Source organism: Pseudomonas sp. FDAARGOS_761 (assembly GCF_013343155.1).
In the GTDB taxonomy this organism is placed as follows: Bacteria; Pseudomonadota; Gammaproteobacteria; order Pseudomonadales; family Pseudomonadaceae; genus Pseudomonas; species Pseudomonas aeruginosa.
In genome coordinates this window covers 3,806,123-3,916,648 of the sequence record NZ_CP054572.1, presented here as the reverse complement: position 1 = coordinate 3,916,648, position 110,526 = coordinate 3,806,123, and the positions used below count along the sequence as shown (strand labels likewise).

Annotated in this window: 103 protein-coding genes and 2 tRNA genes (2 of these 105 only partly in view); 56 read left to right on the top strand and 49 right to left on the bottom strand. The window is 67.3% G+C overall.

The window, feature by feature from the left end; translation table 11 throughout:
- The 3 genes in view from FOC67_RS18245 to FOC67_RS18235 are tightly spaced (each overlapping or abutting the next) and all read left to right on the top strand, a layout consistent with a single transcriptional unit that may run on beyond the window.
- Positions 1 to 1,760, top strand: the 3' portion of a protein-coding gene (locus tag FOC67_RS18245) for a type I secretion system permease/ATPase (RefSeq protein WP_017149245.1). The gene continues 31 nt to the left of window position 1, outside the view; 1,760 of the gene's 1,791 nt are visible here — the last part of the coding sequence; its start codon lies beyond the left edge, outside the window; its stop codon occupies positions 1,758 to 1,760.
- The gene (locus FOC67_RS18240; RefSeq protein WP_009313662.1) at positions 1,757 to 3,082 is read left to right on the top strand and encodes an HlyD family type I secretion periplasmic adaptor subunit; all 1,326 of its coding nucleotides are present in this window, start codon (positions 1,757 to 1,759) and stop codon (positions 3,080 to 3,082) included. The genes FOC67_RS18245 and FOC67_RS18240 overlap by 4 nt, the downstream gene beginning before the upstream one ends.
- Positions 3,079 to 4,434: a TolC family outer membrane protein gene (locus FOC67_RS18235; RefSeq protein ID WP_009313663.1), complete on the top strand. Its 1,356-nt coding sequence runs from the start codon at positions 3,079 to 3,081 to the stop codon at positions 4,432 to 4,434. The genes FOC67_RS18240 and FOC67_RS18235 overlap by 4 nt, the downstream gene beginning before the upstream one ends.
- Here FOC67_RS18235 and FOC67_RS18230 read toward each other — a convergent pair.
- Positions 4,427 to 4,714, bottom strand: a complete 288-nt coding sequence (locus FOC67_RS18230; RefSeq protein ID WP_003091839.1) for a DUF3509 domain-containing protein — start codon at positions 4,712 to 4,714, stop codon at positions 4,427 to 4,429. The two genes, FOC67_RS18235 and FOC67_RS18230, sit on opposite strands and share 8 nt — an antisense overlap.
- A gap of 174 nt (positions 4,715 to 4,888) precedes the next feature.
- Between FOC67_RS18230 and FOC67_RS18225 the strand changes: the two genes are divergently transcribed.
- The 5 genes from FOC67_RS18225 (at position 4,889) to FOC67_RS18205 (ending at position 9,159) form a co-directional block, all read left to right on the top strand.
- Positions 4,889 to 5,374, top strand: a complete 486-nt coding sequence (locus tag FOC67_RS18225) for a phosphate-starvation-inducible protein PsiE (protein ID WP_003091838.1) — start codon at positions 4,889 to 4,891, stop codon at positions 5,372 to 5,374.
- Between the two features lie 112 nt (positions 5,375 to 5,486).
- Positions 5,487 to 6,458: an HlyD family secretion protein gene (locus FOC67_RS18220; protein WP_009313665.1), complete on the top strand. Its 972-nt coding sequence runs from the start codon at positions 5,487 to 5,489 to the stop codon at positions 6,456 to 6,458.
- 3 nt (positions 6,459 to 6,461) lie between these two features.
- Positions 6,462 to 7,634, top strand: coding sequence for an ABC transporter permease (locus FOC67_RS18215; protein WP_003130238.1), 1,173 nt, complete (start codon positions 6,462 to 6,464; stop codon positions 7,632 to 7,634).
- Positions 7,631 to 8,764, top strand: coding sequence for an ABC transporter permease (locus tag FOC67_RS18210; RefSeq protein WP_003098675.1), 1,134 nt, complete (start codon positions 7,631 to 7,633; stop codon positions 8,762 to 8,764). The genes FOC67_RS18215 and FOC67_RS18210 overlap by 4 nt, the downstream gene beginning before the upstream one ends.
- Before the next feature lie 53 nt (positions 8,765 to 8,817).
- Positions 8,818 to 9,159, top strand: coding sequence for a YceK/YidQ family lipoprotein (locus FOC67_RS18205; protein WP_003098676.1), 342 nt, complete (start codon positions 8,818 to 8,820; stop codon positions 9,157 to 9,159).
- A gap of 1 nt (position 9,160) precedes the next feature.
- Here FOC67_RS18205 and FOC67_RS18200 read toward each other — a convergent pair whose 3' ends face one another.
- Positions 9,161 to 10,087 carry a LysR family transcriptional regulator gene (locus FOC67_RS18200; protein ID WP_003091833.1) on the bottom strand — a complete coding sequence of 309 codons (927 nt, stop codon included), beginning with the start codon at positions 10,085 to 10,087 and terminating at the stop codon, positions 9,161 to 9,163.
- Between the two features lie 274 nt (positions 10,088 to 10,361).
- On the opposite strand from FOC67_RS18200, the gene fpr reads away from it, so the two are divergent.
- Complete coding sequence (fpr, locus tag FOC67_RS18195; RefSeq protein ID WP_003091832.1) at positions 10,362 to 11,138, top strand: ferredoxin-NADP reductase; 777 nt, start codon at positions 10,362 to 10,364, stop codon at positions 11,136 to 11,138.
- 82 nt (positions 11,139 to 11,220) lie between these two features.
- Here fpr and FOC67_RS18190 read toward each other — a convergent pair whose 3' ends face one another.
- The 7 genes from FOC67_RS18190 to FOC67_RS18160 form a co-directional block, all read right to left on the bottom strand.
- Complete coding sequence (locus tag FOC67_RS18190) at positions 11,221 to 11,757, bottom strand: nitrous oxide reductase accessory protein NosL (RefSeq protein WP_003091829.1); 537 nt, start codon at positions 11,755 to 11,757, stop codon at positions 11,221 to 11,223.
- A 16-nt stretch (positions 11,758 to 11,773) separates the two neighbouring features.
- On the bottom strand, positions 11,774 to 12,601 hold the full coding sequence (locus FOC67_RS18185) for an ABC transporter permease (RefSeq protein WP_003122216.1): 828 nt from the start codon (positions 12,599 to 12,601) through the stop codon (positions 11,774 to 11,776).
- Positions 12,592 to 13,506, bottom strand: a complete 915-nt coding sequence (locus FOC67_RS18180) for an ABC transporter ATP-binding protein (RefSeq protein ID WP_009313669.1) — start codon at positions 13,504 to 13,506, stop codon at positions 12,592 to 12,594. Before FOC67_RS18180 ends, FOC67_RS18185 begins: the two co-directional genes overlap by 10 nt.
- The gene (locus tag FOC67_RS18175) at positions 13,503 to 14,789 is read right to left on the bottom strand and encodes a nitrous oxide reductase family maturation protein NosD (RefSeq protein ID WP_079455786.1); all 1,287 of its coding nucleotides are present in this window, start codon (positions 14,787 to 14,789) and stop codon (positions 13,503 to 13,505) included. The genes FOC67_RS18180 and FOC67_RS18175 overlap by 4 nt, the downstream gene beginning before the upstream one ends.
- A complete protein-coding gene (gene nosZ, locus FOC67_RS18170; protein ID WP_003138228.1) occupies positions 14,786 to 16,696 on the bottom strand; it encodes a TAT-dependent nitrous-oxide reductase in 1,911 nt (636 codons plus the stop codon). The genes FOC67_RS18175 and nosZ overlap by 4 nt, the downstream gene beginning before the upstream one ends.
- Positions 16,697 to 16,738: 42 nt before the next feature.
- Positions 16,739 to 18,886 carry a transcriptional regulator NosR gene (gene nosR, locus FOC67_RS18165; RefSeq protein WP_031627537.1) on the bottom strand — a complete coding sequence of 716 codons (2,148 nt, stop codon included), beginning with the start codon at positions 18,884 to 18,886 and terminating at the stop codon, positions 16,739 to 16,741.
- 228 nt (positions 18,887 to 19,114) lie between these two features.
- Positions 19,115 to 19,528: a VOC family protein gene (locus FOC67_RS18160; protein ID WP_003098688.1), complete on the bottom strand. Its 414-nt coding sequence runs from the start codon at positions 19,526 to 19,528 to the stop codon at positions 19,115 to 19,117.
- 60 nt (positions 19,529 to 19,588) lie between these two features.
- Between FOC67_RS18160 and FOC67_RS18155 the strand changes: the two genes are divergently transcribed.
- Entirely contained in the window at positions 19,589 to 19,891 is a 303-nt protein-coding gene (locus FOC67_RS18155) for a putative quinol monooxygenase (RefSeq protein WP_003091811.1), read from the top strand.
- Between the two features lie 6 nt (positions 19,892 to 19,897).
- Here the strand turns inward: FOC67_RS18155 and tsaA are convergent, their stop codons facing one another.
- From tsaA to amrZ, 4 genes are all read right to left on the bottom strand, one after another.
- Positions 19,898 to 20,593 (bottom strand): tRNA (N6-threonylcarbamoyladenosine(37)-N6)-methyltransferase TrmO, encoded by a 696-nt coding sequence (gene tsaA, locus FOC67_RS18150; RefSeq protein ID WP_009313672.1) that lies wholly within the window; start codon positions 20,591 to 20,593, stop codon positions 19,898 to 19,900.
- 52 nt (positions 20,594 to 20,645) lie between these two features.
- Positions 20,646 to 21,416, bottom strand: a complete 771-nt coding sequence (gene rhlG, locus FOC67_RS18145; RefSeq protein ID WP_003138231.1) for a 3-oxoacyl-ACP reductase RhlG — start codon at positions 21,414 to 21,416, stop codon at positions 20,646 to 20,648.
- A 97-nt stretch (positions 21,417 to 21,513) separates the two neighbouring features.
- On the bottom strand, positions 21,514 to 21,879 hold the full coding sequence (locus FOC67_RS18140) for a DUF2784 domain-containing protein (RefSeq protein ID WP_003091804.1): 366 nt from the start codon (positions 21,877 to 21,879) through the stop codon (positions 21,514 to 21,516).
- Between the two features lie 153 nt (positions 21,880 to 22,032).
- The gene (gene amrZ / locus FOC67_RS18135; RefSeq protein ID WP_003091802.1) at positions 22,033 to 22,359 is read right to left on the bottom strand and encodes a transcriptional regulator AmrZ; all 327 of its coding nucleotides are present in this window, start codon (positions 22,357 to 22,359) and stop codon (positions 22,033 to 22,035) included.
- 360 nt (positions 22,360 to 22,719) lie between these two features.
- Here amrZ and phnC point away from each other — a divergent pair, with 360 nt between their 5' ends.
- The 13 genes from phnC (at position 22,720) to phnP (ending at position 33,345) form a co-directional block, all read left to right on the top strand.
- Positions 22,720 to 23,556 (top strand): phosphonate ABC transporter ATP-binding protein, encoded by an 837-nt coding sequence (gene phnC, locus FOC67_RS18130; RefSeq protein ID WP_003130253.1) that lies wholly within the window; start codon positions 22,720 to 22,722, stop codon positions 23,554 to 23,556.
- Positions 23,557 to 23,608: 52 nt separating this feature from the next.
- Positions 23,609 to 24,613, top strand: a complete 1,005-nt coding sequence (gene phnD, locus FOC67_RS18125) for a phosphonate ABC transporter substrate-binding protein (protein WP_003091795.1) — start codon at positions 23,609 to 23,611, stop codon at positions 24,611 to 24,613.
- Positions 24,614 to 24,680: 67 nt separating this feature from the next.
- On the top strand, positions 24,681 to 25,475 hold the full coding sequence (phnE, locus tag FOC67_RS18120) for a phosphonate ABC transporter, permease protein PhnE (RefSeq protein WP_003091793.1): 795 nt from the start codon (positions 24,681 to 24,683) through the stop codon (positions 25,473 to 25,475).
- Between the two features lie 20 nt (positions 25,476 to 25,495).
- Positions 25,496 to 26,218 (top strand): phosphonate metabolism transcriptional regulator PhnF, encoded by a 723-nt coding sequence (gene phnF / locus FOC67_RS18115; RefSeq protein ID WP_003091792.1) that lies wholly within the window; start codon positions 25,496 to 25,498, stop codon positions 26,216 to 26,218.
- Between the two features lie 9 nt (positions 26,219 to 26,227).
- Positions 26,228 to 26,686 carry a phosphonate C-P lyase system protein PhnG gene (phnG, locus tag FOC67_RS18110; RefSeq protein WP_003091790.1) on the top strand — a complete coding sequence of 153 codons (459 nt, stop codon included), beginning with the start codon at positions 26,228 to 26,230 and terminating at the stop codon, positions 26,684 to 26,686.
- Positions 26,686 to 27,315: a phosphonate C-P lyase system protein PhnH gene (gene phnH / locus FOC67_RS18105; protein ID WP_009313673.1), complete on the top strand. Its 630-nt coding sequence runs from the start codon at positions 26,686 to 26,688 to the stop codon at positions 27,313 to 27,315. The genes phnG and phnH overlap by 1 nt, the downstream gene beginning before the upstream one ends.
- Positions 27,315 to 28,415 carry a carbon-phosphorus lyase complex subunit PhnI gene (locus FOC67_RS18100; protein WP_003091786.1) on the top strand — a complete coding sequence of 367 codons (1,101 nt, stop codon included), beginning with the start codon at positions 27,315 to 27,317 and terminating at the stop codon, positions 28,413 to 28,415. Before phnH ends, FOC67_RS18100 begins: the two co-directional genes overlap by 1 nt.
- The gene (locus tag FOC67_RS18095; protein WP_003091784.1) at positions 28,412 to 29,296 is read left to right on the top strand and encodes an alpha-D-ribose 1-methylphosphonate 5-phosphate C-P-lyase PhnJ; all 885 of its coding nucleotides are present in this window, start codon (positions 28,412 to 28,414) and stop codon (positions 29,294 to 29,296) included. Before FOC67_RS18100 ends, FOC67_RS18095 begins: the two co-directional genes overlap by 4 nt.
- Positions 29,293 to 30,108, top strand: a complete 816-nt coding sequence (gene phnK, locus FOC67_RS18090; RefSeq protein WP_003091781.1) for a phosphonate C-P lyase system protein PhnK — start codon at positions 29,293 to 29,295, stop codon at positions 30,106 to 30,108. The genes FOC67_RS18095 and phnK overlap by 4 nt, the downstream gene beginning before the upstream one ends.
- Before the next feature lie 49 nt (positions 30,109 to 30,157).
- Positions 30,158 to 30,874 carry a phosphonate C-P lyase system protein PhnL gene (gene phnL, locus FOC67_RS18085; protein WP_003091778.1) on the top strand — a complete coding sequence of 239 codons (717 nt, stop codon included), beginning with the start codon at positions 30,158 to 30,160 and terminating at the stop codon, positions 30,872 to 30,874.
- The gene (locus FOC67_RS18080; RefSeq protein WP_003091776.1) at positions 30,864 to 32,027 is read left to right on the top strand and encodes an alpha-D-ribose 1-methylphosphonate 5-triphosphate diphosphatase; all 1,164 of its coding nucleotides are present in this window, start codon (positions 30,864 to 30,866) and stop codon (positions 32,025 to 32,027) included. Before phnL ends, FOC67_RS18080 begins: the two co-directional genes overlap by 11 nt.
- Positions 32,027 to 32,584 carry a phosphonate metabolism protein/1,5-bisphosphokinase (PRPP-forming) PhnN gene (gene phnN / locus FOC67_RS18075; RefSeq protein WP_003109293.1) on the top strand — a complete coding sequence of 186 codons (558 nt, stop codon included), beginning with the start codon at positions 32,027 to 32,029 and terminating at the stop codon, positions 32,582 to 32,584. Before FOC67_RS18080 ends, phnN begins: the two co-directional genes overlap by 1 nt.
- Entirely contained in the window at positions 32,575 to 33,345 is a 771-nt protein-coding gene (phnP, locus tag FOC67_RS18070; RefSeq protein WP_009313674.1) for a phosphonate metabolism protein PhnP, read from the top strand. The genes phnN and phnP overlap by 10 nt, the downstream gene beginning before the upstream one ends.
- A gap of 48 nt (positions 33,346 to 33,393) precedes the next feature.
- Here phnP and FOC67_RS18065 read toward each other — a convergent pair whose 3' ends face one another.
- The 4 genes from FOC67_RS18065 to FOC67_RS18050 all read right to left on the bottom strand — a co-directional run bounded on the left by FOC67_RS18065 (position 33,394) and on the right by FOC67_RS18050 (position 34,855).
- On the bottom strand, positions 33,394 to 33,579 hold the full coding sequence (locus FOC67_RS18065; RefSeq protein WP_003091768.1) for a PA3371 family protein: 186 nt from the start codon (positions 33,577 to 33,579) through the stop codon (positions 33,394 to 33,396).
- 51 nt (positions 33,580 to 33,630) lie between these two features.
- A complete protein-coding gene (locus FOC67_RS18060; protein ID WP_003091766.1) occupies positions 33,631 to 33,777 on the bottom strand; it encodes a hypothetical protein in 147 nt (48 codons plus the stop codon).
- 88 nt (positions 33,778 to 33,865) lie between these two features.
- On the bottom strand, positions 33,866 to 34,144 hold the full coding sequence (locus FOC67_RS18055) for a hypothetical protein (RefSeq protein ID WP_003109295.1): 279 nt from the start codon (positions 34,142 to 34,144) through the stop codon (positions 33,866 to 33,868).
- A gap of 192 nt (positions 34,145 to 34,336) precedes the next feature.
- Complete coding sequence (locus tag FOC67_RS18050) at positions 34,337 to 34,855, bottom strand: GNAT family N-acetyltransferase (RefSeq protein ID WP_003091762.1); 519 nt, start codon at positions 34,853 to 34,855, stop codon at positions 34,337 to 34,339.
- Positions 34,856 to 34,974: 119 nt separating this feature from the next.
- Between FOC67_RS18050 and FOC67_RS18045 the strand changes: the two genes are divergently transcribed.
- From FOC67_RS18045 to FOC67_RS18025, 5 genes are all read left to right on the top strand, one after another.
- Positions 34,975 to 35,051: transfer RNA gene (locus FOC67_RS18045), tRNA-Arg, on the top strand.
- A gap of 1,273 nt (positions 35,052 to 36,324) precedes the next feature.
- Entirely contained in the window at positions 36,325 to 37,782 is a 1,458-nt protein-coding gene (locus FOC67_RS18040) for a DUF6531 domain-containing protein (protein ID WP_224429323.1), read from the top strand.
- Positions 37,783 to 37,796: 14 nt separating this feature from the next.
- Positions 37,797 to 40,538 (top strand): RHS repeat domain-containing protein, encoded by a 2,742-nt coding sequence (locus FOC67_RS18035; RefSeq protein WP_256679230.1) that lies wholly within the window; start codon positions 37,797 to 37,799, stop codon positions 40,536 to 40,538.
- An 8-nt stretch (positions 40,539 to 40,546) separates the two neighbouring features.
- A complete protein-coding gene (locus tag FOC67_RS18030) occupies positions 40,547 to 40,786 on the top strand; it encodes a hypothetical protein (protein ID WP_159068394.1) in 240 nt (79 codons plus the stop codon).
- 162 nt (positions 40,787 to 40,948) lie between these two features.
- Positions 40,949 to 41,023 (top strand) — tRNA-Arg (locus tag FOC67_RS18025).
- 50 nt (positions 41,024 to 41,073) lie between these two features.
- Here FOC67_RS18025 and FOC67_RS18020 read toward each other — a convergent pair.
- On the bottom strand, positions 41,074 to 41,412 hold the full coding sequence (locus tag FOC67_RS18020) for a hypothetical protein (RefSeq protein WP_003109297.1): 339 nt from the start codon (positions 41,410 to 41,412) through the stop codon (positions 41,074 to 41,076).
- A gap of 475 nt (positions 41,413 to 41,887) precedes the next feature.
- The gene (locus FOC67_RS18015; RefSeq protein WP_003109297.1) at positions 41,888 to 42,226 is read right to left on the bottom strand and encodes a hypothetical protein; all 339 of its coding nucleotides are present in this window, start codon (positions 42,224 to 42,226) and stop codon (positions 41,888 to 41,890) included.
- 266 nt (positions 42,227 to 42,492) lie between these two features.
- Here FOC67_RS18015 and FOC67_RS18010 point away from each other — a divergent pair, with 266 nt between their 5' ends.
- The 5 genes from FOC67_RS18010 (at position 42,493) to FOC67_RS17990 (ending at position 47,698) form a co-directional block, all read left to right on the top strand.
- Positions 42,493 to 43,533 (top strand): aliphatic amidase, encoded by a 1,041-nt coding sequence (locus FOC67_RS18010; RefSeq protein WP_009313678.1) that lies wholly within the window; start codon positions 42,493 to 42,495, stop codon positions 43,531 to 43,533.
- Between the two features lie 83 nt (positions 43,534 to 43,616).
- Positions 43,617 to 44,732, top strand: coding sequence for an AAA family ATPase (locus FOC67_RS18005; protein ID WP_003091753.1), 1,116 nt, complete (start codon positions 43,617 to 43,619; stop codon positions 44,730 to 44,732).
- Between the two features lie 25 nt (positions 44,733 to 44,757).
- On the top strand, positions 44,758 to 45,915 hold the full coding sequence (gene amiC / locus FOC67_RS18000; RefSeq protein WP_003091751.1) for an aliphatic amidase expression-regulating protein AmiC: 1,158 nt from the start codon (positions 44,758 to 44,760) through the stop codon (positions 45,913 to 45,915).
- Positions 45,912 to 46,502: a transcriptional antitermination factor AmiR gene (gene amiR / locus FOC67_RS17995; protein ID WP_009313679.1), complete on the top strand. Its 591-nt coding sequence runs from the start codon at positions 45,912 to 45,914 to the stop codon at positions 46,500 to 46,502. The genes amiC and amiR overlap by 4 nt, the downstream gene beginning before the upstream one ends.
- Before the next feature lie 521 nt (positions 46,503 to 47,023).
- Positions 47,024 to 47,698: a DUF3313 domain-containing protein gene (locus FOC67_RS17990; protein ID WP_003091746.1), complete on the top strand. Its 675-nt coding sequence runs from the start codon at positions 47,024 to 47,026 to the stop codon at positions 47,696 to 47,698.
- Positions 47,699 to 47,744: 46 nt separating this feature from the next.
- Here FOC67_RS17990 and FOC67_RS17985 read toward each other — a convergent pair whose 3' ends face one another.
- Positions 47,745 to 48,092 carry a fucose-binding lectin II gene (locus tag FOC67_RS17985; RefSeq protein ID WP_003091745.1) on the bottom strand — a complete coding sequence of 116 codons (348 nt, stop codon included), beginning with the start codon at positions 48,090 to 48,092 and terminating at the stop codon, positions 47,745 to 47,747.
- 466 nt (positions 48,093 to 48,558) lie between these two features.
- On the opposite strand from FOC67_RS17985, the gene FOC67_RS17980 reads away from it, so the two are divergent.
- Together FOC67_RS17980 and FOC67_RS17975 are read left to right on the top strand one after the other, a co-directional pair.
- Positions 48,559 to 49,617 (top strand): HlyD family secretion protein, encoded by a 1,059-nt coding sequence (locus FOC67_RS17980; RefSeq protein WP_003091742.1) that lies wholly within the window; start codon positions 48,559 to 48,561, stop codon positions 49,615 to 49,617.
- 22 nt (positions 49,618 to 49,639) lie between these two features.
- Complete coding sequence (locus tag FOC67_RS17975) at positions 49,640 to 50,650, top strand: DUF2955 domain-containing protein (RefSeq protein ID WP_079455776.1); 1,011 nt, start codon at positions 49,640 to 49,642, stop codon at positions 50,648 to 50,650.
- A 4-nt stretch (positions 50,651 to 50,654) separates the two neighbouring features.
- Here FOC67_RS17975 and FOC67_RS17970 read toward each other — a convergent pair whose 3' ends face one another.
- Positions 50,655 to 51,533 (bottom strand): DMT family transporter, encoded by an 879-nt coding sequence (locus tag FOC67_RS17970; RefSeq protein WP_009313681.1) that lies wholly within the window; start codon positions 51,531 to 51,533, stop codon positions 50,655 to 50,657.
- A 56-nt stretch (positions 51,534 to 51,589) separates the two neighbouring features.
- Positions 51,590 to 52,936 (bottom strand): D-serine ammonia-lyase, encoded by a 1,347-nt coding sequence (dsdA, locus tag FOC67_RS17965; protein ID WP_009313682.1) that lies wholly within the window; start codon positions 52,934 to 52,936, stop codon positions 51,590 to 51,592.
- A gap of 325 nt (positions 52,937 to 53,261) precedes the next feature.
- On the opposite strand from dsdA, the gene FOC67_RS17960 reads away from it, so the two are divergent.
- From FOC67_RS17960 to FOC67_RS17950, 3 genes are all read left to right on the top strand, one after another.
- Positions 53,262 to 54,503 (top strand): glutamine synthetase family protein, encoded by a 1,242-nt coding sequence (locus FOC67_RS17960; protein WP_073647204.1) that lies wholly within the window; start codon positions 53,262 to 53,264, stop codon positions 54,501 to 54,503.
- A gap of 183 nt (positions 54,504 to 54,686) precedes the next feature.
- Positions 54,687 to 55,991 carry an MFS transporter gene (locus FOC67_RS17955; protein ID WP_009313683.1) on the top strand — a complete coding sequence of 435 codons (1,305 nt, stop codon included), beginning with the start codon at positions 54,687 to 54,689 and terminating at the stop codon, positions 55,989 to 55,991.
- 41 nt (positions 55,992 to 56,032) lie between these two features.
- Entirely contained in the window at positions 56,033 to 56,644 is a 612-nt protein-coding gene (locus FOC67_RS17950; RefSeq protein ID WP_003109303.1) for a TIGR04282 family arsenosugar biosynthesis glycosyltransferase, read from the top strand.
- A 3-nt stretch (positions 56,645 to 56,647) separates the two neighbouring features.
- Here the strand turns inward: FOC67_RS17950 and flgZ are convergent, their stop codons facing one another.
- The 4 genes from flgZ to flgA form a co-directional block, all read right to left on the bottom strand.
- Complete coding sequence (flgZ, locus tag FOC67_RS17945) at positions 56,648 to 57,439, bottom strand: flagellar brake protein FlgZ (RefSeq protein ID WP_003119635.1); 792 nt, start codon at positions 57,437 to 57,439, stop codon at positions 56,648 to 56,650.
- A 28-nt stretch (positions 57,440 to 57,467) separates the two neighbouring features.
- The gene (locus FOC67_RS17940) at positions 57,468 to 57,938 is read right to left on the bottom strand and encodes a flagella synthesis protein FlgN (RefSeq protein WP_003091733.1); all 471 of its coding nucleotides are present in this window, start codon (positions 57,936 to 57,938) and stop codon (positions 57,468 to 57,470) included.
- A 54-nt stretch (positions 57,939 to 57,992) separates the two neighbouring features.
- On the bottom strand, positions 57,993 to 58,316 hold the full coding sequence (flgM, locus tag FOC67_RS17935) for a flagellar biosynthesis anti-sigma factor FlgM (protein ID WP_003091732.1): 324 nt from the start codon (positions 58,314 to 58,316) through the stop codon (positions 57,993 to 57,995).
- Between the two features lie 144 nt (positions 58,317 to 58,460).
- Positions 58,461 to 59,159: a flagellar basal body P-ring formation chaperone FlgA gene (gene flgA / locus FOC67_RS17930; RefSeq protein ID WP_073656095.1), complete on the bottom strand. Its 699-nt coding sequence runs from the start codon at positions 59,157 to 59,159 to the stop codon at positions 58,461 to 58,463.
- 131 nt (positions 59,160 to 59,290) lie between these two features.
- Here flgA and FOC67_RS17925 point away from each other — a divergent pair, with 131 nt between their 5' ends.
- From FOC67_RS17925 to FOC67_RS17880, 10 genes are all read left to right on the top strand, one after another.
- Positions 59,291 to 60,223 (top strand): chemotaxis protein CheV, encoded by a 933-nt coding sequence (locus tag FOC67_RS17925; protein WP_009313686.1) that lies wholly within the window; start codon positions 59,291 to 59,293, stop codon positions 60,221 to 60,223.
- Positions 60,224 to 60,299: 76 nt separating this feature from the next.
- A complete protein-coding gene (gene cheR / locus FOC67_RS17920; protein ID WP_003091728.1) occupies positions 60,300 to 61,124 on the top strand; it encodes a protein-glutamate O-methyltransferase CheR in 825 nt (274 codons plus the stop codon).
- Between the two features lie 314 nt (positions 61,125 to 61,438).
- The gene (gene hsbA, locus FOC67_RS17915) at positions 61,439 to 61,744 is read left to right on the top strand and encodes an anti-anti sigma factor HsbA (protein WP_003091727.1); all 306 of its coding nucleotides are present in this window, start codon (positions 61,439 to 61,441) and stop codon (positions 61,742 to 61,744) included.
- A gap of 1 nt (position 61,745) precedes the next feature.
- Positions 61,746 to 63,461 carry a two-component system response regulator HsbR gene (gene hsbR / locus FOC67_RS17910; RefSeq protein ID WP_003109304.1) on the top strand — a complete coding sequence of 572 codons (1,716 nt, stop codon included), beginning with the start codon at positions 61,746 to 61,748 and terminating at the stop codon, positions 63,459 to 63,461.
- 65 nt (positions 63,462 to 63,526) lie between these two features.
- Positions 63,527 to 63,877: a two-component system sensor histidine kinase HtpB gene (gene htpB, locus FOC67_RS17905; RefSeq protein ID WP_003109305.1), complete on the top strand. Its 351-nt coding sequence runs from the start codon at positions 63,527 to 63,529 to the stop codon at positions 63,875 to 63,877.
- 83 nt (positions 63,878 to 63,960) lie between these two features.
- The gene (recQ, locus tag FOC67_RS17900; RefSeq protein WP_003091724.1) at positions 63,961 to 66,099 is read left to right on the top strand and encodes a DNA helicase RecQ; all 2,139 of its coding nucleotides are present in this window, start codon (positions 63,961 to 63,963) and stop codon (positions 66,097 to 66,099) included.
- Positions 66,100 to 66,187: 88 nt separating this feature from the next.
- On the top strand, positions 66,188 to 67,357 hold the full coding sequence (locus FOC67_RS17895; RefSeq protein WP_003119637.1) for a diguanylate cyclase: 1,170 nt from the start codon (positions 66,188 to 66,190) through the stop codon (positions 67,355 to 67,357).
- 150 nt (positions 67,358 to 67,507) lie between these two features.
- Entirely contained in the window at positions 67,508 to 68,524 is a 1,017-nt protein-coding gene (locus FOC67_RS17890) for a DUF2804 domain-containing protein (protein WP_009313687.1), read from the top strand.
- Between the two features lie 117 nt (positions 68,525 to 68,641).
- Positions 68,642 to 69,076 (top strand): MarR family transcriptional regulator, encoded by a 435-nt coding sequence (locus FOC67_RS17885; protein ID WP_003091721.1) that lies wholly within the window; start codon positions 68,642 to 68,644, stop codon positions 69,074 to 69,076.
- A 276-nt stretch (positions 69,077 to 69,352) separates the two neighbouring features.
- Positions 69,353 to 71,401, top strand: coding sequence for a FimV/HubP family polar landmark protein (locus FOC67_RS17880; RefSeq protein WP_009313688.1), 2,049 nt, complete (start codon positions 69,353 to 69,355; stop codon positions 71,399 to 71,401).
- A gap of 7 nt (positions 71,402 to 71,408) precedes the next feature.
- Here the strand turns inward: FOC67_RS17880 and plpD are convergent, their stop codons facing one another.
- The gene (plpD, locus tag FOC67_RS17875) at positions 71,409 to 73,595 is read right to left on the bottom strand and encodes a patatin-like phospholipase PlpD (RefSeq protein WP_009313689.1); all 2,187 of its coding nucleotides are present in this window, start codon (positions 73,593 to 73,595) and stop codon (positions 71,409 to 71,411) included.
- 68 nt (positions 73,596 to 73,663) lie between these two features.
- Here plpD and FOC67_RS17870 point away from each other — a divergent pair, with 68 nt between their 5' ends.
- Together FOC67_RS17870 and rfaD are read left to right on the top strand one after the other, a co-directional pair.
- Positions 73,664 to 73,954 carry a SelT/SelW/SelH family protein gene (locus tag FOC67_RS17870; protein WP_003091717.1) on the top strand — a complete coding sequence of 97 codons (291 nt, stop codon included), beginning with the start codon at positions 73,664 to 73,666 and terminating at the stop codon, positions 73,952 to 73,954.
- Positions 73,955 to 74,049: 95 nt separating this feature from the next.
- Positions 74,050 to 75,042, top strand: coding sequence for an ADP-glyceromanno-heptose 6-epimerase (gene rfaD / locus FOC67_RS17865; protein WP_003106207.1), 993 nt, complete (start codon positions 74,050 to 74,052; stop codon positions 75,040 to 75,042).
- A gap of 10 nt (positions 75,043 to 75,052) precedes the next feature.
- Here rfaD and FOC67_RS17860 read toward each other — a convergent pair whose 3' ends face one another.
- The 10 genes from FOC67_RS17860 to FOC67_RS17815 all read right to left on the bottom strand — a co-directional run bounded on the left by FOC67_RS17860 (position 75,053) and on the right by FOC67_RS17815 (position 90,563).
- Positions 75,053 to 76,219: an MFS transporter gene (locus FOC67_RS17860; protein ID WP_003106206.1), complete on the bottom strand. Its 1,167-nt coding sequence runs from the start codon at positions 76,217 to 76,219 to the stop codon at positions 75,053 to 75,055.
- Between the two features lie 91 nt (positions 76,220 to 76,310).
- The gene (locus tag FOC67_RS17855; protein WP_003130295.1) at positions 76,311 to 77,063 is read right to left on the bottom strand and encodes a cyclopropane-fatty-acyl-phospholipid synthase family protein; all 753 of its coding nucleotides are present in this window, start codon (positions 77,061 to 77,063) and stop codon (positions 76,311 to 76,313) included.
- Between the two features lie 117 nt (positions 77,064 to 77,180).
- Positions 77,181 to 77,420 carry an acyl carrier protein gene (locus tag FOC67_RS17850; protein ID WP_003106204.1) on the bottom strand — a complete coding sequence of 80 codons (240 nt, stop codon included), beginning with the start codon at positions 77,418 to 77,420 and terminating at the stop codon, positions 77,181 to 77,183.
- A gap of 13 nt (positions 77,421 to 77,433) precedes the next feature.
- The gene (locus FOC67_RS17845) at positions 77,434 to 78,426 is read right to left on the bottom strand and encodes a beta-ketoacyl-ACP synthase III (RefSeq protein ID WP_009313692.1); all 993 of its coding nucleotides are present in this window, start codon (positions 78,424 to 78,426) and stop codon (positions 77,434 to 77,436) included.
- A gap of 3 nt (positions 78,427 to 78,429) precedes the next feature.
- Positions 78,430 to 78,855 carry a nuclear transport factor 2 family protein gene (locus FOC67_RS17840; protein ID WP_009313693.1) on the bottom strand — a complete coding sequence of 142 codons (426 nt, stop codon included), beginning with the start codon at positions 78,853 to 78,855 and terminating at the stop codon, positions 78,430 to 78,432.
- A complete protein-coding gene (locus FOC67_RS17835; protein WP_003091710.1) occupies positions 78,852 to 80,108 on the bottom strand; it encodes a cytochrome P450 in 1,257 nt (418 codons plus the stop codon). The genes FOC67_RS17840 and FOC67_RS17835 overlap by 4 nt, the downstream gene beginning before the upstream one ends.
- Positions 80,101 to 81,015 carry an SDR family NAD(P)-dependent oxidoreductase gene (locus tag FOC67_RS17830; RefSeq protein WP_003119645.1) on the bottom strand — a complete coding sequence of 305 codons (915 nt, stop codon included), beginning with the start codon at positions 81,013 to 81,015 and terminating at the stop codon, positions 80,101 to 80,103. The genes FOC67_RS17835 and FOC67_RS17830 overlap by 8 nt, the downstream gene beginning before the upstream one ends.
- Position 81,016: 1 nt before the next feature.
- Entirely contained in the window at positions 81,017 to 82,345 is a 1,329-nt protein-coding gene (locus tag FOC67_RS17825; RefSeq protein ID WP_079382727.1) for a condensation domain-containing protein, read from the bottom strand.
- A complete protein-coding gene (locus tag FOC67_RS17820) occupies positions 82,342 to 83,508 on the bottom strand; it encodes an NAD(P)/FAD-dependent oxidoreductase (RefSeq protein WP_003091709.1) in 1,167 nt (388 codons plus the stop codon). The genes FOC67_RS17825 and FOC67_RS17820 overlap by 4 nt, the downstream gene beginning before the upstream one ends.
- The gene (locus tag FOC67_RS17815; RefSeq protein ID WP_009313695.1) at positions 83,505 to 90,563 is read right to left on the bottom strand and encodes a non-ribosomal peptide synthetase; all 7,059 of its coding nucleotides are present in this window, start codon (positions 90,561 to 90,563) and stop codon (positions 83,505 to 83,507) included. Before FOC67_RS17815 ends, FOC67_RS17820 begins: the two co-directional genes overlap by 4 nt.
- A 481-nt stretch (positions 90,564 to 91,044) precedes the next feature.
- Between FOC67_RS17815 and FOC67_RS17810 the strand changes: the two genes are divergently transcribed.
- Positions 91,045 to 91,650, top strand: a complete 606-nt coding sequence (locus tag FOC67_RS17810; protein WP_003110959.1) for an ATP-dependent Clp protease proteolytic subunit — start codon at positions 91,045 to 91,047, stop codon at positions 91,648 to 91,650.
- A 341-nt stretch (positions 91,651 to 91,991) separates the two neighbouring features.
- Here FOC67_RS17810 and FOC67_RS17805 read toward each other — a convergent pair whose 3' ends face one another.
- From FOC67_RS17805 to FOC67_RS17795, 3 genes are read right to left on the bottom strand one after another with little or no spacing between them, the layout of a single operon-like run.
- Entirely contained in the window at positions 91,992 to 92,879 is an 888-nt protein-coding gene (locus tag FOC67_RS17805; RefSeq protein ID WP_003091705.1) for a metal-dependent hydrolase, read from the bottom strand.
- A gap of 9 nt (positions 92,880 to 92,888) precedes the next feature.
- The gene (locus FOC67_RS17800; RefSeq protein ID WP_009313698.1) at positions 92,889 to 94,667 is read right to left on the bottom strand and encodes an SDR family oxidoreductase; all 1,779 of its coding nucleotides are present in this window, start codon (positions 94,665 to 94,667) and stop codon (positions 92,889 to 92,891) included.
- On the bottom strand, positions 94,664 to 95,539 hold the full coding sequence (locus tag FOC67_RS17795) for a M24 family metallopeptidase (protein WP_003091703.1): 876 nt from the start codon (positions 95,537 to 95,539) through the stop codon (positions 94,664 to 94,666). The genes FOC67_RS17800 and FOC67_RS17795 overlap by 4 nt, the downstream gene beginning before the upstream one ends.
- Positions 95,540 to 95,964: 425 nt before the next feature.
- Here FOC67_RS17795 and FOC67_RS17790 point away from each other — a divergent pair, with 425 nt between their 5' ends.
- Positions 95,965 to 96,663: a MerR family transcriptional regulator gene (locus tag FOC67_RS17790; RefSeq protein WP_003138277.1), complete on the top strand. Its 699-nt coding sequence runs from the start codon at positions 95,965 to 95,967 to the stop codon at positions 96,661 to 96,663.
- A 7-nt stretch (positions 96,664 to 96,670) separates the two neighbouring features.
- On the opposite strand, the gene FOC67_RS17785 is transcribed toward FOC67_RS17790, so the two are convergent.
- Positions 96,671 to 97,585: a LysR family transcriptional regulator gene (locus tag FOC67_RS17785; protein ID WP_009313700.1), complete on the bottom strand. Its 915-nt coding sequence runs from the start codon at positions 97,583 to 97,585 to the stop codon at positions 96,671 to 96,673.
- An 88-nt stretch (positions 97,586 to 97,673) separates the two neighbouring features.
- Between FOC67_RS17785 and FOC67_RS17780 the strand changes: the two genes are divergently transcribed.
- Entirely contained in the window at positions 97,674 to 98,129 is a 456-nt protein-coding gene (locus FOC67_RS17780) for a DMT family transporter (protein WP_009313701.1), read from the top strand.
- Positions 98,130 to 98,360: 231 nt separating this feature from the next.
- A complete protein-coding gene (locus FOC67_RS17775; RefSeq protein ID WP_003113149.1) occupies positions 98,361 to 100,439 on the top strand; it encodes a phosphocholine-specific phospholipase C in 2,079 nt (692 codons plus the stop codon).
- Between the two features lie 57 nt (positions 100,440 to 100,496).
- Here the strand turns inward: FOC67_RS17775 and FOC67_RS17770 are convergent, their stop codons facing one another.
- From FOC67_RS17770 to FOC67_RS17745, 6 genes are all read right to left on the bottom strand, one after another.
- Positions 100,497 to 100,997 (bottom strand): hypothetical protein, encoded by a 501-nt coding sequence (locus FOC67_RS17770; protein ID WP_003091690.1) that lies wholly within the window; start codon positions 100,995 to 100,997, stop codon positions 100,497 to 100,499.
- Between the two features lie 65 nt (positions 100,998 to 101,062).
- Positions 101,063 to 101,791 (bottom strand): hypothetical protein, encoded by a 729-nt coding sequence (locus tag FOC67_RS17765; protein WP_003110949.1) that lies wholly within the window; start codon positions 101,789 to 101,791, stop codon positions 101,063 to 101,065.
- Between the two features lie 106 nt (positions 101,792 to 101,897).
- Positions 101,898 to 102,668, bottom strand: coding sequence for a phosphonate ABC transporter, permease protein PhnE (phnE, locus tag FOC67_RS17760; protein ID WP_009313702.1), 771 nt, complete (start codon positions 102,666 to 102,668; stop codon positions 101,898 to 101,900).
- Positions 102,665 to 103,498, bottom strand: a complete 834-nt coding sequence (locus FOC67_RS17755; protein ID WP_003130335.1) for an ABC transporter permease — start codon at positions 103,496 to 103,498, stop codon at positions 102,665 to 102,667. Before FOC67_RS17755 ends, phnE (FOC67_RS17760) begins: the two co-directional genes overlap by 4 nt.
- A complete protein-coding gene (locus FOC67_RS17750) occupies positions 103,492 to 104,295 on the bottom strand; it encodes a phosphonate ABC transporter ATP-binding protein (RefSeq protein ID WP_009313703.1) in 804 nt (267 codons plus the stop codon). The genes FOC67_RS17755 and FOC67_RS17750 overlap by 7 nt, the downstream gene beginning before the upstream one ends.
- Positions 104,292 to 105,149: a putative selenate ABC transporter substrate-binding protein gene (locus tag FOC67_RS17745; protein WP_009313704.1), complete on the bottom strand. Its 858-nt coding sequence runs from the start codon at positions 105,147 to 105,149 to the stop codon at positions 104,292 to 104,294. Before FOC67_RS17745 ends, FOC67_RS17750 begins: the two co-directional genes overlap by 4 nt.
- 148 nt (positions 105,150 to 105,297) lie before the next feature.
- Here FOC67_RS17745 and FOC67_RS17740 point away from each other — a divergent pair, with 148 nt between their 5' ends.
- Positions 105,298 to 106,188, top strand: coding sequence for an NAD(P)-dependent oxidoreductase (locus tag FOC67_RS17740; protein WP_003113156.1), 891 nt, complete (start codon positions 105,298 to 105,300; stop codon positions 106,186 to 106,188).
- 3 nt (positions 106,189 to 106,191) lie between these two features.
- On the opposite strand, the gene FOC67_RS17735 is transcribed toward FOC67_RS17740, so the two are convergent.
- Positions 106,192 to 108,372 (bottom strand): bifunctional diguanylate cyclase/phosphodiesterase, encoded by a 2,181-nt coding sequence (locus FOC67_RS17735; RefSeq protein WP_009313705.1) that lies wholly within the window; start codon positions 108,370 to 108,372, stop codon positions 106,192 to 106,194.
- Between the two features lie 331 nt (positions 108,373 to 108,703).
- Between FOC67_RS17735 and FOC67_RS17730 the strand changes: the two genes are divergently transcribed.
- A complete protein-coding gene (locus FOC67_RS17730; RefSeq protein ID WP_003091675.1) occupies positions 108,704 to 110,359 on the top strand; it encodes a phosphoethanolamine transferase in 1,656 nt (551 codons plus the stop codon).
- Positions 110,360 to 110,428: 69 nt separating this feature from the next.
- Here FOC67_RS17730 and FOC67_RS17725 read toward each other — a convergent pair whose 3' ends face one another.
- Positions 110,429 to 110,526, bottom strand: the end of a protein-coding gene (locus tag FOC67_RS17725) for a universal stress protein (RefSeq protein ID WP_003091672.1). Its footprint extends 358 nt past the window's final position; 98 of the gene's 456 nt are visible here — the last part of the coding sequence; the start codon falls outside the window, past its right edge; its stop codon occupies positions 110,429 to 110,431.

Genomic DNA, 110,526 nt, shown 5'->3' with positions numbered 1-110,526 from the left:
AAATCCTCGCCACCCTCGGCCGCTTCCGCCCGGCGCTGCGCAGCGTCGCGCTGTTCACCGCGGTGATCAACCTGCTGATGCTGGCGCCGTCGCTGTACATGCTGCAGGTCTACGACCGGGTGCTCGGCTCCGGCAACCACATGACCCTGCTGATGCTGACCCTCATGGTGCTCGGCCTCTACCTGCTGCTCGGCGCCCTGGAGTGGGTGCGCAGCCTGGTGGTGATCCGCCTCGGCGGCCAGCTCGACATGCAACTCAACCAGCGCATCTACGACGCCTCGTTCCGCGCCAGCCTGGAGCGCGGCGAGCAGGCCGCCGGGCAGGCGCTGAACGACCTGACCAGCCTGCGCCAGTTCCTCACCGGCAACGCCCTGTTCGCCTTCTTCGACGCGCCCTGGTTCCCGCTCTACCTGCTGGTGATCTTCCTCTTCAGCCCCTGGCTCGGCCTGCTCGCCCTGGTTGGGGCGCTGTTGCTGGTGCTGCTCGCCTGGGTCAACGAAAGCCGCTCGCGCGAACCGCTGGCCGAGGCCGGGCAACTGTCGATCCTCGCCACCCAGCAGGCCTCGGCCAACCTGCGCCAGGCGGAAACCCTGGCGGCAATGGGCATGTTGCCGGCCATGCGTGCGCGCTGGTTCGCCCAGCACCAGGCCTTCCTTGCCCGGCAGAACCTCGGCAGCGAGCGCAGTGCGGCGATCGGCGCGACCTCCAAGGGCGTACGCCTGGCCTTGCAGTCGCTGGTGCTCGGCCTCGGCGCCTGGCTGGCGGTGGAAGGCCTGATCACCCCGGGGATGATGATCGCCGGCTCGATCCTGATGGGCCGCGTGCTCAGCCCCATCGACCAGTTGATCGCGGTCTGGCGCCAGTGGAGCGGCGCGCGGCAGGCCTACCAGCGGCTGGCGCGGCTGCTCGAGGAGAATCCGCCGGCTGCCCTGGGCATGCCGCTGCCGGCGCCGCGCGGCGCGTTGCGCGTCGAGCGGCTCTGCGCGGCCGCGCCGGGACGCGAGCAGGCATTGTTGCAGGACCTCGGTTTCGCCCTGGAGCCTGGCGAAGCGCTCGGCGTGATCGGGCCGTCCGGTTCCGGCAAGTCGACCCTGGCGCGCTTGCTGGTGGGCGCCTGGCAGCCGCTGTCCGGCGCGGTGCGCTTGGACGGCGCCGACCTGCGGCAGTGGAGCGCGGCGGCACTGGGGCCGCACATCGGCTACCTGGCCCAGGACGTGCAACTGTTCGCCGGCAGCATCGCCGAGAACATCGCGCGCTTCGCCGAGGTGGATGCCGAGAAGGTGGTGGCGGCAGCGCGCCTGGCCGGCGTACACGACCTGGTGCTGCGCCTGCCGCAGGGCTACGACACGCGCCTTGGCGACGGCGGCGCCGGTCTCTCCGGCGGCCAGCGCCAGCGCATCGGCCTGGCCCGCGCGCTGTACGGGCGACCGGCGCTGATCGTGCTCGACGAACCCAATGCCAGTCTCGACGAGGCGGGTGAGGCGGCCCTGGCCGAGGCCATCGCGGCGATGCGCCGGCAGGGCAGCAGCCTGGTGCTGGTCACCCACAAGCCGGCGGTGCTGGCGCTGACCGACAAGCTGTTGTTGCTGCATGGCGGGCGCCTGCAGCGTTTCGGCGCGACCGCCGAGGTGCTCGCCAGCGCCTCGCCGCCGGCCGCTGCGGCCCCGGCGCCGACACGGCCGACGCCGGCGTTCGGTTTCGGCTACCGGCCGGGACCGGGGATGCCGGTCGGCGGTGTGCCGGGAGGAGCGGCGCGATGAGCGGCCAGGCGCGGTTGCGCGAAGTCGGCGGCGCGGCGCTGGAACTGGACGAGAAGCGTTTTTCCCGGCTCGGCTGGGGGTTGGTGCTGCTCGGCTTCGTCGGCTTTCTCCTGTGGGCCGGGTTGGCCCCGCTGGACAAGGGTGTCGGGGTCTCCGGCACGGTGATGGTGGCCGGTAGCCGCAAGGCCGTGCAGCACCCTACCGGCGGCCTGGTCAGGCACATCCGCGTGCACGAAGGCGAGCGGGTGGAGGCAGGACAGGTGCTGCTGGAGATGGACGCTACCCAGGCCCGGGCCCAGGCCGATGGCCTGTTCGCCCAGTACCTGGCGGCGCTGGCGAGTCTGGCGCGGCTGAGCGCCGAGCGCGATGAAAAGGCGCGGATCGAGTTTCCCGCCGAGCTGCTGGCGCTGGACGACCCGCGCCTGCCGACCCTGCTGGAACAGCAGCGGCAGTTGCACGACAGCCGTCGGCGGGCGCTGCGCCTGGAACTCGATGGTCTCGCCGAGACGGTCGCCGGCAGCCAGGCGCAACTGGACGGCCTGCAAGCCGCGCTGCGCAGCAAGGAGCAGCAGCGCGCCGCCCTCGAGGAACAGTTGCGCGGCCTGCGCCAACTGGCCAGCGAGGGCTACGTGCCGCGCAACCGCCTGCTCGACAGCGAGCGCCTGCTGGCCCAGGTCAACGGCGAGATCGCCGGCGACCTCGGCAGCCTCGGCAGTACCCGCCGGCAGATCCTCGAACTGCGCCTGCGCATGGCCCAGCGGCGGGAGAAGTTCCAGGAAGAGGTGCGCGCCAGCCTGGCCGACGCCCAGGTGCGCGCCGAGGAGTTGCGCAATCGCCTGGCCAGCGCGCGCTTCGACCTGGCCAACAGCGAGGTACGGGCGCCGGTCGCCGGCCTGGTGGTCGGCCAGGAAGTGTTCACCGAGGGCGGCGTGATCGCGCCCGGCCAGCAACTGATGGAAATCCTCCCGGAGCGCCAGCCGCTGCTGGTGGACGCTCGGCTGCCGGTGGAGATGGTCGACAAGGTCCGCGTCGGCTTGCCGGTGGAGCTGATGTTCAGCGCCTTCAGCCAGAGCACTACGCCGCGGGTGGAGGGCGAAGTGACCCTGGTTTCGGCCGACCGCCTGCTGGACGAGCGCAGCGAGGCGCCGTACTACCGGGTGCGCATCCGCGTAGGGGAGGAGGGCGTACGTCGCCTGGCCGGCCTGGAGATCCGCCCGGGGATGCCGGTGGAGGCCTTCGTCCGCAGCGGCGAGCGCTCGCTGCTGAACTACCTGTTCAAGCCGCTGGCCGACCGTACCCACCTGGCGCTGGGGGAAGAATGAATCGCCTGCGAGCCTGCCTGCTGTCCTCCGCGCTGCTTTCGGCCTCTTCGGCCCAGGCGCTGGGCCTGCTGGACGCCTACCAACTGGCGGTGCGCCACGACCCGACCTTCCAGGCGGCGCTCCACGAGCGCCGCGCCGGCAGCGAAAACCGCGCCATCGGCCGTGCCGGCCTGCTGCCGAGCCTGCGCTACGACTACAACAAGGCGCGCAACGACTCCACCGTCAGCCAGGGCGACGCCCGCGTCGAGCGCGACTATCGCAGCTACGCCTCGACCCTCAGCCTGGAGCAGCCGCTGTTCGACTACGAGGCCTACGCGCGCTACCGCCAGGGCGAAGCCCAGGCGCTGTTCGCCGACGAACAGTTCCGCGGGCGCAGCCAGGAACTGGCGGTGCGCCTGTTCGCCGCCTACAGCGAAACCCTGTTCGCCCGCGAGCAGGTGGTCCTGGCCGAGGCCCAGCGGCGCGCCCTGGAAACCCAGCTGGCGTTCAACCAGCGTGCCTTCGAGGAAGGCGAGGGCACCCGCACCGACCTGCTGGAGACCCGCGCCCGGCTGAGCCTGACCCGCGCCGAGGAGATCGCCGCCGGCGATCGTGCGGCGGCGGCGCGACGTACGCTGGAAGCGATGCTCGGGAAGGCGCTGGAGAACCGCGAGCTGGCCGCGCCCATCGAGCGTTTCCCGGCGCTGCGCCTGCAGCCAGCGACCTTCGAAGGCTGGCGCCAGGTGGCCCTGCAACGCAGCGCCGAGCTGGGCGCCCAGCGCCATGCGCTGGAGGCGGCAGCCTACGAGGTGGAGCGCAATCGTGCCGGCCACTTGCCCAGGCTCAGCCTCTACGCCAGCAGCAGCAAGACGCACTCGGCTTCGGAAAGCACCTACGAGCAGAAATACGACACCGACAGTGTCGGCCTGCGTCTCAGCCTGCCGCTGTTCGAGGGCGGGCGGGTGTCGGCGGCGACCCGCCAGGCCGGCGACAAGTACGCCCAGGCCCAGGCCGAGCTGGATGCCCAGGTGGCCAGTGTGATCAATGACCTGCACAGCCAGTTCGACCTGACCGCCAGCAGCCTGGCCAAGGTGCGCGCCTATGAGATGGCGGTGGCGGCGGCGCGCGAACAGGTGACGGCGACGCGGCGCAGCGTCGCCGGCGGGGAGCGGGTCAATCGCGACGTGCTGGACGCCGAACAGCAGTTCTACGGCGCCCGCCGCGACCTGGCGGAAGCGCGCTACGCCTACCTCAACGCCTGGCTGCGCCTGCGCCAGCTGGCGGGGGTGCTGGAAGACCGCGACCTGGCGGTGCTGGCCGCCTATTTCGGCGCCGGCGAAGGACGCGCGCAGGTCGCCGCTGCCATCAGATAGCTATCGGCCAGCGTGCCTTGCCTTGGGTCATCGCCTGCAACAGTTGCGGCGCGCTGGTGCCGTTTTCGATGGCGATGCCGAAGCGGATGCTCTCGATCATCCGCTGCAACTGTTCCAGGTCATGCAGTTGCGCCGGTCGGATCAGGCGCTTGGCGGCGACCCCGCGTTCGTTGGAGAGGGTGAGGACGATGCTGCCGTCCGGCCGCTCCAGGCTGAGGTTGACCCGGTACTCGGCCTGGAAGGCCTCGGTGAGGAGCTGGAAAGGGCTGCTGTCGGTCATGGCGGACCACCTGAATGCTGTCGTGCTGGTTGGGACTGGGTGCCGCCCGGAAAGTTCTTTGTCACCGCCGGGCTGTACCCTGCGCCGACGTGCGGACGTCTATCTGCGCACGTGCCTTGGCCTGGGCCTTGCACGCTTCGGGCCAGGTGGCCGTCGTCTTTGTCGGGAGTAGCTATGAAACAGAATTGGGCCGAGCGCCTGCGCGCAAGCATGCACCACCAGGCGGAGAGCCTCGGCAACCTGCTGGTGGAGGCGTTCCACTACCTGGCCCTGTTCGCCATCGGCGCCACGGTGTTCTGGGCGGCGGGCGCGGCCTTCCTGGGGATGGTGAACAAGGGGCATGCGTCGATCGACGACATCCTCCTGCTGTTCATCTACCTCGAGCTGGGCGCGATGGTCGGTATCTACTTCAAGACCAACCACATGCCGGTACGCTTCCTGATCTACGTGGCGATGACCGCGCTGACCCGCCTGATGATCGCCGACATCCAGCACAACCATACGCCGGACGATGGCATCATCCTGGTCTCGGTGGCGTTGCTCCTGCTGGCGCTGGCGATCCTGGTGGTGCGCTTCGCCTCGGCGCGCTTCCCTTCGGCGAAGTCCGACGGCGCCGCCGCGCGGCGGGTGGCGAGCGAGGACGCCGAAGGGGAAGCCTGATTCGTCGCCGCGCCGGAGCCGGTCTCCGGCGCGCTTCCGCCCGGCGCGCCGGCCAGCGCAACGGCCTGGCAATGTACTACCATCGCCCGGTCGTGTTCAGGAAGCCTGCCCCATGAAGGGATGGAAACTCTTTACCCCGCTGCTGATCCTCGCGATCGTCGCCATCACCCTCTACCTGCGCCTGCACAATCCGCCCCTGCTGTTGCAGGGCGAGGCGGACGCCACCAACGTCATCGTTTCCTCCAAGGCCAAGGGCCGGGTCCAGGTGATGCACGTGCGGCGCGGCGACGAGGTGAAGCAGGGCGACCTGCTGATCAGCCTCGACAGCCCCGAGCTGGAAGCCCAGCTCGATGCCCTGCACGCGGCGCGCAACCAGGCCCAGGCGCAGCTCGACGAGTCGCTCCACGGTACCCGCGAGGAGAGCATCCGCGCGCTCAAGGCCAGCCTGGCACAGGCCGAGGCCGAGTTGCGCAACGCCGAGTCGGATTTCCAGCGCAACCAGCAGATGGTCGAGCGCGGCTTCCTCTCGCGGACCCAGTTCGACCTCTCGCGGCGTGAGCGCGATGTCGCCCGCGACCGCGTCGCCGAGGCGCGGGCCAATCTCGACGAAGGCCTCAAGGGTGACCGCGAGGAGCGCCGCCAGGCGTTGCAGGCCGCGGTGCGCCGGGCCGACGCGCAGATCGCCGAGCTACAGGCGCAGATCGACGACCTGCAGGTGCGCGCGCCGGTCAACGGCGAGGTCGGGCCGATCCCCGCCGAACAGGGCGAACTGATCAACGCCTACAGTCCGCTGCTGACGCTGGTGCGGCTGGACGACAGCTACTTCGTCTTCAACCTGCGCGAGGACATCCTGGCCAAGGTGCGCAAGGGCGACCGCATCGTCATGCAGGTGCCCGGCCTGGGCGGCGCCGAGGTCGAGACCGAACTGCGCTACATCGCCCCGCTGGGCGACTTCTCGACCAGGCGCGCGACCCGCGCCACCGGCGATTTCGACCTGAAGACCTTCGAGACCCGCTTCTACCCGTTGCAGCCGACACCCGGCCTGCGCCCGGGCATGAGCGCGCTGTGGCGCTGGACGAACTGAGCGATGGCGTGGGCCGCGCTGAAGCGCAACGCCAGCCGTTTCGTCCAGGCGTTCAACACCGAGACGCGGATCGCCTGCCGCAGCTGGACCATCCACTGGCTCGGCTGGTGCTGGCCGCTGCTGCTGTTCGGCGTGATCAGCGGCGTCTACCAGGCCGGTACCCTGCTGGACATGCCGCTGGCGGTGGTCGACAAGGACCATAGCCAACTGTCGCGCAAGCTGATCCGCGACCTCGACGCGACCTCCCACGCCCAGGTGATCACCGTTCCCGCCGGCGTCCAGGAGGGGCTCGACGCGATCCGTCGGGCCGATGCCTACGCCTTGCTCTACATCCCGCCGGACTTCGAGGCCGACGTGCTCGGCGGGCGCGCGCCGAAGGCCGAGCTGTACTACAACGCGCTGCTGTATTCGGCCGGCTACGCCGCCACCCAGGACTTCTCGGCGCTGGTCGCCAGCCTCAACGGCGAATTGCGTCCGCGCCTGGCCGCCGGGATGCCGGCGGCGCTGCCGCACCTGGCGAGCATCAGCGTGTCCTACGACAGCCTGTTCAATGCCAGCGGCAACTACATCTATTACCAGCAGTTCGCCGCCATCGTGCACCTGCTACAGCTGTTCGTGATCGTCACCATGGTGCATGTGCTGGCCCGCGAGGCGCCGGAACTGCGCGCCTCCTCGCCGCACATCCTGCGGGCCAAGGCCCTCGGCGTACGCCTGGTGGGCAAGCTGGCGCCCTACACGCTGCTGTTCACCGCGCTGCTGATGCTGGAAATCTTCCTGCTGGTGGCGTTCTCCGGCGCGCGCATCAACGGCAGCCCGCTGGCGATGCTGATGATCACGCTGTTCTACGTGATTGCCGCGCAGAGCGTCGGGCTGGTGCTGTTCGTCTTCACCGCCAACCGCTTCACTGCCTATTCGCTGGTGGGCATGCTGATCGGCGTCGCCCAGACCTACTCGGGAGTGCTGATCCCGGAACTGGCGATGCCGACCCTGGCGCGGGTGATCGCCGAGGCCGAGCCGCTGACCCACACCCTGCACGGCCTGTTCGACCAGTTCCTGCGCCAGGCGCCGCCCAGTTCGGCGCTCTACACCTGCGCCAAGCTGGCGCTGTACCCGCTGATCGCCTACATGATCGCCAAGATGCGCCTGCGCAGTCGCCTGGACCTGAGCCCGATATGAAGAACTACCTGCAGATCCTCCGGGAAACCCTGAAGGCCATGCTGTCCAAGCCGATGTGGCTGATGGTCGTGGCCTCGGTGTGCATCACCTCGCTGCCGTACATGAACCACACCGCCCTCGACCTGCCGGTGGCGGTGGTCGACGAGGACCACAGCGACGTGTCGCGCGAGCTGGTCCGGCTGCTCGATTCGGCGCCGAAGGTCGCCGTGGTCGGCTACGACAGCCTGCCGCAGGCCAAGCGCGACCTGGCCTGGCGCGAGCTGTACGCGATCATCGTGATCCCGCTGAACTTCGAGAAGCGCCTGCTGCGCGGCGAGGCGCTGGTGATCCCGTACTTCGGCGATGCCACCAACCGCATGGCCAACGGCCAGATCCAGCAGGACATCTCGGCGGTCTACAGCGCGCTGACCAACCGCTACAACGCTGCCCTGCTGGAACGCGAAGGCTTCACCGCGACCCAGGCGCAGGTGGTGCTGAGCCCGCTGGTAGGGCAATTGACCGACCTGTTCAACCCCGGCATCAGCTTCGCCGCGATCGTTCTTCCGGGGCTGCTGTCGCTGATCCTGCAACACAGCCTGCTGCTCGGCTGCACCCGCGGCAACATCATGCTGCGCGGCGGCACCCCGCGCTACATGCGCCAGCCGCTGTCGACCCGCTTCGGCCGCTACAGCGCGCAACTGCTGATCTGGACCGTGCTGGCGATGCTCTTCTACGTGATCTGGCCGCACCTGCTGGGCTATCGCCAGTCGGCCTCGTTCTTCATGCTGCTGGGGATCGTCCTGCCGTTCCTGATCGCGGTGATCGCCCTCAGCGAGTTCATCGCCGAGCTGCTGCCCACCGAGGAATCGGTGTACCTGACCATGACCTTCATCACCCTGCCACTGTTCTACATGGCCGGCTACAGCTGGCCGGAACAGGCCATGCCGGACTGGGTACGCTGGCTGGCCGACGCGATCCCCTCGACCTGGGCGATCCGCGCCATCGCCGAGATGAACCAGATGGACCTGCCGCTGCGCGAAGTCAGCGACCATGCCCTGGTGCTGCTGGGCATGGCCGCCACCTATGCGTTGCTGGGTACGCTGCTGTACCAGTACCGCAACTGGCGCTGGGACAACGTCAAGGGTTGGTGAAGCGGCGCAAGGCCGGCCATACTCGGCTGGCGTTCGCACAGGGAGATGAAGGAATGTTTCGTTCGGGGCTTTCTTTGCTGGTGCTTCTGGGGCTCGCCACGCTCGGCGGGTGCGGTTCCGTCAACACGCTGGTGCGCGACGACGCCAGCGCCGCCCACGACTTGCGCCTGAAGGCGACCGCCTGCACCAGCCTGCCGCGGGTGTACAGCGGGGTCAGCTACACCTTCTGCCGGCTCAACGTGAAGACCGGGTCGCCGGTGGCGCCGGCGCAAGCCGACGGCATCCTCGAGGTGCTGGCCCTCGACTTCGCGCTGTCCGGGGTGATCGACACCCTCGCGCTGCCCTATACCTCGTACCGCCAGTACCGCGACGGCAACCTGTCCCTGGCCAACTGAGTCAGGGAATCAGCGGCAGCACGATCTCGTCGCTGCGGCTGATCCCGGCGGTCTCGCTGCGGCACAGGTCGAGGAACTCGCGCATGGTCGCAGTCTGGTACTTCTGCTTGTGCCAGATGAAGTAGAACTGCCGGCGCAGGTCCAGGCCGGGCGTTTCCACCGGCACCAGGCTGCCGCGGCGGAAAGCGTCGCGCAGGGCCAGGCGGGAAATGCAGCCGATGCCCAGGCCGGACTCCACGGCACGCTTGATCGCCTCGGTGTGCTCCAGCTCCAGGCGGATGTTCAGCGGCCGCGGGTGATGACGCATGGCCTGGTCGAAGGTCAGGCGGGTGCCGGAGCCCTGCTCGCGGAGGATCCAGGCCTCTCGCGTCAGCCGTTCCAGGTCGGCGCCGCCCCGCCGCGCCAGCGGATGCTGGGGGGCGCAGAACACCACCAGTTCGTCCTCCATCCAGGGTTGCACCTCGATGTCCGGATGCCGGCAGTCGCCCTCGATCAGGCCCAGGTCCAGCTCGTAGTGGGCGACCTGCTGCACCACCTGGGCGGTGTTGTGCACGTGCAGGCGCACCCGGCAGTCCGGCTGGCGCTGCATGAAGGCGCCGATCAGCAGCGTGGCCAGGTAGTTGCCGATGGTCAGGGTGGCGCCGAGGTCGAGGGAGCCGAAGGCGGTCTTGCCGTTGAGCAGGTTCTCGATTTCCTCGCCGCGGTCGAGCAGCGCCACCGCCTGCGGCAGCAGTTGGCGGCCGAGGGCATTGAGGGTCAGGCGCTTGCCGGCGCGGTCGAACAGCTTGCAGTCGAACTGCCGCTCCAGCTCGCCGAGCGAGGTGCTGGTCGCCGACTGCGACAGCGACAGCCCCTCGGCGGCGCGGGAGACGCTCTCCTGCTGGGCCACGGCGACGAACACCTCGAGCTGGCGGAGGGTGAATTTCATCCAGGCTTCCTCGTCTAGAGCGAAAGGCCCCCGCGACATTTTGCCGTTCCGTCGGCGGGGTTGGCTCGGTTATCCTTGCGCCCCGTCCGCGGGAGCGATGGGAGCCCTCGGCGGCCGGCGGCCGACCGATATCGTGTTATCCCATATCCATATTCTGGATAAGCATTATCCAGACAATTCATTTTGCGGATATTTTGGCAACCGATAAAATGCCGCGCAACTGCGTCACGTCTGCTGCTGTTGGTGTGCGCCCGCGTTTTCCTAGGAGTCTTTGATGAGCAATCTGTACACCGAGCGCGTTCTCAGCGTGCACCACTGGAACGACACCCTGTTCAGCTTCAAGACCACCCGCAACCCGGGTCTGCGCTTCAAGACCGGCCAGTTCGTGATGATCGGCCTGGAAGTCGACGGTCGCCCGCTGATGCGCGCCTACAGCATTGCCAGCCCGAACTACGAAGAGCACCTGGAGTTCTTCAGCATCAAGGTCCCGGACGGCCCGCTGACCTCGCGCCTGCAGCACCTGAAGGAAGGCGACGAGCTGATGGTCAGCCGCAAGCCGACCGGCACCCTGGTGCACGACGACCTGCTGCCCGGCAAGCACCTCTACCTGCTCAGCACCGGCACCGGCATGGCGCCCTTCCTCAGCGTGATCCAGGACCCGGAAACCTACGAGCGCTACGAGAAGGTGATCCTGGTCCACGGCGTGCGCTGGGTCAGCGAACTGGCCTACGCCGACTTCATCACCAAGGTCCTGCCGGAACACGAGTACTTCGGCGACCAGGTGAAAGAGAAGTTGATCTACTACCCGCTGGTGACCCGCGAGCCGTTCCGCAACCAGGGCCGCCAGACCGACCTGATGCGCAGCGGCAAGCTGTTCGAGGACATCGGCCTGCCGCCGATGAATCCGCAGGACGACCGTGCGATGATCTGCGGCAGCCCGAGCATGCTGGAAGAGACCAGCGCCGTGCTCGACAGCTTCGGCCTGAAGATCTCGCCGCGCATGGGCGAGCCGGGCGACTACCTGATCGAGCGCGCCTTCGTCGAGAAGTAGGCCTCCGCCGCGCCTCGTCGCGCCAGGCGAAGAAAGCCCCTGCCGTATCCGCGGCAGGGGCTTTCTGCTTTCCGGCCCCCGCTCAGTGCGCCGGGTGCCGGTGCGGGTGGTCGCCGCCCACGCCTTGCAGCACCGCCTGGTCGATCTCGTCGAAGCGCAGTACCCGGCCGCCTTCCTCGGCCGCCAGGCGCGTCGCGGCCTCTTCGTCGGCGAACGAGGCGAGGGTAGCGCCCATGCCGCCCGGCCGCTGGATGCCGACCACGTAGTAGGCGCGGGTGGCGTCGATCAGGCGGGCGTCGTCGGGGTGCCGCCAGTCGGCCTGGCTCATGTCGTGGACATACAGGCGCGCCTGGCCCTGGCGGTTTTCCGGTTGCAGCCACCAGCCGAACAGTTCGGCGGTGGAGCAGAACTTGCGCACCGCGCCGGGAAGCACCGCCTCGCCCTTGGGACCGGGCATTTCCTCGATGAGCATGCCGCAGACGTGGCATTCGTCGCCGCTGGCGATCGGCACCGGGCCGAGTGCCGTGGCGTCGTCCCGCGACGCATCGCAGCCGGCCAGCAGCAGGCCGAGCAGGAGCGTGCCGAGCAGAGGGCGCAGGGGGAGGGTATGACGTTGCATGGCGGAACCTCGTGAGTCAGATGGGGCGGCGGCGGAACAGGCCGTGGGCCAGCGCCAGGGCAGCGCAGGCCCAGAGGGCCAGGGCCAGCCAGAGGGCGCTGGCGGACACCGGCAGGTCGCTGGCCAGGGGAACCACCCCGCCGGCGGCGGCTGCGTCGAAGCCGGACAGGTTGATCAGCCGGTAGAGGTCGGTCGGGTTGAGCAGCAACAGCCAGGGCAGCAGCCGCGGGCTCAGGTGACCCTGGCTGAGGACCAGGATCGCCAGCAGGGCCAGGTCGAACAGCAGGACGAAGAAGAACCACAGGCCGAGCGCCTGCCCGGCGGCGCTGGATTTCTCGCTGGCGCGGCTGCTCAGGGCGTAGGCCAGGGCGAGGAACACGCAGCCGAGCAGCAGCGAGGAACCCATGAAGCGGCCGAAGGCGCCCAGCAGGATGGCCGCCTCGACCTCCGGCACCAGCACGAGGATCGCCAGCGCCGCGCTGCCGAAGCCGATCAGGGTGGCCAGGGCGAGGATCAGGCCGTGACCGAGGAACTTGCCGAGCAGCAACTGGCCGCGCCCCAGCGGGTAGGTCAGGAGCAGCAGCAGGGTGCCGCCTTCCTCCTCGCCGACGATGGCGTCGTAGGCCAGCAGCAGGGCGATCAGCGGCATCAGGAAGGTGGCCAGGCTGGTCAGGCTGGCGACCGTCGCCGGCACCGAGGTGAAGCCGACCTGGCCGGCCGCGGCGGCGCCGAACCAGGCGATGCCCACCGAGAGCAGGGCGAACAGCAGGCTGATCGCCAGCAGCCAGCGATTGCGCAGGCCGTCGGCCAGTTCCTTGCGGGCGATGGTCCAGACTACGGGCATGGCGTGGCTCCGGTGGGGGCGGGGGACATGTGGTGGCGATAGAGGTCCTCCAGCGACGGCGGCAGGATCTCCAGCTCGAACTCGCGCGCGGCCAGCAGCGCTTCCAGCACGCCGTCGCGCTCGGCATCGTCCAGCAGTACCTCGATGCGCTGGCCGTCCAGTCTCCGCGCCGCCAGGCCGGCCCGGCGCCAGCGTTCGAGCCACTGCGGGTTATGTGGGCTGGCCAGGCGCACGCGGGTCGGCAGAGCCGCCTTGCGGCGCAGTTCGGCGAGGCTGCCGGCCACTTGCAGGCGGCCGCCGGCGAGAATCGCGGCGCGGTCGATGTGCGTCTCGACGCCGGGCAGCACATGGGAGCAGAGGACGATCCCGGTACCCTGGCCGCGCAGGCGGTCGAGCAATTGGTAAAGCTCGACGGTGGCCAGCGGGTCGAGGCCCACCGTCGGTTCGTCGAGCAGCAGCAGGCGCGGTTCGCCGAGCAGCGCCTGGGCCAGGCCGAGGCGCTGGCGCATGCCCTTCGAGTAGGTTTTCAGGCGCCACCTGGCGGCATGGCCGAGGCCGACCTGTTCCAGCAGGCGCGCGGCTTCGGCCGGCGCCACGCCCTTGAGGCGGGCGAAGTGGCGCAGGGTTTCCGCGCCGCTGAGCTGCGGGTAGAAGGTCACGTTCTCCGGCAGGTAGCCGAGCTGGCGGCGCGCCTCCAGGCTTCTTGCATCGTGGCCGAGGACCCGCACGCGGCCTTCGCTGGGGGCCAACAGGCCGAGGACCAGCTTGATGGTGGTGGTCTTGCCGGCGCCGTTGTGGCCGAGCAGGCCGAGCACCTCGCCGGGCTCCAGGCGCAGGTCGAGCCCGCTCAGGGCGGTGAGGGCGCCGTAGCGCAGGGTCGCGCCGTCGATCTCGACCAGGCTCATGGCCTCGGCTCCGCGGCGGGCATCCGCATCAGCGGATGGCTGTCGCGCACGCCGGGCGAGCGCACCACCGGGAAGGCGCGCTGGACCCAGCGCAACAACTCGATGCTCGGGCTGTTCAACAGCAGGCGTACCTGCGGGTACAGCCAGATCAGCCGGTCGACGTTGTCGTTGGGCTCGTAGGCGACGTCGCCGAGACCGTCGTCGTCGCGGTCCCAGCCCAGGTAGTCGCTCCAGTAGTTGCCGCGGCCGTCGGCGGACCACTCCTGCTCGCGGCTGGCGACGTACTTGACCTGCTGGCGGTTGCCTATGAAGGCGTTGCCGGCGATGCGATTGTCCTCCGAGCCGGCGGTGAGGTGGATGCCCAGGGCGCTGTCGGCGAAGCTGTTGCCTTCGATGCGGTTGAACAGCGAGTTGTAGATGAACAGCGCCTTGCCCTCGGCGCCGGAAATCATCGCGTCGCCGGTGCTGCCGCTGCGCACGCCCTCGACGCGGTTGCCGGCCAGGGTCGAGTAGGTGATGTAGTTCATCAGGATGCCGTAGTTCTCGTCGTCGATGGAGCGGTTGCCGGTCACGGTCAGCTTGCGGCTCTGCATCAGCGCGTAGCCGGTGCGGGTGCGCCGGGTCAGGTTGTCGGTCACCCGGCTGTTGTGGGTGAACATGTAGTGCACGCCGTAGCGCAGGTCCTCGAAGCGGTTGGCTTCGATGCTGCTGTCGTTGGAAGTGTCGATGTAGACCCCGTCGCGGGTGTGGCTGACCCGGTTGCCGCGGACCAGGGCGTCCTTCACCGCATAGAGGTGGATGCCGTTGCCGCGATCCTGGGAGCGCACGCTTTCGTCGCCCTCGATGCGGTTGTCGAGCACCTGCGCGCCCGCCGTGGCGTCGAGCCAGACGCCGAAGCCCGCGCCGCGCAGGTCGTTGCCGCGGATCACGGCGCCGCTGGCGGCCTTGCCGACGAAGATCGCGGCGTCGAGTTCGGTCAGGTTGCGCCCCCAGTTGCGCAGCCGGCAGCCCTCGATGGTGATCCCGGGGCTGGTCAGGGTCAGCAGGCTGCCGTGGCCGCCGCCGTCCAGTTCGGCGCCGGCCTCGCAGCGCAGGTGCAGCGGTCGGTCGATGACGAAGTTGCCGGCGTAGCGGCCCGCCGCCAGGCTCCAGCGGCCATCGCCGTCGGCCCGCAGCGGCAGGCCGTCGACCGGCTCCGCGCGGGCCGTGGCGAGGCCGAGCAGGAGCAGGGCGAGGAGCGGTCCCGCCCGGCGCCCGGCCATCGACCGCGCTGCGTGGATCAAGCCTTTTCCACCAGCATCCGCCCGCACATTTCCATGTGCAGGGCGTGGCAGAACCAGCTGCAGTAGTACCAGTGCACCCCGGGCTTATCGGCGACGAAGGTGATCGACGAGGTCTGTTGCGGGCTGATCTCCATGCAGACGCCGTGGTTGACCATGACGAAGCCGTGGGTCACGTCCTCGATCTCGTCGAGGTTGGTGATGGTCACGGTGACTTCGTCGCCCTGCTTCACCTTGAACTCGGTGAGGCCGAAGGAGGGCGCCATCGAGACCATGTAGACGCGGACCTTGTTGCCCTCGCGGATGACCTTGTTGTCCTTCATCAGGTCGATGCCGTCCTTTTCCGCGCGCTTGACCGTCTCGGCGAAGAACGGGTCCTTGCGGTCCCAGATCTTGCGGGTCTTGATCTGGTCGCGGCGGGCGAGGATGCAATCGTGCGGTTCGGCGAAGGTCGGACCGTCGTGGACCAGCTTCATTTCCTCGCCGGAAATGTCGATCAACTGGTCGTTCTCCGGGTGCAGCGGACCGGTGGGCAGGAAGCGGTCCTTGGAGAACTTGCTGAGCACCACGATCCACTTGCCGTCGGCTTCGCTGGTCTCGCACAGGGTGGCGTGGTTGTGCCCCGGCTGGTACTGCACGTCGAGCTTCTGGCGGATGTAGTCGACCTTCTCGCCCTTGTAGGCGCGCACCGCGTCGGCGAGGTTCCACTTCACCAACTGGCTGTCGATGAACAGCGTGGTGTAGGCGTTGCCTCGGCCATCGAAGGTGGTGTGCAGCGGGCCGAGGCCCAGTTCCGGCTCGCCCACCACCACGTCGCGCGGGTCGGCCAGCTTGCCGGCGAACAGGTCGCCGAGGCGCTCGATGGCGATCATGGTGCAGGTCGGCGAGAGCTTGCCGTTGGCGATGAAGTACTTGCCGTCCGGCGAGGTGTTCAGCCCGTGGGGATTCTTCGGTACCGGGATGTAGCGGGTCACCGGGCTGTCCTTGCCGTCCTTGCGCCGGCCGTCGACCACCGGCACCTTCGAGTCGCCGAGGGTGACGAAGCGCTTCGCCTTGATCTCGGCCTCGATGCGCGGGATGTCGAACACCACCACCCAGTCGCGCTCGTTGCGCATCATGCCGCCGAGGTCGACGGCCTTCTCCGAGTTGTAGCAGGTGGAGGCGGCGAACCTGCCGCTGTAGTCCATGTCGGTGTTGTCGAGGTTGCCGTCGACGATCACCTGCCAGGCCACTTCCATGGTCTCGGCGTCGATGGCGTTGTACAGGGTGAAGGCGTTGTCGCCGGACAGGTCGAAGGTCGAGCCGTCGTTGGGATGGGGGATGATGAACTCGGCGTTGCAGAACACGTAGCGGGTATGCGGCACCTTTTGCAGGCGCAGGCCGTGGATCGCCTGGACGTTGGGAATGGTGACGATGCGGTCGCACTTCATGACGTCCAGGCGGATGCGCGCGACCCGGCTGTTGGCCTTGTCGTTGATGAACAGGTACTTGCCGTCGTACTTGCCGTCGGTCATCGAGATGTGCGGATGGTGGCAGTCGCCGTTGAGGAAACGTGCGCCGTCGCCGAGGACCCGCTTGCTCTCGTTGGTCAGGCCCCAGCCGGTGGCCGAGTCGACGTTGAACACCGGTATGCGCATCAGCTCGCGCATCGACGGCACGCCGAGCACGCGTACTTCGCCGGAATGTCCGCCGCTCCAGAACCCGTAGTACTCATCCAGTTCGCCGGGGGCGACCTCGGCCTTGCTGCGCTCGCCCTTGCCCGCGGCCCGGGCCTCGCGGCCGACCACCGCGCTGCCCAGGGCGCTGGCACCAACCAGGGCGGCGGCTCCGGTCAGCGCCGAGGCGCCGAGGAAGCCGCGGCGGTTCAGGCCGTGGGTTTCTTCGTGGGGGCTTTTCGTGTCGTCGCTCATCTCGTGTCGTCCTCAAGGGCAGTCAGGGGAAAGGGAGCCAGGTCAGAGGTTCTCCGCGGGTATTCGCGCGTTGTCCGCCGGCGCGCTCTTCGCGCGCTTCTTGCGCTTGTTCACCAGCGGCGGGCACTTGTCCTGGTCGTGGTAGGTCATCTGGCAGTCGAGGCAGTAGTGGCATTCGTTGGCCTCGATGCGGCCGTCCGGATGGATCGCCTGGATCTCGCATTCGCGGGCACAGAGCTGGCACGGCTTGCCGCATTCCGCGCGGCGCTTGAGCCAGTCGAACAGGCGCGCCTTGGCCGGGATCGCCAGGGCCGCGCCCAGCGGGCAGAGGTAGCGGCAATAGACCTTGCGGGTGAACAGGTTGACCACCAGCAGCGCGACGGCGTAGGCGACGAACCACCACTGGCGGTCGAAGCCGAGGGTGATGGCGGTCTTGAACGGCTCCACCTCCGCGGCCTGCTCGGCCAGCGCCAGGGATTCCAGGGAGAGACCGAAGAGCACCAGCAGGATGATGTACTTGATCGCCCAGAGCCGCTCGTGCACGGCGAACGGCACCTGGAACTGCGGCACGCGGAGCTTGCGCGCGAGTTCGTTGAGCAGTTCCTGTAGCGCACCGAACGGGCACAGCCAGCCGCAGAACACGCCGCGGCCCCAGAGCAGCAGGCTGGCTGCGGTGAAGGTCCAGAGGATGAACAGCAGCGGGTCGCTGAGGAACAGCTCCCAGCGGAAGCCTTCGAACAGCGCGTGGACGAAGGTCAGCACGTTGACCACCGATAGCTGGCCGAGGCTGTACCAGCCCAGGTAGACCAGGGTGAACGCCAGGTAGCCGGTGCGCAGTCGCTGCATCAGGCGCGGCCGTCGCACCAGGCGGTCCTGGAGGAAGAGGATCGCCAGGAGCAGGACGAGGGCGGTACAGAGGACCCCGATCTGGAAACTCTTCTGGTACCAGACCCGCAGCCACAGCGGCCGGGCAGCCTCTTCCAGGGCGGCCAGTTCCTCGGCCGTTGGCTGCGGCCGCTCCAGGTATTCCTCGGGCGTCTGGCAGGCCAGCTCGAAGCTGGTGAATACCCCCGCCACCGGGCCGGTCTGGCGCCGCACGAGCAACTCCAGGGTCCAGGGCGAGCCCGGATCGAAACGCTGGCTGGCGCGGGCGACGAAGATCGCCATCTCGCGGAACTCCGGCATGCCTTCGGCGTAGACGTCCGACAGGCGCTGGTAGTCGAGGTCGCGGAAGCTGATGATGTCGCCGAACTGGCGCAGTTGGACCCGATCGAAGATGCCACCGCGCACGTAGCCGGAACCCTTGAAGGAATACTCGCCGTCGCCGAGCACGACGAAGGCGTATTCGCCTGGCTTCAGCGACGCCATCAGTTCGCGGTACTGGTTGTCGCCGAGCAGGCTGCGGCCCACCGCGGGAGGGTTGAGCAGGGCGCTGTAGAGATCGATGAACGGCTCGTCGCGGTGCGCCGCGTCGGCTTCGCCGATGCCTTCGGCCTCGCTGCCCTTGAAGGCGTCGTCGATCTGCCCGCGACTCAACTGCAGGCGGCGGATCGCGCCGTTGCCGAGCAATTCGCTCCAGCTCGCCGTCGCTGCCGGCTGCTGGCGCACCTGCGCCGGCTTGGGCCGCACATTGCCGCGGTCCTCGATCAGGCCGAGGGAAACCGCCACCGTATGTGCGGCGCGCATGACGATCTCGTTGACCACCATCACCGTCACCGTGGCGCCGCTCACCGCGTCGACGGTAACCGCCTGCGGGTCGCTGGAGCGGCCGACCACCACCCGCTGGTCGGCGCGCACGCCGTCGTACCTGGCGCTGAAGGCGTGCAGCTTCTCTTCCGGGATGCCGATCAGCAGGATCGGTTCGTGGTGTTCGAGGACGTAGGCGTCGCGGATAACCGCCTGCGGATCGAGGATCACCTGCAGGTTGATCGGCTTGCCGGAGTAGGCCGGGATGTCGGTGACGCTGAGGGTCTGGAAGGCGTAGCCGAGGGTTTCCTCGCCCTTGCTCAGGCGGCGTACGCCGTAGTCGCCTTCGGGGTCGCCGATCCGCTCGACCGCGGGGAATACCTGGGCGATGCGCAGACGCTCCAACTCGCTGAGTTCGGCACCCTGGGCGGCGAGGCCGACCAGCAGGAGCATCCAGGCGAAGACACACCGCCACGATCCGGCGGAAAAACGAAGGGCGCGCATAGGTTCCATCTACTACTGGCTACCGGCGAAAAAAGGGACGCCGCGCTGCGGTGGGGTCTGCGCCTGGCGGTGGAATCGCTTCCGTTGCCGGATGCTAGGAGGAGCGGGGGCGGAACGCGCTTGATGAAAGTCAAGAAGTGGAGATGAGGAGCCAGCGAGGTTGCTGGCACTGAGTGTACCGAGTCGCCCCTCTCCCTTCAGGGAGAGGGGGAGAGGGCTGCCCGAGGCTCAGGCCAGGCGCTGCCCGGATACCGCCGGATGGTACAGCGGCTGCACCTTGTTGCCCGCCGGGTCGAGCAGGTGGAAGCTGCGCGCGCCGTCGCCGTGGTCGAAGGGTTGGTCGAGCAGGGTCACGCCCAGCGCCTTCAGGTAACGGTACCAGGCTTCCAGTTCCTCCACGCTGTCGACGACGAAGCCGTAGTGATCCATGGTCTGCAGGCCGTTGCTGGCGGCGTGGGCGCGGCCGAGGGAAAGGTTGTCGTTGCCGCAGGTGAGATACACCAGGTCTTCGTTGGCGCGGTTCAGCACTTCCATGCCCAGCACGTCGACATAGAAGCGTTCGCATTCTTCCAGGTTGGGCACCAGCAGGGCGAGGTGACGCAGGCCGTTGAGACGGGAGGGGCGGGCAGGGCGGTCGGACATGGGCTTGCTTCCTTTTTTGTATACAATAATTTTGTAAATCTAAAACAAAAGGAAGTTTCCGTGTACTGCATCTTTATCAAGACCCGCCTCAGGCCCGGCTGCGCCGAGGCTTTCATCGATGCCATCCAGGTCAACGCCGCCGCTTCCGTGTCCACCGAGCCCGGCTGCCTGGTGTTCGACGTTTCCCGCGACCGACAGGACCCTGACCTGGTCTATCTCTACGAGATCTATCGCGATGACGCGGCCTACGAGGCGCACACCCGCACCGCGCATTTCCGCGACAGCCGGCCGTTGGTCGAGCCGCTGATCCTCGAACAGGAAGTCTTCGAAAGCGACGCGCTGGCGCTCAATCCGCTGCGCTGAGAAGGCTCAGTCGCCGCGGGCGACGTCCAGCACGCGGATCAGGTCCGGGCGCGGGTAGTGCCAATGCACGTCGAGGTCCCACAGGCGCACCCCGTAGCGGCGCCCGGGCTCCGGCTTCTGGTAGGCCGGACGCGGGTCCTGGGCCAGGCACTGCTCGATCAGCTCGGCCACCGGCTGCCGCAACCGCTGGCCGTGCTCATGGGCCTGGCGCCGCGCCTGCTTGCTCCACTCCACCGCGATGCCCGGCGGCGGCGCGTCGGCGATGCCGTTGCGGGCGTCGGCCACGGCGTCGGCGTAGGGTACGTAGGGCTTGATATCGAGTACCGGGGTGCCGTCGAGCAGGTCGATTCCGGACAGCCACAGGCGCCCCGCTTCGAAGCCCTCCAGGCGCACCACCGACTGGCCGATGCCGTTCGGCCGATGGGTGGCGCGGGTGGCGAAGACTCCCAGCGAGCGGTTGCCGCCCAGACGCGGCGGGCGCACCTTCAGTCGCGGCTTGTCTTCCAGGGCCTGGTGGAAGAGGAACAGCAGCCAGACATGGCTGACCTGCTCCAGGCCTTCCAGCGCTTCCGCCTGGTCGAACGGCGGCAGCAGTTCCAGGGTCCCCCGCGCCGCCGGCGCGAGCAGCGGCTGGCGCGGGATGGCGAACTTCTCCATGAAGCAGGAGCGGATGTAGCCGATGGGAGAAACGCTGTGGGTCATGGCGGGACGAGGCGAGCGGTCGGAGGCGTCATGTTACCCGGATTGGCGGCGCTCAGAGATGAAAACCGCCGTCGATGGGGATCACGTTGCCGGTCATGTAGGCGCCGGCGGTGCCGGCCAGGCTGATCGCCAGCGCCGCCATCTCCTCCGGGCGACCCCAGCGGCCCATGGGAATCGACGCGCTGTCCGCCTCCAGTGCCTGCGGGTCATTGGCGATGTGACGGGTCATGCGGCTCGGAAAGCGTCCGGGAGCGATCACATTGACATTGATGTGCTCGCCGACCAGTTCCTTCGCCAGCATCCGCGACAGTTGATGCAGCGCGGCCTTGCTCGGCCCGTAGGCATAGGCTTGTTCGCCCATGGCGCTGATGCCCGCCACCGAGCCGATGTTGATCACTCGCGCCGGATTTTCCGCGCTGGCCGAGCGGCGCAGCAGCGGCAGCAGTTGCTGGATGCAGGAAAACACCGAGGTGACATTGAGCTGCATGACCTTTTCCCAGCCGGACACCGGATAGCTTTCCAGCGCTGCGCCCCAACTGGTGCCGGCGTTGTTCACCAGGATATCCAGCCGCGCGCTGAGTTCGCCGAGCGCCTGCGCCAGGCGCCGGGCACCGGCTTCGCTGGAAAGGTCGGCAGGGATCGCCTGGCAATCGCCGTAGGCCGAGAGGTGTGTGGCGGTGTCGGCGCAGGCCTCTGCGTCACGTGCGCAGATGAAGACGCGGGCGCCGGCTTCGAGAAGACCCTGGGCGATCATCTGGCCGATGCCGCGGCTGCCGCCGGTGACCAGGGCGACGCGGCCGGCGAGGCTGAAATAGGGATGCATGGGAAACACTCCGGGCTGGGCAGGGGTGACCAGCCTACGATTCGCCTCGCTGCCGGCGCAGCACTATCCAGATACGGAATGACGTGGCATCCGTGGCTCAGCGGCTACTGCGGCGATGCCACAGATACAGGTAGGCGATCAGGTTGACCAGCAGAACGATGGCGCCAAGGATCCATTGCACCGCCGGGGTCAGGCCGGCGGGATAGATCAGCGGCAACAGGTAGTGCTCGACGAAGCCGCCGCTGTAGCCGGCGTCCCCGGCGGCCCGGCGCAGACGATTCTCCAGCGGGGTCAGCGGACAGGGCAGGCCGAGGAACTCAACGGCGCAGCCCCAGGCCACCGCCGGCAGGTGCAGCCAGGCCAGGCGTGGCCAACGCAACGGCAGCAGGCCGCCGAACAGGACGAACAGGATGAAGCCCAGGTGCAGCCAGACCAGGGCATCGGCGGCCAGGCGATAGCTCATTCGGCTCTCCCTCGTGGCGTTGGAGGGATAACGCCACCGCTACAGGGGCCGGCGGATAACCGCCTTGCGGTTACTCGCCCATGGTTGGGCCATCCATAAAGAAAAAGCCGGCGAATGCCGGCCATTTCAAGCGCTACGCGTGGGCTTCGGCGCTCAGGCCTGGGCCAGCTCCGCATCGTGTGCGATCAGGGCGACCAGCGCGTTCTGCTGACGGTGGGTCAGCTGGCGGAAACGCTGCAGCAGCTCGCGCTCGTGCAGGCTGAGTTCCGGGCTGTCCAGGCGAACACCGAGATTGTCTTGCAGCGCCCCTTCCTGGAGCAGGCTCTGCTCGAGTCGGGCGATGATCTCGGAGTTCATGCTGCGGTGATGGCTGCGAGCGACTTCTGCGATCTGCTCACGCATGCCCTCGGGCAGACGAACGACGAATTTGTCAGCGGTACGGCTGGAGTAGGTAGGAGTTGCCTGTTTCAGTGGGCGCATACATTGAACCTGTAGAGTCAGGGAAAAGCGGTGCCGAGGAAGCGTTCATTGTTCTCGGGCCTATGACCACGATTTCCGCCAGCCGTTCAGTCTGTTATTTCGGAAACAACAATTAGTTGACGTCAATTGTGCGTTGCGTGACGGCGTTTTGCCAGTACCAGCTATCTGAAATGCGAGCGATTCAACAAAAGCCTAGTTTTTTACTGGGGTTAGATGATGGCCTTCTGACCATCGGTCGTTCAATGGATTGTCACTCGACTGTCATCGTCACTTCACCGGTCTGACACAGTCTCCTCCTATCTTGGTCTACACCAGATGGCGCCGCTGGCGTCTTCGTGCAACCGATTGGAGGGGAGAACGATGAGCGCGGTGATCCGTGTCGACAGCCTGAACAAGACCTTTGCCCGCAAGCAGGCGCTTTTCAACCTGAAGCTGGAGATCCAGGCGGGCGAGATGGTGGCGTTGATCGGTGCATCCGGCTCCGGCAAATCCACGCTCCTGCGTCACGTCGCCGGGCTCGCCCGCTGCGACCGCGACAACGGCGGCAGCATCGACGTGCTGGGTCGCCGCCTGCAGGCGTCCGGTCGCCTGAGCGGCGAAGTGCGCCGCCTGCGCGCCGACATCGGCTACATCTTCCAGCAGTTCAACCTGGTCAACCGCCTCAGCGTGCTGGACAACGTCCTGCTCGGCTTCCTCGGTCGCATGCCGCGCTGGCGCGGTTCGCTGGGGCTGTTCAGCGCCGAGCAGAAGCGCCAGGCCCTGGAAGCGCTGGCGCGGGTCGGCCTGGCCGATTTCGCCGGGCAGCGCGCCTCGACCCTCTCCGGCGGCCAGCAGCAGCGCGTAGCCATCGCCCGCGCCCTGACCCAGAAGGCCGAGGTGATTCTCGCCGACGAACCGATCGCCTCGCTCGACCCGGAGTCGGCGCGCAAGGTGATGGACATCCTCGCCGACATCAATCGCCACGACGGCAAGACCGTGGTGGTGACCCTGCATCAGGTCGACTACGCGTTGCGCTATTGCCCGCGCGCGGTGGCCCTGAAGGGCGGCCGGATCCTCTTCGACGGCAGCAGCGAGCACCTTTCCGAAGGCTTCCTCAACGAACTCTACGGCGCCGAAGGGGACACCCCATTGCTGTTTTCCGACCGTGCCCGGCGCGGGGCGGAGAGCCAGCCGGAACTGACCCTCGCGCGCGCCTGACGTCATTCGAACCGCATAAAAACCCGCCAAACCCTGCCCAGGAGTTCTCTCCATGTTGAAACGCTTCAGTCGTGTGCTCGCGGCTTCCGCCCTGCTCGCCGGCTCCCTTGCCGGGATGGCGCACGCCGACCAGCCGGTGATCAATTTCGGGATCATCTCCACCGAGTCGTCGCAGAACCTCAAGAGCATCTGGGAGCCCTTCCTCAAGGACATGAGCCAGCAGACCGGCTACCAGGTGAAGGCCTTCTTCGCCCCCGACTACGCCGGGATCATCCAGGGCATGCGTTTCGACAAGGTCGACATCGCCTGGTACGGCAACAAGGCCGCCATGGAAGCGGTGGATCGCGCCCACGGCGAGATCTTCGCCCAGACCGTCGCCGCCAGCGGCGCGCCGGGCTACTGGAGCCTGCTGATCGCCAACAAGGACAGCAAGATCGACAGCGTCGAGGACATGTTGGCGAACGCCAAGAGCCTGACCTTCGGCAACGGCGATCCGAACTCCACGTCCGGCTACCTGGTGCCCGGCTACTACGTGTTCGCCAAGAACAACGTCGACCCGGTCAAGGCCTTCAAGCGCACCCTCAACTCCAGCCATGAGGTCAACGCCCTGGCGGTGGCCAACAAGCAGGTCGACGTCGCCACCTTCAATACCGAGGGCATGGAGCGCCTGGAATTGACCCAGCCGGAGAAGGCCAGGCAGCTCAAGGTGATCTGGAAGTCGCCGCTGATTCCGGGCGACCCGCTGGTGTGGCGCAACAACCTGAGCGACGAGCAGAAGAACAAGCTGCGCGACTTCTTCTTCAAGTACGGCGCCAACGCCGAGCAGAAGAAGGTCCTCGCCGACCTGCAATGGTCGAAGTTCCAGCCCTCCGACGACGACCAGTTGTTGCCGATCCGCCAGCTCGAGCTGTTCAAGCAGCGCACCGACGTGGCGAACAACGCCAACCTCGGCGCCGAAGAGAAGGCCGCCAAGCTGAAGGCCCTCGACGAGGAGCTGGCCAAGCTGGAGAAACGCATGGCTGAGCGCGAGCAGAAGACCGCCGCCAACGCCGGCTGATCCACCCCGGGCGCGGCCGGCGCCGCGCCCCACCCGATTCGCCAATACCGCTGTCGAGATTCCCGATATGAGCACTCTGAGCACCACCGCCGCGGCGGCCGCCACCGGCAAGCCATCCTGGGGACGCCTGGTCGGCTGGGGCCTGTTCCTCGCCATCCTCGCCTGGTCCTGGAAGGGCGCGGAAATGAACCCGGCCGTGCTGTTCCGCGACGCCGGTAACATGGCGACCTTCGCCGCCGACTTCTTCCCGCCGGACTTCGGCAACTGGAAGCTCTACCTCAGCGAGATGCTGGTCACCGTGCAGATCGCCCTCTGGGGCACGGTGCTGGCCATCGTCTGCGCCATCCCGCTGTCGATCCTGGCCTCCGAGAACATCGTGCCCTGGTGGGTCTACCAGCCGGTGCGGCGGGTGATGGATGCCTGCCGTTCGATCAACGAGATGGTCTTCGCCATGCTCTTCGTGGTCGCCGTCGGCCTGGGCCCGTTCGCCGGCGTGCTGGCGCTGTTCATCAGCACCACCGGGGTGCTTGCCAAGCTCTTCGCCGAGGCGGTCGAGGCGATCGACCCCGGTCCGGTCGAAGGCGTCCGCGCCACCGGTGCCAGCGCCCTGCAGGAGGTCATCTTCGGGGTCATCCCGCAGGTCCTGCCGCTGTGGATCTCCTATTCGCTGTACCGCTTCGAGTCCAACGTGCGTTCCGCCACCGTGGTCGGGATGGTCGGCGCCGGCGGCATCGGCGTGATCCTCTGGGAGGCCATCCGCGGCTTCCAGTTCGGCCAGACCTGCGCCGTGCTGATCGTGATCATCGTGGTGGTGAGCCTGATCGACGTTCTGTCACAACGCCTGCGCAAGCTGTTCATCTGACGACGCGAGGAGGGCGCCTGGTGCGCCCTTTCCAAACCATGCACTTGTCTAGACAAAGCGAACCGCTGTACCGCGAACTGGCCGAACGGCTGCGCCAGGAACTGCTGGCCTACCGCCCCGGCGACTACCTGCCCGGCGAGATCCAGCTGGCCCAGCGCTTCGCGGTGAACCGCCATACCCTGCGCCGGGCGCTCGACGAACTGGTGCTCGAAGGCCGCGTGCTGCGGCGCCAGGGCAAGGGCACCCAGGTCCTGGAGGCGCCGACGATCTACCCGATGGGCGCCGCCAACGCCTACACCGAGTCGCTCTCGGCCCAGGGCCACCGGGTCGAGGCTCGGCTGCTGGAGGCGCGCCAGCGTCCGGCCGGCGCCGCCGAGGCCACCCACCTGGGGATCGGCGAGGGCGGGCGGGTGCTGGAACTGACCACCCTGCGTTACCTCGACGGCCAGCCGGTGAGCCTGATCCGCCACTGCTACGCCGTTTCCCGCAGCGAGCTGCTCGCCGACTACCAGGGCGGTTCGCTGCGTCGCTACCTGGCCGACAAAGGCCTGCCGCTGACCCGCACCTACAGCCTGATCGGTGCGCGCCTGCCCAACCGCGAGGAGGCGGCGCGCCTGCTGATGCCCCGCCATGCGCCGTTGCTCACCGTCCTCACCCTGTCCCGCGACCGTACCGGCCAACCGGTGGAACTGGCCCAGTCGATCAGCCGCGCCGATCGCTTCCAGTACCAGGTTGCCCCCTAGGAGAAGCCCATGACCGCCTTGCATTCCGATCCCACCATCGCCGCACGACAGCGCTGGATGGGCGTGCTCGCCCGCGCCCGTCGCGAGGAGCTGGACGCCCATGCGGACGCCCTGCGCGATGCCGACTATCACCTGCTGCGCGCCGCCGAGACCGGCATGACCCTGGTGCGCGGACGCATGGGTGGCACCGGCAGCCCGTTCAACCTCGGCGAGATGACCGTGACCCGCTGCGTGGTCCGCCTCGCTGACGGACGTACCGGCTACAGCTATGTCGCCGGGCGCGACAAGCGCCACGCCGAACTGGCCGCCCTGGCCGACGCGCACCTGCAGGGCGCCGATGCGGCGGCCTGGCAGGCGCGCCTGATCGAACCGCTGGCCCGTACCCAGGCCGAGCGCCGTGCCGCCCAGGAGGCGGAAATCGCCACTACCAAGGTGGAGTTCTTCACCTTGGTCCGAGGAGAAGATTGATGACCAGCGCTTCGCTTCCCAGCCCGGCGGATACCGCCGCGCTATTGCAACCGGCGTTCCAGGACCCGGTCCTGGACGCCCAGCGGAGTTTCCGCGCGGCGCTCAAGGCCCTCGCCGAACCGGGGCTGGTACGCAACCTCGACCGCGCACCGGCGCTGGCCGCGTTGCAACCGGCCAGCTACGCGCTGTGCCTGAGCTTCCTCGACTCCGACACCCCGCTGTGGCTGGCGCCGGGTCTCGACAGCCCGACGTTGCGCGCCAACCTGGCCTTCCATTGCGGCTGCCCGATCGTCGCCGAGCGCGAGCAGGCGCTGTTCGCCTTGCTCGACGAACGCGAGCTGGACGACCTGAGCGGCTTCGACAGCGGCAGCGACCGTTATCCGGACCAGTCCTGCACCCTGCTGATCCAACTTGCCGGCCTCGATGGCGGCGCCTCGCTGGAGTGGCGCGGACCGGGTATCGCCGAGGTGCGCCAGGTAGCGTTGCCGGTGAGCGCCGGGTTCTGGGCGCAGCGCGCCGCACGCACCGAATTCCCCAGGGGCCTGGATGCCTTCTTCGCCGCCGGCGAGCGCATCCTCGGCCTGCCACGCAGTACCCGGGTCAGCGAACCCGTCGAGGAGGTGGCCTGATGTACGTAGCCGTCAAGGGTGGCGAGAAGGCCATCGACAACGCCCATCGCCTGCTGGCGCGCAAGCGCCGCGGCGATACCGCGCTGCCGGAGCTGTCGGTGGAGCAGATCCGCCAGCAGATGCCGCTGGCCGTATCGCGGGTGATGACCGAAGGTTCGCTGTACGACGAGCAACTGGCGGCACTGGCGATCAAGCAGGCGGCCGGCGACCTGATGGAAGCGATCTTCCTCCTCCGCGCCTACCGCACCACGCTGCCGCGCTTCGCCGCCAGCCTGCCGCTGGATACCGCCGGGATGCGCCTGCAACGGCGGATCTCGGCGACCTACAAGGACCTGCCGGGCGGGCAACTGCTCGGTCCGACCTTCGACTATACCCATCGCCTGCTCGACTTCAGCCTGCTCGCCGAGGGCGACTACCCCGGCCCCGAAGTGGAGCGGGGCGCGTCCCTGGAGCCTTGTCCGCGCGTGCTCGGCCTGCTCGACCGGGAAGGCCTGATGACGCCGGAGTACGAACTGCCCGGCGCGGTGCCGGATATCACCCGCGAGCCGCTCGACTTCCCCACCGGCCGCGCCCAGCGCCTGCAGGCCCTGGCCCGCGGCGACGAGGGCTTCCTTCTCGCCCTGGGCTATTCGACCCAGCGCGGCTACGGCCGCAACCATCCGTTCGCCGGGGAGATCCGCATCGGCGCCTGCGAGGTCTGGCTGGAGCCCGAGGAACTCGGCTTCGCGGTGCCGGTGGGCGAGATCGAGGTCACCGAGTGCGAGATGGTCAACCAGTTCGTCGGTTCCCGCGAGGAGCTGCCGCAATTCACCCGTGGCTACGGCCTGGCCTTCGGCTACGCCGAGCGCAAGGCGATGGGCATGGCCCTGGTCGACCGCGCCCTGCGCGCCGAGGAATACGGCGAGGAGGTGGTGTCGCCGGCGCAGCAGGAAGAGTTCGTCCTGATGCACTGCGACAACGTCGAGGCCGGTGGCTTCGTCTCGCACCTGAAGCTGCCGCACTACGTCGATTTCCAGTCCGAGCTGGAGCTGATTCGCAAGCTGCGTCGTCCCGGCGTCGCCGAATCCGCGCAACCCACTGTCCAGGAGAAGCGCGCATGAGCCTTTCCCCGCAAGCCAGCGCCGCGCCGGAGCAGGGCTACAACTTCGCCTACCTCGACGAGCAGACCAAGCGCATGATCCGCCGCGGCCTGCTCAAGGCGGTGGCGATCCCCGGCTACCAGGTGCCCTTCGGCGGCCGCGAGATGCCGCTGCCCTACGGCTGGGGCACCGGCGGCATGCAGGTGACCGCGGCCATCCTCGGTGCCGACGACGTGCTCAAGGTGATCGACCAGGGCGCCGACGACACCACCAACGCGGTATCCATCCGGCGTTTCTTCGCCCGCACCGCCGGGGTCGCCACCACCGAACGGACCCCGGAGGCGACGGTGATCCAGACCCGCCACCGGATACCGGAAACCGCCCTGAGCGGCGAGCAGATCATGGTCTACCAGGTGCCGATCCCCGAGCCGCTGCGCTTCATCGAGCCTTCCGAGGCGGAGACCCGGACCATGCATGCGCTCAACGACTACGGGGTGATGCACGTGAAGCTCTACGAGGACATCGCCACCTTCGGCCATATCGCCACCAGCTATGCCTACCCGGTGACGGTGGACGAGCGCTACGTGATGGATCCCTCGCCGATTCCCAAGTTCGACAACCCCAAGCTGGACATGAACCCGGCGCTGATGCTGTTCGGCGCCGGTCGCGAGAAGCGCCTGTACGCGGTGCCGCCGTTCACCCGGGTGGCGAGCCTGGATTTCGAGGACCACCCCTTCGAGGTCCAGCGCTGGGAGGAAAGCTGCGCCTTCTGCGGCAGCCACGAGTCCTACCTGGACGAACTGATCGTCGACGACCGTGGCGGCAAGCGCTTCGTCTGTTCCGACACCGATTACTGCACGCAGCGGCGTGCCCGCCAGGAAGAAGGGGAGGACGCGCAATGAACGCGGTCTGCGAATCCATCGATGCGAGCCTCGACGCGCGCGACCGGCCGCTGCTCTCGGTGCGCGGCCTGACCCGCCTGTACGGGCCGGAAAAGGGCTGCCAGGAGGTCGACTTCGATCTCTACCCCGGCGAAGTGCTGGGCATCGTCGGCGAGTCCGGCTCGGGCAAGTCGACCCTGCTCTCGCTGCTCTCCGGGCGCTGCCCGCCGGACGCCGGCACGGTCGCCTACCGCGACGACGGCGACCGCTGGCTGGACCTCTACGCCGCCAGCGAAGCCGAGCGGCGCACCCTGCTGCGCACCGAGTGGGGCTTCGTCGAGCAGAACCCGCGCGACGGCCTGCGCATGGGCGTGTCCGCCGGCGCCAACATCGGCGAACGGCTGATGGCCCAGGGCGTGCGCCACTACGGTCGGCTGCGCCAGGCCGGGTTGGACTGGCTGGAACAGGTGGAGATCGATCCGCTGCGCATCGACGACCTGCCGCGAACCTTTTCCGGCGGCATGCAGCAGCGCCTGCAGATCGCCCGCAACCTGGTCTCGGCGCCACGCCTGGTGTTCATGGACGAACCCACCGGCGGCCTCGACGTGTCGGTGCAGGCGCGCCTGCTCGACCTGCTGCGCGGCCTGGTGCGCGAGCTGGACCTGGCGGTGGTGATCGTCACCCACGACCTGGCGGTGGCGCGCCTGCTCGCCGACCGCCTGATGGTCATGCGCCGTTCGCGGGTGGTGGAAGCCGGTCTCACCGACCAGATTCTCGACGACCCGCAGCATCCGTACACGCAATTGCTGGTGTCGTCGGTCCTGCAACCCTGAGCCGAAGCGTCGGCGCCGGTCCGCGCGACGGGCGCCCGGAGAAGTAGCGATGAACAACCTGATCGAGGTCCGCGACCTCAGCAAGACCTTCACCCTGCACCAGCAACAGGGCGTAGTGCTCAATGTGCTGCGCGGGCTCAACTTCAATGTCGCCGGCGGCGAATGCCTGGTGCTCCACGGTCGCTCCGGCGCCGGCAAGAGCACCCTGCTGCGCACGCTCTACGGCAACTACCTGCCGGCCGGCGGCAGCATCCGCCTGCGCCACGCCGGCGACTGGCTGGAACTGGTCGGCGCCGAGCCTCGCGAGGTGCTCGCCGTGCGCCGCCAGACCCTCGGCTACGTCAGCCAGTTCCTGCGGGTGATCCCGCGGGTGGCGACCCTCGACGTGGTCATGGAGCCGGCCCTGGCCCGTGGCTGGAGCCGCGACAGCGCCGAACTGCGGGCGCGCAGCCTGCTGGCCCGGCTGAACATCCCGGAACGCCTCTGGCAACTGGCGCCGGGTACCTTTTCCGGCGGCGAGCAGCAACGCGTCAACATTGCCCGCGGCTTCATGGTCGAGTGGCCGATCCTGCTGCTCGACGAGCCGACCGCGTCCCTCGACGAAGCCAACCGCCAGGTAGTGCTGGAACTGATCGGCGAAGCCAAGGGCGCCGGCGCCGCGTTGATCGGCATCTTCCACGACCGCGCCGCCCGCGAGGCGGTGGCCAGCCGCTACCTGGACATGAGCCAGGAGCTTTCCCGCCAGGAGCAAGCCCATGTCGTCTGAACGCGTTCTCAGCAATGCCCGGGTAGTCAGCGCCGAGCGGGTCTTCGTCGGCAGCGTGCTGCTGCGCGACGGCCTGATCGCCGCGGTCGACGAAGGCCGCAGCCACCTGGCCGGGGCCGAGGACCTGGGGGGCGACTACCTGCTGCCCGGCCTGGTCGAGCTGCACACCGACAACCTGGAGAAGCACATGACCCCGCGTCCCGGCGTCGACTGGCCGTCGGCCTCGGCGGTGCTGGCGCACGACGCGCAGATCGTCGCCGCGGGGATCACCACGGTGTTCGACGCGCTGTCCATCGGCGACGTCAACCCCAAGGGCAAGCGCATGCAGCAGTTGCCGAAGATGCTCGAGGCCATCGGCGAGGCCGCCGCCAGCGGCGACGCGCGCGCCGACCATCGCCTGCACCTGCGTTGCGAGGTCAGCCATCCGCAGACGCTGGAGGTGTTCCGCGAACTGGTCGAGCATCCGCTGGTGCAACTGGTCTCGGTGATGGACCACGCCCCCGGCCAGCGCCAGTTCGCCAGGCTGGAGAAGTACCGCGAGTACTACCAGGGCAAGTACCACCTGAGCGATGCCGAGATGGACGCCTTCATCGTCGAGCAGGTAGCCAACTCCGAGCGCTACAGCGACGCCGCCCGTGCGGCCATCGTCGATGTCTGCCAGGGACGCGGCCTGTCGGTGGCCAGCCATGACGACGCGACCCTCGCGCATGTCCGCGAGTCGGCCGGCTACGGCATGGCCATCGCCGAGTTCCCGACCACCGTGGAGGCCGCCAGGGCCAGCCACGAGCACGGCCTGCAGGTGCTGATGGGTGCGCCCAACGTGGTCCGCGGCGGTTCCCATTCGGGCAACGTGGCGGCGGCGCAACTGGCGGGAATCGGCGTGCTGGATATCCTTTCCAGCGACTACTATCCGGCCAGCCTGCTGCATGCGGCCTTGCTGCTCGCCGGCGAGCACAGCGAGTATGATGCGATCCGCTACGACCTGCCGCGCGCGGTGGCGATGGTCAGCCGTACCCCGGCGCTGGCCGCCGGGCTGACCGATCGTGGCGAAATCCGCGTCGGCCTGCGCGCCGATCTGCTGCAGGCGCGGGCGCTCGGCAACAACCAGCCGGTGGTGCGCCAGGTCTGGCGCGGCGGGCAGAGAGTGTTCTGATGACAGGCAGACTGATTTATCTGATGGGGCCTTCCGGCTCGGGCAAGGACAGCCTGTTGCAGGCCGCGCGCGAGCCCCTGGCGCTGCGCGGCTGCCGTATCGTGCGGCGGGTGATCACGCGCTCCGCGGAAGCGGTGGGGGAGGACGCCCAGGCGGTGACCCCGGCGCAATTCGACACCCTCGAGCGGGCCTCGGCGTTCGCCATGAGCTGGCGCGCCAACGGCCTTTGCTATGGCATCCCAGTGCAGATCGACGAGTGGCTGGCGCAGGGCTACGACGTGCTGGTGAACGGCTCGCGCGGCTACCTGGCGCAGGCCCGCCGGCGCTATCCGGATCTGCTCGCGGTCCTGCTCGGGGTGAAACCCGAGGTGCTGCGCCAGCGCCTGCTGGCGCGCGGCCGGGAAAGCCCCGAGGAAATCGAGGCGCGCCTGGCGCGTAACGCCGAGTTCGCCGCCGGCCTGGAGGGCCCGCTGTTCCAACTGGACAACTCCGGTGACCTCGACGACACGCTACGCAGCCTCCTGGCCCGTCTCGGCAGCGACCGCGCATGCGCCTGACCCTGCTCGGCACCGGCGACGCCCGCCAGGTGCCGGTCTACGGTTGCGATTGCCCGGCCTGTCGCAACGCGCGCGCCGACGCCGGCCTGCGTCGCCGTCCCTGTAGCGCGCTGCTGGAGTGCGCCGGCCAGCGCTGGCTGATCGACAGCGGCCTGGTCGATCTCTGCGAGCGCTTCCCGCCCCATAGCCTCGATGGCATCCTCCAGACCCATTACCACGCCGACCACGCCCAGGGCCTGCTGCACCTGCGCTGGGGCCAGAGTCTGGTGATCCCGGTGCATGGCCCGGCCGACCCGGAGGGCCTCGCCGACCTCTACAAGCATCCGGGTATCCTCGATTTCAGCCAGCCCTTCGGCGCCTTCGAGCGGCGCCAGTGGGGCGCGTTGGCGGCGACCGCGCTACCGCTGGTCCACTCGAAGCCGACCTTCGGCTACTTGCTGGAGGGGGCTTCCGAGGAGGGAACGATACGGCGTCTGGCCTACCTCACCGATACCGTCGGGCTGCCGGCGGACAGCGCCTCGCGATTGCTCGCGGCGCCGCTGGACCTGCTGGTGCTGGACTGCTCGATGCCGCCGCAGGAGCGGCCGCCGCGCAACCACAACGACCTGACGCGGGCATTGGAGTGCATCGAATCACTGCGTCCCCGGCGGGCCGTGTTGACTCACGTCGGGCATGCGCTGGACGCCTGGCTGCTGGACCACCCCGCTGCGTTGCCCGAGGGGGTGGAACTGGCACACGACGGCATGTGCCTGCCGCTGTGAGCGACGCTGTAGCGCCCGGCAAGGCGTTGTGGGGCGTTGTGGGCGAAATTAGTCCAGGCTGGGATCGAAGCGGATTCGCCGACCTACCACCAGCGCAAACAGCAGCCAGGCGCCGGATATGCCCAGCAGTCCCCAGGCGCACCAGGCGAGGAGGGTGGCATCGGGCGGCAGGCTCAGCGCCAGGATCGCGCTGGCGATCACCACGAACAGAAGAATGACGGCGGATCGTGACATGGTTTCACTCCCGGAGCCCTCTCCGTCGGGCTCGCTGTTCCTTGTGCCGGCTCAGTGGCGCCGAGGTTCCGTGGCGCCCTTGTCGCTCAGCGGAAGCTTCGCTGGATATTCGTCTCCTCCGCGCTCTATCAGCCAGAGCAGCCCGTAGACGCCGACCGAAAGGGCCAGGGCGGTCAGCGGCAAAGCCAGGATCCACATGTTCTTTCTCCCTTCCGCCCGCCAGCATCCCGGGGACCTGTGCGGCGGTGTAGCGTCGTTGGATGCCGGTCTCCCGGCGCTTGCTTCGTCAGAATGTCCAGGCCTGTTCGTCGGCCGCGGTCACCAGCGCCGTGCCGCGCTCGTCCTCGCCTACGGTGACGATGCGCGGGGATTCTTCGGGCGCCTGGATCACCAGTCGCTGCGCAGCGGGTGCCCACTGCGGCGTTGCGTTGCTGTCCAGCACTACCGGCTTTTCGCCGTTGCGTTCCTGCGTCCTGTCCTCGTCGCCCAGTGCGCTGTTCTGGAATACTACGAGAGCCAGCAGGGAAAGAAGTCCGGTGCCGACCAGGTTGCGTGAGCTGCTCATGTTCACCTCCATTTCGTAGCTTTGCCAGGCAGATGGCCAAGGTTTGATCCTGAGGGTCTTGTAGCAGCGGTTGTGCCAACTTTTTTCTATAAAAAATCCTTTTAAATCAATGAATTATATATGTGTCCGAGACTCTCTCGCATGCACTTTGCACGGATGGGCATTTTGCCGGTTGCAAAATGCATGATGCTGTCAGCCCAGATGCAGCGCCAGGCTTACGCCGTGGCTGGTGAACCCTAGCGCGGCATAGAAGCGCTGCGCGGTTTCCCGGTCCTGGTGACTGGAAAGCGCCAGTTTGTAGCAGCCCCAACTGCGCGCGCGCTCCACGGCCCGGCCGATCAGCTCGCGGCCTACGCCCTGGCCGCGGGCGTGGCGGTCGACCACCATGTCTTCGAGAATCGCCGAGCGGGCGAAATCGTGCGCCAGGTGTTCGATCAGATGCAGGGTGCAGGTGCCGAGCAGGCGCTCGCCGCGCTCGGCCACCAGGGTGACCCGGTCGCCGCGCGGTCGTTGCAGCTGGATGGCCAGCAACGCCGGGTCCGGGCGCGGATCGGCGCTACCGAGTTGCTGTAGCAGCAACGACAGGCGCGGCGCGTCGTGCTCGCTGGCGATCCGCACGTCGAAGCTGGCGAAGGGGGAGTCCGGTATCCGCGGCTGGCGCGGGGCGTCCGGCAGGTCCTGTGCGGCGGGAATGGCGACGGTCTGGTTCATGCTGCACCTCCAGGGTTGCGGAAAATTATGCGCAGCCTTGGTGGCAGTGGCATGACAAACGCTTTCTCTGCCGTTAACATGCCGCCCGGACGCGGCGCACCGCTCGCCATGTCCGGCGTGTCCCGGTAGCTCAATTGGATAGAGCATCCCCCTCCTAAGGGGAAGGTTGGAGGTTCGACCCCTCTCCGGGACGCCAAATATATCGGGCACTTACCGCAAATCGCTTCTCCTGGGCCAGTTCTTTGTCGGGGCATGGTGGGTGCAGTAAGCCTAAAAGAAAGCCCCGTCCTGAATCGCTCAGACGGGGCTTTTCCATGCCGGCCAGCTCAAATGTCTGTCGTCAGCGCCAGCAGGACAACCGGGTGGCCTGCGCCGCTCCCGGTAAGCTCGATCCTCGCTTTCCCTTCTCATCGCGACCTTCGCGCGCGTCTTAATCCTCCGAATACCCTACCAAGCGCATCGCTGGATGCAGCTTCGAGATCTTTCACCTTCATCGAGAGCACGTCCTCATTGTGGTTTTCCGGGCAGTTCTAGCCTAGTGCCATTACGTCGAGGTTTGGGCTCGATGTGATGGTGTGCCTGAGGGCGGTGCCGGCAGATCGCATCCAGGCGGATGAGGTGCTGGAGATAGGCGGAATTTTCCGCCGATCAGGAGGGACCAGAAACTTTCCGGACTCTGGCCGTAGGGGGAGTGCGGAATCATTGCAGATCCTGGCCAAGCCATGCCGGAAAATCTTCCGGTATATGGCGGGAAAGTCTCCGGCACATGCGACGGGCACGCTTTTGTACCCGTATCGGGAGGGATCCCTCGGAGGTGGGTCCGACAAGGTAGGTTTTTCTCACTTTCCCCCATTAGTAGTGGTCGTGATCTGCGGTGCCTGACTGTCTCCTCAAAATTGTGGGCACGGTCGCGCGACCCTCTCCTGAAAATTCAGGAATTTCGTCCCCAGCTCAAAAGAACGTTTTGTGTCCTTTAGCCTGGGCGAGATACCGGGAGTTTTCCTGCATTGCAGGAGATCCAAACTGGCGATTTTCCGGTTTTGCCGGGGTGTCGTTTCATCGTCCTTGGGCATAGCGGGACTGGCCGTCCTCCATTGGAGTTTTTGCCGCCGGCGGTGGCCGCAAGGCAGGCCGACTGCGCCACCTCGTCCGAGGTCGGTAGATTCCTGGCTTAATCACCTTGGCCGCGTGCTTGCTCCCGTCTGGCTCACGGACAGAAATTTGCGTAAACGCCGTCGGTTCTTAAGACTGGCTCACGGAATACAGTGAACATCTATACGAAACTCGACTGCCGGACATGATCGGCACTGGATTTGGGGCGAATAGTAAGCCGGGTAGATGATCGAGGGGGCTTCATTGCGAACCGGAAGTGGCAGGAAACGAAGCTTTTTGTGGCCCAGGAGAAAGGATAAATGAGGACTAAGGCAAGTCTATTAGCTCAGGGGAGGCTACGTTCTGTAACGCGTTTAATGTTCACGTTGTTCTTCGCCCAGAGCGCTAATGCTGAACTTTATCAATGGAAAATTAGCATACCAGGGGAACCTACAGCCTTCTTTCCATCCTATGCGGCGGCGTGCCAGTACTACTTCGATAATACATCAAAAAACTGGCTAAAAACAATTGAGAAAATGAATCCCAAGTGGGTTCAATGCAATGTTTCGGGTACTGGCGGGATTACTTGGCAGACCTCGGGAGCTACCTTGATCGGCAACAGCTGCCCACTAGGGGCTGAGCTTAATAACGAGACAGGAAGCTGCGATTGTCGCCCCGGTTACGAAATGGATGACGCTGGCTGTAAGCTTCCAGATAAAAATGGCCCCGACAAGGGGGCTCCGCCGCCGGAGGGTTGCGCAGGAAACCCGGTCAACATCACCAATGGCAACAAATATCAGGTCGAGCATGACTTAATAACCCCGATTCCGCTTGCCCGACACTACAATGGCCTGGACGGATTATGGCGTCATTCGTTCTCTCCGCGCATAACACGCAAGGATGATAGCTACCTACTTTACCGCGAAGACGGAAAGGTTTCGGAGTTCACTGGGGCCGGGAGAGATCTAACTTCCCTCACGGATCTGGGAAGGCTTAGCCGACTAGCAGGAAGATTTTTCTATACCTCGGAGCTCAACGAAACTATAGAGTTTGACCCGTATGGAAAACTCGCCAGGCTCAAGACCAAGGAGGGTCGCAAGTATCGTGTAGAGCGAGGCGCTAATCTTGTGATTAGCGACGAGCATGGCAACAAACTCGTTCTCTCGGAGGGAGCCAACCATCAACTCCTTCGCGCTCAGACAGGGGGTATATCCATTGAGTACACATACGACAAGGAACAGCGACTCACTTCGGTAACACGAACAGATGGGCAATACAGCACGAAAACACAGTACCTCTATGACGACCCGAGGAACATAAAACTACTTACAGGCATCCAGGATAACAATAATCGCCGGTTCGCCACCTGGGCCTACGACAACCAAGGCCGCGCCATCTCCAGCGAACACGCCAACGGCGCCGAAAAGGTCTCCCTCGCCTACAACGATGACGGCTCCACCACCGTCACCAACGAATACGGCAAGCAGGCCACCTACCGCTTCCAGGTGATCCAGGGCATCAAGCGCATCGTCGCCATCGAAGGCGAACCCTCTCCCAACTGCCCCAGCAGCAATTCCACCTTCACCTACGACGAACGCGGACTGCTCAGCAGCAAACGCGACAACAACGGCAACCTGACCACCTACCAGTACAACGCCCGTGGCCTGGAGACCTCGCGCACCGAGGCCGCCGGCACTGCGCAGGCGCGCACCATCACAACCGACTGGCACCCGACCCTGTTCCTCCCGGTGCAGGTCAGCGAGCCCGGCCGGATCACCCGCTACCAGTACGACGCCGAGGGACGCAAGACCGGCGAGACCGTCACCACCCGCTGACAAGGACGACACCCATGCGCATCCCCCCATACTTCCCCCGCCTCGGCGCCCTCGCCCTGGCCTGCGCCCTCGCCCTGCCCGCGCAGGCGGCCGAGCGCGCCTGGAGCTACAGCTACAACGCCCTCGGCCTGATCGAGCGCGCCGACGGTCCGCGCACCGATGTGCAGGACGTCACCCTCTATGCCTACGACAGTCGCGGCAACCTGACCCAGGTGACCAACGCCCTCGGCCAGGTCACCCGCCTCGGCGACTATGACGAGCGCGGCAAGCCCGGCAGCATCACCGATGCCAACGGCGTCACCAGCAGCCTCGCCTACACCGGTGTCGACGGCTGGCTGGCCTCCGTCAGCACCGCTGGCAGCACCACCCGCTTCGACTATGACGCGGTCGGCCAGATCACCCGCGTCACCCGCGGCGACGGCAGTTGGCTGAGCTACGAATACGACGACGCACGGCGGCTGGTGGCGATCGGCAACAACCTCGGCGAACGCCTCGAATACGACGTCGACACCAAGGGCAATCGCACCGCCCAGCGCATCAAGGACGCCAGCGGCAGCCTGGTGCGCCAGCAGCAATGGGCCTACGACGAGCTTGGCCGGCTGCTCCGTGCGGTCGGCGCCGGCGGCCAGACACGCAGCTTCGCCTACGACCTCAACGACAATCCGGTCGGCGAAACCAACCCGCGCCAGTTCGCCCACAGCCAGGCCTTCGACGCCCTCGACCGGCTGGTCGGCCAGAGCGATCCTCTCGGCGGCAAGACCCAACTCGCCTACGACGCCCAGGACAACCTCACCGAGGTCAAGGACCCGCGCGGCGTCACCACCCGCTACGAATACGACGGCCTCGGCAACCTGACCCGACTGGTCAGCCCGGACAGCGGCACCACCACCTTCGAGCACGACGCCGCCGGCAACGTCATCCGCCGCACCGACGCTCGCGGTGCGGTCACCGAGTATCGCTACGACGCCCTCAATCGCCTGATCGAGCGCCACTCGCCGAGCGACCCGAGCCTCGACGTACAGTACCGCTACGACCTCACCGCCGACGGCAACCAGGGCATCGGCCGCCTGGGCGCCATCGAAGGTGCCCGCGACAGCCTGGTGTACCGCTACGACGAGCGCGGCAACCTGGTCGAGCAGGTACGCAGCATCCGCCTCGACCAGCAGACCCTGCTCGACCGCGTGACCTACCGCTACGACGCGGCCAACCAACTGCTGGAGATCGGCTACCCCTCCGGCCTCGCCATCGGCTACCCGCGCAACGCCGGCGGCCAGGTCGCCAGCGTGACCCTGGCAGTAGGCGACAAGGCGCCGAGCACCCTGGTCGGGCAGATCGCCTACCTGCCCTTCGGCCCGCTGCTGCGCCTGACCTGGGGCAACGGCATCACTCTCAGCCGCGAGTACGACCAGGACTACCAACTGCTGCGGCAGAAGGTCGGCCCCTGGCAGAGCGACTACCGGCACGATGCCAATGGCAATATCCAGCAGCACCGCCACAGCCTCTGGGGCACCCTGGACTACCAGTACGACCCGCTGGACCGCCTGACCGAGGAACGCGGCGTCCAGGGCGGGCGCAGCTATGCCTACGACGCGGTCGGCAACCGCACCCAACGCAGCGACAACCCCGCCTCAGGCGGCACCGCCAGCAGCCAGGACTACCAGTACGCGCCCGACAGCAACCGATTGACCGCCATCGGCGCGCAAGCGGTGACCAGCGACGCCGCCGGCAACCTCACCCAGGACCGCGCCGCACGCAAACTGGCCTACGACGCCCAGGGCCGCCTGCAAAGCGTCAGCCTCGACGGCCAGCAGGTCGCCGAATACCGCTACAACGCCCTCGGCCAGCGCATCGTCAAGCTCACCCCCGAAAGCATCACCACCTACCTCTACGGCCCCGACGGCCAATTGCTCGGCGAAGCCGAACACGACGGCAGCGGCCGGAAACTGCGAGCCCAGTACTACCTGTGGCTGGACAGCCTGCCGCTGGCCACCATCGACGCCGACTACGACGCCCAGGGCAAGGTCGGCAACCCAACCCTGCTCTACCTCCATGGCGACCACCTCGACACCCCGCGCCTGGCCACCGACGCCAGCGGCCAGATCGCCTGGCAGTGGCAGTCCGACGCCTTCGGCCGCGGCGAAGCGCTGAGCCAGGGCAGCACCCAGGTCAACCTGCGCTTCCCCGGGCAGTACTACGATGCGGAAAGCGGGCTGCACTACAACTACTTCCGCGACTATGATCCGGAGACTGGGCGGTATGTGGAGAGTGATCCGATTGGACTAAGTGGGGGAGTGAACACATACGGATATGTACAGGGAGCCCCCCTCAACCGTATTGATCCTTTAGGTCTAGCAGCAATAGAGATTGATATTCCTAAATCAGCATACGATTGGATACCCGAAAATATTCGATTACCTGCGGGAAGACTGTTAGGGGGAGCATTGCTGGTGGCTAGTATTTCCGGAGCTACGCCACAAGCTGACAGCGATACAAAAGAGCAAAACTGCCCAAAAGACTGCCCGCCGTGCAAGACAATTAGCGGCAGGATCATTCCTGTTGGAACCTTGGGCTATAGACCATTAGACATTATTCCAGACGACGAAATGCAACACGGGGTTTATGGATCTCATCACAACATGTTTGTTGCCAATCAGAACCCCAACAATTGCCGATGCTTCTGGCAGAAGAAAAACTACGTATTAAAACCTGAGCAGCTTCCGAAAAACGCAGTTCCAGTAGAGCCGTTTATAAACTGAGGTTACTCATGAGATATTCAAATGGAAAAAAAGTAGAGCTGGGAGACAAAGTTGATCTTGGCGACGGAGATACAGCTATAATTGTCGGAATCATTGATGAGAATCTCTACTCAGAAGAATACCCCAAAAGTGATTGGGAATACTTAAAATCAGGACTATTGATGCTCACAAGAGACTCAACACTACTCCACTACCCAAAAATAGAAGACGAGATAAAACTAATAAGCAGAAAAAGCCAAGTAAATTGAAGGTCTCCAACCATCTTTAAGACCAACTTAAACCTTGTCGCATTCCAGATGGTGTCTTTGATGCTAATTACGGCGAGCTTGCAAGCATGCTGGCAGGCTTAGTTAAGTCAAACCTCGATATCGAACTGGGGGAGCTGTGGCGCCGGCCCGGTCCCCTTTATGGTCCGTAGCTCAATTGGATAGAGCATCCCCCTCCTAAGGGGAAGGTTGGAGGTTCGCCCCCTCTCCGGGACGCCATTTCATGCTCTGCTCCAGCTTCCCTCGCCGCTTCGACAGTCCGCTTGCCGTCACTTTCTCCGATAGCTTTTCTTACCGCCCGGCGTCAGGCAGTACACCCCTCCGCGCGGGCCCGTGCAGAACGAGCCGCTGCCACAGGCACAGCCCTGCGTCGTGCCTTGCAGACGCTGTACGGCGGGTTGTCCGGTACGTCCGCCGGCGTTGCCGAAGTAGGCCGCGCAACTGCGCTTCGAGGCGCTGATGGAGCCGTCGTTGCAGAGGAAGATATCGCCGTCGCAACCGGCGATACCGCCTTTCTTTCCCGAGCAGGGGCTATTGGCGGCCAGCGCCGGAAGTGCGCAGACCGACAGGAGGAAGAGGGCGATCGAGGCGAAGAGTCCGAATTTCATTGGCGAAGCTTCCGTGCGAATGATGGCTGCATGCTATCTCAGGCGCGCGCCGTGCGCTTTCGCGAGCGCGCCGATTACATGGCCTTACCCGAGCCTTGACAGGTCTTTTCCGAGAAAAGGGGGACAGATTTATTTTTACTACTCTAATTTCAGCGACTGTGCCCACGCTGAACTACTCAAAGCAAATAACTCGCTAAACCATGCGCCTTTGCCTAGGCATCGCGAAGTTCCTTTACGGCATCTGCGCTGGAGTCTCCATGCTAGAAAAATTAGAGTAGAGAAAATAAATCTGTCCCCTTTATGGTCCTTTGCCCCTGAGTCACTATTAGGGGCTCTACATGCTTGCAGGCCCCGAGCGTCTTCTTTTGTACCTGATTGAGCGTCAGTACGCCTATGCGTCCCAAGGTGCGCCTTTTGGGACGCCATTTCATGCTCTGCTCCAGCTTCCCTCGCTGCTTCGCCAGTCCGCTTGCCGTCACTTTCTCCGATAGCTTTTCTTGCCGCCCGGCGTCAGGCAGTACACTCCTCCGCGCGGGCCCGTGCAGAACGAGCCGCTGCCACAGGCACAGCCCTGCGTCGTGCCTTGCAGACGCTGTACGGCGGGTTGTCCGGTACGTCCGCCGGCGTTGCCGAAGTAGGCCGCGCAACTGCGCTTCGAGGCGCTGATGGAGCCGTCGTTGCAGAGGAAGATATCGCCGTCGCAACCGGCGATACCGCCTTTCTTTCCCGAGCAGGGGCTATTGGCGGCCAGCGCCGGAAGTGCGCAGACCGACAGGAGGAAGAGGGCGATCGAGGCGAAGAGTCCGAATTTCATTGGCGAAGCTTCCGTGCGAATGATGGCTGCATGCTATCTCAGGCGCGCGCCGTGCGCTTTCGCGAGCGCGCCGATTACATGGTCTTACCCGAGCCTTGACAGGTCTTTTCGACGGGGCTTATAAGTGGCGCCATCAGGTCATGCGCATCAGCGTCGATGTCGCGGGGCCGAACCTAACGCATACGTACAGAGCAAATGGGCTCTCCCGGGGTTACCCGGGAGGGCCTTTTTTCGTCCCGAAAAAATAACAACAAGAGGTGATATCCATGCGTCACGGCGATATTTCCAGCAGCAACGACACCGTCGGAGTGGCGGTGGTCAACTACAAGATGCCGCGCCTGCACACCGCGGCGGAGGTCCTGGACAACGCCCGGAAGATCGCCGACATGATCGTCGGCATGAAGCAGGGCCTGCCCGGCATGGACCTGGTGGTGTTCCCCGAGTACAGCCTGCAGGGCATCATGTACGATCCGGCGGAGATGATGGAAACCGCGGTGGCGATCCCCGGCGAGGAAACCGAGATATTCTCCCGCGCCTGCCGCAAGGCCAACGTCTGGGGCGTATTCTCCCTCACCGGCGAACGGCATGAGGAGCATCCGCGCAAGGCGCCGTACAACACTCTGGTGCTGATCGACAACAACGGCGAGATCGTCCAGAAATACCGCAAGATCATTCCCTGGTGCCCCATCGAGGGCTGGTATCCCGGTGGCCAGACCTACGTCAGCGAAGGGCCGAAGGGCATGAAGATCAGCCTGATCATCTGCGACGACGGCAACTACCCGGAAATCTGGCGCGACTGCGCGATGAAGGGCGCCGAGCTGATCGTGCGCTGCCAGGGCTACATGTACCCGGCCAAGGACCAGCAGGTGATGATGGCCAAGGCCATGGCCTGGGCCAACAACTGCTATGTGGCGGTGGCCAACGCCGCCGGCTTCGACGGCGTGTATTCCTACTTCGGCCACTCGGCGATCATCGGCTTCGACGGTCGTACCCTGGGTGAGTGCGGCGAGGAGGAAATGGGTATCCAGTACGCCCAGCTGTCGCTCTCGCAGATCCGCGATGCGCGCGCCAACGATCAGTCGCAGAACCACCTGTTCAAGATCCTCCACCGCGGCTACAGCGGCTTGCAGGCATCCGGCGATGGCGACCGGGGCCTGGCGGAATGTCCGTTCGAGTTCTACCGCACCTGGGTCACCGACGCCGAGAAGGCGCGCGAGAATGTCGAGCGTCTGACCCGCTCGACTACCTGCGTGGCGCAATGCCCGGTCGGCCGGCTGCCCTACGAGGGACTGGAGAAGGAGGCCTGACGGCAGACGCCGCCAGCCCGGCGTGCCGTCGCGCGGCACGCCGTCTCCGCCATTTCCCCCCTGTGGCAGAAGGAGTTTCATCCATGCCTTTTCTGAGCGACATGCTCGACCAGTCCCGCCGGCAGCAGGACGAGGAACAGGCCCTGGCGCGGGAGAATCTCGCCGAGGCGAGTCTGCTCCAGGCCCACCTGAGCCACCGCAGCGCCCTGCACAGCCGCTTCCGTTTCGACCCGGCGGCGGTGATGGACTGCCTGCGCGCCGAGGTGCTCGGCCAGGAACCGGCGCTACAGGCCGTCGAGGACATGCTCAAGGTGGTTCGCGCGGACATCGCCGACCCGCGCCGTCCGCTGTTCAGCGCGCTGTTCCTCGGCCCCACCGGGGTCGGCAAGACCGAGATCGTGCGCGCCCTGGCCAGGGCCCTGCACGGCGACGCCGAGGGGTTCTGCCGGGTGGACATGAACACCCTGTCCCAGGAGCACTATGCCGCCGCCCTCACCGGTGCGCCGCCGGGCTACGTCGGGGCGAAGGAGGGCACCACGCTGTTGGAGCAGGACAAGCTGGACGGCAGTCCCGGGCGCCCCGGCATCGTTCTCTTCGACGAACTGGAGAAGGCCAGCCCGGAAGTGGTCCATGCGCTGCTCAACGTGCTCGACAACGGCCTGCTGCGGGTCGCTTCCGGCGAGCGCACCTACCATTTCCGCAACACCCTGGTGTTCATGACCAGCAATCTCTGCGCCCATGAGATCCAGCGCTACGACGAGCGTCGCCAACGCCTGCCCTGGCGCCTGCTGCCGGTCGGCGGCGAACGCCGGCGGCGGGACATCGACGGGATGGTCCGGGCCCGGCTGCTGAAGACCTTCTCGCCGGAGTTCGTCAATCGTCTCGATAGCGTGGTCACCTTCAACTGGATCGAACGCAACGTCGTCGCGCGCCTGGTCGAGTTGGAGGTGCAGCGGCTCAACCGGCGTCTGGAGAAGCATCGCTGCCGCCTGGAGGCGACCCCGGAGGTGCTGGCGAAGATCGCCCGCGCCGGCTTCGACCGGCAGTTCGGCGCCCGTGCGTTGCGCCGCAGCGTCCGTCATCATCTCGAGGTACCGCTGGCCGAGCATCTGCTCGACCACCACCAGCCGGGCGACGGGAACTGCACGACCTACCTGGCGAGCCTGGAGCACGAGCGGGTTCGCTTCGTGCGGCGCTGAGCGACAGTCACAGGAGAGGAAACGGATGGGATCGCACCAGGAGCGGCCGCTGATCGGCCTGCTGTTCTCCGAAACCGGTGTCACCGCCGATATCGAGCGCTCGCAGCGCTATGGCGCATTGCTCGCGGTCGAGCAACTGAATCGCGAGGGCGGCGTCGGCGGTCGCCCGATCGAAACGCTGTCCCAGGACCCCGGCGGCGATCCGGACCGCTATCGGCTGTGCGCCGAGGACTTCATTCGCAACCGGGGGGTACGGTTCCTCGTGGGCTGCTACATGTCGCACACGCGCAAGGCGGTGATGCCGGTGGTCGAGCGCGCCGACGCGCTGCTCTGCTACCCGACTCCCTACGAGGGCTTCGAGTATTCGCCGAACATCGTCTACGGCGGTCCGGCGCCGAACCAGAACAGTGCGCCGCTGGCGGCGTACCTGATTCGCCACTACGGCGAGCGGGTGGTGTTCATCGGCTCGGACTACATCTATCCGCGGGAAAGCAACCATGTGATGCGCCACCTGTACCGCCAGCACGGCGGCACGGTGCTCGAGGAAATCTACATTCCGCTGTATCCCTCCGACGACGACGTGCAGCGCGCCGTCGAGCGCATCTACCAGGCGCGCGCCGACGTGGTCTTCTCCACCGTGGTGGGCACCGGCACCGCCGAGCTGTATCGCGCCATCGCCCGTCGCTACGGCGATGGCAGGCGGCCGCCGATCGCCAGCCTGACCACCAGCGAGGCGGAGGTGGCGAAGATGGAGAGCGACGTGGCGGAGGGGCAGGTGGTGGTCGCGCCGTACTTCTCCAGCATCGATACGGCCGCCAGCCGCGCCTTCGTCCAGGCCTGCCATGGCTTCTTCCCGGAAAACGCGACCATCACCGCCTGGGCCGAGGCGGCCTACTGGCAGACCTTGCTGCTTGGCCGCGCCGCGCAGGCCGCAGGCAGTTGGCGAGTGGAAGACGTGCAGCGGCACCTGTACGACATTTGCATCGACGCGCCGCAGGGGCCGGTCCGGGTGGAGCGCCAGAACAACCACAGCCGCCTGTCTTCGCGCATTGCGGAAATCGATGCGCGCGGCGTGTTCCAGGTCCGCTGGCAGTCGCCCGAACCGATTCGCCCCGATCCTTATGTCGTCGTGCATAACCTCGACGACTGGTCCGCCAGCATGGGCGGGGGAGCGCTCCCATGAGCGCCAACTCGCTGCTTGGCAGCCTGCGCGAGTTGCAGGTGCTGGTACTCAACCCGCCGGGAGAGGTCAGCGACGCCCTGGTCTTGCAGCTGATCCGCATCGGTTGTTCGGTGCGCCAGTGCTGGCCGCCGCCGGAAGCTTTCGACGTGCCGGTGGACGTGGTCTTCACCAGCATTTTCCAGAATCGCCACCACGACGAGATCGCTGCGCTGCTCGCCGCCGGGACTCCGCGCACTACCCTGGTGGCGCTGGTGGAGTACGAAAGCCCCGCGGTGCTCTCGCAGATCATCGAACTGGAGTGCCACGGCGTGATCACCCAGCCGCTCGACGCCCACCGGGTGCTGCCTGTGCTGGTATCGGCGCGGCGCATCAGCGAGGAAATGGCGAAGCTGAAGCAGAAGACCGAGCAGCTCCAGGAACGCATTGCCGGCCAGGCCCGGATCAACCAGGCCAAGGCGTTGCTGATGCAGCGCCATGGCTGGGACGAGCGCGAGGCGCACCAGTACCTGTCACGGGAAGCGATGAAGCGACGCGAGCCGATCCTGAAGATCGCCCGGGAGTTGCTGGGAGGCGAGCCGTCCGCCTGAGCGATACCGGCCTGTTTTCTGGCAACAGGCCGGGGCATGCCGATGTCGGAACGTTCGTCGAAGCATCTTCCTTGGGTTGCGGCGATTCTCTCCAAGTTCTTCGATTCTGTTTGGGAGTGGATCGTCTTCCGCAGGCGCTCGGGTAGAATTCGAAGCCGCTGTCCAGTGCGACTTTAATATGCCCGGAAGTTCGGTAGCGTTCGGGCGGGAAAGCGCAGGCTTGCCCTGGACAGACGCGGGGGCGGCGCGCCTGCGGGCCGTCGCTGTGCGAAGAGGCGCAGATGAACTGCGGCTCCCGCGGTTAGGGCTTCTCAATATTCCGGAGCTGGGTTTTCCTGCGCATTCATAACAGTTCTGAAATGAAAAGGTATTCGCTCTTCGAGAGTTGCGGAGCAATTCCGAATATAGCGTCGGCAAGCGATTTCCGTTTTTGCAACTTCTGCCTATATTCTGAGCGACTCGCTCTCGACTGAGCGTTTTCCATTGTTCGGCGACATTCCTTTCCCTGTTCGAGGCTCTTAATGAAACGACTTCGAGTTGCCGTTTCCTGCGCGCTGCTGGCGGCGCTGGTGGGTTGTTCCAATGGTCAGGTCAAGCCGGAAAACTACTCGGGCTTCATCGGTGACTATTCGACGCTGGCGCCTGCCACCGCGCCTTCCGGAGCGCCGCTCCTGCGCTGGGTAGACCCGCAGGCGGACGTGCGGCGCTACCAGCGGATCTACATCGAGCCCAGCAGGTTCTATCCGGTCCCGAAACCGAACGACAAGGTTTCCGCGAAGACGCTTGCGGACATCACGACCTACTACGATCAGGCATTGCGCCGTGAGCTGGGCAAGAGCCTGCCGCTGGCCAGCGCCCCCGGCCCGGGTATCCTGGTGCTGAAACCGGCGATCACCGCAGTTTCCAGCCATACCCAGGGTCTACGGCCATACGAGGTCATCCCCATCGCTCTGATCGCTGCTGGGATGAGCACGGCGGTCGGGATTCGCGACCAGGATACCCAGATCGCCACCGAGGCCATGCTGCTCGACGGTGGGGACAACAAGGTATTGGCGAAGATGGTGCGCCAGGGCACCGGCAAGGCGCTGGACGATTCCGATCAGCCGATCACGGGAGACGATGTCAAGGCGGTGCTGGACGGTTGGGCGGCCGACATGCGCATGTCGTACGAGAAGACTCTCGGTTCTCGTCGATGACGGTCGGCGGGGAATTGGCTAAGCGTCCCCGCCGCCTTTTCCGACGCTAGCCGAGCGGCCAGTTGATCACCACCACGGCGTCGTTGTAGTCGTTGTCGGTGCTGTCTTCAGAGCCGACCAGGGCGAAGTTCAGCTCATTGGCCAGGATCACCTGCGCCGAAACCAGATCCGAAGAGCGGCCATTGACGCTGACCAGGATCTGCACCTTGCCGCCGCCGCCCGAGTTGAGCACCTTGCTGCCGATGATGCCGTTGTTGGTGCTTTGCCCGGTGAAGGTCGCGACGGTTTCGTTGTTGACCTGCACGTTCACCGTCTGGGTTCCGGCCGAGTTGGCGAAGGCGGTGACGCCGAACTGGGTGTTGGCGGGAAGGGTGAACACTCCTTGTGTTGCCATGATGTATCTCCACTGAATACCTGGCCTGCCTTTTCAGGCAGCCGTCTGGCGCGCGGTATGGCGTGTCGGGAGAGATCCGCAGTCCTTGGCGGCAGGCGATGCGCAGGCAGGAAGGACGCATCGTTCAGCCAATCTACGCCGTCGACCGGGCGCGGCCACTGCTAGAGTTCGCAGGAGGGCTACAGGGGGGGCCTGGCACTGGCGATGCATGGCCCGGTGCCGGTCTATGGCAGCCGCCTGCCGGCCCGCTCGTTCGATTGTTACGCTGTCTGTAATGATCTATTGCCGATGCCGGCAGGCCAGGGGCGATTGTCTCGAAATATACTGCGTCACCTGGTCGCCGCAGCGGCGACGGCTACCCACTGGCCGTCGTCCGGGTCGCCGGTTCCATCCCGGCCGCGCCAACCCCCGCATTCAGGCCCCGCTGCGGCGACTGCATTCCCGCTGGATTCGAGGCTCGTACCCTATGACTCCCGATCAACGATTTGCCCGTTGGGTTCAAGTCGCTATCGCGGTATTCGTGTTGCTGTTCGTCTACTTCCTGGTCGCCGACCTGTGGATGCCGCTCACCCCGCAGGCCCAGTTGACCCGGCCGGTGGTGCGCGTCGCGCCGCGTGTCAGCGGTCAGGTCGCCGAGGTGCTGGTGTCCAACAACGGCCACGTGCAGCCCGGCGAAGTGTTGTTCCGCCTCGATCCCGAGCCGTTCCAACTGGCCGTGCGCCAGGCCGAACTGGCACTGGAGGAAGCCGAGCGCACCAACCGCGAGCTGGATGCCGCCATCGCCTCGGCCAAGGCCGACCTCCTGGCCGCGCGCAGCAGCGCCGGCGAGCTGGACAGCGAGGCGCGCCGCACCGCCCAACTGGTGCAGCGCCACCATGTGTCGCAGCAGATGCACGAGCAGGTCAGCGCCCAGGCCCAAGCCGCCCGTGCCCGGGTCGCCGCAGCCCAGGCGCGGATCGGCGAGCTGACCGCACGACGCGGCACGGCCGGCGAGGACAACCTGCGCCTGCGCCAGGCGCGTAACGCCCTGGCCCAGGCCCGTCTGCAACTGCAATACAGCAGCGTCCGGGCCGACCGTGCCGGGACCCTGAGCAACCTGCAACTGACCCCGGGCACCTACGTTCCGGCCGGAACGCCGGTGGCGGCGCTGGTGGACGACCGCATCGACATCGTCGCCGACTTCCGCGAGAAATCGCTGCGCTACGTGCGCCCTGGCGACCGCGCGGCGGTGGTGTTCGACGCGCGTCCCGGCGAAGTGTTCGGCGCGCGGGTGGCGGCCATCGACGCCGGGGTCAAGGAGGGCCAGCTGGACGCCAACGGCGACCTCGCCGCGCCGGTCACCTCCGACCGCTGGGTCCGCGACGCTCAGCGCCAGCGCCTGCACGTGGTGCTCGACGAACTTCCCGAAGGCCTGCTGCCCACCGGTGCCAAGGCCACCGTGCAGCTCTATCCCGGCGACGGCCTGAGCCACCTGCTCGGTCGCGCGCAGATCGTCGCCATCAGCCTGCTGCACTACGTCTACTGACGCCATGCCGGCCAAGCTCGCGATGTCCGCCAACGACCTGCGTCAGTGCCTGCGCATCGCCGGCGGCGGCACCCTGGGGTTCTTCGTCTGCAAGCTGATGAACTGGGACTACGGCTCGTTCTTCGGCGTCTACCCGATGCTGCTGCTCGGCCTGACGCCGGTGATCAACCTGCACATCGTCCGCCAGTTCCTCGCCAACTCGGTGGTGATCAGCGTCGAGGTACTGGTGCTGTACGGGTTGTTCGGCGACCGGCCGCTGCTGATGACGCCTATCGTCTTCGGCCTCTTCGTCTACCGCTTCGCCCTGATGGCGCGCGGCCCGCTGTTCTTCTTCGGCGCACTGAGTTCGGTGTTCCTCTCGATGCTGCTGCACTTTGCCAGCTATCCGGACGTCGATCTGTTCGACATGCTCGCCAGCAACATGGTCGCCACCTGGCTGACGGTGGCCATCGCCGTGCTGATGTTCTACCTGTTCCCCGACGTCGAACCGCGGCCGCCGCGCCAGGCGCCGGCCAAGGACGCCCCCAGCCGGCGCCACGAGACGCTGCTCGGGGCCACGGTGGCGACCCTGTCCTTCGTGGTCTTCCAGACCTTCGACCTGAAGGACTCGCTGTCGGCGCAGATCGCCTCGATCCTGGTGTTGTTTCCCATGCACTGGAAGGGCGTGCACTTCGCCGGGCGCATCCGCGCCCTCGGTACGCTGCTCGGCTGTGCGCTGGCGGTGGGCTTGCAGGTGCTGCTCTACGATCACTACGACATCCTGCCCTTCGTCGCCCTGTTGCTGTGGATCTCGGCGATGTTCTGCGCGCGCATCCACATGCTGGAGAACGGCGTACCGGGGATCGGTTTCGGCGCGCTGACCACCCTGGCGATCGTCCTCGGCCAGTACCTGACGCCAACCCACGACATGATGTACAGCGTGCTCTACCGATTTACCTCGGTGTGCTTCGCGGTGCTGACCACGCTGATGACGGTGCTGGTGATCCACCTGTTTCTCAACCGCTTCGCCGCCACCCGGCACTACAGCCACTGAGGCCTCAGGCGCGCCGGCCCGGCCAGTTGACCAGCGCGACGCCGAGCATCACCAGCAGCATGCCGCCGATCGCCGCCAGCGCCAGGCGCTCGTCGAACAGCAGCCAGGAGGCCAGCGCGGTCACTGGCGGCACCAGGTAGAACAGGCTCGCCACCTTCGACGCGGCGCCATGCCTGATCAGGGTGTAGAGCAGGCCGACGGCGCCGAACGAGAGTCCCAGCACCAGCCAGCCGAGGGTCAGCACGAACGGCGTGCTCCACTGCACCTCGCGGCTTTCGAAAAGCAGCGCGGCGAGGCCGAGCAGGGCGCCGCTGGCCAGGTACTGGACGACGCCGCCGGTGCGCAGGTCCATGCCGCCGCAGAAGCGCTTCTGGTACAGCGTGCCGCAGGTGATCGCCGCCAGCGCCACCAGCACCGCGGCCCAGGCCAGGCCGTCGGCGTCACCGTGGATGCGGCCGAGCACCACCAGGGCTACGCCAGCCAGGCCGAGCGCCAGTCCCAGCCATTGCCGGCGGCTGACCCGCTCGCCGAGCCAGACGCCGGCCAGGGCCGCGGTAGCCAGCGGTTGCAGGCCGACCAACAGGGAGGTCAGGCCGGCCGACATGCCGTGCTCGATGGCGAGGAACACCCCGCCCAGGTACAGGCCATGGACCAGCAGGCCGGCGACCGCGACATGCCCGGCCAGCCGTGCCGAGCCCGGCCAGGGCGCACCGCTGAGCAGGGCGAAGGCGGCCAGCAGGGCGGCCGCGAGGAGCAGGCGGATGGCCAGGAAGGTGAAGGGCTCGGCGTACGGCAGGCCGAACTTGGCGCCGAGGAATCCAGTGCTCCAGAGCAGCACGAAGAGCAGCGGCATGCCGCTGCCGAGCCAGGCGGGTGTGCGCATGCAAGGTCCTCGTCGGGAGGTGGCGGGACGGTCGTGGCGCCCCGCGCGTGTCGGTGTCAGTCCAGCAGCGAGCGGCCTCGCTCCAGGTAGGCGCGCATTTCCGTCTCGGGCACCATGCCGCCGCCGGTGGCCCAGACCAGGTGGGTGGCATTGGCCAGGCGCGCCGAGGTCAGCCCCATGCGTTCGCGATAGCCCTGCGGCTCACGGGTAACCCGGGCGATGCCCGGCGCGCCGGCCAGGGCCGAGGGTTCCAGGCGGATGCCCTGGCTGCGCTCGAGCAACGCGAGCAGGCGGAACAGTTCGTCGTCGTCCACCGTGTAGTAGCCGTCGAGCAGGCGCTGCATGGCGCGGCCGACGAAGCCCGACGGACGCCCCACCGCCAGGCCATCGGCGGCGGTGCGGTTGTCGATGCCGAAGTCCTGCACCGAAACCTGCTCGTGGCGGCCGGTATAGACGCCGAGGAACATGCAGGGCGAATGGGTCGGCTCGGCGAACAGGCAGTGCACCGCGTCGCCGAACGCCAGCTTGAGGCCGAAGGCCACCCCGCCGGGACCGCCGCCGACCCCGCAGGGCAGGTGGACGAACAGCGGGTGCTCGCTGTCGACGCGGATGCCGGCGGCGTCCAGCTGGCCGCGCAGTCGCTCGGCGGCGACGGCGTAGCCGAGGAACAGGTCGCGGGAGTTTTCGTCGTCGACGAAATGGGTGTAGGGATCGCCGGCCGCTTCGCGGCGGCCCTGTTCCACCGCGACACTGTAGTCGGAGGCGTACTCCACCACCGTCACGCCGTGGGCGCGCAGCTTGTCCTTCTTCCACTGGCGGGCGTCGGCGGACATGTGCACGCTGGCCTGGAAGCCCAGCGCGGCGCCGATGATGCCGATGGAAAGGCCCAGGTTGCCGGTGGAGCCCACCGCTATCCGATGGCGGGCGAAGAATGCCCGGCAATCCGCCCCGGCCAGCCGCGAGTAGTCGTCGTCGAGGCCGATCAGGCCGTGCTCCAGGGCCAGGCGCTCGGCATGGGCGAGCACTTCATAGATGCCGCCGCGGGCCTTGATCGAGCCGGAGATCGGCAGGTGGCTATCGCGTTTCAGCCAGAGCCGGCCGGGCAGTTCGGCGGCGTAATGCTGGCGCAGGGCATCGTGGAAGGCGGCGACCTCGACCAGGTCGGACTCGATGATGCCGCCGCTGGCGGCGGTTTCCGGAAACAGCCGGGCGATCAGCGGGGCGAAGCGCTGCAGGCGGGCGCTGGCGTCGGCCACGTCGGCGGCGCCGAGGCCGACGTCGGCCAGGGCTTCGGCGCTCGGCGCGATGGCCGGGTTGAACCACTCGCTCGGGCGCAGGGCGATCAGGTCGGCCAGGCGCGGGAATTCGGCGAGCCAGTCGGCCTTGGGTGTTCCGAGAATCAACGGCAGTACTCCTGTGGCGGGTAGGGCGGCGAAGGCACAGAGGATATACGCCTGGCCGGCGTTTTTCCTCGTACCCGGCAGGCAAGGCAGAACGCCTCTGCGGCGAAAGGCTTTGCACACGCGAGAATGTGCCGCATGCTTGATATCTTGAACAAGCGATGCGTATTTTGTACGCGGCCGCCGCCCGGTGCGGCATCCGCGATACCAACAAGGATAAGAAGTCATGACTATCGAAGGCCAAGGCTCACTCGCCGAACGGCTGGCTGGAGTTGAAGAAATCGAATGCGTCACCCCCGACCTCAACGGGGTGCCGCGCGGCAAGGTGATGACCGGCGAGGGCTTCCTCAGCGGCCGGCGCCTGCAGCTCGCCCGTGGCGTGCTGCTGCAATGCATCATGGGCGGCTACCCGCCGGCGCGCTTCTATGGCAGCGACGATGGCGACCTGGCGCTGGTCGCCGAGCCGACCCAGGTCCATCGCCTGCCCTGGAGCAACACTCCGCGCGCCTTCGCCATCTGCGACGCGCAGGAACTGGATGGCACGCCGTCCGGGTTGTCCACCCGCGGCCTGCTCAAGCAGGTGGTGGCGCGCTACGCCGCCCACGGCTGGCAACCGGTGGTGGCCACCGAACTGGAATTCTTCGTCTTCGCCCCGAACACCGATCCCAACGAGCCGTTCCAGGCCCCGCTGGGGCCGGATGGCCGGCGCGAGCTGGGCTATTCGGCCTTCAGCGTGTCTTCCAACAACGGCCTGCGGCCGTTCTTCGAGGACGTCTACCGCTGCATGGATGCGCTGGGCCTGGTGCGCGACACCTTCATGCACGAGATGGGCACCAGCCAGTTCGAGATCAACTTCCTGCATGGCGACCCGGTCCTGCTGGCCGACCAGACCTTCCTGTTCAAGCACCTGCTCAAGGAGGTCGCGCTCAAGCACGGCCTGATCGTGGTGTGCATGGCCAAGCCGCTGGCGAAGACGCCGGGCAGCTCGATGCACATCCACCAGAGCATCGTCGAACTGGACGGCGGGCGAAACATCTTCAGCGAAGCCGATGGCGAGCCTTCCGCCGCGTTCCGCCACTTCATCGGCGGCCAGCAGGCCTGTCTGGCGGACTTCACGCCCTTCTTCGCGCCGCACGTGAACTCCTTCCAGCGCCTCTGCCATCCCTACGCTTCGCCGAACAACGCCTGCTGGTCCCACGACAACCGCGCCGCCGGCCTGCGCATCCCGGCCAGCGGACCGTCCGCGCGGCGCGTCGAGAATCGCCTGCCGGGCGCCGACGCCAACCCATACCTGGCCATCGCCGCCAGCCTGGCCGCCGGCCTCTACGGCCTGGAGCACGAACTGGAGCCGAGCCCGGCGATCCAGGGCGAGTTCGAGGTACCGGAGGAGCTGACCCTGCCCTGCACCATGTACGATGCCCTGCGGCGCCTGAAAGGCAGCGCGCTGGCGCGCGAACTGTTCGGCAGCGAGTTCGTCGAAGGCTACGTGGCGACCAAGAGCATGGAGCTGACCAGCTTCTTCGACGAGATCAGCCCCTGGGAGCGTCGCGTCCTGGCAGCCCAGGCCTGATCCACCGTGGTACTTTCCTAGCCCTGTGTCACCCCCTGCCACCTCGCGGCGGCAGGGTCGTGGTGTCGGGTGCCGGCTTCGGCATCCCGCGTCCTGTCCCGGGGCCTCCCCGGGACTCCAACGCTGTGCGAGCCGGGCAGTCCGCGAGCGGCGCCGGCTCCCTTGTACGGGACCGGAGGTCCGATGCGGCGGATTTTCTTCTCTTTTCGCGCTCTCTATTTCGCTACCCTGCTGATGCTCACCGGCTCCGGCCTGCTCAGCACCTACCTGGCGCTGCGCCTGGCGGCGGACAAGGTCGACGGCCTGTGGGTCGGCGCGCTGATGGCAGCCAACTACTTCGGCCTGGTGCTGGGCGGCAAGGTCGGTCACCGGCTGATCGCCCGGGTCGGCCACATCCGCGCCTACGTCGCCTGCGCCGGGGTGGTCACCGCCGCGGTCCTCGGCCATGGCCTGCTGCCCTGGCTGCCGGCGTGGATCGCCTTGCGCATGGTGATGGGCCTGGGCCTGATGTGCCAGTACATGGTGATCGAGAGCTGGCTCAACGAGCAGGCCGATGCCAGCCAGCGCGGCGCGGTGTTCGGCGGCTACATGGCGGCTTCCTACCTGGGCCTGGTGCTCGGCCAGATGATCCTGGTGGCGCATCCGCAACTGGGGCCGGAATTGCTGATGCTGGTGGCCTTCTGTTTCGCCCTGTGCCTGGTGCCGCTGGCCCTGACCCACAAGATCCACCCCGCGGCGCTGCGCCCGGCGCCGCTCGAACCACGCTTCTTCATCCGCCGGGTGCCGCAGTCGCTGACCACCGTATTGGTCTCGGGGCTGGTGGTCGGCTCCTTCTATGGCCTGGCGCCGCTGTACGCCAACCAGTTGGGGTTGCCCAACGAGGAGGTCGGCCTGTACATGGGCGCCTGCATCTTCGCCGGGCTGCTGGTGCAGTGGCCGCTCGGCTGGCTGTCCGACCGTCGCGACCGCGCCTGGCTGATCCGCGCCTGCGCCATCCTGCTGTGCCTGTTCGCCTTGCCGCTGGCATTGTTGCAACAGATGCCACTGGCGTTGCTGCTGGCCCTGGGAATCGCCGCGAGCATGTTGCAGTTCACCCTCTATCCGCTGGCAGTGGCCTTTTCCAACGACCACGTGGAGACCGAGCGACGGGTTTCGCTAACGGCCATGCTGCTGGTGACCTTCGGCGTCGGCGCCTGCATCGGGCCGCTGGCGGCCGGCGCGCTGATGCGGCTGTTTGGCGCTAACATGCTATATGCGTTCGTCAGCGCCTGCGCGCTGATCCTGGTCTGGCGGGTCCATCCGGAGAAGGTCAGCGGCCTGCACCGGGTCGACGACGCGCCGCTGCACCACGTGCCGACCCCGGACAACATGACCAGCTCCCCGCTGGTCGCGGCGCTCGATCCGCGGGTAGACGAACAGGCGGTGCAGGAACAGATGGTCGATGGCGAGCCCGACGCGCCGCAGGCCGACGGCGCGATGCAGAACTGAATTCCGCTCGCCGCGGGAGCCGATAGGCAGGAGAGGTTGCGATGAGTCCGACGCTTTCCCTTCACCTGATGGTGCGCAACCTGCCGCCAGGGCAGCGGCGGCCGAAGATCGCCCAGGCCATCGGCGAGGAGAGCGCGGGACGCTTGCAGCGGGTATTGCTGGAACGCGCCCTGCGCCTGCCCGATCGCGGTTTCAGTGCCCGCATCCTCTGGTTCGACGACGATCTGGACAGCGATCTGCAGGCGCTGGCGGTGGCGTTGGGCTGGAGCCTGATGAGCCAGCCGGCCGGCGATCCCGGCGAGCGCATGCGGCGTATCGCGGCGCTGGGGTTGGCGGAAAGCGAGGCGGTACTGCTGATTCGCCACGACTGCCCGGTGCTGGACGGCGACTACCTGGAAGCGGCCTGCACCGCCCTGGGCCGCCACCAGGCGGTGCTGGGGCCGGTGGAGCGGGGCGGCTACGCGCTGCTCGGCCTGACCCGGGTCGACCCGCTGTTGTTCGAAGCGATGCCCTGGGGCGGAGACCGCCTGCTGGCGCTGACCTGCGAGCGTCTCCGGCAACTGGGCTGGGAGCATCACCTGCTGCCGGCGCTCTGGGACGTCGACCGTCCCGAGGACCTGCCGCGCCTGGCGGCGCTGGGAGTGGTCCTGTGAGACTCAGAACAGTTCGTCTTTCTCGAAGCGCCGGGCTTCGCGTTGCAACTGGTAGACGAAGCGATCCACCTGGCGCTGGGCGAGGCCGCTCATCTCGCTGAAGCGGACGCCGGCGAAGGTCGCGTCGAGCTTTTCGTCGAAACGCACGTGACGCAGTTCGATCGCGCTGCTGATCGCGCCCTGTGGCAACTGGGCGCTGAAGTCTTCGTAGATCTCGCCGGGATGCAGGCGTTCGGCGACATTGCCGGCGAAGCGCAGCTTGGCGCCGGTGGCGGAGATATCCAGCAGTTGTCCGCTCAGCGGCGCGCGGAGTTTCTCCCCGGCGATTTCCGCGGCGATCGGCTGGCTCTGCTTGATGCTGGCGCGGTAGGCGTTGCGGCGCTGGTGGTAGAGCACTTCGGCGGGAAGGGCGGCCCAGTAGCAGGGGACGCCGTCGTGTTCGCCGAACTGCACCGGGCGCTCGCATTCCCAGGCGATACGCACGCCTTCGTGGAAGGCTTCGACGCGAAACGCCTCGCCGTTCTGCAGGAAACGTTCGCCGGTGTTGGGGATGAGTTCGTCCAGCGCGACCATCCCGCGGTCGCGGTCGATGTCCACCAGGAAGCTCTGGAAGCGCTGGTTGCGATCGGCAAAGGTGATCAGCAGGGAGTCGCGGCTATCCTGCAGCAGGCGCAGGTTGGCCTGGATTTCCACGGGGGCCTTGAGCACCTTCGGGGGTTGCGGCCCCGCTTCTTCGACGAACGGGTTGGGCACCTTCAATGCTCTCCTGGGGCACGAATGCCTCAATGATAGCACTGTGCCTTGATACGTGTGCTGGTCGGGTTCAGGCCTGGCTGAGCGGGCGTTGCCGGCTGCTCGAGGCGGTGCCGCCGCGGCTGTCGTACAGGCTAGGGGCGTCCTGGCCGCGGAGGATGTTCAGCAGGCTGCCGGTGGAAGCCTGGTTGGCGCGGATGATCCGCCCGTTGCGCAGGTTGGCCTGCTGGCAACGCTCCAGCAGTTCGCCCAGTTCGTCGCCGCGCGCCAGCAGCTCGGCGCCATCCGCGCGCTCGCGGGCGTAGCGGGCAAGGCCTTCGCGGTCGAGGGAAACGCCGGCTTCGCGGAGGATTTCCGCGCGGGCCCGGCCATTTCGCTCCAGTTGCTGCATCAGTGGCTGCTTGGCCCCGAGAAGCTGTTGCAGGACCGGCAGCTCGCGCCGTTCCAGGGCCTGGAATTCTTCGTCGACCAACTGCAGGAGTTGGCTGGCGTGGCCGATATCCTCGGCGAACAGATCGAGCAGGGTAGGGGAGTCAGGCATCTCGGGCTCGGGAGTTCATTCGGCGTCCAATGTCCTCCAGCGCGTCCTTCGAGGTCAGCGCTGGGATTCGAAGTCGAGCAGCTTGCTGGCAACACGCTCGCTGTCGACCTGATAAGTGCCATCGGCGATCGCTTGCTTGATCCGGGCAACCTTATCGTTGTCGACCACCGGCAGGGTCTGCAGCTGGTCCGTGACTTTCTGCATGTTCTGGGCGGTTTCGCTGATCTGCACCGACTCGCCGCTCTTCGGAGCGGAAGTCGCGGCCGGGCCTGCCTTGTCGGCGCCAGTGGCGTCGGGACGCCCCGCGGCGGTGCTGCCGGTACGGCCGGTGGTGGCTGGCGTGCTGCCGGGATTCAGCCGGTTGAAGTCGATGACCATGGTTGTAAACCTCGAAGGTATTGGACGCTTGCCTAGCTTTTCGGCGAAGGCTTGAAAAACTTTAGGACTTATTTTCGTGCGTCGTTTCCCAGTTTAGAGAAACCCGCCGGGGTAGCGCCAGCGCTACCGGCCACGGCTTTCCCTCTACATATTCACCTCGACCGTGCCGGGCTCTATCACGCGGGCCTTGATCACCCGCTGCGAGCGCAGGTTGCGCACGCGGATCTGCTGGCCCGGGGCGCCATCGGACAGCGCCTCGCCGGGCATCTTGACGTTGATGGTGGCGGTGCGCGCGAGAATCACCACCTGATCGCCCTTGCGCACGGCTTCGGCCTGCTCGAGGAAGACCGGCGCCAGCACCTGGTCGTTGACCACCGGTCGGCGCAGCTTCTGCCCGACGACGCGGGCCGGATCGGTCAGGTAGCCCTGGGTCAGCAGGCCGACGTCGCGCTCGACCAGGGCGATGTCGGCATCCTCCAGCACGTGCGCGCGCTTGAGAGGCTGCACTGCGACCACCACCTGGCGGAACAGCTTCACCTGCGCCGGCATGAAGATGGTCCAGGGCGCATTGCCTTCGCAACCGATGCGTACGGTGACCCTGCCGATCGGTTGTGCCGGACTTTCCTGGCTGAGCGTCAAGTCCCTGTCGCATTCGGCCAGGCGCAAGCGCGGGTCGACGCGATTGACCTGAATCTGGTAGCGCCCGTCGAGTCCGCTATTCTGCAGATATTCTTCTACCTTGAATTCAAGAAACCCCTGGGTGGAGCCGATAAGTACCTCGGGAGCGGTAAAACCCTGGGCCTGGCTGTTGTTAGCCGCGCACAGGTAGCCGAGCCCGAGCAAAACGGGTAAAAACCGTAGAGAAGTATGGCTACGGGCCATTATTCGTCGAAAAACTGTCGTTGCCTGTTTCATGCAACGGGTAAAGCAATGGTCGTGCCGGAGTCCGGTACGACCGTCTGAGGGGAGCGCCAATGGCCGGTGTTTTGGATTCAGTCAACCAGCGCACGCAGTTGGTCGGACAGAACCGTCTGGAGCTGCTTCTGTTCCGTCTGGACGGTAACCAGCTCTACGGCATCAACGTGTTCAAGGTGAAAGAGGTGTTGCAATGCCCGCGCCTGACGGTGATGCCCAAGTCCAGCCCGGTGGTGCGCGGGGTGGCGAACATCCGCGGAGGCACCATTCCGATCCTCGACCTGGCGCTGGCCACTGGCCGCCGCGGGTTGCAGGACCTGACCAACAGCTTCGCGATCATCACCGAGTACAACACCAAGGTGCAGGGCTTCCTGGTGCGCTCGGTGGAGCGCATCGTCAACATGAACTGGGAAGAGATCCATCCGCCACCCAAGGGCGCCGGCCGCGAGCATTACCTGACCGCGGTGACCCGGGTGGACAAGCAGTTGGTGGAAATCATCGACGTGGAAAAAGTGCTCGCGGAGGTCGCACCGACGTCCGAGGAAGTGTCCCCCGGAGTGGTGGACGCCGAGACCCAGAGCCGCGCGGTGACCAAGCGGGTGCTGGTGGTGGACGATTCGTCGGTGGCGCGCAAGCAGGTGACCCGTTGCCTGGAGGCGGTCGGCGTGGAAATGACCGCGCTCAACGACGGGCGCCAGGCCCTGGAGTACCTGCAGAACATGCTCGCCGAGGGACGGCGTCCGGAAGACGAGCTGCTGATGCTGATCTCCGACATCGAAATGCCGGAAATGGACGGTTATACCCTGACGGCGGAAATCCGTAGCGATCCCCGCCTGCAGAAACTGCACATTCTCTTGCATACTTCGTTGTCCGGGGTCTTCAACCAGGCGATGGTGAAGAAGGTCGGTGCGGACGACTTCCTCGCCAAGTTCCGTCCGGACGATCTGGCGGCGCGGGTGGTGGAGCGGATCAAGGCGGTGGACGCGGGCTGAGCGATCGGCCCTCGACAACAATGTGAATACGGGCGACCGGCTGCGTTCCGGTCGCCCAGGGCGAAGAGGCTTATGCGTGTCGGCAGCTAATGCGGATTTCGAGTTGTTCAGGGTCTTCCTCGAGAAGACCTGCGGCATTGTGCTGGGCAGCAACAAGCAGTACCTGGTCTCGAGCCGGCTGAACAAGCTGATGGAGCAGCAGGGCATCAAGAGCCTGGGAGAGCTGGTGCAGCGCATCCAGACCCAGCGCGGCGGCCTGCGCGAGATGGTGGTGGACGCGATGACCACCAACGAGACCCTGTGGTTTCGCGATACCTACCCGTTCGAGGTGCTCAAGCAGCGGGTTCTTCCCGAACTGATCAAGGCCAACGGCGGGCAGCGCCTGCGGATCTGGTCGGCGGCCTGTTCGTCCGGCCAGGAGCCGTACTCGCTATCGATGGCCATCGACGAGTTCGAGAAGACCAACCTGGGGCAGTTGAAGGCGGGCGTGCAGATCGTCGCCACCGACCTGTCGGGGTCGATGCTCACCGCCGCCAAGGCCGGTGAATACGACACCCTGGCGATGGGCCGCGGTCTGTCCCCGGAGCGTCTGCAACGCTATTTCGACGCCAAGGGACCGGGGCGCTGGGCGGTCAAGCCGGCGATCCGCAGCCGCGTCGAGTTCCGCGCCCTGAACCTGCTGGACAGCTACGCCAGCCTCGGCAAGTTCGACATGGTGTTCTGTCGCAACGTGCTGATCTATTTCTCCGCCGAGGTGAAGCGCGACATCCTGCTGCGCATCCATGGCACGCTCAAGCCTGGCGGCTACCTGTTCCTCGGCGCCTCCGAGGCGTTGAACAACCTGCCCGACCACTACCAGATGGTGCAGTGCAGCCCGGGCATCATCTACCGGGCCAAGTAGCGCAAGGAAGCGGACCCGCGCCAGGTTGCGCCGGGGGTGACCTGGCAGCCTGGCGCGGGTCCGCTTGGGACGGGCAGGTGGGACGAGACTTTCGCCCTCTGCCCAGGCTCCGAGCGCCACGCGCGGCGGCGCCGTCGCAGCCCGCTCGGTACAGGACGGCTGGCTCGGAGCGGGGCAGTTTAGGACTGCGCGATCTAGTTGTATTGACAGATATTTCTGATAGTCAGGTGATCTGGCAAGTTGCCGCTTTGCCGGGGAACTGCTTACATGATTCAAGCGTTCCCTCGATCCGCCACGCCTACCAGGAGACTTCCATGGCCATCACTGCGCTGCCCTCGGCCGATGGGCAAGAGTTGACCATCCAGATCCAGGGGCGCTTCGACTTCGGGGCCCATCAGGATTTCCGCGACGCCTACGAGCGCGTCGCGATCACTCCGCGACGCTACGTCGTCGACCTGCGCAACGCCACCTACCTGGACAGCTCGGCCCTCGGCATGCTCCTGCTGCTGCGCGACCACGCCGGCGGCGAGAACGCGCAGATCAGCCTGGCGAACTGCAGCCCGGAAGTGCGCAAGATCCTCGCCATCTCCAACTTCGAGCAGTTGTTCAAGATCAGCTGAGATGAATCCCCCGGCGGCGCGGATCGAGAGCCTGACGATTCTCATCGCCGAGGACAACGCGGCCGACCGCCTGCTGCTGTCGACCATCGTCAGCCGCCAGGGGCATCGCGTGCTGACCGCCGGCAACGGCCTGGAGGCGGTGGCGCTGTTCGAGACCGAGCGGCCGCAACTGGTCCTGATGGACGTGATGATGCCGGTGATGGATGGCTTCGAGGCGGCCCGGCGGATCAAGCAGCAGGCCGGCGAGGAGTTGGTGCCGATCATCTTCCTCACCTCCCTCAGCGAAACCGAGGCGCTGGTGCAGAGCCTGGAGGCGGGCGGCGACGACTTCCTCTCCAAGCCGTACAACCGGGTGATCCTCGAAGCCAAGATCAACGCCATGGGACGCCTGCACCTGCTGCAACGAACGGTGCTGGAGCAGCGCGACCTGATCGTCCGGCACAACGAGCACCTGCTCAACGAACAGCGGGTGGCCAAGGCGGTGTTCGACAAGGTGGCCCATTCCGGCTGCCTGAACGCCAGCAACGTGCGCTACCTGCAATCGCCCCTCGCGCTGTTCAACGGCGACCTGCTGCTGGCCGCCTACAAGCCGTCCGGCGGCATGCACGTGCTGCTCGGCGACTTCACCGGCCACGGTCTGCCGGCGGCGATCGGCGCGATGCCGCTGGCCGAAGTGTTCTACGGGATGACCGCCAAGGGCTATCCGATGGCCGACATCCTTCGCGAGATGAACGCCAAGCTGAAGCGCATCCTGCCGGTCGGCGTGTTCTGCTGCGCCACCTTGCTCAACCTGAGCTTCCAGCGCGAACTGGTGGAGGTCTGGAACGGCGGCTTGCCGGACGGCTACCTGCTGCGCGCCGCCAGCGGCGAGCGGGTCGCCCTGGTGTCCCGCCACCTGCCGCTGGGAATCCTCGAGCCGGCGGCGTTCAGCGACCGTTGCGAAACCTATCCGCTGGATATCGAAGATCGGATATTCCTGTTTTCCGACGGTGTCCTCGAGGCCAGCAACAAGGCTGGCGAGATGTTCGGCGAGGCGCGGCTGCTCCGGCTGTTCGAGCACAATCGCCAGCCGTCCGCGCTGTTCGACGAGATCCAGCGCAGCCTGGCGCAGTTCCGCGGCTCGGTGCAGGACGACGTGAGCATGCTCGAAGTGCGCCTGCAGCCGGATAGCGGCCTGCAATGCCCGCCGCTGGCGTTTTCCGATAGCGGCGTGAGCAGTCCGCTGGACTGGTCGGTGAGCTTCGAATTCCGCGCCGAAACCCTCAAGCATTTCAACCCGCTGCCCCATGTGCTGCAACTGCTGCTCGAGGTCCACGACCTGCGCGCGCGCGGCGGTGCGCTGTATACGGTACTCGCCGAACTCTATTCGAACGCCCTGGAACATGGCGTCATCGGCCTCGACTCGACGATGAAGAGCGACGCGGCGGGATTCGCCCGCTATTACCAGGAGCGGGTCAGCCGCCTGCAGGCCTTGCGCGACGGCTACGTGCGGCTGCACCTGGACCTGGCGCCGCATGGCGCGGGGGGGCGTCTGCTGGTGCGGGTCGAGGACAGCGGCGAAGGTTTCGACGTGGAGCGCGCGCTGAATGCCGTGGAGCGCCAGGAACGCCTCTGCGGCAGGGGTTTGCGCCTGATCCGCGAATTGTCCGATCGTTGCCAGTGGTCGGCCGACGGAAAGGTGGTGTCCGTGGAGTTTTTCTGGTCGCCTCAGGCATAATCGCGCTTTCGTCGCGGTGCTCCTAATGGGTAGGGCATCGGAAGTCGACTTCAGGGAGCGATCGAATGTCCGCGCCGCATCTCGATGATCGTGTTCTGGCTTCGTTGCAGGAGGTCATGGAGGACGAATATCCGGTCCTGCTGGATACCTTCGTGCTCGACTCCGAGGAGCGCCTGCGCAGCCTGCATGCCGCCCTCCAGGCCGGCGATGCCCAGGCTTTGCGGCATACCGCGCACAGCTTCAAGGGAGGCAGCAGCAACATGGGCGCGGTACTCCTCGCCGGCTACTGCAAGGAGCTGGAAGAAAGCGCCAGGCGCGGCGAGCTGCAACGGGCGCCGGCGCTGATCGAACAGATGGAGCGCGAATTCGCCATCGTCCGCATCCTTTTCAAACAGGAACGTCAGCGCTATCGCTGAGGTTTTCGTCCTTTCCGGCGACAAGGTACCGGCCCGATCGAGCCTCCCTGGCGTATAATGCGCCGCTCGATTTGGAGTCCTTCATGCGCGAGCAAGCCCTACGCATCCTCAAAGACGTTTTCGGTTACGACGCCTTCCGTGGCAACCAGGCACGGATCATCGAGCGGGTGGCCGAGGGTGGCGATGCGCTGGTACTGATGCCCACCGGCGGTGGCAAGTCCCTGTGTTTCCAGGTCCCGGCGCTGCTGCGCGAAGGCCTGACGGTGGTGGTGTCGCCGCTGATCGCGCTGATGGAGGACCAGGTCGCCACCCTGGACGAACTCGGCGTGCCGGCGGTGGCGCTGAACTCCACCCTCAACCCCGAACAGCAGCGGGATATCGCCGAGCGCCTGCAGCGTGGCGAGATCAAGCTGCTCTACCTGGCACCGGAACGGCTGGTCCAGCCGCGCATGCTGGCCTTCCTGCAACGACTGCCGGTCGGCCTGTTCGCCATCGACGAAGCGCACTGCGTGTCGCAATGGGGCCATGACTTCCGTCCCGAATACCTGCAGCTCGGCCAGCTTGCCGAGCTGTTCCCGCAGGTGCCGCGGATCGCCCTGACCGCCACCGCGGACATGCGTACCCGCGAGGAGATGATCCAGCGCCTGCACCTGCAGAACGCCGAGCAGTTCCTCTCCAGCTTCGACCGGCCGAACATCTTCTACCGCATCGTGCCCAAGGAGCAGCCGCGCAAGCAGTTGCTCGGCTTCCTCTCCGAGCGGCGCGGCGATGCCGGCATCGTCTACTGCCTGTCGCGGAAGAAGGTCGAGGAGGTCGCGGAATTCCTCGGCAACCAGGGCTTCCCCGCACTGCCGTATCACGCCGGACTGTCCAACGAACTGCGTGCCCACCACCAGAAGCGCTTCCTCAACGAGGAAGGCTTGATCATGGTGGCGACCATCGCCTTCGGCATGGGCATCGACAAGCCCAACGTGCGTTTCGTCGCCCACCTCGACCTGCCCAAGAGCCTCGAGGCCTATTACCAGGAAACCGGCCGCGCCGGCCGCGATGGCCTGCCGGCCGACGCCTGGATGGCCTACGGTCTGCAGGACGTCCTGCTGCTGCGGCAGATGATGCAGAGTTCCGAGGGCGACGAGCGGCACAAGCGCGTCGAGCGGCACAAGCTGGAAGCCATGCTGGCGCTCTGCGAGGAAACCCGCTGCCGGCGCCAGGCGCTGTTGGCCTATTTCGACGAGGAGATGCCGCAGCCCTGCGGGCATTGCGACAACTGCGTGGACGGCGTGGAAACCTGGGATGCCACCGAATCCGCGCGCCAGGCGCTGTCGGCGATCTACCGCAGCGGCCAGCGCTACGGCGTCGGCCATCTGGTGGATATCCTGCTCGGCCGCGAGACCGAGAAGATCCGCAGTCTCGGCCACCAGCACCTGGCGGTGTTCGGGATCGGCAAGGGGCGCGGCGAAGACGAGTGGCGGACCCTGTTTCGCCAGTTGGTCGCGCGCGGCCTGGCCGACGTCGACCTGGACGGCTTCGGCGGCCTGCGCCTGACCGAGGCCTGTCGTCCGCTGTTGCGTGGCGAGGTGCGGCTGGAGCTGCGCCGCGACCTCAAGCCACAGCGCGCCAAGGGCTCCTCCAGCGGCGGCGCCAGCGCCGCCAGCCAATTGGTGCGCAGCGAAGAGCGGGAAATGTGGGAGGCCCTGCGCGCGCTGCGGCGCAAGCTGGCCGAAGAGCATTCGGTGCCGCCCTATGTGATCTTCCCCGACGCGACCCTGCTGGAAATGCTCCGCAGCCAGCCGCGCTCGCTATCCGACATGGCCCAGGTCAGCGGGGTCGGCGCGCGCAAGCTGGAGCGCTACGGCCAGGCCTTCCTCGATGTCCTCACCGACTCGCCGGCGGCGCCCGCCGCGCCGCCGCAGGACCTGCGCCACGAATTGGCCAGCCTGGCCTGTGCGGGGATGACCCCGGCGCAGATAGCCCGCCAGCTCAATTGCAGCGAGAAGAACGTCTACGCGATGCTCGCCGAGGCCATCGCCGGTCAGCAGGTGAGCCTGGAGCAGGCGCTGGATCTGCCCGAGGAACTCCTCGGCGAAATCCAGGACGCCTTCCTCGAGGAAGACGGCGAACTGCCGCCGGTGGCGGCGCTGGAGGAGCGTTTCGGCAAGCGGGTGCCGAGTGGCGTGCTGCACTGCGTGCGCGCCGCCCTGCAGGTGGAACTGGAGTCGTGATATGGCCATTTGCCGGTATTTTCTGACGCCAATCTTGTGACGTCCTTCGCAAGCGTCTACTGTGACGCCAAGCCCTCCAAGAGAAGAGGTGTGCGTGACACAGAAGGACCGGTTGGACGACTCCCGTTCCAACCTCTATGCCGACCAATTGAACCGCGGTTTCCGCGGTCTGCGTTTCCTTCCCGAACTGGAGCGTGACTACCGGCGCTACATGCTGGAGGACAGCTTCGCGCTGAAACGCATCGCCCTCAGCGTCGGCATGCTCGTCTGGCTGGCGTTCATCGGCATCGACCTGCTGATCCTCGCTGGTCCCCCGCTGTGGGGCGTACTGGCGGTGCGCCTTGGCGTGCTGGTCCTGCTACTGGTCTGCGGCTGCCTGATCATGCTGCGCCGGCACATCCAGCTGATGGTGCCGCTGAGCATCGCCTGCGTCCTCGCCCTTGGCGTCGGTGCGGCGGCGGTGGTCGGCCTGGCGCACCGGGCGGATCCCGGCTATCCCTACGAAGGCCTGCTGCTGGTCAGTTTCGCCGCCTATTTCCTCGCCGGCCTGCGGTTGTCGCAGGCATTGAGCTGTGCGTTGGTGGTGCTGCTCGCCTACCTGGGTTTCGAGTGGTGGGCGGGTACCCAGGAGCCGCTGGGCAACAACCTGCTGTTCCTGCTGTTCGGTAACCTGATCGGCGCGGTCGGCTGCTATCTGCTGGAGTTCAAGTCGCGCGAGCATTTCCTCATCAGCCGTCTGCTGCGGGTGATGGCCGACCACGACAGCCTGACCGGCCTGCACAACCGGCGCAGCTTCAACCAGCACCTGGACCGCCTCTGGCGCCAGGCCCAGCGCGAACAGAAGACCCTGGCGCTGCTGCTTTGCGACGTCGACCATTTCAAGGCCTATAACGACCGCTACGGCCACCAGGCCGGCGATGCGGTCCTGCAGCGCATCGGCGCGGTGTTCGAGGCGAATGCCAGGCGTCCGCTGGACATGGCGGTGCGCCTGGGCGGCGAGGAGTTCGCCCTGTTGCTGTACGGCGCCAACGAGCATGAGGCGAGGCTGCGCGCGGAAGCGCTGCGCGCGCAGGTGCAGGCGCTGCGCATGGAGCACGAGGCGTCGGACACGGCGCGCGAAGTGACCCTGTCGGTCGGCGTGTCCTGCCTGTGGCCGACTCCGGGCAACGACCTGAAGCGTCTCTACGATCTCTACGAGCATGCCGATCGCGCGCTTTACGAAGCCAAGGCGTTCGGCCGCAACCAGGTGGTGGCCTGAGTCCATGGCCGATTTTGTCCCTGTGGCTGGCGCCGCCGGTGACTGCGGGACGAAGCGGCGAATGCTAGGTTCGACAGGAAAAAATGGCAGGCACGGCCGCTCTTCGCAGAGCTGCCGGCCCCGCCGCGAGACGACTTCCGGACGGACCCCATGCAGCGCTTGATCCAGGCCAACGGCCAACCGCACTACGGCATCTTCCCGAGTGCCCCGCAGCACATCAATTACCGCGATTTCGACTTCCGTTCGCCGATGGGCCGGCGCGTGGGGGCCCTGGGCAAATGGCGACGCTTCCATCAGTTCCAGTACTTCGGCCTGATCAGCCCGGAGCTGATCGGCGGCTGCGCCCTGGCCCAGCTGAGCTTGCTTGGCGTCGGCTTCGTCTACCTCTACCAGCCTTCCAGCGGACGCATGCTGGAGCGGCGCTTCAAGCTGCCGCTGGGGTTCGGAACCCGGTTTTCCCAGACCCCGGACGACGGCGTCTGCGAACTGCGCCATGGGCGCAACCTGCTACGCCTGGAGAACCGTACGGCTCCCCGGGAGAAACGCCTGCTGGTGGAACTCGACGATGGCACCCGCATCGACGCCTGCTTCAGCGAGGAGGCGCCGAGCTTCCAGCCTATGTGCCTGTGTACGCCGACCGCGGTGAACGGCTGGGTCTATGCGCAGAAGGTGGCCGGCGTGCGCTGTCGCGGCGACGTGCGCAGCGCCCTCGGCGACCACGACCTGCAGGCGCTGGACGCCTTCGCCCATCACGACTGGTCGGCGGGCTACATGCGCCCGGAAACCTTCTGGAACTGGGCTTGCCTGTCCGGCGAGGCGGACGGCTTGCGGGTCGGCCTGAACCTGTCGTGCGGGGTCAACGAGACCAGCTTCACCGAGAACTGCTACTGGCTGGACGGCGAACTGCTGAAGGTCGACAGCGTGCGCTTCGACTTCGACCGCGACCAGCCGCTGCGGCCCTGGACCATCCGTTCATACGATGGCCAGGTAGAGCTGCGCTTCGAGGCCCACGGCATGCACCAGGAGCGGCTGAACCTCGGTCTGCTGGCGAGCAACTTCAAGCAGATCTTCGGTTGTTTCAGCGGTGTGCTGCGTCCGCGAGGTCGTGCCGAGGTGAGGATCGAGCGGCTCTGGGGCTTCGTCGAGGACCAGTACGCCAAGTGGTAGACAGGGCCTGGCCTGGGCATATCGTGCGACAATTTGTCATTGTACGGGGGGAAATTGGACGGGCATTATTAGCCGACTAATAATTAGTCAAATGAAATATCGGACCTCCTTTTTCCTATGGCTCAGACAGACAAGCACTATTTCGGCACCTTGCTAGCCCAGACTTCCCGTGCTTGGCGCGCTGAACTCGACCGCCGCCTCAGTCACCTCGGCCTGTCCCAGGCGCGCTGGTTGGTGTTGTTGCATCTGGCGCGCCATCGCGATTCGCCCACCCAGCGCGAGTTGGCCCAATCGGTCGGGGTCGAAGGCCCGACCCTGGCGCGACTGCTCGACGGCCTCGAGTCCCAGGGCCTGGTACGACGCCTGGCGGTGGCGGAGGACCGGCGGGCCAAGCACATCGTGCTGACGCCCAAGGCCGATGTGCTGATCGCCGATATCGAGGCCATCGCCGCCAGCGTTCGCAACGACGTACTGACCGGCATCGACGAGTCCGAGCAGGCGCTATGCCAGCAGGTGCTCTTGCGAATCCTGGCGAACCTGGAAAAGCGCTGAGCACTGCGTCACAAAATTCCGCTAGAATCGCCATTTTTATGGCATCACCTCCAGGGCTTTCGTTCGAAAGCCCTCTACAGAGGTTTTCGTCGGTTTTCTGACGAAAAATCTTGACCGTTTCCACGGCATTCCTCTATTCAGTGATGGCAAAAAGCCATGTCTCGCGCCATGTGGTGCGTTCAGCCCTGTACGGGGCGAAATTCGGGCTAACGTGAAATAGATGTAGCAGTCGACCGCTGGCCGGCTGCGTGCTCGAAGTGCGGAGAAAAGAACGGAATGCCCGGTAAAGCCTTGCGTGTCATGCTGTGTGCTTGGTCGTGCCTGTTGGCCGGCCAGGCGAGCGCCCTGGGAGTGGGGGACATCACCCTGCATTCGGCGCTCAACCAGCCGCTGGATGCGGATATCGAACTGTTCGACGTCGGCGATCTCGGCGCGGACGAGATCGAGGTCCGCCTGGCGGGCGCCGACGTCTTCGCCGCGGCCGGGGTGGAACGCTTGCAGTTCCTCAACGAGCTGCGTTTCAGTCCGGTGCTCCAGGGGCGCGGTGGCAATCGCATCCATGTGTCCTCGAGCCGACCGGTGCAGGAGCCCTACCTGAATTTCCTGGTGGAGGTGGCCCGCCCCAACGGCCGCATCGTCCGCGAATTCACCGTACTGCTCGATCCGCTCGGTTATACGCCGCGCATGCTTCCGGCCGCGCGCAGCGGGATCGAGCCGCAGCGGCAATCCTCGACGCCGGTGCCTGCGCCGCGTAGTGCCGCGGTCGTCGTAGACCCGGCACTGCTGGAGCCGGGCGACGACTACCTGACTCGCCCCAGCGACAACCTCTGGGCCATCAGCGGACGCCTGCGTGGTGCCGGCAACGCCGATCGCGCGCAACTCATGGAGGCCCTGTACCAGCTCAATCCGCAGGCCTTCGTCAATGCCGACCGGCACCGGCTCAAGGCCGGCGCGCGCCTGCGCCTGCCGGCCGGCTACCAGCCGGAGCGAGGCGCGCCCGGCGCCGTGAAGGAGGCGGCCGTGGAAGTCCTGCCGCCAGCCGATGCCGCCGTGGTGGAAAACGCTCCGGCGGCTCTCGTCGAGGCGCAGCGCCAGGCGGATGCCGAGGCCGAGGCGCTGGCCCGGCAACGGGAGGAACTGAGCCAGCGGATGGACGATCTGCAACGCCAGTTGCAGGCCTTGCAGGAACAACTGCAGCAGCGCGATCGCCAGGTCGCCGAACTGCAACAGCAACTGGCCCGGCGCCAGGCGGTGCGGCCCGCGGCGCCGCCGCCCGCCGCGGCCGCGCCTTCGGTTGCGCAACCGGTTGAAACGCCGACGGACTCGCAGCACTGGCGCTGGATGATCGTCCTGCTGCTGGTCCTCGCCCTGCTCGGCGTATTGCTGTTGCGTCGCCGCCGCGAAGAGACTCCTGTCCCAGCGGTCGAACCGAAGCGCCGGGTTGCCCTGAACCTGCCGCTGCGCCGTGCGCCGCGCCCCCCGGCGGCCGCACCGGCGCCGGCAAAGGTCGAGGAACAGGCCAGGCCGCCGGTCGCCGTTCCCTCCAGCCCGCCGCCGTCTCCTCCGCCTGCTCCGGCCGCCGCTCCGCGCGCCGCCATGGCTGCGGCGGACAAGCTGGACGGCGCCGACATCTATATCGCCTACGGTCGCTACGGACAGGCCCGCGACCTGCTGCGTCAGGTACTCGCCGAGCAGCCGCAGCGCCTGAGCGCGCGGATGAAGCTGTTGCTGGTGCTGGCTGAGCTGGGCGATGCGGCCGGCTTCGACGCGCTGGCCGAGGAAACCCTGGCCAGTGGCGGCAACCCGGAGGCCATCGACGAGTTGCGCGGACGCTACCCGGCGCTGCTACAGATGCCGGCGACCGAGACGCCGGCGGCAACCAAGGACGACGACTGGAGCGACCTGCCGCTGGCCGAGCCGCCCGCCGCGCAGCAGCCGGATGCGACCTCGGGCGCCGACGGCTTCGGCGACCTCAACCTCGATCTCGATCTCGACTGGGGCGCCCTGGAGAATCCCCTGGACAACCCCGACCTGCCGCGCCGCGCCGCTGCCGGCAAGGCGGAACCGGCGGAGGAGGAGCCCCTGGCGTTCGAGAGCAATCTCCATGAACTGCCGGATGTCGCCGAGTACGAACACCTCGAACTCGACCAGCCGGAGCCGGCCACGGTGCCGCCGGAGGAGGCCTCGGCCAGCCTGGACCGGGCCCGCGCCTGCATCGACAGCGGCGATCTCGACCAGGCCAGCCGCATCCTGCGCCTGGTGGTGGCGCACGGCGACCCGTGGCAGAAGGCCGAGGCGCGCGAGTTGCTGGCGCTGATCGCCTGAACTTCGCTCAGAAGTTCTGCCCGAGGTTCAGGTAGAACGCCTTGAAGTTCTCGTCGTTGATCCCGTAGCTGAAGGTCAGCGGCCCCAGCGGCGTATCGAAGCCGATCATCAGGCTGGCGGCGTTGATGTAGCCGCTGTCGTATTCGTTGTCGTTGTTCCAGATGCGTCCGCGCTCGATGCTGCCGCCCAGGTACAGCGGGAAGTCCAGCGGCAGGAAGGAACGTTCGGTGAGGCGCCGGTAATAGACGATCCGCCCCAGGCTGTAGTTCTGCCCGGACAGCGCATCGCGGCGGAAGCCCGACAGCTCGCGGGCGCCGCCGAGGGTGAAGCTGGAGGTGACCACCTCGGCGTCGTCCAGGGTGCGCCCGTAGCCGCCGCCGAACACCCAGGTGTCGGCGCCGAAGCTGAGCGCCTTGTTCAGCCGCAGGTCCCACTGCCGGTAGCTGTCGTCCGAGCCGAGGGACTTGTCGTAGCGGCGCATGGTCAGGCCGATCTCCTCGCCCTCGTGGGGGAAATTGACGTCGTCGACGGTGTCGAACGAGTACTTCAGTTCGTAGTAGCCCTCGGTGAAGTCGATGTCCGGCAGGCTCGGGTCGCCGATGCGTACGTCGGCCTTGCCGTAGGCCTGCACCGCGCCCAGGCGGATTTCGCCGTTGTTGGCGATCTGCCGGCCGACGTTGAGGCCGTAGCCGTAGCGCTCCAGGCGATAGCGCAGCAGCGGGTCGTTGTTCTCGGTGACGTCGACGTTCTGTGCCTCGTGGAACAGGAAGGGCGCGACGAAGTAGCGTGAGCCGACGTCGAGCGGCTGGTAGAACTCGCTGTAGAGTTCCTGGCGGTCGCCGAGCTGGACCCGGGTCAGCCACTCGGCGCCGAGCCGGTTGAGGCCGTTCATGCGGTAGCTGCCGCCGAGGTTGAAGGTGCTTTCGCCGCGCATGTCGTCGGACAGGTTGAGGCCCAGGCGAAGGAAGTCGGTGCCGCCTTTCTTGCCGGTGGCGTGGATCACCAGGGTGTTGAGCTTCTTCTCCTTGACCACCCGGTACTGCACCTGGTCGAAGTAGTCGAGGCCGTAGAGGGTGCTCATGTCGTCCTGCAGGCGGCCGAGGTCGAGGCGCGTGCCGAGCGGCTGGCGGATGTAGTGGCGGATCACCTCGTCGCTGACCTTCGAGTTGTTCTCCACGCGGATCGCGTCGATCACCGGCTTGCGCTGGTTCGGCGTGCGCGCCACGTCGAGCGCTTCGCTGTTGAGGTCCTTCGGCTTGCGCAACTCGGCGAGGCGCGCGGCGAGCACCGTGGTGGCGCGGTAGCCGGCGTCGATCAGTTGCGGCACGCGGCCGAAGTCGGTGGTGCCGTAGCCGGACAGCGGCGGCTGGATCAGCACGTCGCCGGGCTTGAGCGTGGCCAGCTGGGCTTCGGAGTTCTTCCGGGTCATCAGGGTGATCGACTGGTTCATCACGTCGAGCACGGTGCTCAGGTCCTTGCGGTCGCGCAGCGGGTTGCCGATGTCGACCACGATCACCACGTCCACGCCCATGTCGCGCGCCACGTCCACCGGGATGTTGTCGACCATGCCGCCATCCACCAGCAGCCTGCCGTCGATCTCCACCGGGGCGAACACGGCGGGGATCGACATGCTGGCGCGGATCGCCTGGGGCAGGTGGCCCTTGCGGAACACCACTTTCTCGCCGGTTGCGATATCGGTGGAGACGGCGCGGAAGGGGATCGCCAGCTTGTCGAAGTCGCGGTTGTCGCTGGTGTGCACCAGCAGGCTTTCCAGCACCATCGCCAGGTTCTGGCCCTGGATCACCCCCAGCGGCAGGCCGAGGGTGCCGTCGTCGCGGAAGCTGATCTTCTGCTTGACCAGGAAGTCGCGGTCGTCCTGCTTGCGCCGGAACGGCACGTCCTTGCGCGGCGGTGCGTCGGACAGTGCCTGCTGCCAGTCCATCTCCAGGGCGATGCGCTCCAGTTCGGCGGGGGTGTAGCCGGAGGCGTACAGGCCGCCGACCACCGCGCCCATGCTGGTGCCGGCGATGGCGTCGATCTGGATGCCCTGTTCGTCGAGGGCCTTGAGCACGCCGATATGGGCCAGGCCACGGGCGGCACCTCCGGAGAGGACCAGGCCGATCTTCGGCCGGGCCTCCGCGGCGAGGGCGGACAGGGGAAGCAGGAGCAGCAGTACGAGCAGCAGGCGGCGCATGAGAACGATCCGGAGCCGGGTGAAAAGGCGGCTATTATAGGCGCGACCGTTTCCCCTGAGCCGCCGACATGCCCACCGCCAAGCCCGAAATCGTCATCACCTATTGCACCCAGTGCCAGTGGCTACTGCGTGCCGCCTGGCTGGCCCAGGAACTGCTCAGCACCTTCGCCGACGATCTCGGAAAAGTCTGCCTGGAGCCCGGAACCGGTGGCGTCTTCCGTATCACCTGCGACGGCGTGCAGGTCTGGGAACGCAAGGCCGACGGCGGCTTCCCCGAGGCCAAGGCGCTCAAACAGCGGGTTCGCGACCGCATCGACCCGCAACGCGACCTCGGTCACAACGATCGTCCTTCCCGCTGAACCGCTGCCGTCCGCCCATGGCTTGTTGCAGGTCAACGGGCGGCGCGGCGCATAGGCATAGCCTGGGGGCATTCATCCTGTCGAAGGGAGTGCCCATGAGCATCATCGTCACCGGCGCCGCCGGCTTCATCGGCAGCAATCTGCTGCAGGCGCTGAACCGGCGCGGCGAGACCGACATCATCGCGGTGGACGATCTCACCGACGGCGAGCAGTTCCGCAACCTGGCGGACGCCGATATCGCCGACTACCTGGACCAGAACGACTTCCTCGAGCGCTACGCCCGCGGCGACTTCGGCACGGTCCGCGCGCTGTTCCACCAGGGCGCCTGCGCCAGCACCCTGGAAAGCAATGGCCGCTACATGATGGAGAACAACTACCGCTACAGTTGCCGCCTGCTGGAAAGCAGCCTGGAACTCGGCGTGCCGTTCCTCTACGCCTCGTCGGCGGCGGTCTACGGCGCCGGCCGGACCTTCCGCGAGGCGCGCCAGTACGAGCGGCCGCTGAACGTCTACGGCTATTCCAAGTTCCTCTTCGACCAGCGTGTGCGGCGGGCGCTGCCGCAGGCGCGCAGCCAGGTGGTCGGCCTGCGTTACTTCAACGTCTACGGGCCGCGCGAGGAACACAAGGGGCGGATGGCCTCGGTGGCCTACCACTGCTACCAGCAATTGCGCCGCGACGGGCGGGTCGAACTGTTCGGCGAACACGGTGGCTTCCCGCCCGGCGGCCACCTGCGCGACTTCGTCGCGGTGGAGGACGTGGCGCGGGTCAACCTGCATTTCTTCGATCATCCGCAGCGTTCGGGAATCTTCAACCTCGGCAGCGGCCAGGCGCGGACCTTCAACGAGGTCGCTCTGGCGGTGATCAATAGCGTCCGCGCCAACGCCGACCAGCCGCCCCTGTCGCTGCAACAGGCGGTGGAAAGCGGCCTGCTCGGCTACCGCGAGTTCCCCGAGTCGCTGCGGGCGCGCTACCAGAGCCATACCTGTGCCGACCTGGAGCTGCTGCGCGAGGCGGGCTACCGCGACGATTTCCAGAGCCTGGAAGAGGGCGTCGCCGGCTACTGCCGCTGGCTGGCGCGCAGCGCCTGAGGGATCTCGCTCAGCGGCCCAGCGCCCCGCCCACCGGGGCGCGGGCGAAGCGCAGCTCCGGCAGCAGGGTCAGCAGCGCCAGCACCCCGAGGGCCGCGCCGACCCAGAGCGCGCCCTGCAGGCCGAATCCGCCGGCGATGCCCAGGCCGCCGATCCAGGAACCGGCCATCACGCCGAGCATGATGCAGGCGGTGTGCACCGAGTTGACCAGCATGTTGTTATGGCCGACCCGTGCGCCGCGAGTCACCAGCGCCGGGTTCATCGACACCCCGGTCAGGCCGATCACCACCAGCGCCGCCACCGCCACCGCCGGAACCTGTCCGAACAGGGCGAAGGCCACCATCGCGGCGATGGCCGCCAGCAGGCCGAAAGCCAGGACCGCGATGGTATGGCGGTCGGCCAGGCGGCCGACGATGTTGTTGCCCACCAGCGTCGCCAGGCCGTAGACCACCAGCAGCAGCGGTACGGTCGAGGCGGAGAAGCCGCTGACCTCGGTGAGGATCGGCACGAAATAGGTGAAGCCGGCGAAGGTGGCGCCGATCAGCAGCAGGCTGGTGGCGTAGACCCACCATAGATGGGCGTTCCTGAACACCTTCAGTTCCTCGCGCAGCGAGCCGCTGCCCGCCGACCCCGGGATCGCCGGCATCAGCTGCAACACCAGCAGGCCGACCAGCACCGCCACCAGCGCCACCGCGAAGAAGCTCGCGCGCCAGCCGTACCATTCGCCCAGCCAGGTGGCGACGGGCAGGCCGAGCACGGTGCCGACCATCAGGCCACCGAGCACCAGCGACGACGCGCGGCCGAACTGGTTGCCTTCGACCAGTTCGGCGCAGGCGGTCAGCGCCACGCCGAAGAAGGCCGCGGCGGCGACCGCGGTGACCAGTCGCGCCGCGACCATCACCGCATAGCCCGGCGCCAGGGCGCCGATGACCTGGCCGACCACGAACAGCGCGATCAGGCCGAGCAGGGCGTTCTTGCGCGGCACCCGGAGCAGGGCGGTGGTCAACAGCGGGCCGCCGACGGCCATCGCACCGGCGTAGAAGGTGACCAGGTAGCCGATCGCGGCGAAGGACACGCCGAATTCGGCGGCCAGCGCCGGCATCAGCCCGGCGACCATGTATTCGCTGGTGGTCAGGGCGAAGATCGCGGCACCGAGCACGTAGACAATCAAAGGCATGTTTCCAGCTCCCGAGCGGTTCAGACGACGATGAAGCGAGCCACGGCGAGCTGCCCGTGCCGTGGCCGCGCGATGAATGCACGACGGCGACTCATGCCGCCGACGAACCGAAGCCCTGGTCGGCGCCTTCGGGCAGCACCGTCACGCAGTGGGCGAACAGGTTCGAAGCGCTGCGCACCACGGTCAGCCCGCACTCGGCGAGCAGGGCGTGGAGGCAGGCGCGCGAATACGAGCGCGAGTAGAAGCCGTCGCTGCCGGTGAACACGGTGCCGTCGTCCCGCGCGTGCAGCTCCAGGCCCTGCACCCCGCAACGGCGGTAGTAGCTCTGGCGGACGCGGGTGGCCTCGGCGCTGTCGCCGAATACCGAAACCACCGCCGCCACGCTGCGCTCGGCGAGGGAGTCGAGCAGCCGTTTCGGCTCGCGGAAGTTGCCCAGCAGGTTGAACGGCAGCAGGTACAGCGCGCGCGAGCCGACCGAGGCACCGCGCCTGGTGTGGTTGAGGATGTCGTCGACCACCGTGTCCGCGCGATCGCTCATGCCCTCGCGCTCGATCCGCGTGCGCAGCGTCTCGATCGCCCGCTGGTCGAGGTCGACGCCGAGATAGCGGGCATTGAGCAGGCGCGCGATTTCCAGCGCCCGGCCGTCGTAGCAGCCTAGCTCGACCAGTGCGTCGCAGCGCAGGTAGGCCATCGCCTCGAAGGTCATCAGGCTTTCCATTTGCAACAACGGCAGCACGTCGTCCGGAAAGTTGGCCAGGGTCATTATCGTCCTCGGTCCGAACTCCAGCTCGTAGAAAGCCGACTCCCGATGCGTCCCGATCGTGAGATCCATGTTCTGACTCACCTCTTCCTCCAGCGAATCTCGCTCTGGTGTTGGTTGATCGAAGGCGATGCGCGTTCCCGTGTCCCGGCACCGCCTTCGCCTGGCAGAGAAGCGACGGAACGCCGGCGTTCGCTGGCCTCAGGCGGCGCGGTGCTTCTCGACCAGCTGGAACAGTTCGTCCACCGTTTCCAGCAGGTCGAGTTCGTCGTCGACCCCGGTGACGCCGAACTCCTTGCGCAGCTTCAGCGACAGCTCGCTGACCACCAGCGAATCGAAAGCCAGGTCTTCCATCCTGCTGTCCCGGCTGATTTCCTCCTTCGGCACGCCGCTGGCGACGCTGAGCACGGTGAGGAGATGGTCTTCCATGTCGTTGGGCATTGTTCTTCCCTCTTCAGTCCATTGTCGGAACGATCTTCGGCCAGCGCAGGGCGACCGAACCCCAGGTCAGTCCGGCACCGAAACCGGTGAGGACCATGTTGCCGCCGTCGCGCAGGATGCCTTGGCGCAGGCCGTGGGCCAGGGCCAGGGGAATCGAGGCGGCGACGGTGTTGCCCACCTCGGCGATGTTGCTCACCACTCGCTCGACGGGAAGGTCGAGCTGGTCGGCGACCGCCGCGAGGATGCGTGTGTTGGCCTGGTGCGGGACCAGGTGATGGAGGTCCGAAGCTTGCCAGCCGACCCGGTCGAGTACCCGCTGCACCGAGTCGCTCATCTGCGTCACCGCCTGGCCGAACACTGCCTTGCCGTCCATCCGGAAGTAGTTGGAGGCCTGTCCGGAACTGCGTTCGGTGCGACTCACGGCGGGGGTCATCAGCAGGTCGAACTGGTGGCCGTCGCTGCCGAGGTCGAAGGCCAGCAGCGCGCCTTCTTCCTCGGCATCGCCGGCACGCAGCACCACCGCTCCGGCGCCGTCGCCGAACAGTGCGCGGGTCGAGCGATCGGCGGGGTCGAGGGTATGGCTGAAAGTGTCCACCCCGACCAGCAGCGCGCTGTCCGCCAGCCCGGCGCTGATCAGCGAGCCGACGCTGGCCAGGCCGTAGACGAAGCCGGTGCAGGCGGCGGACAGGTCGAACGCGAGCGCGCCGACCAACCCCAGGCGCGCTGCGACCCTGGGCGCGGTGGCCGGGCAGCAGAAGTCGCCGGTGCTGGTTGCCAGCACCACCGCATCGACTCGCTCCAGCCCCGCCGAGGCGAGCGCGGCGGAGGCCGCCCGCAGGGCCAGGTCGCCGCTGCCGAGGTCGCCGGCGATATGCCGTTGGCGCACGCCGGTGCGGCTGCTGATCCAGGCGTCGGAAGTGTCCAGCTCGGCGGCGAGCATGTCGTTGCTGAGCACGGCCTCGGGCAGGTAGCTGCCCAGGCCGCAGACCACGGCGGCGCGCGGCATGGCTCAGGCTCCCTGGACGATCTTGGCGGCGGCCTCGACCCCGCCCAGGGCCTCGAGGTGCCGCAGCGGATTCCAGAAGTCGCGGTAGAGCAGGATCTGTCCGTCGCGGGTGCGCAGCACCGAGATGTAGTCCTGCGCCAGCTTGCCGCCGGAAACGGTGGCCACGCCGTCGCCATGGAATTCGCCGATGGCCAGGTCGGGGTTGGCGGTCTCGTAGAACTGCACGTCGGTGAAGCGCACGGTCAGGTGCTCGGGAAACAGGCGCATGTGCGCCCAGATGGTTTCGCGGCCCTCGAAGCGGGTCTTCCAGCCCGGCGGGGCGTAGGGGAATTCGAGTACGCCTTCCGGATGGAACAGGTCGCACCAGCCACGGGCATCGCCGTTTTCCAGGAGGCGCAGGCTGTGGACGAGAATTTCCTTGGCATTCATTGGGCGATCCTCTCGATCGGGTTGGCGTGGGAGGCGGTGTTCGCCGGGGCGCTGCATCCGGTGCGCACCGGCACGCTGATCAGGGCGCGGAGGAAGGTGATCGGCAGCCACTGCAGCTCCGCGTGGGGCACCGCCAACTGGAGGTCGGGGAAGCGCGCGAGCAGGCGCTGGATGGCGATCCGCCCCTCCAGCCGGGCCAGCGAGGCGCCGACGCAGTAGTGCACGCCGAAGCCGTAGCCGAGATGGCCATCGGTGTTGCGGGTAAGGTCGAGGCGGTCGGGATCGTCGAAGCGCTCGGCGTCGTGGTTGGCGGTCAGGTTGGAGACCAGGATGTATTCGCCGGCGGGAATGGTGACCCCGTCCAGTTCTACGTCTTCCACGGTGAAGCGCAACATCGAGGCGCGCACCGGGCTGTCGTGGCGGACCAGTTCTTCCATGGCGTTGGGCAGGAGTTCCGGCTGCGCCCGCAGCAACGCCAGTTGCTCCGGGTTGACCAGCAGGGTGACCAGCGCGTTGCCGATCATGTTCATGGTGGTCTCGAAGCCGCTCATCATCAGCAGGTGGGCCATGGAGACGAGTTCCGCCTCGCTCAGCTGGCCGCTCTCGTCGGCGGCCTGCACCAGCCCGCTGTAGACGTCGTCGGCCGGCTGCCGGCGCTTGGCCTCGAGCAGCACGCGCAGGTAGTCGACCTGCGCATCGGCCAGGGCCTGGGCCTCCTCCGGCGACAGCAGTTCCGCCTGGCGCTCCCAGGACTGGCGGGCGTGTTCGCGCTCGGCCTCGGGAATGCCCAGCAGCTCGAAGATCACCGCGATGGTCAGCGGGATCGCGAAGTCGGCCATCAGGTCGGCCTGTTCGCGGCCGGCCATGGCGTCCAGCAATTCCTCGGTGATCCGTTCTATATGCGGTTGCAGGCGCTCCACCTGGCGCGGGGTGAACGCGCGGCCGACCAGCGAGCGCAGGCGGGTATGGTCCGGCGGGTCGAGGTTGAGCATGTGGTGGCTGAGTCCCTCGCCGATCCCCGCGCGCGGGCTGCCGGTACGCTTCGCGTAGAGTTCGGCGGCCTGTCGGGCGTCGCGGCGGACGCCCGGATGGTTGAGGACCTTGCGCGCGTCGCGGTAGCGCGTCACCACCCACACCGGATGCTCGGCGGCGCGATGCGCGGGACGCGGCGCGCCGTCCACCTGCAGGCCGTCGTAGAGCGCGTGCAGTGGCGAGATCAGTTCCTCGCCCAGTCTCAGTTTGCGATCAGGCACGTTGCTCCTCCTTCGCCGCCGGGGCGGCGGTGACGATGGGGCGGAACATCCCGTCGATCACGCTATCGGGCAGCAGCCGCGCCAGCAGGGTGCCGCGGCGCACGTCGGCGCCGACCCGGTAGCGGGTCCGCGGCTTGGCCGCGGTGAGCGCGGCATGCACCGCGGCGGCGACGTCGGCGGGCTTGGTCGCGCTGTTGCGCGCGCCGTCCTCGTTGGCCTGGAGGAAGCGCAGGTAGGTATCGCGATAGAGGTCGGCGACGGCGTCGGGGGCGTCGGCCAGGGCGCGCTCGCCCTCGCTGGCGATCTTGCCCCAGATCGGCGTCCAGATCGCCCCGGGGCTGACCACCGAGACCTGGATGCCCATGGGCGCCAGCTCGCGGCGCAGGGCGTCGCTCACTCCCTCCTTGGCGAACTGCGCGGCGGAGTAGGCGCCCAGGTAGGGAATGGCGACCGAGCCGAGGCCCGAGGTGACGTTCACCAGGCGCGCCGCGCCGCCACGGCGCAGCAGCGGCAGGATTGCCCGGGTCACCGCGAGCTGGCCGATCAGGTTGACTTCCAGCTGGCGCCGCAGCAGGTCGCTGGAGACGCATTCCAGCGGCGCGGAAATGCAGATCCCGGCGTTGTTCACCAGGCCCCAGAGCCCGGTATCGCCGACTTTCTCCGCCACCTGCGCGGCGGCCCGGCCAATGGATTCCTCGTCGGTGACATCGATCAGCAGCGTGCTGATCCGGCCGGACGGGCAGGCGTTCGCCAGGCGCTCGCCATCCTCCTGGCGGCGCACCCCGGCGATCACCTGGAAACCCTGTTCGGCCAGGTGCAGCGCGGTTTCCCGGCCGAGGCCGCTGGAGGCGCCGGTGATCAGCACGTGGCGGCCCTGGGGCGAGAGAGGTTTGCTGGTGAAAAACATGTCATTGCTCCTCGAGGGCGGATCGTTGGGGGGCGTGGATCGCCGACAGCAGGGTGCCCAGGCAATCTTCGGCCAGGCGTTCGGCGCGTTCGCCGGGGACCGCTTCGTCGATATAGGTGAAGTTCCAGAACAGCCGGCCATGGCTGGAGTTGATGGCGGCCACGAAGTAGCCGTTCACCGAGATGCCGGTGAGGAACTGCGCGTCGGAGAGGCGCAAGGCGCCGATCCGCTCGGGGAACGGATAGCGACCGATGTTGGAGGAGCACAGGTTGATCGGCCCTTCGGCTTCCATGAAGGCCATGAATGGCCGCGCGTCGGCCATGCAGCGCGGCGCAGCGCTGGCGACCAGGGTGACCAGGTTGAAATGATGGCCCTGGCGACGGCGTTCGCCGAGGTCGTCGGTGAGCGCGCGGGCGACCTCCCAGAACGGTCGGGCGATGTCCAGCACCACCGGTACCGTGGCGACGTAGGTGCCTACTTCGTCGGGGCGCACCGGCGGCTCCAGTTCGTCGCGGAAGTCGATCGGCGAGCCGATGGCGATGTGGCTCGGGCGGCGCTGGTGGTCGTGGCCGGCGGCGATGGCCAGCGCCGCGGTCAGCGCGCCGTGTACCGTGGTGCCGTGTTCGCGGGCGCGTCGTTGCAGCTGTTCCAGCTGCGCGCCGTCCAGCTCCCGGTGCAGCAGGCGGGTACGCCGCGCTTCCAGCGGCACCGGGTTGCTCGGCTCGATCCGGCCCGGGCGGTGGCGGCCGACCAGCGCTTCGTCCTGGGCGGTCTGCTCGGCCAGGCGCGCCGCGCCTTCGTCGCCGGTGAAGCGGCGTGGACGCAGATCCTCCGCCGGCGGCAGGGCGCTGGCGGTCCAGGGTTGCGCGGCGGGGTCGGCGGCCAGGGTCAGCCATTGTTCGGCGAGGGTCAGCACGGTAGTGCCGTCGGCGATGATGTGCGGTACCACGACCAGCAGGTCGTGGGCGCCGGCGTCGGTGGCGATCGCCACGGTACGGATCAGTGGCCCGCTGTCCGGATCGATGCGTTCCGGCAATTCGCGCTCGTTGATTTCCCGCAGCCATTGCTCCTCGTCGCCGCCGCGCACCTCGCGCAGCGGGATGGGCCGCTCGCAGGGCACCCAGCGCGGGTCGAGCCCGGCATCGTGCTCGATCCGCGCGCGCAGCAGCGGATGCCGCGCCTGCAGCGCGTCGAGGCCGCGGCGCAGGTCGTCGATGGACAACTGGCCATGGACCCGCACCCGGGAAATCACGTTCAGCGCGGAGAACTGGTCGCTGAGCCAGTACCAGCGTTCCACCGCGGACAGCGGGCGTCGTATCTCGGCCATCATTCGACTCCTGGGAAGGTCAGTGCCAGTTCGTTCTGCCGGGCGAAGGTTCGCTCCGGAGCGAAGCGGAAGTAGAGATCGCGGGCGACGGTGCGCAGCGGATGCTCCAACTGCTCGATGCGGCTCAGCGCCCGCGAGGTCTCGACCATCGCCCTGGCGCGGTCGCGACGGCGGTTCTCGTAGGCGCGCAGGGCGGCTTGCGGGTCGTCGATGGTGGCCAGGCAGTGGGCCAGCACCGCGGCGTCTTCGATGGCGATGGCGGCGCCCTGGCCGAGGCTGGTCAGCATCGGATGCGCGGCATCGCCGAGCAGGGTCACCGGGCCGTCGCCCCAGCGCTCCAGGAACGGTCGGTCCTGGGCCGGCAGGCTGCTGATGTCGGCCTCCGGGGTCGCCTCGATGACCGCCTGCACTTCGTCGGCCCAGCCGGCGTAGAGGCGCTGGATGCCCGCCTTGCCGCCGCGCCAGTCCTTCGCCTGTTCGGCCGGCATGTTGCGGGTGCCCCACCAATAGACGTTGCCTTCGCCGATGTCGGCGAGACCAAAGCGCTGCCCACGGCCCCAGTAATGGGCGACGTAGCCCGGCGTCACCTTCGGATGGCGGAACGCCGGCGTGGCGCGCCAGATCACGTAGTGCCAGTCGGTGGGACGCTCCGGGCCGGTCATGGTGGCGCGGATCGCCGAGTTGAAGCCGTCGGCGCCGATCAGCACGTCGGCGTGCACTTCGCGGCCGTCGCTGCAGAGCACGGTGACGCCTTCGCCGTCGGCGTGGCGCAGGTAGCCGGTGGCGCTCACGCCCAGTTCGATGCGGCAGTCGCGGGCCTGTTCCAGCAGCGCCTGCTGCAGGCTCGCGCGGTGGATCGCCAGGCTCGGCTGGCCGAGCTGACGGGCCAGGCCGCCGAAGTCGATGGCGCGGATCGGTCGCCCGCGCCGGGTGAGGAACCGCAGCGAGTCGAAGGCCTGGGCGCGGGTAAGGTCAGGGCGCACGCCGACCCTCTCCAGGGCGGTCAGCGCGTTGGGCATCAGCGACAGCGCCGAGCCGACCGCGCGCAGCTCCCTGGCTCGCTCGTAGAGTTCGACCTCGAAGCCGGCGGCCTTCAGGCAGGCGGCCGCGGCGAGCCCGCCGATGCCGGCGCCGGCGATGACGATCTTCAGGGGGTGTCTGCTCATGGGCGGGTCCGTTCGCTGGAGGTGGAGGGTTCGAGCAACGCGGCGATCTCTGCCGCGACCGTCTCGACATAGGGTTCTTTCATCAGCACCAGGTGGTCGCCGGGTACGTCGATCACATCGAGGCGGCCGCTGGTCCAGTGCTGCCAGCCGTTCTTCGGGTCGCCGTAGTGGGTGCCGGCGGCGTCGTGCATCGGCTTCAGCGCCAGCGGCAGCGGGCCGTCCGCGCGCAGCAGGGTCATGTCCTGGTCGCTGACTTCCGGGCGATAGCCGATGAGTGCCTGCCAGCTCGCCCGGAACAGCTCGTAGAGCCGCTGCACGGTGGCGCGCGGGGTGCCGGCGGGAAGTACGCCGGCCTCGATGGCGTGTTCGACGATGTGGTCGAGTTTCTGCTCCAGGCTCGCGCCTTCAGGCAGCGGCTCGACTTCCTCGTCGCTGCGCTCGAACCAGACCAGTTCCCAGTAGAAGAACAGCAGCAGGGCTTCGTCGCTGGCGCTGCCGGCGTGGTTGCGGTCGACGGTGATGGAGTCGAGCACGATCAGTTGGGCGACCGCCTGCGGGTCGAGCGCGCGCAGTTGCCGGGCCATCTCGTAGGCGACGAAGCCGCCGAACGACCAGCCGCCGAGGTAATAGGGGCCTTCCGGCTGCACCCGGCGGATCGCCGCGAGGTAACTGGCGGCGATGTCCTCGAGGACCGCCAGCGGCGTACTGCCCTGGCCGGTGCCGGCCGCCTGCAGGGCATATACCGGCTGGTCCGGCGGCAGTGCGCGGACCAGCGGCAGGTAGCAGAGTACGTGGCCGCCGAGCGGGTGGACGAGGAACAGAGGCGGGCGGCTGCCGCCGGCACGGATCGGTACCAGCGGGTCGAAGGCGCGCACCGCCGAGCGTTCCCGCAGGCGTTCGGCCAGGCCCTCCACGGTCGGCGTCTCGATCAGCGCGGCCATCGGCAGGTCGACGCCATAGCGCTTCTCGATCAGCAGCATGAAGCGCATCGCGCTGAGCGAGGTGCCGCCGAGGTCGAAGAAGCTGTCGCGGATGCCTACCCGGGGACGATCCAGCAACTCGCCGAGGAGTCCGGCCAGGGTGCGCTCGTAGTCGTCGCGCGGGGCCAGGTACTCGATGTTCGACCCGTGCTCCAGCGGCAGCGCGCGCAGGGCGGCGTCGTCGCGCTTGCCGCTGGGAGTGAGGGCGAAGCCGTCGACCCAGGCGAAGTGCGCCGGCACCATGTGTTCCGGCAGTTCGCTGCGCAGCGCCTGCTTCAGTTCGGCGAGATCCACCGCCTCGGGCTCGCCGAGCAGGAAGGCAGCGAGGAATGCATCGTTGCCCTGGCGCTCGCGAGCCACCACCGCCGCGCCGCGCAGGCCCGGCTGGCGCTCGGCCTGGCGCATGATCGCCAGCTCGACCTCGGCCGGCTCGATGCGGAAGCCGCGGACCTTGACCTGGGTATCGGCGCGGCCGAGCCAGACGATCTCGCCGTTGCCGAGGATGCGCCCGAGGTCGCCGGTGCGGTAGAGCCTGGCGCCGGGGCGCCAGGGATGTTCGACGAAGCGCTCGGCGGTGAGTTCGGGGGCGCGGTGGTAGCCGCGCGCGAGGCAGTCGCCGCCGAAGTACAGCTCGCCGGTAACGCCGACCGGTACCGGGCGCAGCGCGGCGTCGAGCACCTGCACCTCGACCCCGTCCAGCGGCCGGCCGATCGGCGGCAGGTCCGGGTAGTGCGCCGGATCGCCGCTCAGCGAGTGGTAGGTGACCTGGTGCGTCTCGGTGGGACCGTACTGGTTCTCCAGCAGCAGCCCGGGCATCGCTGCGCAGAACGTGCGGACGTCTTCGGTGATGCGCAACTGCTCGCCGGAGGACACCACCACGCGCAGGGCGCCGGGGCGTACGCCCAGGGTGTTGGAGGCCTCGGCGAGGCGTTGCAGGGCGACGAAGGGCAACAGCACGCGCTGGACCTGGCGGCGTTCGAGAACATGCAGCAGCGCGGAGGGGTCCATCCGCTCGCGGTTGGAGATGAGTTGCAGCTCGCCGCCGCCGCACAGCGTGGAGAAGATCTCCTGGAAGGCCATGTCGAAGCTCAGCGGCGCGAACTGCAGGGTGCGCAGCCCCGGTACGCCGCTGGCGACGCGCAATTGCCACTGGGTGTAGTTGGCCCACATCCGGTGGCTAAGCTCGACGCCCTTCGGCCGCCCGGTGGAACCGGAGGTGAACAGCAGCATGGCCAGCTCGTCGAGCTGCGGCGCGGCGAAGGTCTCGGGCTCGATGTCGGCGACCAGTTCCTCTACCGGCAGCACCCGTTCCGCCGCGGCGACATGGGCGTGCTCGGGATGCGCGACCACCCGGAACGGCTGTGCGGTCTCCAGGATCAGCGTCAGGCGCTGCGCGGGATAGCTGACGTCCAGCGGCACGCAGACCAGGCCGGCGCGCAGGATGCCCCAGATCGTCGCGATCATCTCCGGCGAACGGTTCAGCGCCACTCCGATCGCATCGCCGCGGCGCGCGCCGGCGCGGACCAGGCGGGTGGCCACGCAGCGCGCCACATGGTCGAGGTCGCGATAGGTCCAGCGTTGCTCCTCGAAGGCCAGCGCGGCGCTGCCCGGCAGCGCCTCGACCTGGCGTTCGAACAGGCTGACGACGTCGACCAGCGGCTCGGGCTGGGAAGCGGCGTCGCGGCGAGGGGCGAGGAAGGCGAAGTCGGCGGCTTCGTCGGGATGCTCGGCGAGGCGCCACAGGAGCTCGACGAAGGTCGCGCCGATCAGCGCGGCCTGGCTGCGGCTGATGCCGCGGCCGTCGCTGTCGATGCGCAGGTACATGCCGTCGCTGGGCGTGGCGATCACGTTGACCAGCAGGGCGAAGTTGGTTTCTTCCCAGACGCGGAAGTCGCGCAATTGCCACAGCGGTTCGAGGACATGCAGGTTGACGTAGTTGAAGGCGCTGCTCAGTTCGTCGCCGACGATCTGCTGGATGGCGCTGAGCGGATAGCGGCGGTGGGCGTGTCCGTCGCGCTCCTGGCGGAACAGCGCATCGGCTACCTCGATCCAGCTACACCCGGCAATCTCCGAGCGGACCGGCACGGTATTCAGGAACAGGCCGACCATGCGGTCGGCGTCGGGCAGTTCGGGGCGGCCGTTGCTGATCGCGCCGGTGACCACGCTGTCGCTGCGGGAGAACAGATGCAGGGTCAGGCAATGGGCGGCGAGCAGCAGCGATTTCAATGGCAGTCCGCGTTGCGCCGCAGTGGCCTTGAGTCGTTCGAGCAGCCCGTCCGGCAGCGCTTCGCGATGGCTGGCCGGACCTTGCGCGGCTTGCGGCTCGTGGGCGCCGAAGCCGTCGAGGCGGGTCATCCTCGCGCCCTCCAGCAGCCCGGTCCAGTACCCCACGGCGGCCGGCGAAGCCAGCGCGGCCAGCTCCTCGCGGACATGGCAGGCCAGCGCCGGCGCGGGGCTCGGCAGCGGCTCGCCACGGTAGGCGGCGACCAGCGCGACGATCAGGTTGGCCACGCTCCAGCCGTCGAGGATCGCATGGTGGAAGCTGAACACCAGGTCCAGGCCGTCCTCGCGGACGAACGCGGCGAACAGGAACAGCCCGGGCTGTTGCAGCGAATAGCGATGGAAGCGGCGTTGGCGGATGTGCTCGTCGAGCACCGTCCCGGCCTCCGGGTTGCCGCGCAGGTCCAGGATCAGCGGTTCGCTGCGCGCCTGGGCATGCACCAGTTGCAGCGGTTCGGATGCGCCGCTGAGGTCGAACGACGAACGCAGCGCGGGATAGGCGGCGACCACCCGGTCCAGCGCGTGGCGGAACGCGGCTTCGTCCCAGGCCAGGTCGAAGCGGTAGTGGAACACGTCGTGGTAGACCGACGAGTCGGGGCGCTGGCGGCTATGGAAGAGCAGGCCGAGACTCAGCCGGCTGGTCGGGAAGGCGTCCTCCAGCCCTTCCAGGCGCGGCTTGTCGACTTCGGAAACCAGTTCGAACGGCTGGTAGCTTCGCTCCGCGAGCGGACGCACCAGGCGCTCGGCGAGGCCCGCCACCGTCGGGTTGCGCATCAGGTCGGCGAGTTCGAAGCCCAGGCCGCGCCGCTGTGCGGCGGCGCGGATGCGCAGCATCAGGATCGAGTCGCCGCCGAGGGCGTAGAAGTCGTCGTGCACGCCGACCTCCGCCACGCCGAGGACATCGGCCCACACCGCCGCCAGTTCGGCCTCGGTCGCCGTGCGCGGCGCAACCGCCGCCACCTGTTCCGGCGGTGCCGGCAGTTGCCGGCGGTCGAGCTTGCCGTTGGCGCTGAGCGGGAGGCTGTCGATGCGCACGAAGAAGGCTGGCAGCATGAAGTCCGGCAGCGTCGCCGAAAGTCCGGCGCGCAATTGACCGGCGTCGAGTTCCGCCGCTGCCACGTAGTAGCCGACCAGGTGCGTGCCGCGTACCGCCGAATCGCGTGCCACGACCGCGGCGTCGCGTACGCCGGGAAGCGCGGCGAGGCGGTCGCGTACTTCGTCGGGTTCGACCCGGTTGCCGCGGATCTTCACCTGGTCGTCGGCGCGGCCGAGGTATTCGAGGTTGCCGTCGGCCAGCCAGCGGGCCAGGTCGCCGGTACGGTAGAGACGGCCGCCGGCGACGAAGGGGTCGGCGAGGAAGCGGTCGGCGTTCAGCTCCGGCCGGTTCAGGTAGCCGCGGGCGACGCCGACGCCTCCTATATATAGCTCGCCGACGGCGCCGAGGGGCTGCGGCCTGAGCGCGCGGTCGAGGACGTACAGGCGCAGGTTGTCGATCGGCCGGCCGATCGGGACCCGCGTGGGGTTGTCGCTGGCGCATTCATGGTCGGACACGTCGACGGTGGCCTCGGTCGGTCCGTACAGGTTGACCAGTCGCACGGCGTCGCCGAACAGCCGGCGGAAGCGCGCGACCTGCAACGGCGCGAGGGCTTCGCCGCTGCAGAACACCAGGCGCAGCGAGCTTGCCGCCGCGCGGGCGGTCGGGTCGCCGTCGAGCAGGTCGAGGAACGGCGTCAGCATCGACGGCACGAAGTGGATGACCGTGACCGCGTCGCGCTGGATGCTTCGCAGCATTTCCCGCGGGTCCTTCTCGGCGCCGGGCGGCAACAGCGACAGGCGGGCGCCGGTGAAGCTCCACCAGAACAGTTCCCAGACGGATACGTCGAACGTCACCGGAGTCTTTTGCAGAAGCACGTCGCGTTCGCCGATCGGATAACGACGCTGCATCCAGTTCAGGCGGTTGACCACCGAGCGGTGTTCGACCATCACGCCCTTGGGCACGCCGGTCGAACCGGAGGTATAGATGACATAGGCCAGGTCGCTGGGCGCGACGTTGGCCGCCGGCAGGTCGCCGGTGCTCTGCGGCAGGCGTTCGAGGTGCAGCACGCGCGTCTCGCCCAGGCTCTCGCCGAGTGTCGCCGCGCGTTCGTCCACCAGCACCACGCGGGCGCCGCAGTCTTCCAGCAGCAGGCGGACGCGCTCCAGGGGATGGTCGGGATTGATCGGCACATAGGCGCCGCCGGCGCGCTGCACGCCGAGGATAGCCGGCAGCAGGTGGGGACCGCGGGCGACCAGTAGCGCTACCCGCTCGTCGGCGCTAACACCCGCTGCGCGCAGGGCGTCGGCCACGGCCTGGACCTTGGCGTCCAGCTCGGCATAGCTGAGCGTGCCGCCGTCGGCTTCCAGCAGCGCGGTGCGTTGCGGGGTGCGTGCCACCTGCTCGGCGAACAGCGTGGGCAGGGTAGCCTGCTCGGGGAATGCCTGGTCGGTGGCGTTGCGGGTGTGGATCAGTTCCTCGCGCTCGGCGGCCGACAGCGGATCGAGTTCGCCGAGGCGGCGCTCGCCGCCCTCCACCAGGGCGCGCAGGAAGGTTTCGATATGCCGCGCCGCGGCGTCCATGGGGAAGTCGGCGTCGAACACATCGCAGGCGTATTCGAAATCCACCTGCGCGTCGCTGTGCCCGTCGAACTCGGAGACCCAGATGGCCAACGCGTCCGGGTCATGGGCGTGGGTCTGCGCCACGGTCTCGACGCTGGCGTTCGGGATCGCCTGGGCGGCGGGCCAGCGCATGTAGGAAAGGGTGGTGTCGAACAGTGGCGAGGCGCCGCGCAACAGGTCGCCGAGGGGCATCTTCTGGTGGCGCAGCAGCGTCCGGGTCGCCTCGCGCAACTGCGCCAGGAATTCGTCGACGGTCTGTTCCGGCGCGGTGCGAATGCGTAGCGGCAGGGTATTGGCGAAGTGCCCGACCACTTGCTTGGCCGCGCGGTCGGCGCGGTTCAGCACCGGTACGCCGAGGACCACGTCGTCGTTCTGGTGGATCCGCGCCAGGTACAGCGCCACGGCGGCGGAGAGGAACAGGAAGGGCGATTCGCCACGATCGCGGATCGCATCGAGCAGTGTGCGTTCCAGCGTCAGCCTGTGGCGCGCGGTGCGGCGCAGCCCGGCCGGGCGCCTGCGGGTGAAGAGGGCCGGCTCCAGGCCCTCCAGGGCGTCTGCGAAATAGGCGCGGTCGCCGCGGTACTGTTCCGAACCGGAGTAGTCGTCGGTCTCGAACTGCGCCAGGAGGGAAGCCGCCGGCATCTGCGCCTGTGGCTCGCCTAGCTCGCCCAGGTAGCCGGCGCGCACCCGGCTGAGGAATAGCTGCAGGCCCCAGGCGTCGCTGACGATATGGTGGGTGCGCACGTAGACGTAGAGCGCCTGGTCGCTATGCAGCAGGGCCAGGTCCACCAGGCTGCGGCCGTCCAGCGGGTAGGCGTGGCGGAAGGCGTCGCGCAGCCAGGATCGCACGGCGGCCTCGGGGTCGCGGTCGGCGCGCAGGTCGACGTGGCACGCCTCGAACTCGGCATCCGCGTCCAGCCACTGGTACGGCGTACCGTCCGTCTCGCCGAGGCGCAGGCGGAACGCCTCGGTGTCTCGCGCCGCCTGCAGCAGCGCCCGTTCCAGGGCCTGGGTATCGACCTCGCCGGTGAAGCGGTCGTAGCTGAAGATGGTGTACTGGTCGAGTTCCGGAAACTGCGCGGCGGCGACCCAGATGTCCCGTTGGTAGGGCGATAGCGGCAAGCGAGCGAAACGAACCATCCCTGCGTCCTCTTCAACAATCCATCGATTCGGCGAACACGGGCACCGCACGCCTCGCCGGACAGGTTCCACCCGTCGACGTTTCAGCGCGCCGTAGCCAGCGTGGTTGGCAGGGAAGCGGCGGCACCCGAAGCAAGAGCGGGGTGTACTATTACTTTTGGCAGGCTCGAAGAAATAGCTGTTAATTCTTGCAGGGTAATCGCGTTGTTAACTGTTAATTCTGGTAGGTATTTACGAGGCAACTTACAAATCTGTTAGGTTCCGGGAAACGTGCGTCGCGGCCCTGCATGGCTATGCTTCACGAGATTACCTTCGCCGGTCTTTTCGAAGTTGAAGCAAGCCTTTCGAAAGTGTCTGGCTGATGCATAATGGGCCGCTCGGAAGAGGCGCATTAACGGATATATATCCGCGCCCTGGCGAACAACGAACGCATGCCCTGAAAGGTTTGCCGGATGGATTACCAACAGTTCCAGGAGGTTGCATGAAAACCGATGACAAGGACCGCGAAGGCGGCGACTCCCACGGCGCCATCGGCGCCAAGCTGATGGAGTACGCGCTCAAGGTCAGGAAGGTGTTCGTCACCGGCGGGGTCGACGAGAAGATGGCCAAGGACGTCGTCCAGCAGCTGCACATTCTCGCCTCGATCAGCGACGAACCGATCTACATGTTCGTCAATTCCCCGGGTGGTCACGTCGAGTCCGGCGACATGATCTTCGACGCGATCCGCTTCATCACACCGAAGGTCATCATGATCGGTTCCGGCAGCGTAGCCAGCGCCGGCGCGCTGATCTACGCCGCGGCGGACAAGGAAAACCGCTATTCGCTGCCCAATACCCGCTTCCTTCTGCACCAGCCGTCGGGCGGCATCCAGGGGCCGGCGAGCAACATCGAGATCTACCGCCGCGAGATCGTGCGGATGAAGGAACGCCTCGACCGGATCTTCGCCGAAGCCACCGGGCAGACGCCGGAGAAGATCAGCGCCGACACCGAGCGCGACTTCTGGCTGAACGCGGAAGAAGCCGTGCAGTACGGCCTGGTCAACAAGATCATCGTTTCGGAACGGGAGATCACGCTGCCTGGCCAGTGAGTCACCGCAGGTCGGACAAATACGAAGGCGGGCGCGAAGAGCGTATTTCTCGATTCTCTTCTCGCTCGCTTTTCTTTCTTTAATTTCCGATCGATAGGGTAACTTTTCTTACTTTTATTTTGCTTGCTTTCAAAGTGCCATCGGCAAGAGTGGCTGGCTTTTGCAAAGTCTCACGTCGCGCGCCCGTTATTTTCAATCATTCTATCGAGCGCCATTTTTCAGGCTTATGGAAATTACCTTCCGTCTGCCGGCTTGTTTGACTCGACCTGACGTAACAATGGACAAGCGCCGGGAAAGTTCCAGCTTCCGCGGCGCTTGCCGGTATTTCCAGTGAATTGTTTTCAGGCGTTCGCCGCGCGCCGGGCCGCCGGCGAGTTGGCCAGGTATTCCAGGGCTTCCTGGGTATTCGCCTCGTGCTCGGGGTGGTACCAGGGATTGAAGTAGCGGGCGACGTCGCGGAAGGTGTGCGCGAGGTTCGGCAGCAGGCCCTGCTTGCCGAGCCGCCACCAGGTTCGTAGGAATCCCTGGCGCTTGGCGCCGCGCAGGCTCGGGTCCTGGTCGAGGAGGGTGCGGGTGCCGTCGGCGAGCAGGTAGACCAGTATCGCGATGACCAACAGCATGGTCAGTTGCCGGGTGACGAAGCTGCCGCCCAGGTGCACGTGCAGGTCGTGGGCGACGCTGCGGTGCTCGACTTCCTCGGCGCCGTGCCAGCGCAGCAGGTCGAGCATCACCGGGTCGCTGCCGCGGCGATCCAGCTCCCGGGCCTCCAGCACCCACTTGCCGAGCACGCAGGTGAAATGCTCCACCGCGGCGATGATCGCGCAGCGCTGGCGCAGCCACCAGCCGTCGAGGGCGCGGGTCAGGCGGTTCTGCCCCAGCGGGTAGTCGCAGAGCAGGCGTTCGAAAAGGAAATCCATCTTGTCGGTGAACGGCTTGGAGTCGATGTCGAACCTGCTCAGGTAGCGCTGGATCGCGCCGTCGTGGGCCCGCGAATGCATCGCTTCCTGGCGGATGAAACCCTGCACGTCGTCGCGCAGGCGGGCGTCGCTAACCAACGGCAGGGCCTTGTTGTAGAGGCGGCAGAACCACAGTTCGCCGGAAGGCAGGAGCATGTGCAGGACGTTCATCACCTGGGACGCTTCCGCTTCGCCGGGAACCCAGTGCAGGGGGGTATCGCTGAAGTCGAAGCGGACCTTGCGCTGGACCAGCTTGTGGTGGAATTCGCTCATGGCAGGCTCTCAGGAAGTCAGGTCGAAGCGCGCGAGAAACCGCGTGGCCCAGGGCGCGAAGCGCCATTGCAGGGCGCCGAGGTGCACCTCGCTGCCCACCGAGACCACCGCCTTGTTGCGCTCCACGGCGCGCACCAGCTTTTCCCCAACGGTGTCCGGGCTGAGCCGGCGTCGCTTGTAGAAGCGCTGGATCTTCGCCTGGCGCCGCGCCTGGCGTTCGGCGTCCATGCCGACGAAGCGGGTGGCCTGGACAATGCCGGTATCGACGAAGCCCGGGCACACCGCGGTGACTCCGATCGAACGTCCGGCCAGTTCCGCCCGCAGGCATTCGCTGAGCATCAGTACCGCGGCCTTGCTGGTGGCGTAGGCGGGGTAGTTGCGCGACGGCGCGAAGGCCACGCCGGAGGCGACATTGACCAGGTGCCCCGGCTTGTTCGCCGCGACCATCTGCCGGCCGAACAGGCGGCAGCCATCGATCACGCTCCACAGGTTGACCCGCAGCAGGCGCTCCCATTCCGCAGGCGAGGTGTCGAGCATCGGCCCAGCCATGCCGATGCCGGCATTGCTGACCACCACATCCGGGACTCCGAGGGTGTCGCGGACCCACTCGGCGAAGCGCTCCATGGCCTGGGTATCGCCGACGTCGACCTGGTAGGCATGGGCCGTGGCGCCAAGGGCGCGGGCCAGTTCGGCGCTGCGTTCGGCGGCTTCCAGGTCTAGATCGGCGGCGAGCAGGCTGGCGCCGCGCTCGGCGAAGCTGAGCAGGGTCGAACGGCCGATGCCGCCGCCGGCGCCGGTGACCACCACCAGCTTGCCGCTCATCGAGCGCGCGTCGGGGCGGACCTGTGCGCGTTGCAGGGCCGGCGGCGACTCGCCGGTTTCCTGGGCGTCGATGAACTCGCCAAGCCAGCCGGCCAGTTGCTCCGGCTCGGCCAGTAGTTGCCAATGGCCGACGCTCGCCTCGCGCCGCCACAGGCGTGGCGCCCACAGGCTGAGGTGCTGAAACAGCTGGGCGCCGACGTAACGGTCGCGGGTCGGTACGATCAGTTGCACCGGCACTTCGGTGTGGCGCTTGCGCGGACGGAACAGGCTGCGGATGAAGTTGCCGCGGTACAGCTTGACCCCGTGCCGGCCGTCGCTGGCCTGGGTCGGGTTGACCTGCGGATGGCGGACGCCTTCGGCGCGCTTCAGGAACTGCGGCCAGAGCCGGGCCAGGCCGGCGCTCCAGAGTAGCTCGGGTACGACGGGGGTATGGAAGAAGGCGATGTACCAGGAGTGGAGCAACTGGCCGAATACCGCTTTCAGGGCCTTCGGACTGCGCTGCCTGAGGTGTTCGCGCATCCAGAAGCCGACATGGTCCAGGCAGGGCCCGGAGATCGAGGTATAGGACGCGATCAGCGGGCGGCACTGCGGATCGGTGACGCTTTCCCAGGTCTGGATCGAGCCCCAGTCATGGGCCAGCAGGTGTACCGGGCGGTCCGGGCTGGTGGCGCGAATCACCGCCTGCAGGTCTTCGCTGAGCCGTTGCAGGTGGTAGTCGCGGCTCCAGCGTGGCTTGTCCGAAGCGCCGGCGCCACGCACGTCGTAGGCGACGATGCGGTAGCGCCCAGCCAGTTGGCGGATCAGCGGCAGCCAGGTCTCGTGGTTGTCCGGGTAGCCATGCACCATCAGCAGCGTCGGCTTGTCGTTGTCCGGCGCGCCCCAGCAATGAACCGCCAGGCGCACGTCGCCGGACTGCACGAACAGGCGTTCCGGCTGCAGGTCGGGGAGGGCGAGGAGCGCGTTCATGCGGCCTCCCGTGCTTGCGGCAGCAGTCCGCGCGCCTGCCAGCGGCGGACGTGCGGCAGGTCGTCGTCGAGCCAGTAGGCGTCGTCTTCGGTGACCACCAGCAGTTCTTCGAACTTGGCGCCCACCCCGCGTAGCCCCAGGTGCGGTTCCACCGCCCAGAGACCGGGCGTCGGCGGGTGCTCGGAGCGCTTGCCGCTGGACCACAGCGGCGACCAGCCTTCGCGCTTGCCGGTGACCAGCGCGTTGCGCGTCAGGGTGTACAGGTTGCGCACGCCGAAGCGCGCCACCGAGGGACCGCGGCGGTTGCCGAGCTTTTCCACGCGATGGGCGAGCACTTCGAAGGGATAGGCCTTGTGCCGTGGCAGGGTGCCCTGGATCACGCAGAGCCGGTCGACCGCCTGGCTGACTTCGGCCAGGGGGCGCCGTTCGCGGACCAGGTCGAGGATGGTGCGTCGGTGTATCAGCAGGTCGTCCATCAGCCGCTCCTGCAACAGGTTGTGGCCGAGCGCGCCGGAGTAGCCGACATCGGCGGTATAGGCGCCGAGGGTCGGCGCGCAGTCGAGGATGAACGGCATGCCTTCCTCCAGGCGCTGCTTGCCGGGGTAGAAGGCCAGGTTGAAGCCACCGAGATGACGCAGGCCGTCGAAGCCCTTGAACGAGGTGCGGCTGCCGAACCAGGCGAAGGGCTGGTGGAACCAGTCGTCGACGCCGTGATCCTGCAGCCAGGTCTTCATCAGCGCCGCGGCTTCCCTCTCGCTGATGCCGGCGCGCAGTTCGCCGTGGATGGTTTCGCAGCAGGTATAGGCCAGTCGCTGGACCTGGCGGAAGTGATCGAGATCGTCGGGAGTGGGTACCCAGGCGCCTTGGGACATGGCTCTCTCCAGGCTGGCTTGTCGTTATTGTGACATTGATCGATGGCATGGTTGATGCTGGCCCATAAGCAGGCGTTGCGCCAGCCCTGGGAAGTCTCTTCACGCCGGTGTTACGGCACTTGCTACCGGCGCCGGAAGGCCCGGGGCAGAAGGCTCGGGACGTTTCCCCCGGGTTTTGGCGGCGGTGTCGGAGAAGCGGCTGACCGACGAGTCCAGTCTTTGGTTGGCGCCCGCGCATCCGGACGCCGGCAAAGAGCGTTGCGCCCCCGGAGGTTGTGGCCGTTCGGCGGGCCTCGTTATGATCCGCCTCCATGAGCACACCCTTGACCCTCCTGCAGCGCCTGCTGCAACGTGGCGAGCAGCCGTCCGCCGAGGATGCCCGCGAATACAGTGTCGACGAACTGGCGCGCGCGGCCGGCAGCAGCGTGCGCAACGTGCGTGCCTACCAGGACCGCGGCCTGCTGCCGCCGCCGGAGCGGCGCGGCCGGGTCGGCGTGTATTTCGACAGCCATCTCAAGCGCCTGCGGCTGATCAACCAGTTGCTCGAGCGCGGCTATTCCAGCGCCAACATCAAGGAATTGCTGGAGGCCTGGGAACAGGGCCGCGACCTCGACCACGTGCTCGGCCTGGACCAGGCGATCATCGGCGAGTGGAACCTGGAGACGCCCGGCAGCATCGGCTTCGACGAACTCCAGGCGATCTTCGGCGACGAACTGAACGACCGGGTGATCGACAAGGCCCAGGCGCTGGGCCTGCTGCTGTTCGACGGCGAGTGCATGAAGATCCCCAGTCCGCGGCTGTTCCAGGCCGGGCTGGAGCTGTACCGCAGCGGCATCCCGCTGGAGGCGCTGCTCGATCACCTCGGCGAGTTGCGTAGCGACACCGAGCACCTGGCGGCGGGGATCGTCCGCCTGATCGTCACCCACCTGGTGGACGGCCGCGGCACCGACCTGCTGCCCGGGGCGCCGGACCTGCAGGAGTTGGCCAAGGTGTTCCTGCGCCTGCGCCCGCTGGCGGAACACGTGGTCCAGGTGGAACTGGCGCGCGGCCTCAAGCTGTCGGCCAACGAAATGCTCGGCGAGCGTGTCGGCGAGATGCTGCGCAAGCTGGAAAAGCCTTCCTGACTCTTCTTCAGATCTTCCGCGCCGCCGCCTGGATCTGTTCCCGCAGCCAGGCGCCGGCCGCTTCGCGCTCGGCGTCGCCGCGCCAGATCTGCACGTAGTCGAAGCGCGGGATCGCCAGCGGCGGCTCGCAGAGCGCCAGTTCCTCGGGTAGCCGCAGGCGTTCGAGGATGCGCTCGGCGATGGTCAGTACCAGGTCGGTGCCGGCCAGCAGCGCCGGGGCCACGGTGAAGTGCGGCAGGGTCAGCGCCACCTGCCGGCGCAGGCCGCGCTTTTCCAGGGCGCTGTCGACTTCCTCGGCCGGGTTGTCCTGTAGCGAGACGCGCACGTGGCGGGCCGCCAGGTAGCGGTCGAGGGACAGGCCGTCGGGGCGGTCGAACAGGCTGCGCCGACAGACGCAGACGAAACGCTCCTCGAACAGGCGCCTGGCGCGCACGCCCTCCGGAAGCAGGGGGAATACCCCCAGCGCGCAGTCCAGTTGTCCTTCGGCGACCTGCCGGGCGGTTTCCAGGCGCGGTTCCTGGACTATCCCGAAGCTCACCCCGGGCGCCAGCGCCTGTTGCTGGCGCAGCAGCGCCGGCAGCACCACCCAGGCGCCGTAGTCGGACATGCCCAGGCGGAAGTGGCGCCGGCTGCGCACCGGCTCGAAGGCCGGCCCGCCGATCACCCCGCGCACCTGGTCGAGGCTGGCCTGGAGCTTCGGCGCCAGCTCCAGCGCCAGGCTGGTCAACTGCATGCGGCTTTTCACCCGCACCAGCAGCGGATCGCCGAACAGTTCGCGGAGACGCCCGAGGGCGTGGCTGACCGCCGGCTGCGACATGGCCAGGCGCTGCGCCGCGCGGGACACGTGGCGCTCGCTGAGGAGCGCGTCGAGCACCACCAGCAGGTTGAGGTCGATACGGCGTAGGTCATGAATCTGCTGCATGGAGGCTGTACCAACTATCGATTTCCATTCGCGAAGTGGATAGCAAAAACTCCGCTCCAGAGGCAATGGCCGGAGGAGGAGAATCAGCATGCCCAATTATCTGATGGTACTGATGGCAGTTTCGGTGGGCGGCATGGTGGTGCTGCAGGCCGGCAGCAACGCCTTGCTCGGGCGCCTGCTCGGCCATCCGCTGAGCGCCAGCCTGACTTCGCTGGGCGTCAGCCTCGGGGCGGTCTGCCTGGGCCTGCTGCTGGTGCGGGTGCCGCTGCCGGCTAGCGCCAGCCTCGGCGGCGCGCCCTGGTGGAGCTGGCTCGGCGGGCTGTTCGGCGCGGCCTACCTGACGGTGGCGATCCTGGTCGCGCCGCGCCTGGGCGCCGCCACTTTCATCGCGTGCGTGGTGGCCGGGCAGATGCTGGTCTCGGCGCTCTGCGACCAGTTCGGCTGGGCCGGTTTCCCGGTGCGCCGTTTGTCCTGGGAGGGCTATCTCGGCCTGGCGCTGGTGGTGGCGGGGGTATTGCTCCTGCAATGGCGGGGAAGAGCGTGAGGAGAGTGCCGGCGAAGGCTGTCAAGTGGAATCTGGCCTAGACCAAAATCTTGATCTGAAATTGTGATGAAGTTGGCATGAATAGTTGTTGCAAAGCGTGTTGAAACCAAAGCGTCTTTTTCCCTCACTAGCGTCGTCGGGGTTCGAACAGCTTGCTGCCGAGTGAGCCTGCGGGCGTCATGGATGCGCTCGGCAGCCCTGTGCCACACCCTGACCTGGTGAGTCCCCCCGATGATTTCGAAAAGCAGAAGAAGCTTCATCCGCCTGGCCGCCGGTACGGTCGGCGCCACCGTCGCCACCAGCATGCTGCCGTCGAGCATCCAGGCGGCCCTGGCGATTCCCGCGCACCGCCGGCATGGCAACCTCAAGGACGTCGAGCACGTGGTGATCCTGATGCAGGAGAACCGCTCCTTCGACCACTATTTCGGCACCCTCAAGGGCGTCCGCGGCTTCGGCGACCGCATGGCGATCCCGCTGCCCGACGGCCAGCGGGTCTGGCACCAGAAGGGCAGCAAGGGCGAGATCCTGCCCTACCACTTCGACACCAGCACCACCAGCGCCCAGCGCGTCGACGGCACCCCGCACACCTGGCCGGACGCCCAGCAGGCCTGGAACGAAGGGCGCATGGACAAGTGGTTGCCGGCCAAGACCGAGCGTTCCCTGGGCTACTACAAGGAGCAGGACATCGCCTTCCAGTTCGCGATGGCCAACGCCTTCACCATCTGCGACGCCTATCACTGCTCGTTCCAGGGCGGCACCAACCCCAACCGGCTGTTCCTCTGGACCGGTACCAACGACCCGCTCGGCCAGCACGGCGGCCCGGTAACCACCAACGACCACGACAGCAACGGCCCGGTGGAGCAGGGCTACACCTGGACCACCTATCCCGAGCGCCTGCAGGCCGCCGGCATCACCTGGCGGGTCTACCAGGACATGGCCGACAACTTCTCCGACAACCCGCTGATCGGCTTCCGCCAGTACCGCGCCGCGGCGCCTGACTCGCCGCTGATCGTCAACGGCCTGAGCACCTGGAAGCTCGATGCGCTGAAGCGCGACGTGCTGGCCAACAGCCTGCCGCAGGTGTCCTGGATCGTCGCCCCGGCCAAGTACTCCGAACACCCCGGCCCGTCCAGCCCGATCTGGGGGGCCGAGTACACTTCCTGGGTACTCGACGCGCTGACCGCCAACCCGGAGGTCTGGAGCAAGACCGCGCTGCTGGTGATGTTCGACGAGAACGACGGCTTCTTCGACCACGTCGCCCCGCCGGCCGCGCCGAGCCTGAACAAGGACGGCACGCTGCGCGGCAAGACCACCGCCGACGCCACCCTCGAATGGCACACCAAGGGCGATATCCGTTATCGCAACCAGCCCTACGGCCTCGGCCCGCGGGTGCCGATGTACGTGATCTCGCCGTGGAGCAAGGGCGGCTGGGTCAACTCCCAGGTGTTCGACCACACCTCGGTGATCCGCTTCCTGGAGCAGCGCTTCGGGGTCATGGAGCCGAATATCAGTCCCTGGCGTCGTGCCGTCTGCGGCGACCTGACCTCGGCGTTCAACTTCGCCAACCCGAACAACGAGCCGTTCCCCGAACTGCCCGACACCAGCCAGGCCGACGCCATCGTCGCCAGCCAGATCAAGCTGCCGAAGCCGAAGCCGCCGGCGGTGGCCGCCATGCCCAAGCAGGAAATGGGCATCCGTCCGGCCCGCGCCTTGCCCTACGAGTTGGGCGTGCATGCGCGCTACCGCAGCGGCGGAGACGCGCTGAGCCTGACCTTCGCCAACACCGGCAAGGCCGGCGCGGTGTTCCAGGTGTTCGACCTGCTCGACAGCGAGAACCCGCCGAAACGCTACACCGTTGGCGCGCGCAAGCGCCTGCACGACAGCTTCCAGGGCGACGCCAGCGGCGACTACCACCTGGAAGTGCACGGTCCGAACGGTTTCCTCCGGGTCTTCCGCGGCAACCTGCGGCGCGACCTGGCGGAGCGCAAGGCGCCGCTGCCGGAAGTGCGGATCGACTACGAGCCGCTGTTCGGCAACCTGCGCGTGCAACTGATCAACCGTGGCCGCCATCCGGTCAAGCTGACGGTCAAGGACAACGTCTATCGCCAGGGCGAGCGGCGTACCGTCAACGTGCCGCCGGGACAGCGTCGGGAAGTCCGCTATTCGCTGCGCAGCAGCGGCAACTGGTACGACTTCAGCGTCAGCGCGCAGGGGGCGGACAGCTTCCTGCGGCGTTTCAGCGGTCGCATGGAAGATGGTCGCTCCGGCTTCAGCGACCCGGGCATGGGCCTGGGCACGCTGACCTTCTGACCCGGACGGCCGCGCCGGCTCCCTGCAATGGGGCGGCCGGCGCGGACGGCCTGCGCCCTAGTCGAGGGGAACCGGGTAGAGGGTATTGAGGATCCACTTGCCGTCTTTCAGCACGAAACCGTACGAAATCTCCTTGGCCATGTACGTATCCCAGCGCGTGCAGACGCCCTGGCCGTCGGCCTGCTTGCAGGAGTAGGCATCGATCTTGCCCATGTGCAGCTTCTCCAGGGAAACCACCTGGAACTTGCTGTTGCCGCTGCAGGCCACCGGATTGTCGATGTATCCGTACTGGCGCCAGGCCGCGTCGTAGTTGCCTCTCGACTTGAACAGGGTCTTGTCTTTCTGCGACGAGCCGGACGGCGGCGTCATCCCGTAGATGTGCTGGGTCACGTGGCCGCCCATCGAGGTATTGCGCGTGGCGTCGGCGCTTTGCTGCACGCTGGTGATGTCGCGGCAGGCGGCGGCGTTGGCCGAGGAGGCCAGCAGCAGAAGGGCGGAGAAACCCAGGCCGGCGACGCACTGGCGTGCGTCGGGGCGGGGCAGTGAAAAGCGGTTCATCGGCGGCTCCTGTGAGATGGATTGCTTATGAAGGAACGCCGCCGCGCAGTTTTCGTGAAGATGCCTCAGTCGCGATAGCGTGGCGGCGGCGCGTAGCCGCCGCCGTTCCGGGCGTCGGCGGGAAATGCCTGCGGTCCGTCGGCCGGCGCCTCGCGACCGCTGGCCGGAGCGTCCAGCTCGAACAGGGCCACGCCGATCACGCCGAGGTTGCGGCTGTCGCCGGCCGCGCTGTTGCTGGCGTAGGCATCGTCGGGACTGGCGAAGCGGAATGCCGCGACTTCCCGTTCGCTCTTGCGGAAGCCCTCGATCACCAGGTTCTCGCCCGGTTCCAGCACATAGCCGCGGTTCTTCAGGCTGCCCGGCTGGCCGTTGAGCACGTCCAGGCCGTCTACCGTGGCGACCACCTCGTAGGTCGCGCTGCCGAGGTTGTTCAGCCACAGTCGGTAGCGCTGGCCTTCACGACCTTGGAGTTGCAGGGTGCTGCGGTGCTGCACCAGGTCGAACTTGCCGCCATCCTCGTCGAGTACGGCGAAGCCGACCCGGCCCTTGGCCAGGGGCAGTTCCTTGAGCGCCGGGCCGTCGAAGCGCCGCGCGCTGTAGAACACCTGGCGGCGATCGACCGGTTGCTCCGATAGACGTCGCAGGGCCACCGAGGTGACCGGCGAGGCGACGCCTTCGCCCCATTGGGTGCCGAGCCGCTGCTCGGTCGGCGCGCCGGCCTGCTGTTGGGGCAGGCTGCAGCCGCCGAGGGCCAGCAGGCCCAGCAGTAGCGCGGATAGCAGTGGTGTACGCATGATTTTCCTCTCCCTGGATGAGCGGAGGCGCAAGCCGCCTCCCCGATGTCTCTGACCGTCGATGATGGCCGATCTTCGACGGGATTCGGAAATTTCCTAAGGGAGGTTATTGACTGACCCAGCGCTGCCGCGCCCAGGCGCTCAGGCTGTCGACCCCGAGCACCAGGACCAGCATGGCCAGGATCACGGTGGCGGCCTGGGCCTGCTGGAACAGGCTGAGGCTGAAATAGAGCATCTGCCCGAGCCCGCCGGCGCCGACGAAACCGAGCACGCTGGCCATGCGGATATTGTTCTCCCAGCGGTACAGGGTATAGGCCACCAGTTGCGGCCAGACCCCCGGCAGGGTGCCATAGGCGAATGCCGCGAGGCGTCCGCTGCCGGCCAGGCGCAAGGCCTCGGCGGGCTGCGCCGGGGTGTTCTCCAGGGCTTCGGCGAACAGCCGGCCGAGCACGCCGCCGGTGTGCAGGGCCAGGGCGAGGGTCCCGGCGTTCGGCCCGAGCCCGGCCGCCAGCACCATCAGCGCACCCCAGACCAGCTCCGGCACGGCGCGCAGCGCATTGAGCAGGAGTCGCGCCAGGCTCTGCGCCGGCACGCCGAAGCGACCCGCCGCTGGCAGCGCGAAGAGCAGGCCGAGCAGTGCCGCCAGCAGGGTGCCGATGGCCGACATGGCCAGGGTTTCCAGCAGCCCCCGGCCAATCGCCCGCAGGTGCGGGGCGGACAGGTCGGGCGGGAAGAACTCGCTGGCGTAGGCGGCCATCTGGCCCATTCCCTTGCCGCTGAAAAGACCTGCGGTGTCCATGTCCAGGTAGGCGAACGAGGCGCCCACCGCGGCCACCACCAGCAGCGGCCAGAGCAGCAGGCGCCAGGTCCGGCTCATGCCAGCCTCCCGCGCAGGAAGCGGCTCAGCAGGTCGGCGAGGAGGACCAGCAGGAGGAAGGTCAGCAGGATGCTGGCAACCTCGCCGCCGGCGAACATCCGCAGCGACAGGTCGATCTGCTGGCCGAGGCCGCCGGCGCCGACGAAGCCCATCACCACCGAAGCGCGGATCGCGCACTCCCAGCGATAGACGGTGTAGGAAATCATTTCCCCGGCGGCGTTCGGCAGCACCCCGTAGGCGAACGCCGCCAGCCGCGATCCGCCGCCCAGCAGCAGGGCGCGGGTGGGGCGCGGATCCACCGACTCGAAGATTTCCGCGTAGACCTTGCCGAGCATGCCGGCATAGGTGATGGCGATGGCCAGCACCCCGGCGGTGGGCCCCAGGCCCACGGCGCGGACGAACAGCAGCGCCCAGACGATTTCCGGCACGCTGCGCAGGAGGATCAGCAGGCCGCGCACCGGCCAGCGCAGTGCCCGTGCCCACCAGGCCGGCAGGCCGCCGCGCGGCAGTGCCGAGAGTGACAGGGCGCGGGTCGCCAGCAGTGCGGCGGGAAACGCCAGGAGCCAGGCCAGGGCCATGCCGGCGGTGGCGATGGCGAGGGTTTCCAGGGTTGCGCGGCCGAGCAGGGCGAGGAACTCGGGATCGTGCGCCGGCGGCCAGAAGCCGGCGAGGAAACCGCCCATGGTGCGCGCGTTGTCGCCGCTGAACAGGCCGGGGATATCCAGTTCGCTGAGGCGCAGCCCCGGCCAGAGCAGCAGCAACGCGGCCAGGGTCAGCAGCAGGCGCGGTAGGGCGGCGGGGTCGCGCGGCGGAGAAGCGGCGTTCAGCATCGTGGGATGTGCACCACGGCGGGTTCGCTGGCCGGGCTGGCGCGCTCGGCTTGCAGTTGTTCGTTGGCGTAGAGGGCGTCCAGCGCGGCGCGGTCGACTTCGCCGGCGGGCAGGTCGAAGGCGATGCGTCCGGCGCGCAGGCCGATCACCCGGGGGAAGTGTTGCAGCGCCAGCTCCACCGCGTGCAGGCTGGCCAGCAGGGTGCTGCCGCGCGCGGCGGCCTCGCGGTTGAGCAGGGCCAGGGTATGGCCGGCGAGCACCGGGTCCATGGCCGAGACCGGTTCGTCGGCGAGGATCAGCTCGGCGCGCTGGTAGAGCACCCGGGCGATGCCGACCCGCTGCAACTGGCCGCCGGAAAGCTGGTCGCAGCGCTGGAACAGCTTGTCGCCGAGATCCAGGCGTTGCAGCGCGTCGTGGGCGCCGGCGCGGTCCAGCGGATAGACCAGGCTGGCCAGGCTCTTCCACAGCGGCCACTGGCCGAGGCGTCCGGCCAGTACCGCGCTGACCACCCGCTGCCGTGGCGGCAGCGGCGGCGCCTGGTGGACCAGGCCGATGCGCGCGCGCAGGCGTTGGCGGGCGGCGGCGGATAGCCCCCAGGGCTCCTCGCCGAGCAGTTCGACACGGCCGGCGCTGGGCCGCCATTGGCTGGCGAGCACCCGCAGCAGGCTGGTCTTGCCGGCGCCGGAAGGTCCGATCAGGGCCACCCGTTCGCCGGCGGCCAGGCGCAGGCGGATGTCGGCGAGGGCGCGTTGGCCGTCGGCGTGGACCAGGTCCACGCCGTCGAGGCTCAGGCTCACTTCAGCAGGCCGGCGGCGCGTGCGGACTCCTCGATGCCCTTGTAGTTGTCCGGACTGGTCTCGATGAAGCGGCTGGCGGCCTGCAGGTCGAGGATCTCCTTGTCGGCCGGTTTCGCCGGGTCGAGGGCGAGGAAGGCCTGCTTGATCTTCTCGGCCAGGGCCGGGTCGAGGTTGCCGCGCACGGTCCAGTTGTAGTCGTAGTAGGTCGGCGTGGTGGCGAAGACCTTGACCTTGGCGGTATCGACCTTGCCGCTGTCCACCAGCTTCTGCCAGACCGAGGCGTTCAGCACGCCGGCGTCGACCTTGCCGGCCTGGACCCAGGCCGCGGTGGCGTCGTGGGCGCCGGAGTAGGCGACGCGGGAGAAGAACTGCTCGGGGACGATGCCGTCCTTCTGCATGAAGTAGCGCGGCATCAGGCTGCCCGAGGTGGAGGAGACCGAGCCGAAGGCGAAGGTCTTGCCCTTCAGGTCCTGCAGGGATTTCACCTGGGGATCGGCCGTGATGAATTTGCTGGTGAACTGCTGGTCCTGCTCGCGCTGCACCAGGGGAATGGCGTTGCCGGTCTTCAGCCGCGCCTGGACGAAGGTGAAGCCACCCAGCCAGGCCATGTCCAGGCGGTCGGCGGCCAGCGCCTCGACCACCCCGGCGTAGTCGGCCACCGGGACGAACTTCACCGGCATGCCGAGTTGCTTCTCCAGATAGGCGCCGAGCGGTTTGAACTTGCGCAGCAGTTCGGTGGGCGCTTCGTCGGGGATCGCCGAGACCTTGAGTTCTTTCAGGGCTTCGGCGTGGGCGAGCGCGGCGGACAGGGACAGGGCGATGCCGGCGGCGAGCGCCAGGGAGCGTTTCAACATGGGAGAGTTCTCCGGTTCAATGGCGGAAAAAACCCGGGGAGTATAGTGGTGCGCGGCCCGCTTGGGCAGCCGTCGCGGCGTTGCTCGCCGGCGCCTCGCGGGTAATATGACGCTCCCCGTGCCCATTCGTTGCGTATTGGAGTCCGCCATGTCCGCTTCCCTGCCTTCCCTTGCCTTCGCCGGTCTCGGCCTGATGGGCGTGCCCATGTGCCGCCGGCTGCTGGCCGCCGGCTATCCGCTGGCGGTGTGGAACCGTTCGCCGGGCAAACGCGAGTTGCTCGCGGCCGAGGGCGCGAAAGCCGTCGAGGTCCCGGCCGAACTGGCCGCCGACGCGGAAATCCTGATGCTTTGCCTGGCCGATACCGCGGCGGTGCGCGAAGTGGTGTTCGGCGCCGGCGGCATCGTCGAGAACGCCAGGCCCGGGCAGTTGCTGGTGGATTTCTCCAGCGCCGAGCCGGCCGCCACCCGCGAGATGGCCGCCGAGCTGGAGGCGCGCTGCGGCGTGCGCTGGGTCGACGCGCCGGTCTCCGGCGGCACGCCGGGCGCGGAAAGCGGCAGCCTGGCGATCATGGCCGGCGGACGCGCAGCGGATATCGAACGCCTGCGGCCGGTCCTCTCCCGGCTCGGCCAGCGCCTGACGCGCATGGGCGAGGTGGGCGCCGGGCAGGTGACCAAGGTCTGCAACCAGATGATCGTTGCCTGCAACGCCCTGGTGATCGCCGAAGTGGTGGCGCTGGCGGAGCGGGCCGGGGTCGACGCCAGCCTGGTCGCTCCGGCGCTGGCGGGCGGCTTCGCCGACTCGAAGCCGTTGCAGATCCTCGCCCCGCAAATGGCCGAGAGCCGTTACGAGCCGGTCAAGTGGCACGTACGGACCCTGCTCAAGGATCTCGATACCGCGGTGAAGCTGTCCCGCGAGCAAGGCGCGGCCACCCCGATGAGCGGGTTGGCCGCGCAGTTGATGCGTCTGCACGGCAGCCAGGGCTATCTCGAACGCGATCCGGCGACCCTGGTGGAGCAATACCGGACCGCCGTCGAGTGAACCTCAGGCCTGGTTCAGGCTGCGCAGCGGCGGCGCGGCGTCGAAGCGGTAGGCGCGGAGGAACTCTTCCAGGGCCGCCAGCGGCAGCGGCCGGCTGAACAGGTAGCCCTGCACCAGCTCGCAATGGTTCTCCCGCAGGAACGCCAGTTGCTGCGGAGTCTCCACGCCCTCGGCGACGACTTTCAGATGGAGCTTCTGGGCCATCGCGATGATCGCCTGGGCGATTTCCATGTCCCGCTGCGAGGCGGGGATGTCCATGATGAACGAGCGATCCACCTTCAGCGCGTCCAGCGGCAGGCGCCGCAGGTAGGCGAGCGACGAATAGCCGGTGCCGAAGTCGTCGATCGACAGGCTGACGCCCAGCTCGCGGAGGCGTTCGAGCAGCGGGATGGTCTGGTCGATGTTGTACATCAGCGCGTCCTCGGTCACCTCCAGTTCGAGGAAGCACGCCGCCAGCCCTGCCTGCTCCAGCGCATGACGGACTTCGTCGACCAGGCTGGCCCGGCCGAGATTGCTGGCGCAGCAGTTGACCGCCACCCGCAGCCGTTCGTGGCCGGCCAGGTGCAGGCTGCGCAGGTCGCGGCAGGCGCGTCGCAGCACCCAGTCGTCGAGCTGGTCGATCATGCCGTTGGCTTCGGCCAGGCCGATGAAGCGGTCCGGACCGAGCAGGCCCTGGGTCGGATGGCGCCAGCGCACCAATGCCTCCAACTGGTGTACCTCGCCGTCGGCGAGGGCGAGGATCGGCTGGTAGTGCAGCTCCAGTTGGTCGTCGCGCAGGGCCTGGCGCAGTTCCTCCTCCATCTGCAGTTCCTGGGTCGCCCGCACCAGCAGTTGCCGGCTGAAGAACTGCGCGTTGTTGCGCCCGCAGGCCTTGGACTGGTGCAGGGCCAGGCCGGCGTTCTTCAGCAACTCCTCGCACTGCTCGCCGTCGTTCGGGTAGAGGCTGACGCCGACGCTGGCGGTCATCACCAGGGTGCGCCCGTCCAGGGCGATGGGTTCCTTCATCTTCTGCATCAGGCGTTGCGAGAGGATGTGCGCCTCGTGGTCCTGGGTGAGGTCGGCGAGCACGCAGAACTCGTCGCCGGCGAAGCGCGCCACCACGTCGCTATCGCGCAACACGCTGCGGATGCGTTCGGAGACGATCTTCAGCAGTTCGTCGCCGGAGTCGTGGCCGAGGGAATCGTTGATCCGCTTGAAGTGATCGAGGTCGAGGAACATCACCGCCAGGCCCTTGCCTCTCAGGCGACAGTTCTCCAGGTGCTGGACGAACACTTCGTTGAATGCCGTGCGGTTCTGCAGGCCGGTCAGGCTGTCGTAGCGAGCCATCTGGCGCAGCGAGGCGTGGGCGTGGTCGAGCTGGTTGAGCAGGGCGTTGACCCGGCTGTTTTCGCTGAGCCGGCGCTCCCGCTGTTTCTCCGACCATGCGGCCCAGATGCCGCAGGCGGCGATGGCGCTGGCGAGCACTCCGGTGAGCCAGCCCAGGCGCAGCGAGTCGGCGCTGGCTTGCAGTTCCAGCGGCGTGCCGGCGGGTACGCTGAGCACCAGCGCGGCCATCCCGGTGAAATGCATGGCGGCGATGGCGCCGGCCAGCAGCAGGCTGGCGATCAGTTTCATGTAGCGGTAGCGCGCGCTGCGCCGGCCGCGCAGGTAGGGGACCGCGGCGAGGGCGGTGAAGGCGGCGCCGATGGCGATCAGTACCGAAAGGGCGAACAGCGATGGCTGGTAGTACTGGGTGGCCACCGAGCGCATCGCCGCCATCCCGGTGTAGTGCATGGCGGCGATGCCCAGGCCGATGCAGCAGGCGGCGAGCAGGCAGGGCAGCAGGCCGAAGCGCGGGCGGGCGGTCATGTACATCGCCAGGTACGAGGCGGCGACGGCGATCAGCAGCGACAGGCCGGTGATCGGCAGGTCGTAGCGCAGGGCGATCGGCGCGTGGAACGCGAGCATGGCGACGAAATGCGTGGCCCAGATGCCGCTGCCCAGGCAGAACGCCCCGACCCATTGCCAGCGGCGCGGGTGGCTCAGGCTGTTGCCGACCCGCTCGACCATGTCCAGCGCCGTGTACCCGGCGAGGCAGGCGACGAGGAAGGCGAGCGCCACCAGCGACGGAGAATAGGTGCAGTTCTGCAGCACGTAGCCGTCGATGGGAGACTCTCCGAGGAAGCGCAGGCCTTGCCAATCCATAGCGGTGTCTCCCTGGACACGGAAAACCCGCGGACGGCGCGGGCGCGGGCTGGGGATGGGGGTGGCATTGTGCTTCCAGTATAGATAGCGGGAGCCACCTGCAAGGTCGGCATGGAAGGAAGTCGCTGGCCGCCGACATACGGCCGGTTTCGGCATCTTCCCGGGGAGAAAAGGCATAGCTGAGCTTGTTCCGGCTCCATCGCCACGGGCATGATCGCTGCGCCCGCGAGGGCTCGCGAGGCTTCACGAAATTTTGACCAGGCGCCCGATAGAGTTCGGGCGCCCCGCCACGGGGGTGGCGGCGGTCCGTTACGTTTCAGGAGTTGCTTCAATGGGTGGGGGTATCAAGCGTTTCTTGCCGGCTATCGGTTCGACCCGGCTGGTGATGCTGTTCGCGCTGGTTCTGGTGGTGTTCTACAACGCGGCGACCTGGAAGGCCCTGCATGGCCTGGTGCCGCTGCAAGGCTTGAAGGGCTTCGCGTTCTTCGCTTCGTTCGCGGCGTTCCTGTGGGCCGCCTTCACGCTCCTGCTGACCCTGGTTTCCTTCCGCCCGCTGCTCAAGCCGGCCTTGACCCTGGTCGCCCTGTGCTCGGCCGGCGCGACCTACTTCATGGGTAGCTACGGCATCAGCATCGACACGGTGATGGTGCAGAACGTCTTCGAGACCAACGCCACCGAGGCCGGCGACCTGGTCAACCCGACCCTGCTCGGCTACCTGCTGCTGCTCGGTGTCCTGCCTTCGCTGCTGATCTGGCTCTGGCCGGTACGCTACCGGCCGTTCTTCCGCGGCCTGCTGAACAAGATCCTGACGCTGCTCGGCTGCCTGCTGATCGTCGCGGTAATGGTAGGCAGCTTCTATTCCACCTACGCGCCGATCTTCCGCGAGGAAGACAAGCTGACCCACTTCATCAACCCGACCAACTACATCTACGCGGTGGGCAAGTACGCCAAGCAGCGCCTGGTGATCAAGGAGCACCTGGTGGTCGAGCCGATCGGCCTGGACGCCCGCCAGGCGCCGGCTGCGCTGCAGCGACAGAAGAAATCGCTGCTGGTGTTCGTGGTCGGCGAGACCGCCCGTGCCGACCATTTCTCGCTGAACGGCTACGCCCGCGAGACCAACCCGGAGCTGAGCAAGCAGGACATCGTCAACTTCACCCAGGTCCGTTCCTGCGGCACTTCCACCGCGGTCTCGGTGCCCTGCATGTTCTCCCAGTACCCGCGCGAGGACTACAGCGACAAGAAGGCCAAGACCCACGAAGGCCTGCTGGACATTCTCCAGCGTGCCGGCGTGCAGGTGTTGTGGCTGGAGAACAACAGCGACTGCAAGGGCACCTGCCTGCGGGTGCCCAACCGGGACATCCCGAAGACCCAGCCGAGTCCGTTCTGCGACGGCAAGAACTGCCTGGACGAGTCGCTGCTGGTAGGCCTGCAGGAGTACATCGACGGATTGCAGGACGACGCCATCATCGTCCTGCACTCCGATGGCAGCCACGGTCCCGAGTACTACGAGCGCTACCCGAAGGAGATGGAACGCTTCCAGCCGGTATGCCGGACCAACCAGCTCGGCAGTTGCAGCAAGGAAGAGCTGGTGAACGTCTACGACAACACCATCCTCTATACCGACCACTTCCTGACGAAGGTGATCGAATTGCTCAAGCGGAATGCCGACAAGCGCGATACGGCGATGATCTACGTGTCCGACCACGGCGAGTCGCTGGGCGAGAATGGCGTCTACCTGCACGCGGCGCCTTATTCGATCGCGCCCCAGGCGCAGATCCACGTGCCGATGGTCATGTGGTTCGCCCCGCAGGCGCTGGGCAACTGGGGCATCCAGCGCAGTTGCCTGGACGGCAAGCGCGACGACAAGGACCTGAGCCACGACAACCTGTTCCACTCGGTGCTCGGCCTGCTGGACGTACAGACTTCGCTGTACCAGCCGGCGCTGGACATCTTCGCCAGTTGCCGCGCGCCCAGGGCAGCCCAGTGAGCGACGGGGGCTGAAAGAAAAAAGGCCGTGGAGGATTCCCCCCCACGGCCTTTTTCGTCGGCTTTCGCCTTATTTGTCGCGGACCAGCAGGACCGGACGCGAAGCCACGCGGATCAGGCCTTCCGCCACGCTGCCGAGCATCAGGCGGCGCATGCCGCGACGACCAT

What these genes read in the sequence shown, in the direction of transcription:
- FOC67_RS18240 (WP_009313662.1), top strand. Translation starts at nt 1,757, where the DNA reads ATGAGCGGCCAGGCGCGGTTGCGCGAAGTCGGCGGCGCGGCGCTGGAA.
- FOC67_RS18235 (WP_009313663.1), top strand. Translation starts at nt 3,079, where the DNA reads ATGAATCGCCTGCGAGCCTGCCTGCTGTCCTCCGCGCTGCTTTCGGCC.
- FOC67_RS18230 (WP_003091839.1), bottom strand. Translation starts at nt 4,714, where the DNA reads ATGACCGACAGCAGCCCTTTCCAGCTCCTCACCGAGGCCTTCCAGGCC.
- FOC67_RS18225 (WP_003091838.1), top strand. Translation starts at nt 4,889, where the DNA reads ATGAAACAGAATTGGGCCGAGCGCCTGCGCGCAAGCATGCACCACCAG.
- FOC67_RS18220 (WP_009313665.1), top strand. Translation starts at nt 5,487, where the DNA reads ATGAAGGGATGGAAACTCTTTACCCCGCTGCTGATCCTCGCGATCGTC.
- FOC67_RS18215 (WP_003130238.1), top strand. Translation starts at nt 6,462, where the DNA reads ATGGCGTGGGCCGCGCTGAAGCGCAACGCCAGCCGTTTCGTCCAGGCG.
- FOC67_RS18210 (WP_003098675.1), top strand. Translation starts at nt 7,631, where the DNA reads ATGAAGAACTACCTGCAGATCCTCCGGGAAACCCTGAAGGCCATGCTG.
- FOC67_RS18205 (WP_003098676.1), top strand. Translation starts at nt 8,818, where the DNA reads ATGTTTCGTTCGGGGCTTTCTTTGCTGGTGCTTCTGGGGCTCGCCACG.
- FOC67_RS18200 (WP_003091833.1), bottom strand. Translation starts at nt 10,087, where the DNA reads ATGAAATTCACCCTCCGCCAGCTCGAGGTGTTCGTCGCCGTGGCCCAG.
- fpr (WP_003091832.1), top strand. Translation starts at nt 10,362, where the DNA reads ATGAGCAATCTGTACACCGAGCGCGTTCTCAGCGTGCACCACTGGAAC.
- FOC67_RS18190 (WP_003091829.1), bottom strand. Translation starts at nt 11,757, where the DNA reads ATGCAACGTCATACCCTCCCCCTGCGCCCTCTGCTCGGCACGCTCCTG.
- FOC67_RS18185 (WP_003122216.1), bottom strand. Translation starts at nt 12,601, where the DNA reads ATGCCCGTAGTCTGGACCATCGCCCGCAAGGAACTGGCCGACGGCCTG.
- FOC67_RS18180 (WP_009313669.1), bottom strand. Translation starts at nt 13,506, where the DNA reads ATGAGCCTGGTCGAGATCGACGGCGCGACCCTGCGCTACGGCGCCCTC.
- nosZ (WP_003138228.1), bottom strand. Translation starts at nt 16,696, where the DNA reads ATGAGCGACGACACGAAAAGCCCCCACGAAGAAACCCACGGCCTGAAC.
- nosR (WP_031627537.1), bottom strand. Translation starts at nt 18,886, where the DNA reads ATGCGCGCCCTTCGTTTTTCCGCCGGATCGTGGCGGTGTGTCTTCGCC.
- FOC67_RS18160 (WP_003098688.1), bottom strand. Translation starts at nt 19,528, where the DNA reads ATGTCCGACCGCCCTGCCCGCCCCTCCCGTCTCAACGGCCTGCGTCAC.
- tsaA (WP_009313672.1), bottom strand. Translation starts at nt 20,593, where the DNA reads ATGACCCACAGCGTTTCTCCCATCGGCTACATCCGCTCCTGCTTCATG.
- rhlG (WP_003138231.1), bottom strand. Translation starts at nt 21,416, where the DNA reads ATGCATCCCTATTTCAGCCTCGCCGGCCGCGTCGCCCTGGTCACCGGC.
- FOC67_RS18140 (WP_003091804.1), bottom strand. Translation starts at nt 21,879, where the DNA reads ATGAGCTATCGCCTGGCCGCCGATGCCCTGGTCTGGCTGCACCTGGGC.
- amrZ (WP_003091802.1), bottom strand. Translation starts at nt 22,359, where the DNA reads ATGCGCCCACTGAAACAGGCAACTCCTACCTACTCCAGCCGTACCGCT.
- phnC (WP_003130253.1), top strand. Translation starts at nt 22,720, where the DNA reads ATGAGCGCGGTGATCCGTGTCGACAGCCTGAACAAGACCTTTGCCCGC.
- phnD (WP_003091795.1), top strand. Translation starts at nt 23,609, where the DNA reads ATGTTGAAACGCTTCAGTCGTGTGCTCGCGGCTTCCGCCCTGCTCGCC.
- phnE (WP_003091793.1), top strand. Translation starts at nt 24,681, where the DNA reads ATGAGCACTCTGAGCACCACCGCCGCGGCGGCCGCCACCGGCAAGCCA.
- phnG (WP_003091790.1), top strand. Translation starts at nt 26,228, where the DNA reads ATGACCGCCTTGCATTCCGATCCCACCATCGCCGCACGACAGCGCTGG.
- phnH (WP_009313673.1), top strand. Translation starts at nt 26,686, where the DNA reads ATGACCAGCGCTTCGCTTCCCAGCCCGGCGGATACCGCCGCGCTATTG.
- FOC67_RS18100 (WP_003091786.1), top strand. Translation starts at nt 27,315, where the DNA reads ATGTACGTAGCCGTCAAGGGTGGCGAGAAGGCCATCGACAACGCCCAT.
- FOC67_RS18095 (WP_003091784.1), top strand. Translation starts at nt 28,412, where the DNA reads ATGAGCCTTTCCCCGCAAGCCAGCGCCGCGCCGGAGCAGGGCTACAAC.
- phnK (WP_003091781.1), top strand. Translation starts at nt 29,293, where the DNA reads ATGAACGCGGTCTGCGAATCCATCGATGCGAGCCTCGACGCGCGCGAC.
- phnL (WP_003091778.1), top strand. Translation starts at nt 30,158, where the DNA reads ATGAACAACCTGATCGAGGTCCGCGACCTCAGCAAGACCTTCACCCTG.
- FOC67_RS18080 (WP_003091776.1), top strand. Translation starts at nt 30,864, where the DNA reads ATGTCGTCTGAACGCGTTCTCAGCAATGCCCGGGTAGTCAGCGCCGAG.
- phnN (WP_003109293.1), top strand. Translation starts at nt 32,027, where the DNA reads ATGACAGGCAGACTGATTTATCTGATGGGGCCTTCCGGCTCGGGCAAG.
- phnP (WP_009313674.1), top strand. Translation starts at nt 32,575, where the DNA reads ATGCGCCTGACCCTGCTCGGCACCGGCGACGCCCGCCAGGTGCCGGTC.
- FOC67_RS18065 (WP_003091768.1), bottom strand. Translation starts at nt 33,579, where the DNA reads ATGTCACGATCCGCCGTCATTCTTCTGTTCGTGGTGATCGCCAGCGCG.
- FOC67_RS18060 (WP_003091766.1), bottom strand. Translation starts at nt 33,777, where the DNA reads ATGTGGATCCTGGCTTTGCCGCTGACCGCCCTGGCCCTTTCGGTCGGC.
- FOC67_RS18055 (WP_003109295.1), bottom strand. Translation starts at nt 34,144, where the DNA reads ATGAGCAGCTCACGCAACCTGGTCGGCACCGGACTTCTTTCCCTGCTG.
- FOC67_RS18050 (WP_003091762.1), bottom strand. Translation starts at nt 34,855, where the DNA reads ATGAACCAGACCGTCGCCATTCCCGCCGCACAGGACCTGCCGGACGCC.
- FOC67_RS18040 (WP_224429323.1), top strand. Translation starts at nt 36,325, where the DNA reads ATGTTCACGTTGTTCTTCGCCCAGAGCGCTAATGCTGAACTTTATCAA.
- FOC67_RS18035 (WP_256679230.1), top strand. Translation starts at nt 37,797, where the DNA reads ATGCGCATCCCCCCATACTTCCCCCGCCTCGGCGCCCTCGCCCTGGCC.
- FOC67_RS18030 (WP_159068394.1), top strand. Translation starts at nt 40,547, where the DNA reads ATGAGATATTCAAATGGAAAAAAAGTAGAGCTGGGAGACAAAGTTGAT.
- FOC67_RS18020 (WP_003109297.1), bottom strand. Translation starts at nt 41,412, where the DNA reads ATGAAATTCGGACTCTTCGCCTCGATCGCCCTCTTCCTCCTGTCGGTC.
- FOC67_RS18015 (WP_003109297.1), bottom strand. Translation starts at nt 42,226, where the DNA reads ATGAAATTCGGACTCTTCGCCTCGATCGCCCTCTTCCTCCTGTCGGTC.
- FOC67_RS18010 (WP_009313678.1), top strand. Translation starts at nt 42,493, where the DNA reads ATGCGTCACGGCGATATTTCCAGCAGCAACGACACCGTCGGAGTGGCG.
- FOC67_RS18005 (WP_003091753.1), top strand. Translation starts at nt 43,617, where the DNA reads ATGCCTTTTCTGAGCGACATGCTCGACCAGTCCCGCCGGCAGCAGGAC.
- amiC (WP_003091751.1), top strand. Translation starts at nt 44,758, where the DNA reads ATGGGATCGCACCAGGAGCGGCCGCTGATCGGCCTGCTGTTCTCCGAA.
- amiR (WP_009313679.1), top strand. Translation starts at nt 45,912, where the DNA reads ATGAGCGCCAACTCGCTGCTTGGCAGCCTGCGCGAGTTGCAGGTGCTG.
- FOC67_RS17990 (WP_003091746.1), top strand. Translation starts at nt 47,024, where the DNA reads ATGAAACGACTTCGAGTTGCCGTTTCCTGCGCGCTGCTGGCGGCGCTG.
- FOC67_RS17985 (WP_003091745.1), bottom strand. Translation starts at nt 48,092, where the DNA reads ATGGCAACACAAGGAGTGTTCACCCTTCCCGCCAACACCCAGTTCGGC.
- FOC67_RS17980 (WP_003091742.1), top strand. Translation starts at nt 48,559, where the DNA reads ATGACTCCCGATCAACGATTTGCCCGTTGGGTTCAAGTCGCTATCGCG.
- FOC67_RS17975 (WP_079455776.1), top strand. Translation starts at nt 49,640, where the DNA reads ATGTCCGCCAACGACCTGCGTCAGTGCCTGCGCATCGCCGGCGGCGGC.
- FOC67_RS17970 (WP_009313681.1), bottom strand. Translation starts at nt 51,533, where the DNA reads ATGCGCACACCCGCCTGGCTCGGCAGCGGCATGCCGCTGCTCTTCGTG.
- FOC67_RS17960 (WP_073647204.1), top strand. Translation starts at nt 53,262, where the DNA reads ATGACCGGCGAGGGCTTCCTCAGCGGCCGGCGCCTGCAGCTCGCCCGT.
- FOC67_RS17955 (WP_009313683.1), top strand. Translation starts at nt 54,687, where the DNA reads ATGCGGCGGATTTTCTTCTCTTTTCGCGCTCTCTATTTCGCTACCCTG.
- FOC67_RS17950 (WP_003109303.1), top strand. Translation starts at nt 56,033, where the DNA reads ATGAGTCCGACGCTTTCCCTTCACCTGATGGTGCGCAACCTGCCGCCA.
- FOC67_RS17940 (WP_003091733.1), bottom strand. Translation starts at nt 57,938, where the DNA reads ATGCCTGACTCCCCTACCCTGCTCGATCTGTTCGCCGAGGATATCGGC.
- flgM (WP_003091732.1), bottom strand. Translation starts at nt 58,316, where the DNA reads ATGGTCATCGACTTCAACCGGCTGAATCCCGGCAGCACGCCAGCCACC.
- FOC67_RS17925 (WP_009313686.1), top strand. Translation starts at nt 59,291, where the DNA reads ATGGCCGGTGTTTTGGATTCAGTCAACCAGCGCACGCAGTTGGTCGGA.
- hsbA (WP_003091727.1), top strand. Translation starts at nt 61,439, where the DNA reads ATGGCCATCACTGCGCTGCCCTCGGCCGATGGGCAAGAGTTGACCATC.
- hsbR (WP_003109304.1), top strand. Translation starts at nt 61,746, where the DNA reads ATGAATCCCCCGGCGGCGCGGATCGAGAGCCTGACGATTCTCATCGCC.
- htpB (WP_003109305.1), top strand. Translation starts at nt 63,527, where the DNA reads ATGTCCGCGCCGCATCTCGATGATCGTGTTCTGGCTTCGTTGCAGGAG.
- recQ (WP_003091724.1), top strand. Translation starts at nt 63,961, where the DNA reads ATGCGCGAGCAAGCCCTACGCATCCTCAAAGACGTTTTCGGTTACGAC.
- FOC67_RS17890 (WP_009313687.1), top strand. Translation starts at nt 67,508, where the DNA reads ATGCAGCGCTTGATCCAGGCCAACGGCCAACCGCACTACGGCATCTTC.
- FOC67_RS17885 (WP_003091721.1), top strand. Translation starts at nt 68,642, where the DNA reads ATGGCTCAGACAGACAAGCACTATTTCGGCACCTTGCTAGCCCAGACT.
- FOC67_RS17880 (WP_009313688.1), top strand. Translation starts at nt 69,353, where the DNA reads ATGCCCGGTAAAGCCTTGCGTGTCATGCTGTGTGCTTGGTCGTGCCTG.
- plpD (WP_009313689.1), bottom strand. Translation starts at nt 73,595, where the DNA reads ATGCGCCGCCTGCTGCTCGTACTGCTGCTCCTGCTTCCCCTGTCCGCC.
- FOC67_RS17870 (WP_003091717.1), top strand. Translation starts at nt 73,664, where the DNA reads ATGCCCACCGCCAAGCCCGAAATCGTCATCACCTATTGCACCCAGTGC.
- rfaD (WP_003106207.1), top strand. Translation starts at nt 74,050, where the DNA reads ATGAGCATCATCGTCACCGGCGCCGCCGGCTTCATCGGCAGCAATCTG.
- FOC67_RS17860 (WP_003106206.1), bottom strand. Translation starts at nt 76,219, where the DNA reads ATGCCTTTGATTGTCTACGTGCTCGGTGCCGCGATCTTCGCCCTGACC.
- FOC67_RS17850 (WP_003106204.1), bottom strand. Translation starts at nt 77,420, where the DNA reads ATGCCCAACGACATGGAAGACCATCTCCTCACCGTGCTCAGCGTCGCC.
- FOC67_RS17845 (WP_009313692.1), bottom strand. Translation starts at nt 78,426, where the DNA reads ATGCCGCGCGCCGCCGTGGTCTGCGGCCTGGGCAGCTACCTGCCCGAG.
- FOC67_RS17840 (WP_009313693.1), bottom strand. Translation starts at nt 78,855, where the DNA reads ATGAATGCCAAGGAAATTCTCGTCCACAGCCTGCGCCTCCTGGAAAAC.
- FOC67_RS17830 (WP_003119645.1), bottom strand. Translation starts at nt 81,015, where the DNA reads ATGTTTTTCACCAGCAAACCTCTCTCGCCCCAGGGCCGCCACGTGCTG.
- FOC67_RS17825 (WP_079382727.1), bottom strand. Translation starts at nt 82,345, where the DNA reads ATGATGGCCGAGATACGACGCCCGCTGTCCGCGGTGGAACGCTGGTAC.
- FOC67_RS17820 (WP_003091709.1), bottom strand. Translation starts at nt 83,508, where the DNA reads ATGAGCAGACACCCCCTGAAGATCGTCATCGCCGGCGCCGGCATCGGC.
- FOC67_RS17815 (WP_009313695.1), bottom strand. Translation starts at nt 90,563, where the DNA reads ATGGTTCGTTTCGCTCGCTTGCCGCTATCGCCCTACCAACGGGACATC.
- FOC67_RS17810 (WP_003110959.1), top strand. Translation starts at nt 91,045, where the DNA reads ATGAAAACCGATGACAAGGACCGCGAAGGCGGCGACTCCCACGGCGCC.
- FOC67_RS17805 (WP_003091705.1), bottom strand. Translation starts at nt 92,879, where the DNA reads ATGAGCGAATTCCACCACAAGCTGGTCCAGCGCAAGGTCCGCTTCGAC.
- FOC67_RS17800 (WP_009313698.1), bottom strand. Translation starts at nt 94,667, where the DNA reads ATGAACGCGCTCCTCGCCCTCCCCGACCTGCAGCCGGAACGCCTGTTC.
- FOC67_RS17795 (WP_003091703.1), bottom strand. Translation starts at nt 95,539, where the DNA reads ATGTCCCAAGGCGCCTGGGTACCCACTCCCGACGATCTCGATCACTTC.
- FOC67_RS17785 (WP_009313700.1), bottom strand. Translation starts at nt 97,585, where the DNA reads ATGCAGCAGATTCATGACCTACGCCGTATCGACCTCAACCTGCTGGTG.
- FOC67_RS17780 (WP_009313701.1), top strand. Translation starts at nt 97,674, where the DNA reads ATGCCCAATTATCTGATGGTACTGATGGCAGTTTCGGTGGGCGGCATG.
- FOC67_RS17775 (WP_003113149.1), top strand. Translation starts at nt 98,361, where the DNA reads ATGATTTCGAAAAGCAGAAGAAGCTTCATCCGCCTGGCCGCCGGTACG.
- FOC67_RS17770 (WP_003091690.1), bottom strand. Translation starts at nt 100,997, where the DNA reads ATGAACCGCTTTTCACTGCCCCGCCCCGACGCACGCCAGTGCGTCGCC.
- FOC67_RS17765 (WP_003110949.1), bottom strand. Translation starts at nt 101,791, where the DNA reads ATGCGTACACCACTGCTATCCGCGCTACTGCTGGGCCTGCTGGCCCTC.
- phnE (WP_009313702.1), bottom strand. Translation starts at nt 102,668, where the DNA reads ATGAGCCGGACCTGGCGCCTGCTGCTCTGGCCGCTGCTGGTGGTGGCC.
- FOC67_RS17755 (WP_003130335.1), bottom strand. Translation starts at nt 103,498, where the DNA reads ATGCTGAACGCCGCTTCTCCGCCGCGCGACCCCGCCGCCCTACCGCGC.
- FOC67_RS17745 (WP_009313704.1), bottom strand. Translation starts at nt 105,149, where the DNA reads ATGTTGAAACGCTCCCTGGCGCTCGCCGCCGGCATCGCCCTGTCCCTG.
- FOC67_RS17740 (WP_003113156.1), top strand. Translation starts at nt 105,298, where the DNA reads ATGTCCGCTTCCCTGCCTTCCCTTGCCTTCGCCGGTCTCGGCCTGATG.
- FOC67_RS17735 (WP_009313705.1), bottom strand. Translation starts at nt 108,372, where the DNA reads ATGGATTGGCAAGGCCTGCGCTTCCTCGGAGAGTCTCCCATCGACGGC.
- FOC67_RS17730 (WP_003091675.1), top strand. Translation starts at nt 108,704, where the DNA reads ATGGGTGGGGGTATCAAGCGTTTCTTGCCGGCTATCGGTTCGACCCGG.